The 92,211-nt window shown below is 64.5% G+C and carries 87 protein-coding genes and 1 pseudogene; 30 read left to right on the top strand and 58 right to left on the bottom strand.

All coding sequences use genetic code 11. The annotated features are described in order from the left end of the window. From N7573_RS07925 to N7573_RS07935, 3 genes are all read right to left on the bottom strand, one after another. The coding region (locus N7573_RS07925) for an ABC transporter permease (RefSeq protein ID WP_279943118.1) at positions 1–684 on the bottom strand (684 nt) is incomplete at its 3' end. After that, entirely contained in the window at positions 681–1,688 is a 1,008-nt protein-coding gene (locus N7573_RS07930; RefSeq protein WP_032129022.1) for a methionine ABC transporter ATP-binding protein, read from the bottom strand. The genes N7573_RS07930 and N7573_RS07925, both read right to left, overlap by 4 nt. Before the next feature lie 200 nt (positions 1,689–1,888). Then, positions 1,889–2,785: a DMT family transporter gene (locus N7573_RS07935; RefSeq protein WP_197615756.1), complete on the bottom strand. Its 897-nt coding sequence runs from the start codon at positions 2,783–2,785 to the stop codon at positions 1,889–1,891. Positions 2,786–2,904: 119 nt separating this feature from the next. On the opposite strand from N7573_RS07935, the gene N7573_RS07940 reads away from it, so the two are divergent. Beyond that, positions 2,905–3,387 carry a YajQ family cyclic di-GMP-binding protein gene (locus N7573_RS07940; protein ID WP_006471121.1) on the top strand — a complete coding sequence of 161 codons (483 nt, stop codon included), beginning with the start codon at positions 2,905–2,907 and terminating at the stop codon, positions 3,385–3,387. A gap of 35 nt (positions 3,388–3,422) precedes the next feature. Here the strand turns inward: N7573_RS07940 and N7573_RS07945 are convergent, their stop codons facing one another. The 3 genes from N7573_RS07945 to N7573_RS07955 form a co-directional block, all read right to left on the bottom strand. Continuing rightward, positions 3,423–4,520, bottom strand: coding sequence for a helix-turn-helix domain-containing protein (locus N7573_RS07945; RefSeq protein ID WP_279912683.1), 1,098 nt, complete (start codon positions 4,518–4,520; stop codon positions 3,423–3,425). Positions 4,521–4,674: 154 nt separating this feature from the next. After that, on the bottom strand, positions 4,675–5,802 hold the full coding sequence (locus N7573_RS07950) for an NAD(P)-dependent alcohol dehydrogenase (RefSeq protein WP_279912682.1): 1,128 nt from the start codon (positions 5,800–5,802) through the stop codon (positions 4,675–4,677). 17 nt (positions 5,803–5,819) lie between these two features. Then, positions 5,820–7,286, bottom strand: coding sequence for a benzaldehyde dehydrogenase (locus N7573_RS07955; protein WP_279912681.1), 1,467 nt, complete (start codon positions 7,284–7,286; stop codon positions 5,820–5,822). Between the two features lie 193 nt (positions 7,287–7,479). Here N7573_RS07955 and N7573_RS07960 point away from each other — a divergent pair, with 193 nt between their 5' ends. Further along, positions 7,480–8,046, top strand: a complete 567-nt coding sequence (locus N7573_RS07960; RefSeq protein ID WP_032129027.1) for a DUF1415 domain-containing protein — start codon at positions 7,480–7,482, stop codon at positions 8,044–8,046. Continuing rightward, a complete protein-coding gene (locus N7573_RS07965) occupies positions 8,043–8,846 on the top strand; it encodes an SDR family oxidoreductase (protein ID WP_279912680.1) in 804 nt (267 codons plus the stop codon). The genes N7573_RS07960 and N7573_RS07965 overlap by 4 nt, the downstream gene beginning before the upstream one ends. Positions 8,847–8,998: 152 nt before the next feature. On the opposite strand, the gene N7573_RS07970 is transcribed toward N7573_RS07965, so the two are convergent. Further along, entirely contained in the window at positions 8,999–11,029 is a 2,031-nt protein-coding gene (locus tag N7573_RS07970) for a M3 family metallopeptidase (protein ID WP_279912679.1), read from the bottom strand. Positions 11,030–11,199: 170 nt separating this feature from the next. Between N7573_RS07970 and N7573_RS07975 the strand changes: the two genes are divergently transcribed. Beyond that, a complete protein-coding gene (locus tag N7573_RS07975; protein WP_032129032.1) occupies positions 11,200–11,604 on the top strand; it encodes a hypothetical protein in 405 nt (134 codons plus the stop codon). Between the two features lie 70 nt (positions 11,605–11,674). On the opposite strand, the gene N7573_RS07980 is transcribed toward N7573_RS07975, so the two are convergent. Then, entirely contained in the window at positions 11,675–12,787 is a 1,113-nt protein-coding gene (locus tag N7573_RS07980; RefSeq protein ID WP_071228880.1) for a PLP-dependent cysteine synthase family protein, read from the bottom strand. 122 nt (positions 12,788–12,909) lie between these two features. Here N7573_RS07980 and gloA point away from each other — a divergent pair, with 122 nt between their 5' ends. Together gloA and N7573_RS07990 are read left to right on the top strand one after the other, a co-directional pair. After that, positions 12,910–13,428, top strand: a complete 519-nt coding sequence (gene gloA / locus N7573_RS07985) for a lactoylglutathione lyase (RefSeq protein ID WP_071228879.1) — start codon at positions 12,910–12,912, stop codon at positions 13,426–13,428. A gap of 92 nt (positions 13,429–13,520) precedes the next feature. Continuing rightward, positions 13,521–13,949: a VOC family protein gene (locus tag N7573_RS07990; RefSeq protein WP_121504341.1), complete on the top strand. Its 429-nt coding sequence runs from the start codon at positions 13,521–13,523 to the stop codon at positions 13,947–13,949. A gap of 67 nt (positions 13,950–14,016) precedes the next feature. On the opposite strand, the gene N7573_RS07995 is transcribed toward N7573_RS07990, so the two are convergent. Both N7573_RS07995 and glmS read right to left on the bottom strand, forming a co-directional pair. Continuing rightward, on the bottom strand, positions 14,017–14,448 hold the full coding sequence (locus N7573_RS07995) for a CBS domain-containing protein (protein ID WP_006394252.1): 432 nt from the start codon (positions 14,446–14,448) through the stop codon (positions 14,017–14,019). Between the two features lie 447 nt (positions 14,449–14,895). Next, complete coding sequence (glmS, locus tag N7573_RS08000; protein WP_279912678.1) at positions 14,896–16,734, bottom strand: glutamine--fructose-6-phosphate transaminase (isomerizing); 1,839 nt, start codon at positions 16,732–16,734, stop codon at positions 14,896–14,898. A gap of 203 nt (positions 16,735–16,937) precedes the next feature. Between glmS and N7573_RS08005 the strand changes: the two genes are divergently transcribed. The 6 genes from N7573_RS08005 to N7573_RS08030 all read left to right on the top strand — a co-directional run bounded on the left by N7573_RS08005 (position 16,938) and on the right by N7573_RS08030 (position 24,402). Further along, positions 16,938–18,215 carry an efflux RND transporter periplasmic adaptor subunit gene (locus N7573_RS08005; protein WP_049399200.1) on the top strand — a complete coding sequence of 426 codons (1,278 nt, stop codon included), beginning with the start codon at positions 16,938–16,940 and terminating at the stop codon, positions 18,213–18,215. 42 nt (positions 18,216–18,257) lie between these two features. Further along, entirely contained in the window at positions 18,258–18,983 is a 726-nt protein-coding gene (locus N7573_RS08010) for an ABC transporter ATP-binding protein (RefSeq protein ID WP_032129038.1), read from the top strand. 10 nt (positions 18,984–18,993) lie between these two features. Beyond that, positions 18,994–20,292, top strand: a complete 1,299-nt coding sequence (locus N7573_RS08015) for an ABC transporter permease (protein ID WP_071228877.1) — start codon at positions 18,994–18,996, stop codon at positions 20,290–20,292. A gap of 20 nt (positions 20,293–20,312) precedes the next feature. Beyond that, positions 20,313–21,530 (top strand): FtsX-like permease family protein, encoded by a 1,218-nt coding sequence (locus N7573_RS08020; protein ID WP_279912677.1) that lies wholly within the window; start codon positions 20,313–20,315, stop codon positions 21,528–21,530. Between the two features lie 176 nt (positions 21,531–21,706). Beyond that, complete coding sequence (locus N7573_RS08025) at positions 21,707–23,053, top strand: sigma-54 dependent transcriptional regulator (RefSeq protein WP_071228885.1); 1,347 nt, start codon at positions 21,707–21,709, stop codon at positions 23,051–23,053. Next, on the top strand, positions 23,050–24,402 hold the full coding sequence (locus N7573_RS08030) for an ATP-binding protein (protein ID WP_049399192.1): 1,353 nt from the start codon (positions 23,050–23,052) through the stop codon (positions 24,400–24,402). Before N7573_RS08025 ends, N7573_RS08030 begins: the two co-directional genes overlap by 4 nt. A 380-nt stretch (positions 24,403–24,782) precedes the next feature. Here the strand turns inward: N7573_RS08030 and N7573_RS08035 are convergent, their stop codons facing one another. Further along, positions 24,783–25,331, bottom strand: coding sequence for a GNAT family N-acetyltransferase (locus tag N7573_RS08035; RefSeq protein WP_279912676.1), 549 nt, complete (start codon positions 25,329–25,331; stop codon positions 24,783–24,785). Beyond that, complete coding sequence (gene glmU, locus N7573_RS08040; protein ID WP_279912675.1) at positions 25,300–26,667, bottom strand: bifunctional UDP-N-acetylglucosamine diphosphorylase/glucosamine-1-phosphate N-acetyltransferase GlmU; 1,368 nt, start codon at positions 26,665–26,667, stop codon at positions 25,300–25,302. Before glmU ends, N7573_RS08035 begins: the two co-directional genes overlap by 32 nt. A gap of 83 nt (positions 26,668–26,750) precedes the next feature. Here glmU and N7573_RS08045 point away from each other — a divergent pair, with 83 nt between their 5' ends. Then, positions 26,751–27,134, top strand: a complete 384-nt coding sequence (locus N7573_RS08045; protein ID WP_279912674.1) for a GtrA family protein — start codon at positions 26,751–26,753, stop codon at positions 27,132–27,134. 5 nt (positions 27,135–27,139) lie between these two features. On the opposite strand, the gene N7573_RS08050 is transcribed toward N7573_RS08045, so the two are convergent. The 10 genes from N7573_RS08050 to N7573_RS08095 form a co-directional block, all read right to left on the bottom strand. Then, a complete protein-coding gene (locus N7573_RS08050) occupies positions 27,140–29,281 on the bottom strand; it encodes a hypothetical protein (protein ID WP_279912673.1) in 2,142 nt (713 codons plus the stop codon). Between the two features lie 177 nt (positions 29,282–29,458). After that, a complete protein-coding gene (locus tag N7573_RS08055) occupies positions 29,459–29,881 on the bottom strand; it encodes a F0F1 ATP synthase subunit epsilon (protein WP_005419509.1) in 423 nt (140 codons plus the stop codon). A 113-nt stretch (positions 29,882–29,994) separates the two neighbouring features. Next, positions 29,995–31,401: a F0F1 ATP synthase subunit beta gene (gene atpD, locus N7573_RS08060; RefSeq protein ID WP_005411128.1), complete on the bottom strand. Its 1,407-nt coding sequence runs from the start codon at positions 31,399–31,401 to the stop codon at positions 29,995–29,997. Positions 31,402–31,438: 37 nt separating this feature from the next. Continuing rightward, complete coding sequence (gene atpG / locus N7573_RS08065) at positions 31,439–32,302, bottom strand: F0F1 ATP synthase subunit gamma (RefSeq protein ID WP_005411129.1); 864 nt, start codon at positions 32,300–32,302, stop codon at positions 31,439–31,441. A 97-nt stretch (positions 32,303–32,399) separates the two neighbouring features. Next, positions 32,400–33,947 (bottom strand): F0F1 ATP synthase subunit alpha, encoded by a 1,548-nt coding sequence (gene atpA / locus N7573_RS08070; protein ID WP_005411130.1) that lies wholly within the window; start codon positions 33,945–33,947, stop codon positions 32,400–32,402. A gap of 44 nt (positions 33,948–33,991) precedes the next feature. Continuing rightward, positions 33,992–34,519 (bottom strand): F0F1 ATP synthase subunit delta, encoded by a 528-nt coding sequence (locus tag N7573_RS08075; protein ID WP_005411131.1) that lies wholly within the window; start codon positions 34,517–34,519, stop codon positions 33,992–33,994. A gap of 2 nt (positions 34,520–34,521) precedes the next feature. Next, on the bottom strand, positions 34,522–34,992 hold the full coding sequence (locus tag N7573_RS08080) for a F0F1 ATP synthase subunit B (RefSeq protein WP_005419512.1): 471 nt from the start codon (positions 34,990–34,992) through the stop codon (positions 34,522–34,524). A 106-nt stretch (positions 34,993–35,098) separates the two neighbouring features. Next, complete coding sequence (gene atpE, locus N7573_RS08085) at positions 35,099–35,404, bottom strand: F0F1 ATP synthase subunit C (RefSeq protein WP_005411133.1); 306 nt, start codon at positions 35,402–35,404, stop codon at positions 35,099–35,101. A gap of 73 nt (positions 35,405–35,477) precedes the next feature. Further along, complete coding sequence (atpB, locus tag N7573_RS08090; protein ID WP_010481316.1) at positions 35,478–36,278, bottom strand: F0F1 ATP synthase subunit A; 801 nt, start codon at positions 36,276–36,278, stop codon at positions 35,478–35,480. Positions 36,279–36,309: 31 nt separating this feature from the next. Further along, a complete protein-coding gene (locus tag N7573_RS08095; protein WP_006394654.1) occupies positions 36,310–36,675 on the bottom strand; it encodes a hypothetical protein in 366 nt (121 codons plus the stop codon). Positions 36,676–37,134: 459 nt separating this feature from the next. On the opposite strand from N7573_RS08095, the gene N7573_RS08100 reads away from it, so the two are divergent. Next, the gene (locus tag N7573_RS08100; protein ID WP_279913847.1) at positions 37,135–37,953 is read left to right on the top strand and encodes a hypothetical protein; all 819 of its coding nucleotides are present in this window, start codon (positions 37,135–37,137) and stop codon (positions 37,951–37,953) included. A 699-nt stretch (positions 37,954–38,652) separates the two neighbouring features. Here the strand turns inward: N7573_RS08100 and N7573_RS08105 are convergent. Genes N7573_RS08105 through N7573_RS08165 form a run of 13 tightly spaced genes read right to left on the bottom strand, consistent with a single transcriptional unit; the run spans position 38,653 to position 50,982 of the window. Next, the gene (locus N7573_RS08105) at positions 38,653–38,898 is read right to left on the bottom strand and encodes a DUF2274 domain-containing protein (protein ID WP_000108283.1); all 246 of its coding nucleotides are present in this window, start codon (positions 38,896–38,898) and stop codon (positions 38,653–38,655) included. Further along, positions 38,895–40,175 carry a TrbI/VirB10 family protein gene (locus N7573_RS08110; protein WP_003092274.1) on the bottom strand — a complete coding sequence of 427 codons (1,281 nt, stop codon included), beginning with the start codon at positions 40,173–40,175 and terminating at the stop codon, positions 38,895–38,897. Before N7573_RS08110 ends, N7573_RS08105 begins: the two co-directional genes overlap by 4 nt. Positions 40,176–40,177: 2 nt before the next feature. After that, the gene (gene trbG, locus N7573_RS08115) at positions 40,178–41,170 is read right to left on the bottom strand and encodes a P-type conjugative transfer protein TrbG (protein ID WP_279912372.1); all 993 of its coding nucleotides are present in this window, start codon (positions 41,168–41,170) and stop codon (positions 40,178–40,180) included. Beyond that, on the bottom strand, positions 41,167–41,871 hold the full coding sequence (gene trbF, locus N7573_RS08120; protein ID WP_001211312.1) for a conjugal transfer protein TrbF: 705 nt from the start codon (positions 41,869–41,871) through the stop codon (positions 41,167–41,169). Before trbF ends, trbG begins: the two co-directional genes overlap by 4 nt. 18 nt (positions 41,872–41,889) lie before the next feature. Further along, positions 41,890–43,257, bottom strand: a complete 1,368-nt coding sequence (gene trbL, locus N7573_RS08125) for a P-type conjugative transfer protein TrbL (protein ID WP_001000746.1) — start codon at positions 43,255–43,257, stop codon at positions 41,890–41,892. Beyond that, positions 43,254–43,580, bottom strand: a complete 327-nt coding sequence (locus tag N7573_RS08130) for a hypothetical protein (RefSeq protein ID WP_014603538.1) — start codon at positions 43,578–43,580, stop codon at positions 43,254–43,256. The genes trbL and N7573_RS08130 overlap by 4 nt, the downstream gene beginning before the upstream one ends. 12 nt (positions 43,581–43,592) lie before the next feature. Beyond that, complete coding sequence (gene trbJ / locus N7573_RS08135) at positions 43,593–44,336, bottom strand: P-type conjugative transfer protein TrbJ (protein WP_003092277.1); 744 nt, start codon at positions 44,334–44,336, stop codon at positions 43,593–43,595. After that, complete coding sequence (trbE, locus tag N7573_RS08140; protein ID WP_000933135.1) at positions 44,333–46,783, bottom strand: conjugal transfer protein TrbE; 2,451 nt, start codon at positions 46,781–46,783, stop codon at positions 44,333–44,335. Before trbE ends, trbJ begins: the two co-directional genes overlap by 4 nt. A gap of 12 nt (positions 46,784–46,795) precedes the next feature. Then, positions 46,796–47,065 carry a VirB3 family type IV secretion system protein gene (locus N7573_RS08145; RefSeq protein WP_003092280.1) on the bottom strand — a complete coding sequence of 90 codons (270 nt, stop codon included), beginning with the start codon at positions 47,063–47,065 and terminating at the stop codon, positions 46,796–46,798. Further along, positions 47,062–47,448, bottom strand: a complete 387-nt coding sequence (locus tag N7573_RS08150; RefSeq protein ID WP_000150010.1) for a TrbC/VirB2 family protein — start codon at positions 47,446–47,448, stop codon at positions 47,062–47,064. Before N7573_RS08150 ends, N7573_RS08145 begins: the two co-directional genes overlap by 4 nt. Then, on the bottom strand, positions 47,445–48,515 hold the full coding sequence (gene trbB / locus N7573_RS08155) for a P-type conjugative transfer ATPase TrbB (protein ID WP_023093367.1): 1,071 nt from the start codon (positions 48,513–48,515) through the stop codon (positions 47,445–47,447). The genes N7573_RS08150 and trbB overlap by 4 nt, the downstream gene beginning before the upstream one ends. After that, the gene (locus N7573_RS08160; RefSeq protein ID WP_000085131.1) at positions 48,512–48,988 is read right to left on the bottom strand and encodes a ribbon-helix-helix protein, CopG family; all 477 of its coding nucleotides are present in this window, start codon (positions 48,986–48,988) and stop codon (positions 48,512–48,514) included. Before N7573_RS08160 ends, trbB begins: the two co-directional genes overlap by 4 nt. Continuing rightward, complete coding sequence (locus N7573_RS08165) at positions 48,985–50,982, bottom strand: IncP-type conjugal transfer protein TraG (RefSeq protein ID WP_001163195.1); 1,998 nt, start codon at positions 50,980–50,982, stop codon at positions 48,985–48,987. Before N7573_RS08165 ends, N7573_RS08160 begins: the two co-directional genes overlap by 4 nt. 305 nt (positions 50,983–51,287) lie before the next feature. Here N7573_RS08165 and N7573_RS08170 point away from each other — a divergent pair, with 305 nt between their 5' ends. From N7573_RS08170 to N7573_RS08180, 3 genes and pseudogenes are all read left to right on the top strand, one after another. Next, positions 51,288–52,193 carry a LysR family transcriptional regulator gene (locus N7573_RS08170; RefSeq protein WP_023093368.1) on the top strand — a complete coding sequence of 302 codons (906 nt, stop codon included), beginning with the start codon at positions 51,288–51,290 and terminating at the stop codon, positions 52,191–52,193. A gap of 281 nt (positions 52,194–52,474) precedes the next feature. Beyond that, complete coding sequence (locus tag N7573_RS08175; protein WP_000043569.1) at positions 52,475–53,005, top strand: hypothetical protein; 531 nt, start codon at positions 52,475–52,477, stop codon at positions 53,003–53,005. 95 nt (positions 53,006–53,100) lie between these two features. Continuing rightward, positions 53,101–53,286 (top strand): annotated as a pseudogene (locus N7573_RS08180) (integrase core domain-containing protein); the annotation flags it as partial. A 228-nt stretch (positions 53,287–53,514) separates the two neighbouring features. Here the strand turns inward: N7573_RS08180 and N7573_RS08185 are convergent. The 4 genes from N7573_RS08185 to N7573_RS08200 all read right to left on the bottom strand — a co-directional run bounded on the left by N7573_RS08185 (position 53,515) and on the right by N7573_RS08200 (position 56,589). Further along, positions 53,515–53,832: a multidrug efflux SMR transporter gene (locus N7573_RS08185; protein ID WP_000539741.1), complete on the bottom strand. Its 318-nt coding sequence runs from the start codon at positions 53,830–53,832 to the stop codon at positions 53,515–53,517. A gap of 58 nt (positions 53,833–53,890) precedes the next feature. Continuing rightward, complete coding sequence (locus N7573_RS08190; protein ID WP_000717310.1) at positions 53,891–54,154, bottom strand: EexN family lipoprotein; 264 nt, start codon at positions 54,152–54,154, stop codon at positions 53,891–53,893. A gap of 32 nt (positions 54,155–54,186) precedes the next feature. Beyond that, positions 54,187–55,092: a LysR family transcriptional regulator gene (locus tag N7573_RS08195; protein ID WP_000405670.1), complete on the bottom strand. Its 906-nt coding sequence runs from the start codon at positions 55,090–55,092 to the stop codon at positions 54,187–54,189. 93 nt (positions 55,093–55,185) lie between these two features. Beyond that, entirely contained in the window at positions 55,186–56,589 is a 1,404-nt protein-coding gene (locus N7573_RS08200; RefSeq protein WP_000078291.1) for a TolC family protein, read from the bottom strand. Between the two features lie 100 nt (positions 56,590–56,689). Here N7573_RS08200 and N7573_RS08205 point away from each other — a divergent pair, with 100 nt between their 5' ends. The 9 genes from N7573_RS08205 (at position 56,690) to N7573_RS08245 (ending at position 66,372) form a co-directional block, all read left to right on the top strand. After that, positions 56,690–57,331, top strand: coding sequence for a TetR/AcrR family transcriptional regulator (locus N7573_RS08205; RefSeq protein ID WP_070558827.1), 642 nt, complete (start codon positions 56,690–56,692; stop codon positions 57,329–57,331). Positions 57,332–57,462: 131 nt separating this feature from the next. Next, positions 57,463–58,494: an efflux RND transporter periplasmic adaptor subunit gene (locus N7573_RS08210; RefSeq protein WP_225984323.1), complete on the top strand. Its 1,032-nt coding sequence runs from the start codon at positions 57,463–57,465 to the stop codon at positions 58,492–58,494. Positions 58,495–58,518: 24 nt separating this feature from the next. Then, on the top strand, positions 58,519–61,623 hold the full coding sequence (locus tag N7573_RS08215) for an efflux RND transporter permease subunit (RefSeq protein WP_003092293.1): 3,105 nt from the start codon (positions 58,519–58,521) through the stop codon (positions 61,621–61,623). Between the two features lie 80 nt (positions 61,624–61,703). Beyond that, positions 61,704–62,051 (top strand): SMR family transporter, encoded by a 348-nt coding sequence (locus tag N7573_RS08220; protein WP_038421338.1) that lies wholly within the window; start codon positions 61,704–61,706, stop codon positions 62,049–62,051. Positions 62,052–62,066: 15 nt separating this feature from the next. Continuing rightward, positions 62,067–62,687: a DUF3313 family protein gene (locus tag N7573_RS08225; RefSeq protein WP_000837791.1), complete on the top strand. Its 621-nt coding sequence runs from the start codon at positions 62,067–62,069 to the stop codon at positions 62,685–62,687. After that, positions 62,684–63,841, top strand: coding sequence for an ABC transporter permease (locus tag N7573_RS08230; protein WP_000063629.1), 1,158 nt, complete (start codon positions 62,684–62,686; stop codon positions 63,839–63,841). Before N7573_RS08225 ends, N7573_RS08230 begins: the two co-directional genes overlap by 4 nt. Continuing rightward, entirely contained in the window at positions 63,838–64,659 is an 822-nt protein-coding gene (locus N7573_RS08235) for an ATP-binding cassette domain-containing protein (protein ID WP_023093371.1), read from the top strand. The genes N7573_RS08230 and N7573_RS08235 overlap by 4 nt, the downstream gene beginning before the upstream one ends. Positions 64,660–64,750: 91 nt before the next feature. After that, positions 64,751–65,680, top strand: a complete 930-nt coding sequence (locus N7573_RS08240) for an MlaD family protein (RefSeq protein WP_000433686.1) — start codon at positions 64,751–64,753, stop codon at positions 65,678–65,680. 92 nt (positions 65,681–65,772) lie between these two features. After that, positions 65,773–66,372: an ABC-type transport auxiliary lipoprotein family protein gene (locus tag N7573_RS08245; RefSeq protein WP_003124411.1), complete on the top strand. Its 600-nt coding sequence runs from the start codon at positions 65,773–65,775 to the stop codon at positions 66,370–66,372. A 66-nt stretch (positions 66,373–66,438) separates the two neighbouring features. Here the strand turns inward: N7573_RS08245 and N7573_RS08250 are convergent, their stop codons facing one another. The 9 genes from N7573_RS08250 to N7573_RS08290 form a co-directional block, all read right to left on the bottom strand. Beyond that, a complete protein-coding gene (locus N7573_RS08250; protein ID WP_000132148.1) occupies positions 66,439–68,442 on the bottom strand; it encodes a relaxase/mobilization nuclease and DUF3363 domain-containing protein in 2,004 nt (667 codons plus the stop codon). A 448-nt stretch (positions 68,443–68,890) separates the two neighbouring features. Continuing rightward, a complete protein-coding gene (locus N7573_RS08255) occupies positions 68,891–69,478 on the bottom strand; it encodes a S26 family signal peptidase (RefSeq protein WP_003092304.1) in 588 nt (195 codons plus the stop codon). After that, entirely contained in the window at positions 69,475–70,032 is a 558-nt protein-coding gene (locus tag N7573_RS08260) for a DUF2840 domain-containing protein (RefSeq protein ID WP_023093372.1), read from the bottom strand. The genes N7573_RS08255 and N7573_RS08260 overlap by 4 nt, the downstream gene beginning before the upstream one ends. Next, positions 70,029–70,292 carry a hypothetical protein gene (locus tag N7573_RS08265; RefSeq protein WP_000147048.1) on the bottom strand — a complete coding sequence of 88 codons (264 nt, stop codon included), beginning with the start codon at positions 70,290–70,292 and terminating at the stop codon, positions 70,029–70,031. The genes N7573_RS08260 and N7573_RS08265 overlap by 4 nt, the downstream gene beginning before the upstream one ends. After that, positions 70,289–70,927 (bottom strand): ParA family partition ATPase, encoded by a 639-nt coding sequence (gene parA, locus N7573_RS08270; protein WP_003092312.1) that lies wholly within the window; start codon positions 70,925–70,927, stop codon positions 70,289–70,291. The genes N7573_RS08265 and parA overlap by 4 nt, the downstream gene beginning before the upstream one ends. A gap of 241 nt (positions 70,928–71,168) precedes the next feature. Then, positions 71,169–72,014 (bottom strand): replication initiator protein A, encoded by an 846-nt coding sequence (locus N7573_RS08275; RefSeq protein WP_022652188.1) that lies wholly within the window; start codon positions 72,012–72,014, stop codon positions 71,169–71,171. Positions 72,015–72,040: 26 nt separating this feature from the next. Then, positions 72,041–72,325: a helix-turn-helix domain-containing protein gene (locus N7573_RS08280; RefSeq protein ID WP_001247107.1), complete on the bottom strand. Its 285-nt coding sequence runs from the start codon at positions 72,323–72,325 to the stop codon at positions 72,041–72,043. 111 nt (positions 72,326–72,436) lie between these two features. Beyond that, positions 72,437–73,207 (bottom strand): DUF2285 domain-containing protein, encoded by a 771-nt coding sequence (locus N7573_RS08285; protein ID WP_003092318.1) that lies wholly within the window; start codon positions 73,205–73,207, stop codon positions 72,437–72,439. 342 nt (positions 73,208–73,549) lie between these two features. After that, positions 73,550–73,897 (bottom strand): DUF2958 domain-containing protein, encoded by a 348-nt coding sequence (locus N7573_RS08290; RefSeq protein WP_016487838.1) that lies wholly within the window; start codon positions 73,895–73,897, stop codon positions 73,550–73,552. Between the two features lie 287 nt (positions 73,898–74,184). Here N7573_RS08290 and N7573_RS08295 point away from each other — a divergent pair, with 287 nt between their 5' ends. Next, complete coding sequence (locus N7573_RS08295; RefSeq protein WP_006379425.1) at positions 74,185–74,478, top strand: helix-turn-helix transcriptional regulator; 294 nt, start codon at positions 74,185–74,187, stop codon at positions 74,476–74,478. A gap of 312 nt (positions 74,479–74,790) precedes the next feature. On the opposite strand, the gene N7573_RS08300 is transcribed toward N7573_RS08295, so the two are convergent. From N7573_RS08300 to N7573_RS08315, 4 genes are all read right to left on the bottom strand, one after another. Next, positions 74,791–75,105: a DUF736 domain-containing protein gene (locus tag N7573_RS08300; RefSeq protein WP_001273857.1), complete on the bottom strand. Its 315-nt coding sequence runs from the start codon at positions 75,103–75,105 to the stop codon at positions 74,791–74,793. 775 nt (positions 75,106–75,880) lie between these two features. Further along, complete coding sequence (locus N7573_RS08305; protein WP_022580212.1) at positions 75,881–76,090, bottom strand: hypothetical protein; 210 nt, start codon at positions 76,088–76,090, stop codon at positions 75,881–75,883. Between the two features lie 61 nt (positions 76,091–76,151). Further along, positions 76,152–78,221, bottom strand: coding sequence for a ParB/RepB/Spo0J family partition protein (locus N7573_RS08310; protein WP_000994919.1), 2,070 nt, complete (start codon positions 78,219–78,221; stop codon positions 76,152–76,154). A gap of 80 nt (positions 78,222–78,301) precedes the next feature. Then, positions 78,302–79,129 (bottom strand): DUF932 domain-containing protein, encoded by an 828-nt coding sequence (locus tag N7573_RS08315; RefSeq protein ID WP_003092327.1) that lies wholly within the window; start codon positions 79,127–79,129, stop codon positions 78,302–78,304. A gap of 392 nt (positions 79,130–79,521) precedes the next feature. Here N7573_RS08315 and N7573_RS08320 point away from each other — a divergent pair, with 392 nt between their 5' ends. After that, a complete protein-coding gene (locus N7573_RS08320) occupies positions 79,522–81,978 on the top strand; it encodes an AAA family ATPase (protein ID WP_001223964.1) in 2,457 nt (818 codons plus the stop codon). Between the two features lie 66 nt (positions 81,979–82,044). On the opposite strand, the gene radC is transcribed toward N7573_RS08320, so the two are convergent. The 6 genes from radC to N7573_RS08350 all read right to left on the bottom strand — a co-directional run bounded on the left by radC (position 82,045) and on the right by N7573_RS08350 (position 89,706). Then, entirely contained in the window at positions 82,045–82,554 is a 510-nt protein-coding gene (radC, locus tag N7573_RS08325) for a DNA repair protein RadC (RefSeq protein WP_003092330.1), read from the bottom strand. Positions 82,555–82,905: 351 nt separating this feature from the next. Further along, positions 82,906–83,970, bottom strand: a complete 1,065-nt coding sequence (locus tag N7573_RS08330; protein ID WP_003092331.1) for a PDDEXK nuclease domain-containing protein — start codon at positions 83,968–83,970, stop codon at positions 82,906–82,908. After that, positions 83,967–85,166 carry a site-specific integrase gene (locus tag N7573_RS08335; protein ID WP_001062689.1) on the bottom strand — a complete coding sequence of 400 codons (1,200 nt, stop codon included), beginning with the start codon at positions 85,164–85,166 and terminating at the stop codon, positions 83,967–83,969. The genes N7573_RS08330 and N7573_RS08335 overlap by 4 nt, the downstream gene beginning before the upstream one ends. A gap of 228 nt (positions 85,167–85,394) precedes the next feature. Continuing rightward, a complete protein-coding gene (gene lpdA / locus N7573_RS08340; protein WP_032129050.1) occupies positions 85,395–87,203 on the bottom strand; it encodes a dihydrolipoyl dehydrogenase in 1,809 nt (602 codons plus the stop codon). A 107-nt stretch (positions 87,204–87,310) separates the two neighbouring features. Beyond that, the gene (gene aceF, locus N7573_RS08345) at positions 87,311–89,023 is read right to left on the bottom strand and encodes a dihydrolipoyllysine-residue acetyltransferase (RefSeq protein WP_071229582.1); all 1,713 of its coding nucleotides are present in this window, start codon (positions 89,021–89,023) and stop codon (positions 87,311–87,313) included. A gap of 167 nt (positions 89,024–89,190) precedes the next feature. Continuing rightward, complete coding sequence (locus N7573_RS08350; RefSeq protein ID WP_279913207.1) at positions 89,191–89,706, bottom strand: DNA-deoxyinosine glycosylase; 516 nt, start codon at positions 89,704–89,706, stop codon at positions 89,191–89,193. Positions 89,707–89,892: 186 nt separating this feature from the next. Between N7573_RS08350 and N7573_RS08355 the strand changes: the two genes are divergently transcribed. Both N7573_RS08355 and glpD read left to right on the top strand, forming a co-directional pair. Next, positions 89,893–90,528, top strand: coding sequence for an OmpW family outer membrane protein (locus tag N7573_RS08355; protein WP_032129052.1), 636 nt, complete (start codon positions 89,893–89,895; stop codon positions 90,526–90,528). A gap of 211 nt (positions 90,529–90,739) precedes the next feature. Then, positions 90,740–92,211 (top strand): glycerol-3-phosphate dehydrogenase (glpD, locus tag N7573_RS08360; RefSeq protein ID WP_279913208.1); only part of this gene is annotated, 1,472 nt, incomplete at its 3' end.

Below are 92,211 nucleotides of genomic sequence, written 5' to 3' on the forward strand. Positions count from 1 at the left end.
GCGGCTGTAATGCGCGACCAGGCGGTCGCCGAGCATCTGCAGCAACTGCACCAGGATCAGCAGCAGGACCACGGTGACCAGGGCCACGTCGGTGTGCGAGCGCTGGTAGCCGTCGCGGAACGCCAGGTCGCCGAGGCCGCCGGAGCCGATCGCACCGCCCATTGCGGTGAAACCAATCAGCGCCACGGTGGTGACCGTCGCACCGGCGATCAGGCCGGGGCGCGCCTCGGGCAGCAGCACGCGGGTGACCAGCTGCCAGGTGGTGGCACCCATCGACTGGGTCGCTTCGATCACGCCACGATCCACTTCGCGCAGTGCGGTTTCGACCAGGCGCGCGTAGAACGGCGCGGCACCGATCACCAGCGGCACGATCGCACCGCGTACCCCCAGCGACGTCCCCATCAGGAACAGGGTGACCGGGATCAGCACGATCATCAGGATGATGAAAGGCACCGAGCGCAGCAGGTTCACCACCAGCGCCAGCACGCCGTAGGCGAACGGGCGGCGCTTCATCTGCGGCGCGCCGAACAGGTACAGCAGCACGCCCAGCGGCAGGCCGATGGCCAGGGTCAGCGGCAGCGAACCGAGCAGCATCAGCAGAGTGTCGATGGTGGCCTGGCCGATGTCGGCCCACTTGCCCGCATCCAGGTGGCGGAAGAATCCGCCGGCAGTGGCGATGATCATCGACGCAGCTCCTCAACGTGCACGCCGGCAGCCACGAACGCGGCCTGCGCGGCGGACTGGTCACCGCCCACCAGGGCGACCACCAGCTGGCCATACGGGGTGTCCTTGATCCGGTCGATACGGCCGGACAGGATGTTGTAGTCGACCCCGGTCTCCCGCGCGACACTGCCGAGCAGGGGTTCGTAGGTGTCTCCGCCGAGGAAGGTCAGCCGCACGATGCGGCCACCGACGGCATCGAAATCACGATGCAGCGCACCTTCATCCACGTGCTCCGATTCGCTGACGAAACGGCGCGTGGTCGGGTGCTGCGGATGCAGGAACACCCGGGTGACCGGCCCGGTCTCGACCATCTGGCCGGCGTCGAGCACGGCGACACGGTCGCAGACACGGCGGATCACATCCATCTCGTGGGTGATCAGCACGATGGTCAGGCCCAGCTCGCGGTTGATCTTCGACAGCAGCGACAGCACCGAGGCCGTGGTCTGCGGATCCAGCGCGCTGGTGGCCTCGTCGCACAGCAGGATCTGCGGGCGGGTCGCCAGCGCACGGGCGATGCCGACGCGCTGCTTCTGCCCACCGGACAGCTGTGCCGGGTACTTCTGCGCGTGCGCCTCCAGGCCCACGGTCTGCAGCAGCTCGGCAACGCGTGCATCGATCTCCGCCTTCGGCGTGCCCGCCAGCTCCAGCGGGAAGGCAACGTTGCCGGCCACCGTGCGCGAAGACAACAGGTTGAAGTGCTGGAAGATCATGCCGATGCGCCGGCGCAGCGCGCGCAGGCCGTCCGCGTCCAGTGCGGTGACATCCTCGCCACCGATCAGCAGGCGACCACCGCTGGGCTCTTCCAGGCGGTTGATCATGCGGATCAGGGTCGACTTGCCGGCGCCGGAATGGCCGATGATGCCGAATACCTCACCGGCCTCGATGGTCAGGTCCAGCGGCTGCAGCGCGCTGACTGCGCGGCCGGCAACGGCATAGGATTTGTGCAGGCGCTGGAACTCGATCACGGGCGTGGCTCACCGGCTGGGTGACGGAAGGGGGCGTGCAGCCTACCAGCGCAGGCGGTCGCGCGCCCGCGCCATGGGCCAGAATGTTATTCCTTTTGGTTCTAAGTAGCCCGCGCCCGGTAGTGTCGGCCGCTGGCCGGCACCTGCAGCGGTCCCTCCGGGGCAAGGAGTTGCCGGCCAGCGGCCGGCACTACCCCGGCTCAGGGATGATCCAGCGGCTTCGGCGGTTCCTGCCGGTTCACCCGCTCACGGTGCAGCAGGTACAGCCCCGAGGCGACGATGATCGCCGCGCCCACCCAGGTATAGCCATCCGGCAGCTGGCCCCAGAAGGCCAGATCCCAGCCGATCACCCACACCAGGCCGCTGTACTCCAACGGCGCGATCATCGAGGCCTCGCCCAGCTGGAACGCCTTGGTCAGGGCAATCTGGCCCAGCGCCCCAGCCAGACCCATGCCGGCGATCAGCGGCGCATGCGCCAGCTGCAGTGGCACCCAGCCGGGAAGGGCCAGCAGGCCGGCACCGATGGCCATGATCACCAGGAACCAGACCACCATCGACTGCGAGGTATCGGTGCGGGTGAGCAGGCTGACCGTGATCGCCGCCACGGCATACGCGGTGGCCGCGGCCAGCACCATCAGCCCCGGCACCGAAATGAAGCCGTCCACGCCCGGCCGCAGCACCACCAGCACGCCGACCAGGCCGATGCCGATGGCCACCCAGCGCCGCGGGCCAACCCGCTCACCCAGCAACGGCACCGACAGCGCGGCGATCAGCAGTGGGGCAACGAAATAGATGGTGTAGGCGGTGGACAGCGGCAGGTCACGCAGGGCGAACACGAAGCAGCCGATCATCGCCATGCCCAGCCCACCACGCAGCAGGTGCAGGCCCCAGCGGCGCGGGATCAGCGAGCGCGGGCCGGCGCTGACCAGCACCCAGACCAGCACGAACGGCAACGAAGCCGCACCACGCAGGAAGGTCACTTCCAGGGTCGGATAGCTGGCCGACAGCTGCTTCATGCCAGCATCCATCAGCGAGAAACAGGCGACCGCAGCGACCATCCAGGCCACCGCACGCGAAGGGGAGCGTTGCACGTTCATGGCCCATTATCGCCGACAGCACCGGATTGTAGAGTCGAGCCTGGCTCGACTCTACAGAAAGCGGGCATGCGGGCCGGCGCGATAGAATGGCCACCACTGAATCCTGCGGAGCATCGCCCATGCCCTCCTTCGACGTCGTGTCCGAAGTCGACACCCACGAGCTGACCAACGCCATCGACCAGGCCAACCGTGAACTGGCCACCCGCTTCGACTTCAAGGGCGTGGACGCCAAGTTCGAACGCGATGGCGATGTCATCAACCAGACTGCGCCGACCGAGTTCCAGCTCAAGCAGATGAACGACATCCTGCGCGCCCGCCTGGCCGCGCGCGGCATCGACGTGCTCAGCCTGGAGTTCGGCGACATCGAAACCAACCTGGCCCAGGCCCGGCAGAAGATCACCGTCAAGCAGGGCATCGAGCAGAAGATCGCCAAGAAGATCGCGGCGGCACTGAAGGACGCCAAGCTGAAGGTGGAAAGCCAGATCAACGGCGACAAGCTGCGCGTGCAGGGCAAGAAGCGCGACGATCTGCAGGACGCCATCGCCGTGCTCAAGGCCGGCAAGTTCGAACTGCCGCTGCAGTTCAACAACTTCCGCGACTGATGCCCCCGCCGGGCCCTGCCCGGTGGACTACGCGGTCAATCGCGCAGCAGCTTGTACAGCGTGGTGCGCGAGATTCCCAACTGGCGTGCGGCCAGGCTGAGGTTGCCGCCAGCGGCCTGGGCCGCGCGACGCGCGGCCTCACGCTGCTGGTCACGCAACAGCGGCGCGCCTGGATCTGCCGGGTTGCTCCGCACAGTAGACCGGTGCGCCGCGCCCCGCGGCCCCTGCAGACGCTGCAGGTAGACCGCACTGCCCTCGCCCAGCCGGACCCGATGCGCTGCGCCCGGTTGCAGCAGCCGACGCCGTTGCGCCGCACTGGCACCGGAAAACAGCGCTTCCAGACCCAGCAGCGGCAACGGCCCGCGCCGTGGCAGGCCCAGCAGGCGCCGTGCAACGCGGTTGGCTGCACGCAGCTGGCCATCCTCCTGCACCGCCAGCAGCCCCTGCAGCGGTGACGCCAGCCAGCGCGGATCATGTTGCACGGCCAGCAGGTGCACGTCAGTGAGGCTGTGGAACAAGCGATTTTCGCTGGCCAGCGCAGCCTGCCGGAAATAGCCTTGCAGCAGCGCGGGATCGCGCTCGCCAAGACCGGTGATATCGATCACTCCGCAGACCCGACCGTCGAGATCGTGCAGTGGCTCGCTCAGGCAGAACACCGGCGCGAACCGCTGCAGGTAGTGTTCGTTGCCGCGCACCAGTGCCGGCACATCGCCGGCCAGGCTGACCGCTGGCGCGGTGGTGCCGATCTCGGTCTCGCCCAGCTGTCGCCCGACCTGGATCGGCCGCAGCAAGGGAGCATCTTCCAGCCCGTGGGCCTGCTGCGCGATCACCATGCCGTCGCGGTTGGCGCAGAACATCGTCCAGCCACGCCCACCGAAGGCCGCCCAGAGCTGTTCCAGCTCCGGCTGCACGCAACGCGCCAGGCGCCGGTCATCGGGATGGGACAGATGGCGGCCATCGCCCAGCAGCGGCCGATAGTCCGGCTCCTGCCCCGGCTGCAGGCCCGCCGCGCGCGAACGCAGCCATGACTGCTGCAGCGGCAGCGGCAACACGCCCAATGAGCGCGCATCGCCGTCGGCGAAAGCGGCACGTGCCGCCACCAGTTGTTGCTGCCCGACTGTCGTGGCCATCATGGACGCAGCGTACACCCGCCAGCGGCAACGCCATGTTACGTCTCGGCAACGGAGCGTTTCCGTTTCAAGACGCGTTCAAACAAAGGGGCAGAGCCGTTATGGAAAACGGATCTGCCCCATGCCGGCCAGCGGCCGGCACTACCAACAAGGGAAACTACGCCGCGATGCGCAGCACCGGCTTCAGGGTAATGCCACGGGTACTGTCTTCGGCGGCCTGGTTGATCTGTTCCAGCGGATAGAACTTCACCAGTTTGTCGAACGGGAAACGTCCCTGCTGGAACAGGGTCACCAGCTGCGGAATGAACACCTGCGGCACACTGTCGCCCTCGACGATGCCGCGGATGCTGCGACCGCCGAGCAGCAGGTTGTTCACATCGAAACTGGCGGTGGTGCCCAGCTTCGGCGCACCGACCACGCCCATCATGCCCAGCCCACCCAGCGCCTCGACGCCAGCGGACAGCACGTCCGGACGACCGGTCGATTCCAGCGCGAAGTCAGCACCCCCACCCGTGATCGCACGCACCGCCTCGACCACATCGGTCTCCCGGCTGTTGACCACGTGGGTGGCCCCCAGCTCCAGAGCAAGCTCCAGGCGCGAAGGCACCACGTCGATGGCAATGATGGTGGTGGCCCCGGCCACCTTGGCCGCCATCACCGCGCTCAGGCCCACCGCACCGGCACCATAGCTTGCAAAGCTGCTGCCCGACCGCACCTGCAGCGAGTTGAGCACCGCACCGGCACCGGTCTGGATGCCGCACCCCAGCGGGCCCAGCAGTTCCAGTGGTGCGTCATCAGGCACCTTGATCGCATTGATCTCGCGGGCCAGCGCGTAGGTGGCAAACGAGGACTGGGCGAAGAAATGATCGTGCAGCGGCTGGCCCTGCGCATCGGTGATCGCGGTATGGCCGTGGCCATCATCGCCACCGAAGTTCAGGGCGAAGAAATCCCTGCAGTAAGCACCGTGTCCCCCCCGGCAGGGATTGCAGTGACCACAGGCGCCGTAGGTCAGCACCACGTGATCCCCCGCCTTGAGGTCGCGCACGTTCGGGCCAACCGCTTCGACGATGCCCGCCCCCTCATGGCCCAGCACCGCCGGCAGCGGCACCGGATAGTACTGATCGCGCACGATCAGGTCGGTATGGCACAGGCCGGTGGCCACCACCTTCACCAGCACCTCGTCGTCCTGCGGACCGCGCAGCGTCGCCTGCTCGATGACGAAGGGCTGCTCCTTGCCGCGTACCACGGCGGCGGTGATCTCACGCGTTGCGTTGTCGTCGTTCATCGTGATGGCTCCTTCGATCAGATCGGGTAAGCGGGCGCTTCGCCCTTGACGGTCAACCACTGCCACTGGGTGAACTCCTCGCCGTTGGCCGGGCCACCGATGCTGGTGCCGTTGCCGGACGCGCCGACGCCGCCGAAGGGGTTGATCACCTCGTCATTCACTGTCTGGTCGTTGATGTGCAGCAGACCGGTACGCAGGCGCTCGCCGATCTTCAGCGCGCGGCCGACGTTGCTGGACACGATCGCCATCGACAGCCCGTACTCGCTGTCGTTGGCCAGGCGCACGGCTTCATCGTCATCGTCGAACGGCACCACCACCGCTACCGGCGCGAAGATTTCCTCGCTGAAGGCCGGATTGTCGGCCGCAACGTTGCCGAGCACGGTGGGTGCGAAGAACAGCTCCCGGTGCGTGCCGCCCGCTTCCAGCGTGGCACCGGCCTGCACCGCCTGCTCGACCACGCGTGCAGCATGGTCGCGCTGGCCAGCATTGATCAGCGGGCCGATCGCCACGTCCTCACGTGCCGGGTCGCCTACCTTCAGCGCGTTGGCCTTGGCCACCAGTTTCTGCAGGAACGTGTCGTGGATCTTCCGGTGCACCAGCACGCGGCCGGTCGCCATGCAGATCTGGCCCTGGTGCAGGTAGACGCCCCACGCGGTGTTGGCCACCGCCAGGTCCAGGTCCGCATCGTCCAGGATGATCAACGAATTCTTGCCACCCAACTCCAGCGAAACCTTTTTCAGGTGCTTGCCCGCCGCTTCGCCGACCTTGCGCCCGGCGGCGGTGGAACCGGTGAACTGGATCATCGCCACGTGCGGGTCACTGGTCAGCGCGGCCCCGGCCGCGCCATCGCCGGGCAGCATGTGCAGCACGCCTGCCGGCAGGCCCGCCTGCTCGAACAGGCGTGCGATCACCGCGCCACCACACGCTGCCGTACGCGGGTCCGGCTTGAGAACCACAGCGTTGCCCAGCGCGATCGCCGGGGCCACCGCACGCATCGCCAGATAGAGCGGGAAGTTGAACGGCGAAATGACCCCGACCACACCCAGCGGGCGGCGCCGCGCCAGATTCAGCTTGCCCGGCTCGGAGGGCAGGATCTCACCCGTGCTGCGCGACGGCAGTGCGGCGGCCTCGTGCAGCGCCTTGATCGTCACCTTGGCCTCGAAGCCGGCCTTCAGGCGGGTCGAGCCGCTTTCGCGCACCAGCCACTCGACCAGGGTGTCGATGTTCTCTTCGGCCAGACGCGCGGCCTTGCGCAGCACGTCGGCACGCTGTTCGTAGGGCGCCGCCGCCCAAGCCTGCTGCGCCTGTGCCGCGGCAGCCGCCGAACGCGCGATCTGCGCCGGGTCGACCAGGCCGATCTCGCCCAGCTCCCGGCCAGTGGCCGGTTCAATCACCGGGTGCCGTTGCGGGGCAGCCTGCCAGTGGCCATCAAAGAAGGCGCCGGCCCAGAGGGCGTCCGGCAGCCACGGGGAAGATGCAGTCATGGGTGTCCTCCTGTGTCGTGCATCCATTCCACGCCCGTCGCCCCGGGCTGGCAATCGGCCATCCATCGGTAGCGCGCAACGGTTTGAATCTTCAGGAATTTCCTGCTTCGCCACTGTCCAGTTCCTGCACAGTGGACAGCGCAGCACCGGCACACTGCCTACAATGGCAGCCCCGCCAGCCCACGTGCCCGCCATGACCGATTCCCACCTGCCCACCGATGACCCGATCGCCGCCACCCGCCTGTGGCTGGAGCGCATCGTCATCGGCCTGAACCTGTGCCCGTTCGCCAAGGCGGTGTACGTGAAGGACCAGGTCCGCATCGTGCTCAGCGATGCGACCACGCCGGAAGCGCTGGTTGAACAGCTGGCCGAGGAGCTGGTGCTGCTGCGCGATACCCCGGCCGAGCAGATCGACACGACGCTGATCGTGCATCCGCAGGTGCTGACCGATTTCCTCGACTACAACGATTTCCTCGACAACGCCGATGCGGCGATCGAGGCACTGGACCTGCAGGGCATCCTGCAGGTGGCCAGCTTCCACCCGGACTACCAGTTCGATGGCGTGGCCGCGGACGACGCCAGCAACTACACCAACCGCGCGCCCTTCCCCACCCTGCACCTGCTGCGCGAAGACAGCGTGGCACGCGCGGTGGATGTCTATCCGGACCCGGACGTGATCGTCGAGCGCAACATCCAGACCCTGGACCGCATCGGTGTGGACGGCTGGCATCGCCGCCTGCGCGGCGAAGACCTGACGTGAGCACGGTGCCGCCGATCGCCGCATGGCCGGCCGCGCCACTGTCGGGCAAGGTTGTGCTGGTCACCGGCGGTGCCAACGGCATCGGCCGTGGTATTGCCCAGGCCGTACTTGGTGCCGGTGGACGCGTGCTGATCGGCGACCTGGACGTGGAGGCCGGAGAAGCGTGTCTGGCGGAATGGCAGCGCGGCGAGGATGCCGCGTTCCAGCGCCTGGACATCACCGACGAAGCCAGCGTGCGCGACTTCATCGCCGTGGCCCTGCAGCGTTTCGGCCGTATCGACGGACTGGTGAACAACGCGGGCATCGCCGGTCCACACGGCACAGGGTTGCAGGATATGGACTGGGACGAGTGGCAGCGCCGGCTGTCGTCACTGCACGGTGCATTCCTGTGCAGCAAGCACACGTTGCCAGCACTGACCGCCAGCGCCGCCGGTGCGATCATCAACATCGCCTCCACCCGGGCCTGGCAATCCGAAGCACACAGCGAAGCCTATGCGGCAGCCAAGGGTGGGCTGGTGGCCTTCACCCATGCACTTGCGATCAGCGCCGGTCCGGCGGTGCGTGTGAACAGCATCAGCCCCGGCTGGATCGGCACCACTGCGTGGCAGGCCCCCTCACGGCGCCACGCGCCGGAATACTCAGCCATCGACCATGCGCAACACCCGGTCGGCCGGGTCGGCCGCCCCAAAGACATCGGTGCACTGGCGGTGTACCTGCTGTCGTCGCTGTCCGGTTTCACCACCGGCCAGGACTTCATCGTGGACGGCGGCATGACCCGGAAGATGATCTACGCCGAATGACCCCAAGGCGCGACGCCCGGTAGAGGCCAACCTTGGTTGGCTTGGGCTTTTCGCCGACCAAGGCGTTACGCCATGTCCGAACATTCCGGTAGATCCACGCCATGCGTGGATCGCGGTAACGTGCCAACCAAGGTTGGCACCTACCAAACACCTTACGCCATGCCCGAGTGGCGCAGCAGCGCGTCGATCTGAGGCGCGCGGCCGCGGAAGGCCTTGAAGTTCTCCGCCGCCGGGCGGCTGCCACCGCGCGACAGGATCTCATCGCGGAAGCGCGCGCCGGTTTCAGCCAGCGCCTGCGGCGCCTCCTCGAACGCCGCATAGGCATCGGCGCTCAGCACCTCGGCCCACTTGTAGCTGTAGTAACCGGCTGCGTAGCCGCCGGCGAAGATGTGGCTGAACTGATGCGGGAAGCGATTCCAGACCGGCGGATGGTTCACGGCCACTTCCGCACGCACGCGGTCGAGCAGTGCCAGCACGCTGTCCTGCGCCGGTTCGAACTGGCTGTGCAGCAGCATGTCGAACAGACCGAACTCCAGCTGGCGAACGGTGGCCATGCCGCTGTGGAAGTTGCGTGCAGCCAGCATGCGCTCGTACAGCGCGCGCGGCAGCGGCTCGCCACTGTCCACATGTGCGGTCATCGCCTGCAGGTGCTCCCATTCCCAGCAGAAGTTCTCCATGAACTGGCTGGGCAGCTCCACCGCGTCCCATTCCACGCCGTTGATGCCGGCCACACCCAGTTCGCCGATGCGGGTCAGCAGCTGATGCAGGCCGTGGCCCATTTCATGGAACAGGGTGGTCACTTCATTGTGGCTGAAGGTAGCCGGCTTGCCATTGGCACCTCGGCCGAAGTTGCACACCAGGTAGACCAGCGGCGTCTGCACGCTGCCGTCGGCACGCTCGCGGCGGTTGCGGCAATCATCCATCCACGCGCCACCGCGCTTGCCTTCGCGCGCGTACAGGTCCAGGTAGAACTGGCCAACCAGCGCGCCCTGCGCATCGACCAGGCGGAAGAAGCGCACATCCTCGTGCCACACCGGCGCGCTGTCCTCCTGCACGCGCAGGCCGTACAGCTGCTCGATCACCGAGAACAGGCCGCCCAGCGCCTTCGGTTCGGTGAAGTACTGCTTCACTTCCTGTTCGGAATAGCTGTAACGCGCCTGCTTCAGGCGATCGGCAGCGAATGCCAGGTCCCAGGCCTGCAGGCTGTCGATACCGAGTTGCTCGCGTGCGAACTGTTCCAGTTCAGCACGGTCCTTGGCGGCGAACGGCTTGGCGCGCGTGGCCAGGTCGCGCAGGAAACCGAGCACCTCGGCCGGGTCCTGCGCCATCTTGGTGGCCACCGAATAGTCACCATACGAACCGAAGCCGAGCAGTGCGGCGAGTTCCGCGCGCAGGGCGAGGATGCGGTCGATGTTGCCGCTGTTGTCCAGCGTGTCATCGCCGAATTCGGACGCACGCTGTGCGCTGGCACGGTACAGGATTTCGCGCAGGTCGCGGTCCTCACCCCAGGTCTGCACCGGCAGGTAGCACGGCATCTGCAGGGTCAGTTTCCAGCCAGACTTGCCGTCCTTCTGTGCTGCGGCATGCGCGGCGGCCTTCACGTCTTCCGGCAGGCCCTTCAATCGCGCTTCGTCCTCGACGATCAGCGACCAGGCATCGGTAGCGTCAAGAACGTTCTGCGAGAACTTCGCCGACAGCGCCGACAGTTCTTCCTTGATCGCCGCGAAGCGCTGCTGCGCCTCCGGCGCCAGCTCGGCGCCGCCGAGGCGGAAGTCACGCAGCGTGTTGTCCAGCACCTTGCGCTGGGCCTCGTCGAAGCGCGCCGCCTCGGTGCTGGCGGCCAGTGTCTGGTACTGCCGGTACAACGCCAGGTTCTGGCTGAGCGCGCTGGCGAAGCGGGTCACCCGCGGCAGGTTGCTGTTGTAGGCCTCGCGCAGTTCCGGGGTGTTGACCACGCCCTGCAGGTGGCCGACCAGGCCCCAGGCGCGCCACAGGCGCTCGGTGGCGTCATCCAGCGGGGCCACAAAGGTCTCCCAGCGCACCGGCTGCACCTGCTCGGCCGCGCTGACGGCGGCTTCGGCCTCGGCCAGCAGCACGTCCAGCGCCGGCGCCACGTGCTCGGGGCGGATGGCCTCGAAGCGCGGCAGGCCGGAAAAATCGAGCAGGGGGTTGGCAACGGTCACGGTAGATCTCCAGGGTACGGGCCCGGCGGGCGGGCAGCATGCAGGATATGGCGCTGGCAGGCGGGGCTGACAAGGGGGCACGGCCTGGCATTCACGTCGGCCTTACGGTCCCGCGCTGAAGCTCTGGCTGCGGGGGAGTCCGCAGCGGTACGCACCGAACGAGGCCCTACATGGAAGGTCTGGCTGCAGTTGCATCCGCCTCACCGGCCCGGTCACTGGCATTGTCCGCCAGCCCGGCCGAACTGACCTGGATCGCCGCATTGTGCGATGCCGGCGACGACGCCCCGCGTCACCTGCAGCAACTGCAGGCAGTGCTGCAGCAGGGCGGCATGTTCAACGATGCCCAGGAGTGGTACCCGTTCGAGGTGATCGAGCGCGGCGCCAGCCAACTGCGGCTGGGCCATGAGCGCGAGTTCGTGATCTGCGTGCTGCTGTGGCTGCAGGCGCTGGCCCAGGGCCGTGCCAGCATCCTGGACCCGAGCCTGCATCTGGATGATCGCGCGATGGACATCGAGGCCTTGCCCGATGCGCTGCGCGATGCAGTACTGGATGCGTTCACCGCGGCGGGGTACTGAATCTGTAGCGTCGAGCCATGCTCGACGGCTCTTTCCCCGGAGTCGAGCATGGCTCGCCTCTACAAGGGCTCTACAACGCTTCCAGGCTGCACCACGGCAGTTCCGGCAGCCCCTGCCCGGCCACTGCCGCCGCCAGCTGCGCATCGGCGCCGTCGACATCGATGCCCTGGCGCGCGTACCACGCCGGGTCGTAATAGCTCTGCGCGTAGCGCTCGCCGCTGTCGCACAGGATGCTGACAATGCTGCCCTGGTGGCCCGCCTCTCGCATCCACTGCGCGGCCTGCAGCACACCGATGAAGTTGGTGCCGGTGGAGCCACCCACGCGTCGACCGAGCTGGCGGCTGACATGGCGCATCGCGGCCAGGCTCAGCGCGTCGGGCACCTTCACCATCGCATCGACGCTGGTCGGGATGAAGCTCGGCTCCACCCGCGGCCGGCCGATGCCTTCCACGCGCGAACCGCCGCTGCAGGTCAGGCCGCGCCAGTCCTGCTGGCCGGCCACGGCAGCCTGATAGCCATCGAAGAACACCGATACTTCCGGGTCCGCGCAAAGGATGCGGGTGTCATGCCGGCGGTAGCTGACATAGCGGCCCAGCGTCGCTGCGGTACCTCCGGTACCGGGGCTGCACACGATCCATTCCGGAACCGGGCTGGGCTCCTCGGCCATCTGCTTGAAGATGGACTCGGCAATGTTGTTGTTGGCGCGCCAGTCGGTGGCACGCTCGGCATAGGTGAACTGGTCCATGAAGTGGCCACCGGTTTCGCGGGCCAGCTTCTCCGATTCGCCGTTGAGTTCGCAGGCGCGCTCGACCAGGTGGCAGCGGCCCCCGTGGAACTCGATGGCCGCAATCTTCTCTGGCGAGGTCGTGGCCGGAATCACCGCGATGAACGGCACCCCCAGCAGCCGCGCGAAATAGGCTTCGGACACGGCGGTCGAGCCGCTGGAGGCCTCGATCACCGGACGCCCTTCGCGCAGCCAGCCGTTGGTCAACGCATACAGGAACAGCGAGCGCGCCAACCGGTGTTTCAGGCTGCCGGTGGGATGGCTCGATTCATCCTTCAGGTACACATCGATGCCCGCGAACCCGGGCAGCGCGAGCGGGATCAGGTGGGTATCGGCGGAACGGTTGAAATCGGCTTCGATCTTGCGGATGGCGGCAGCCACCCATTCACGCTGCGACATGGCGGGCAATGCTCAGAACGGAACGGTGCGATCCGCCCATTGTACGTCGCGGTGCCGTCAGGTGACGGCCGGTAGAATGGCCCCATCCGGCCAGCAACGGCCCTGTCTGAAGGACCTCCCCCATGACCATTCCCGCCCTGCGCGATGTCCCCGGCGTCGCCGCCCAGGCCCCGGCCGAGACCACCGGCTTCGTGTTCAACCACACCATGCTGCGGGTGAAGGACATCACCGCCTCGCTGGACTTCTACACCCGCGTGCTCGGCTACCAGCTGATCGACAAGCGCGACTTCGCCGAAGCCCAGTTCAGCCTGTACTTCCTGGCCTACGTACCGGCCGGCGCGGTGGTGCCGGAAGACGACAGCCAGCGCCGCGTGTGGATGGCCGGCCTGCCGGGTGTGCTGGAACTGACCCATAACCACGGCACCGAAACCCAGGACGGCGCGGTCTACCACGACGGCAACAGCGACCCGCGCGGCTTCGGCCACATCTGCGTGTCCGTGCCGGACATCGAAGCCGCCTGCCAGCGCTTCGAGGACCTGGGCGTGACCTTCCAGAAGCGCCTGACCGACGGCCGCATGAAGAACCTGGCCTTCATCAAGGACCCGGACGGCTACTGGGTCGAGATCATCGCCAACGTCTGACCCAAAAAGGGGACGGAGGGGATTAAGTCGTTTCTGGCACTATTGGCTGGAAGCGACTTAATCCCCTCCGTCCCCTTTTTTGCGAGGTTCGTATGGAAACGATGGAACTGCACCGCGGCCGCCTGATCGACCACATCCAGCTGGTGGTGCGCGACCTGGCCGCCAGCCGCCGCTTCTACCAGGCGGTGTTCGACACCATCGGCGTGCCCCTGGGCGGCGAAGGGCCGGACTTCTTCTGGGCCGATGAGCTGTTCATTTCCAGCGCCAGCAGCGAGGCCGCCGCCGGCCAGCTGACCGGCCGCCACCACCTGGCATTCCAGGCGCGCGACAGCGCCACCGTCGATGCCTTCCATACCGCCGCGATCGCCGCCGGCGGCACCGACAACGGCGCGCCGGGTGAACGCCCTTACCACCCGGGCTACTACGGCGCGTTCGTGCTCGACCCGGATGGCAACAACATCGAAGTGGTCTATCACGGTCCGGCGAACTACAGCGCCGATTCGGTGAAGGTCACTTTCTGATATCACCGAAGCCATGAACGAAGAAGCCGGGCAATGCCCGGCTTCTCTGCATCCAAGGGTCCAGCCCTCAGTGGGCGGCCATGTAGATGTCCTGCAGCACGGCCTTTTCCAGCTCCAGCTCGCCCAGCAGGTTCTTCACGATGTCGCCCAGGCTGAGGATGCCCACCAGCAGGGTACCTTCGGTGACCATCAGATGACGGCGCCGGGAGTATGTCATCAGCGACATGGCCTGCTTCAGGGTCGCTTCCGGCGCAATGCCTTCCAGGCCGGTGGACGGCAGGCTGGAAATCACCCGGCGGCCGGCCTGCGGGCCGTCGTCGGCCAGGGTGCGCACGATGTCCTTCTCGGAAATGATGCCGACCGGGGCATCGTCCTTCATCACCACCAGCGCAGCGATCTTGTTCGCGCTCATCTTGTGGGCGGCGGCACCGATGGTGTCTTCGGCGTCGATGGTGATGACAGCTTCTTTCTTGGATTGCAGGAGTTCGCGGACGTTCATTCTTGTTTCCTGGTGCAGGTCACTGAAGTCAAAAAAGTGTGCTCTTCCGATACGCCCCCTCCCCGGGAACAGACCTTTCAGCGCACGTCTGGCGCACCCGGCTGCCGGTGGAAATGGATCGGCAGACGACGTGCTGCAACGCGAACGAGGTGGGTTCAACCGCTCAACCCGGCCCTCGGTCAAATCGATTCTACGACTGCGACCATCGGTCACTACCGGCATCGATAGGACAGTTCGTCGTGGGAACCAACTGACGATTCAGAGAATGGCACCGCGGCTGAAACCGCCGCTGAATACAGGCGATGTCGCGCATTAAAGATTGATTGCCTGCTGCCGACAGCGGACAGAACACCCGGCGGCTGTCCCACTTGGCACGACCACCGGCGCAAACGAAAGGGGCCCACGTGGGGCCCCTTTCGCATGCAGCTTCCAGCGGTTCCGGCGGAGTTACTCCACCGTCACGCTCTTGGCCAGGTTGCGCGGCTTGTCCACGTCGGTGCCACGTGCCAGTGCGGTGTGGTATGCCAGCAGCTGCACCGGGATGGTGTGCACGATCGGGCTGAGCACGCCGGCATGGCGCGGCGTACGGATCACATGCACGCCTTCGGACTCGTTGAAGTTGCTGTCCTGGTCGGCGAACACGAACAGCTCGCCGCCGCGCGCGCGTACTTCCTGCATGTTCGACTTCACCTTCTCCAGCAGGCTGTCGTTGGGCGCGATCACCACTACCGGCATGTCCTCGTCCACCAGCGCCAGCGGGCCATGCTTCAGCTCGCCCGCCGGGTAGGCCTCGGCGTGGATGTAGGAGATTTCCTTGAGCTTGAGCGCGCCTTCCAGCGCGATCGGGTAATGCAGGCCACGACCCAGGAACAGCGCACTGCTCTTGCGGGCGAAACGCTCGGCCCAGGCGGCGATCTGCGGCTCCATGTTCAGCGCGTGCTGCACGCTGCCCGGCAGGAAGCGCAGCTGCTCCAGGTAGTCCGCTTCCTGCGCCGCGTCGATGCGGCCATGCAGCTTGCCCAGCACCACGGTCAGCTGGAACAGTGCGGCCAGCTGGGTGGTGAAGGCCTTGGTCGACGCCACGCCGATCTCGGCGCCGGCACGGGTGTAGCAGACAAGCTCGCTGGCGCGCGGAATCGCGCTTTCCGGCACGTTGCAGATCGACAGCGTGTGCTTGTGGCCCAGCGACTTGGCGTACTTCAGCGCTTCCATCGTATCCAGCGTTTCGCCGGACTGGGAGATGGTGACGATCAGGTGCTTCGGGTTGGCATACGCGGCGCGGTAGCGGTACTCGCTGGCGATCTCCACGCTGCACGGCAGCCCGGCGATGGCTTCGATCCAGTAGCGCGCGGTCAGGCCGGCGTAATAGCTGGTGCCGCAGGCGATGATCTGCACGCCTTCGATGCCTGACAGCACGGCCTCGGCATTCTTGCCGAACAGTTCGGCCGGGAAACCACCGGCGTCGATCGCTGCCTCGATGGTGTCGCCCAGCGCGCGCGGCTGCTCGTGGATTTCCTTCTGCATGAAGTGGCGGTACGGGCCCAGCTCCAGCGATGCCAGCGATACGTCGGACAGGTGCACCTCGCGCTCGATCGGCTGGTCGTGCTCGTCGAAGATGCGCACACCGTCGCGGCGGATCTCGGCGGTGTCGCCCTCTTCCAGGAAGATCACCTTGCGGGTGGCCGAGATCACCGCCGAAACGTCGGACGCCACGAAGTTCTCGCCCTCGCCCAGACCGATCAGCAGCGGGCAGCCCATGCGCGCGCACACGAAGCGTTCCGGCTCGGCGCGGCTGACCACGGCCAGTGCGTAGGCACCGGTCAGCTCCTTCACCGTATGCTGCAGCGCCACCAGCAGGTCGTCGCCGTCCTTCAGGTGGTGATGGATCAGGTGCGCGATGACTTCGGTGTCGGTCTGCGACTCGAAGGTGTAACCCAGGGCACGCAGCTTCTCGCGCTGCTCCTCGTGATTTTCGATGATGCCGTTGTGCACCAGCGCCACGCCGTGGCTGATGTGCGGATGCGCGTTGGCCTCGGTGACACCACCGTGGGTGGCCCAGCGGGTGTGGCCGATGCCCAGCACTGCATTGAAGCCCTCGGCCTCGGCCGCAGTGGCCATTTCCGACACTCGACCGGTACGACGGACGCGACGGACTTCGGGGCGCTCGGCGTGGTCGATCACTGCGATGCCCGAGGAGTCGTAACCACGGTACTCGAGCCGCTTCAGGCCTTCGATCAGCACCGGCACCACATCGCGATCGGCGATTGCACCCACGATTCCACACATGTCACGCGTTTCCTTGAAGACGATCGCCGCATTCTAGCCTGCGGGCCCGCGCTCCCCCTCCTGTCCGCTTAATGAAAGTGTCCGGAAAGGTGTCCGCGGACACCCGGACACTTCAGGGCGCCTCCCAACCCATTGACCCACAAGGAAATAAAGTTGGCACGCTACGTGCTTGGTACCCACTACCACCGTCAGGCACGCACCCGATGATCCGCGACACCTCCGCACAGGACCAGATCGTTTCCTCCGCCCCGGCCGGCACCACCCGCGCCAACTGGCAGCGTTACCGCTGGCCGGCACTGGGCGCCATCGCGCTGCTGGCCGGCATCGGCTGGGCCGTGTACGCCTGGTCCAACGCCAGCCGCTCCTACGACAGCAGCCGCGTGCGCATCGCCGAAGTGAAGCGGGGTGACCTGGTCCGCGACATCGCCGCCGACGGTCGGGTGATTGCCGCCAACAGTCCGATCCTGTACGCCATCTCGGCCGGTACCGTGGACCTGAAAGTCGTTGCCGGTGACGTGGTCAAGAAGGACCAGGAGCTGGCGGTCATCGACAGCCCGGAACTGCGCAGCAAGCTGGCCCAGGAGCAGGCCACCCTGGCCGGCCTGGAAGCCGAGGCCAGCCGCGCCGCGCTGGACGCCACCCTTGCCCGCGCCAAGTCGCGCAAGGAAACCGACCAGGCCACCATCGAGCGCCAGGCCGCCGACCGCGACCTGCAGCGCTACCAGCGCGGTTACGACGGCGGTGCAGTACCGCAGATCGATCTGGCCAAGGCCAAGGACTCGCTGAAGAAGGCCGACATCACGCTGGCCAATGCCACCACCGATGCACGCCTGCAGAGCCAGGGCGCTGACCTGGACGCCCGCAACAAGCGCCTGCTGGCCGACCGCCAGAAGGCGGTGGTGGCCGAGGTGCAGCGCCAGGTGGACGCGCTGACCCTGCGCGCGCCGTTCGACGGCCAGGTCGGCCAGGTGCAGGCCGTCCAGTCCACCAACCTGGCCGCCAATGCGCCCGTGCTGGGCGTGGTCGACCTGTCCAAGTTCGAGGTTGAGATCAAGGTACCGGAGAGCTTCGCCCGCGACCTGGCGATCGGCATGCCGGCGCAGCTGACCGGCGGCAACGGCAAGCCGTTCCCGGGCGAGATCAGTGCGGTGTCGCCGGAAGTGGTCAACGGCGAGGTCAACGCCCGCGTGCGCTTCGCCAGCGCGCAGCCGGAAGGCCTGCGCCAGAGCCAGCGGATGTCGGTGCGCGTGCTGCTCGACACCCGCAAGGACGTGCTGAAGGTCGAGCGCGGCCCGTTCGTCGAACAGGGCAACGGCATCGCCTACGTGATGGATGGCCGCACCGCAGTGCGGCGTCCGGTGGAACTGGGCGTCAGCAGCCTGGGCGAAGTGGAAATCAAGTCGGGTGTGCAGCCGGGCGACCGCATCGTGGTCTCTGGCAGCGACCTGTTCAAGGACGCCGAACGCGTCTCCGTCAACTGATACCTGATACCTGATACCTGAATCCTGGAGAGAGGACACCCCATGTACATGCTCGAAATGCGTTCGGTCGCCAAGGTCTTCCGCACCGAACAGGTGGAAACCCACGCACTGCGCTCGCTGGAACTGCAGGTCAAGGAAGGTGAGTTCGTCGCCGTCACCGGCCCGTCAGGCTCCGGCAAGACCACCTTCCTCAATATCGCCGGCCTGCTGGAAACCTTCACCAGCGGCACCTACATGCTTGACGGCCAGGACGTGAGCACGCTGGGCGATGATGCCCGCAGCCGCCTGCGCAACCAGAAGATCGGTTTCATCTTCCAGGGCTTCAACCTGATCCCCGACCTGAACCTGTTCGACAACGTCGACGTGCCGCTGCGCTATCGGAAGATGAGCGCCAACGAGCGCCGCGAACGTATCGAGAAGGCGCTGAGCCAGGTCGGCCTCGGCTCGCGCATGAAGCATTATCCGAATGAACTGTCGGGTGGCCAGCAGCAGCGCGCGGCCATCGCGCGTGCGCTTGCCGGCAGCCCGCGCCTGCTGCTGGCCGACGAACCGACCGGCAACCTGGACACACAGATGGCCCGCGGCGTGATGGAACTGCTGGAGGAGATCAACGCTGCCGGCACCACCATCGTGATGGTCACCCACGATCCGGAACTGGCCGCGCGCGCGCAGCGCAACGTGCACATCGTCGATGGCCAGGTGACCGACCTGGTGCGCGAGCCGGTGCTGGCCACCCCGCCGCGCCACATCGTCGCAGTCAACGAGTGAGGGCCCGACCATGTTCGCCTACTACGCCCGATTGGCGGTGCGCAGCTTCCGCCGCAACAAGGTACTGACCGCGTTGATGGTGATCGCTATCGCGCTAGGCATCGGCGCCTCGATGACCACGTTGACCGTGTTCCACGTGCTGTCCGGTGACCCGATTCCCGGCAAGAGTGACCGCCTGTTCTATGTGCAGCTTGATGCCGCGACCGGCGCCTATGTCGCTGGCGAGGAACCGGAAACCCAGCTGACCCGCTTCGACGGTGAAGCCCTGCTGCGCGAGGCCAAGGGCGAGCGCCAGGCACTGATGAGCGGCGGCGGCGGTACCATCGAACCGGACAACAGCACTCTCAAGCCCTTCAGCATCGACACCCGCTGGACCTCGGCCGACTTCTTCCCGATGTTCGAGGTGCCCATGCAGTACGGCCGCCCCTGGACGCGCGAGGACGATGAAGGCCGTGCACGCGTGGTGGTCATCTCCAAGGCGCTCAATGACAAGCTGTACCAGGGCGCCAACAGCGTGGGCCGCGACCTGCGCATGGAAGGGCAGAGCTACCGCATTGTCGGCGTGATGAAGGAATGGAGCCCGGAGCCGCACTTCTACGACCTGACCACGGGCAGCTACGGCAAGAACGAGGACCTGCTGCTGCCGATCTCCACCTCCTTCGACCTGAAGCTGGGCAACAACGGCAACATGAACTGCTTCGGCGAGAATCCCGACGGCAACAGCTACTCGCTCAACGCACCGTGCGCGTGGCTGCAGTACTGGGTGGAGATGGACCCGGCCAAGGCCGCCGACTACCGCCGCTACCTGGAGAACTATTCGACCCAGCAGCGCGAGGCCGGCCGCTTCAAGCATCCGCCGAACGTGCGCCTGCGCACCGTGATGGAATGGCTGGACTTCAATGGCGCGGTCCCCAGCGATGTGCGCCTGCAGCTGTGGCTGGCGCTGGGCTTCCTGGGTGTCTGCCTGATCAACACGGTGGGCCTGCTGCTGGCCAAGTTCCTGCGCCGCAGTGGTGAGATCGGCGTGCGCCGCGCCCTCGGTGCCAGCCGTGGCCAGATTTTCCTGCAGTGCCTGGTGGAAGCCGGTGCGGTCGGCGTTGTCGGTGGCGTGCTGGGTATCGGTCTGGCCCTGCTTGGCCTGTTCGCGGTGCGCCAGCAACCGGTGGAATACGCAAAGCTGGCCCACCTGGACGGCAACATGCTGCTGCTCGCGCTGGGCCTGACCCTGCTCGCCAGTCTTGCCGCCGGGTTCCTGCCCGCCTGGCGCGCCATGCAGGTCACCCCGGCCATCCAGCTCAAGTCGCAGTAAGCACCCGAACGAGGACTCCCATGGACATCCGCCCCATCCTCAGCACGCTGCGCCGGCACAAGACCGCCGCTGCCCTGATCGTGCTGGAAGTCGCACTGACCTGCGCCATCGTCTGCAACGCGCTGTTCCTGGTCAGCCAGCGCGTGGAGAAGATCAGCATGCCCAGCGGCATCGCCGAGAGCGAACTGGTCATGCTGCGCGTCAGCGGCATCGGCAAGCAGACCGACGCCATGGCCCGCACCCGCGAGGACCTGGCATCGCTGCGCGCGATTCCCGGCGTCAGCAACGTCACCATCATCAACCAGGTCCCCTTCCGCAACGGCTCCTCCAGCAGCAGCATTTCGCGTGTGATCGACCAGGAACGGCCGACCACCAACGCCTCGATGTACACCCTGTCCGAGAACGGGCTGGCCACGATGGGCATCAACCTGATCGCAGGCCGCGATTTCCTGCCCGACGAGTACCAGAACTTCGAAGACGCCAGCAAGGGCGGCGCAAAGGAGAACGCGATCCCGGTCATCCTCACCCAGGCCACCGCCGCCAAGATGGAACCCAATGGCAGTGCGCTGGGCAAGACCTACTACATGGGCAAGCAGCCGCTGCATGTGGTCGGCATCGTCGACACGCTCAGCACGCCCAACGGCTGGAATGACAACTGGACCAACTCGATGCTGCTGCCCATGCGGCGCACCTTCGACGAAGGTGGCACGTATGTGCTGCGCACTTCGCCGGAACGCCGCAAGGAAGTACTCGATGCCGGTGCCGCCGCGCTGGAACGCAACGACCCCAACCGGCTGATGCGCGACAAGCTGACCTATGAAGACCAGCGCAAGGACTTCTTCAAGAACGACCGCGCGATGGTCGGCCTGCTGATCACCGTCAGCATCTCGCTGCTGGTGGTCACCGCGCTGGGCATCATCGGCTTGGCCAGCTTCTGGGTGCAGCAGCGCAGCAAGCAGATCGGCATCCGCCGTGCGCTGGGCGCGACCCGCGGGCAGATCCTGCGCTACTTCCAGACCGAGAACTTCCTGCTGGCCACGCTGGGCATCGTGCTGGGCATGCTGGCGGCCTACGCCATCAACCTGGCACTGATGAACCTGTACGAGCTGCCGCGCATGCCGCTGTACTACCTGCCGCTGGGTGCACTGCTGCTGTGGGCACTGGGCCAGATCGCCGTGTTCGGCCCGGCCCGCCGGGCTGCGGCTGTCCCGCCGGCGGTCGCCACCCGGGGCACCTGAGGCTCCGCTCCAGACAGGCCGGGCCGCGTCGATGGCCCGGCCTCCGGCCTTCCCCGAGGGCCGCTCCTGCACAGCCACGGGTTTGGCTATGCTTGATGGGTGGCGCCGGGCTCTCCCGGTGCGTGGACACGAACGGCTCCAACGGCGCCGCCCATCCCTTTCTGCAGAACCGCTTGATGCCTGCGATCCTGATCATCGACGACAACGCCAGCGTGGGTACCGCGCTGGACGTGCTGTTCTCCCTGCACGACATCGACACCCTGCAGGCGCAGAGCCCGTCCGAAGGGCTGGCCCTGCTGGAGTCGCAGCCGGTCGACCTGGTGATCCAGGACATGAACTTCAGCGAGGACACCACCTCCGGCGAAGAAGGCGAGGCCCTGTTCGCGCAGATCCGCGCGCGCCATCCCGATCTGCCGGTGATCCTGCTGACCGCCTGGACCCACCTCAGCAGCGCGGTGGATCTGGTCAAGGCCGGTGCGGCCGACTACCTGGCCAAGCCCTGGGACGACCGCAAGCTGATGACCACGGTCAACAACCTGCTGGAACTGTCCGAGGCGCGCCGCGAACTGGACCGGCGCCGCAGCCGTGAACTGCGCCAGCGCAATGCGCTGGAAGAGAAGTATGACCTGTGCGGCGCGGTCTTCGCCGACCCCGCCAGCGAGCGCGTCATCGCTCTCGCCTGCCAGGTCGCACGCTCGGAACTGCCGGTACTGATCACCGGCGCGAACGGTGCCGGCAAGGAGAAGATCGCGCAGATCATCCAGGCCAATTCCCTGGTGGCCAAGGGTCCATTCGTGGCGGTCAACTGTGGCGCGCTGCCTTCGGAACTGATCGAGGCCGAACTGTTCGGTGCCGAGGCCGGTGCGTATACCGGCGCCAACAAGGCACGCGAAGGCAAGTTCGAGGCCGCCGATGGTGGCACCCTGTTCCTGGATGAGATCGGCAACCTGTCGCTGGGCGGGCAGATGAAGCTGCTGCGTGTGCTGGAAACCGGCCGCTTCGAGCGCCTGGGCTCCAACCGCGAACGCCAGGTCAAGGTCCGCGTGGTCAGCGCGACCAATGCCGACCTGCCGGCGATGATCCGCGACGGCACCTTCCGCGAAGACCTCTATTACCGCCTCAACACGGTGGAACTGGTGCTGCCGCCGCTGGCCGATCGCCCGGGCGACATCGTGCCGCTGGCCGAGCGCTTCCTGACCGCTGGCAAACCCCTGTCCAGCGCCGCCACCGCCGCCCTGCTGCGGCACCCGTGGCCAGGCAACGTGCGCGAACTGCGCAACGTGATCCAGCGCGCCGAACTGCTGGCCACCGGCAACCGCATTGAAGTGGCCGACCTGAACCTGCCGCGCGCAGCCGCAGCACCGCGCCCGGCCCCCAGTGCGGGCAATGACCCCGACCGCGCGCGCATCGAAGAGGTACTGGCGCGCAACCATGGCGTCATCGCCCAGGCCGCCGCCGAACTCGGCCTGAGCCGCCAGGCGCTGTACCGGCGCATGGACCGCCACGGTATCCCGCGAGAATGAAACGGCGCTCGTTCACTTTCCGCCTGTTCCTGCGCCTGCTGCCGGTGCTGGCGCTGGCCGCCGCGTTGCCGTGGCTGCTGGCCTACTGGATGGACCATGGCTGGGTGGTGACCACGGTGTCGGCGTTGATCCTGCTGTCGCTGATGTGGTGGACCCTGCGTCGCGCTACCGCCCCGGTGCGGTCACTGATGCGGGCCCTGGCGGGCACCACCAGCAGCTATCGCGACGGCGAATACAACTTCGGCGTGCACTGGCCCGGCAATGACGAGCTCGGCGACCTGGTGCAGGCACACCGCGAACTGGGCGATGTGCTGCGTGCACAGCGGCAGGGCCTGGTGCAACGCGAACTTCTGCTGGACACGATGGTGCAGAACACGCCGGTGGCGATGCTGCTGATCGCCTCGGGCGGTGATGGCATCGCCCGCGTGGTGTTCTCCAATCTGGCTGCGCGCAAGCTGCTGCATGGCGGCTGGAAGCTGGAAGGCCAGCGCTTGGAGGACGTGCTGGAACAGGTGCCGGTGGAGCTGCGCGATGCCATCGCCCGCGGTGGCGACAGCCTGTTCGCGGTGCATGCCGAGGGCGAGGACGGCGATGAGGACGACGAGCAGGTGTACCACCTCTCGCGCCGCGCCTTCCAGCTCAATGGTCGTCCGCACGACCTGCTGCTGGTGCGCCTGCTGACCGCCGAGCTGCGCCGCCAGGAAGTACAGACCTGGAAGAAGGTGATCCGGGTGATCAGCCACGAGCTCAACAACTCGCTGGCACCGATTGCCTCGCTGGCCCACTCCGGCGGTGTACTGGTGCAGCGTGAGCGCTTTGACCGGCTGCCGGAGATCTTCACCACCATCGAGGATCGTGCACGCCACCTGGAAGGCTTCATCCGCGGCTATGCGCGCTTTGCCAAGCTGCCGCAACCGCAGTTGCAGACCGTGCACTGGGCCCCATTCCTGTCCAGCCTGCGCCAGCAGATCCCGTTCGGCATGGAACGTGAGCCGGACGAGGAACTGAGCAGCCGCATCGACATCGCCCAGTTCGGGCAGGCACTGCTGAACCTGTTGAAGAACGCGCACGAAGCCTGCGCCGAAGCAGAACCGCCCAACGATGACGTACAGGTGCAACTCACGCGGCTGCCGCAGTGGCTGCGCCTGGACGTACTGGATCGCGGCAAGGGTATGAACGAGCAGGTGCTGCAGAATGCGCTGATGCCGTTCTATTCGACCAAGCGCAATGGCACCGGGCTGGGCTTGGCCTTGACCCGCGAGATCGTGGAAGCGCATGGCGGCCGGGTATCACTGCAGAATCGCGGCGATGGCGGGTTGTGCGTGTCGATCCTGTTGCCGGTGGGTTGATCGGGCCAACGGGGTTCCCGGTAGTGTGTATATGCCGACCAAGGTCGGCACCTGCCAAAGCTGCGGCATCGGCATCCTGCGCTCCAGGGGAACGGGAGCATCAAGAGCAAACGCAACGAGATCAACGCGTAGTTTGAATCGACTGGGTGCAGCTGCGGCTCTGGATGTTGGTTCCGCCTTGAGCGAGCCAAGCATCGCAGGGGAATCTGGGGCGCAGAGGCGCCGATGTTTGAGCGCAGCGAGTTCGGCGCCGTCCCCTGATTCACCGAGAAGCGCAGGGCACCGATGCGCAGCATCGGCTCGCGACCGGCGGAGCGTTTCTTTTGGTTACTTTTCTTTGCGCACAAAGAAAAGTAACGCCCATGACCGGTGGCCGACCTTCAGCCATCCAGCGAAGAGATGGATCGCCGCATCGCCACCCGCAGGTGCATCGGGAACCCGAGCGCAGCCTCTTCGGCCATCACCGCGCGCAGGCCATCGTTCCACTGCACCTCGGGCACTACGTCGAATCCTTCGCTGGCATAGAAGGCCGCATTCCACGGCACATCGGACAGCGTGGTCAGCACCGCGGCCGCGTAGCCTCCCACCCTCGCCTGCGCCAAGGCATGGCGCAGCAAAGCGCGGCCGTAGCCACGCCGCGCGTGTGCGGGATCCACGTCCATCTGCAGCACATGGAATTCACCGCAGAGTTCGCCGGCCAGCAGGTAACCCGCGATACCACCGTCAGCCGCATCCACCACCCACAACTGGCCACGTTGAAGGCCATCCTGCAGCGTCGGCAGGTCCAGACCATGCCCGGCAAACACCGGGTAGGCCTGGTGACCCTTCAGCAGTTCACCGGCACGTTGTTCAATTGCCGGCAGCATGCCGAGTTCGTCGGCATGCGGGATGCGTGGCTCAGGACTTCTTGAGCGGGCGCTTCCAGCCATCGATGGTTTCCTGTCGTGCACGTGCCAGTGTCAGCTTGCCATCCGGAACGTCGCGGGTGATGACCGAACCGGCGGCAATCGTCGCACTGTCGCCAATGGTCACCGGCGCTACCAGCGAACTGTTGGAACCAATGAAGGCGTTGTCGCCGATGGTGGTGGTCGACTTGTTCACGCCGTCGTAGTTGCAGGTGATGGTGCCGGCACCGATGTTTACCTTGCTGCCGATCACCGCATCGCCCAGGTAGGTCAGATGGTTGGCCTTGCTGCCAACACCGAGGGTGACCTTCTTGGTCTCGACGAAGTTGCCCACGTGCACGCCGTCGGCGAGCACGGTCCCCGGACGCAGCCGCGCGAACGGCCCCACCAGTGCTGCGCCTTCGGTGACCACGCCTTCAAGATCACAATGCGCGCGCACTTCGGTGCCCGGGCCAAGATTGACGTCCTTCAGCCGGTTGAAGGGGCCCACGGTGACGCCGTCGCCGAGCACGATGTGGCCTTCCAGAACGACGTCGACATCGATCAGCACATCGCTGCCCACGGTGACGGTACCACGGATATCCAGTCGTGCCGGGTCACGCACGCGCGCGCCCTGCGCGCACAGGGCCCGTACCGCGCGGCGCTGCCAGGCACGCTCCAGCTGCGAAAGCTGCCAGGGATCGTTTGCCCCTTCGGCTTCCTGCGCGTCGGCCACCAGTGCCATTTCGGCCGGGGTGTACTCGTGCGCGGCAAAGGCGAACACGTCGGTCAGGTAGTACTCGCCCTGCGCGTTGCTGTTGGACAGCTGCGACAGCCAGCGCCGCAGCGCGGTCGACTCGGCGGCAATGATGCCGGTATTGATCGTGCGCACACGCAGCTGGTCTTCGGTAGCGTCCTTCTGCTCGACAATGGAGCCCACCTTGCCTTCGGCATCGCGCAGCACGCGGCCGTAGCCGGTTGGGTCATCGACATCGGCGACCAGCACCGCCAGGCGACCCGGCTGCGCCAGCAGGTCGCGCAGGGTCTGCGCGCGGATCAGCGGCACGTCGCCGTACAGCACCAGCACCTGCGCGGCGTCGGGCACCTGCGGCATCGCCTGGGCCACCGCATGGCCGGTGCCCAGCTGCTGCGCCTGTTCAGCCCATTGCAGGTCGGGCTGGTCGGCGAAGTGCTGGCGCACCGCTTCACCACCATGGCCATAGACCACGTGGATCGCCGAGGGCTGCAGTTCGCGGGCCGCATCGATCACATGCGCCAGCATCGGCTGGCCGGCGATCGGCTGCAGCACCTTCGGCAGCACCGACTTCATGCGCTTGCCCGCGCCAGCGGCGAGGATGATGACGTGCAGGGGTTGGGTCATGGAAACGGCAGTCCGTGGTTCGTTGCCGATGATTCTAGAGCGTGGGCCGTTAACATGTGCATCCCACCTCCTTCACCGCACTGATGGGCCTCGTCCGCCAGGGAAGCACCTATCTCATCATCGGACTCGTGCAGCTGCTGCTCGACTGGCTGGTGTTCGTCGCCGCGACCGCGCTGGGCCTGCCGGTGGTGCCTGCCAACATTGCCGGACGCCTGGCCGGGATGCTGCTGGGCTTCTGGCTCAACGGCCGTTACACCTTTGCCAACGCAGGTGATGCGCGCCTTGGCTGGCGTCGATTTTCACGCTTTCTGGGAATCTGGGCCGCACTTACCGCCGCCAGCACGGTGCTGGTCGCTTTGACCAGCCGCCACCTTGGATTGGATTGGGCCTGGCTGGCCAAGCCGCTGATCGAAGGTGGGATCGCCATGATCTCCTTCCTGCTGCTGCGCCATGTGGTCTTCCGCTGAGACCTTCAGCCTGCTCCACCCGCGGCGAATCGCTTCGGCAGCCCATCCCGCCACAGCTGCAGCGGGCTGTACCCAAGTTCCACACGGTGCCGCCCCGCGGGCACACACACCGCGTGGAAGAGCCCGTTGGCACGCATCAGCGGCAACGACGCTCCGCCATCCAGCCGGGCCTGCCAGCCCTGGGCGGTCACCTCATTGATCACCAGCCACGCCGGATGCTCGGCGTCCACGTCAAGGGCGATCCTTCCGGGCTGATAGGCCTGCGAGAGCACCTTCAGCCGGCCCGCCTCACGTTCAGGGCAGTCCGTCTGCTGCCCGGTGGGCAGCCAGACCACCTGGCTGAAGTCCGTCTGGTTGAACTCAGCGGCCGGTGGCAGGCGTTCACTGTGCCGCTGCACCCGTTGCGGGTTGAGCGTGCGCGGCAGCACACTTCCGCGTAGCGCCAGCTGCACGTCGCTGCCTTGGTCATCGGACCCTGCAAACGGCTCCGGTGACAGCAGCCAGCGGACACCCAGCAGGTCGTACACGGGGGCGTCCATGTCGGGAGCCCAAGGGGTCGTCGCCTTCTGCTGGAAAGCAGCCACGGGCTCCGTCGGCATGCCGACCATGTCCTGGTAATCACTGGACAGCAGCGGGTTGTAGCCATTGGCCAGTGGAATCGCATGCACAGCCGCGCCATTGGTCAGCACGCCGATGCCGAAGACGATGGCGCGCTCGGGCAGGCCAGTGCGCCGTTCGGCGGCGAGCAGCGTATAGGCGCGCTGCGTGGCGCCATTGCGCTCGGCCGTCATTACCGGCGGACGGGCGCCCGATGTATTGAAGCGTGTTCCTACGTTGAACAGCAGCATGTCGAACACGACCAGTGCGATCAGCCAGCGCACCGGAGCCGGATGCCGGCGCAGCAGCTGCACCGCGGCAGTGCCGATGCCGGCACTGGCTGCCAGCCACGCAAAGGCGTCCAGATGCCCGTGGCTCGCGGCCAGCCAGGAGGCAACGCACACCAGGACAACGACTACCACCAACGACACCCGGTGCGGGCGCAGTGCGCGCTTTTCCAACGCAACCTGCAACGCCTGTGCACCCAGCCAGGCCGCTGCCGGTACCGCAAGGAACAGCGCGTCAGAGGGCCGTCGGAACAGATCAAGACCCGGCAATCCGCTGAAGAGCCATGCGAACAGCGGAGTGACGTCACCCAGCGCGACGAGTGTCGTCAACAGCAGTACACCGAGCGCCAGACAGGTGGCCCGTCGCTGCCTGTGCACAACGCTGCCGCCCCAGGCCAGCCAGAGCGCCAGTGGCACCGCGCCGAAATAGAGGTAGTCCGTGGTGATATCGCCGAAGGACCAGCTCGTCCCACGTACCTGCGAGAACACATTTCCCGAAAGCAGTGTTACCAGTCCCTGCCAGTGCATCGCACCGGCCAGCGCCATCTCCAGGGTCATGCCATCACGATTGGTGTCACCCAGCCAGGCCAACGTGGAAAGCCACTGGGGGGCGCTCACGGCGGCGGCGATCAGGGCGACCGCGGACAGCTGCAATGCGAGGCGGAAGCGCTTGCCTGTTGCCGACAGCACTGCGCCTGCGGCGTACACGGCACACGCCAGGATGATGAAATAGGTCACCTGGGTCAGCTGCAGCGCACACAGGCCGCCTGCAAGTCCCGCCAGCAGCACGTCACGCGCGCGGCCCTGGTTCCGAACAGTCGACAGGCCCAACCAGATCCAGGGAAGCAGGCTGTAGCTGACGATCATCGGCGTGTGCTGCAGGCGGGAGGCTGCCACCGCACCGAACATCAGCACCATCGCAAAGAACCACTGTGCGGGTGCAGAAAGTCCGAATGAACGCGCCAGGCGCAGCGCGCCGAAGCCACCCGCCAGCACATGCAGCAGCGCCACCACGGTGAACAGATGCAACGACGCCGGCGCCAGCAGCATCGGCAGGACCATGGTCGGTTGCAGCGTCATCATCTGCGGATCGGCGATCTGCGGATAGCCACCGAACAGGTAGGGATTCCACCAAGGGGCCTGCAGGTTCCGAAGCTGCTCGGCACTGAAACTGACCGCCGGGAAGAACTGCTGCACGGCGTCGTACGGAATGACCTTGGTACCGATCAGCCACGGCAGGCACAGCAGCAGCCAGCTTGCCACCCACAGCGTTTCAGGCCGAGCCCATCGGGAACGGGCTGCATCCGTGGCGCCGATGCTCGGGGCCGATGCGTACTGCATTCCGTGCATGCCTCCCTTCTCCTCAACGAAAATCGCCGGCACTGAGCCGGCGATCTTCCATCACTACCGGCATCGCTGCCGATGGTTCCCGAGCACGTGTCAGTGCTTGAGGTTCTTGCGCAGGCGCTCCAGCGCCTGCAGCTGGACGACGGCTTCGGCCAGCTTCTGCTGGGCTTCAGCCACTTCCATCGCTTCGCCGCGGTTGGCCAGGATGCGCTCGGCTTCTTCCTTGGCCTTGCGGACCGAGGCTTCGTCGATGTCCTGCGCGCGGATCGCGGTGTCGGCCAGCACGGTCACCACCTGCGGCTGCACTTCCAGGATGCCGCCGGAAATGGCGAAATCCAGCTGCTCGCCGTTCGGCGTGGTCACCACCACCTTGCCCGGCTTCAGGCGGGTGATCAGCGGCGCGTGCTTGGGCGCGATGCCCAGTTCGCCCAGCTCACCGGTGGCCACGACCAGGGTCGCTTCGCCACGGAAGATTTCCTGCTCGGCGCTGACGATGTCGCAACGGATCGTGCTCATGCAAATCTCTTCGCTGTTCGCGGCGGCGCAATGCCACCGTGGGAGTCCACCGGCGCGGGCGGTTGCCCGGCGCCGGCGTCAGGTCGGGCAGGATCGCTCCCGCCCGTCCCGGATCAGGCCTTCTCGGCCATCTTCTTGGCCTTCTCGACCGCTTCTTCGATGCCGCCGACCATGTAGAACGCCTGCTCCGGCAGGTGGTCGTACTCGCCATCGACGATGGCCTTGAAGCCACGGATGGTGTCCTTCAGCGGCACGTACTTGCCCGGCGAACCGGTGAACACTTCGGCCACGTGGAACGGCTGGCTGAAGAAGCGCTCGATCTTACGGGCGCGCGACACGGCCTGCTTGTCCTCTTCGGACAGTTCGTCCATGCCCAGGATCGCGATGATGTCCTTCAGTTCCTTGTACTTCTGCAGGGTCTGCTGGACGCGCTGGGCGGTGTCGTAGTGCTCGTGGCCGATGACCAGCGGGTCCATCTGGCGGCTGGTGGAGTCCAGCGGATCGACGGCCGGGTAGATACCCAGCGAGGCGATCGAACGCGACAGGGTGACGGTCGAGTCCAGGTGGGCGAAGGTGGTCGCCGGCGACGGGTCGGTCAGGTCGTCCGCGGGAACGTAGACGGCCTGGATCGAGGTGATCGAACCGTTCTTGGTCGAGGTGATGCGCTCCTGCAGAACGCCCATTTCCTCGGCCAGGGTCGGCTGGTAACCCACGGCGGACGGCATGCGGCCCAGCAGTGCCGACACTTCGGTACCGGCCAGGGTGTAGCGGTAGATGTTGTCGACGAACAGCAGGACGTCCTTACCCTTGCCGTTTTCGTCCTTCTCGTCGCGGAAGTACTCGGCCATGGTCAGGCCGGTCAGGGCGACGCGCAGACGGTTGCCCGGCGGCTCGTTCATCTGGCCGTACACCATCGCCACCTTGTCGAGGACGTTGGAGTCCTTCATTTCGTGGTAGAAGTCGTTGCCCTCACGGGTACGCTCACCCACGCCGGCGAACACGGACAGACCGCTGTGCGCCTTGGCGATGTTGTTGATCAGCTCCATCATGTTGACGGTCTTGCCGACGCCGGCGCCGCCGAACAGGCCGACCTTGCCGCCCTTGGCGAACGGGCACATCAGGTCGATGACCTTGATGCCGGTTTCCAGCAGTTCGGTGGCCGGGGACTGGTCTTCGTACGACGGGGCCGCACGGTGGATTTCCCAGCTGTCGCTGGCGGCCACCGGGCCGGCTTCGTCGATCGGACGGCCGAGCACGTCCATGATGCGGCCCAGGGTGCCAGCGCCGACCGGCACCGAGATGCCACGGCCGGTGTTGACGGCAACCAGGTTGCGCTTCAGGCCGTCGGTGGAACCGAGGGCGATGGTACGCACCACGCCGTCGCCCAGCTGCTGCTGGACTTCGAGGGTGATCTCGGTGTTTTCCACCTTCAGTGCGTCGTACACCTTCGGCACCGATTCACGCGGGAATTCGACGTCGACGACCGCGCCGATGATCTGAACGATCTTGCCCTGACTCATTGCTGCATCCTCTAATGTGTGCTTTGAACGAACGCGGTCAGACTGCTGCCGCGCCGCCGACGATTTCGGAGATTTCCTGGGTGATCGCTGCCTGGCGCGCCTTGTTGTAGACGAGCTGCAGGGTGCCGATCAGCTTGTTGGCGTTGTCGCTCGCCGCCTTCATCGCAACCATGCGTGCCGCATGCTCGGAGGCGACGTTTTCCAGCAGTGCCTGGTACACCAGCGACTCGATGTAACGCGTCATCACGTGCTCGAGCACGGTCGCGGCATCGGGTTCGTACAGGTAATCCCAGTCGTGGTGAGCGACCTGCTTCTCAGCCGGCGGCAGCGGCAGCAGCTGATCGAAGCTGGCCTTCTGCACCATGGTGTTCACGAAGCGGTTGTAGACCAGGTACACGCGGTCGATCTTGCCTTCGGTGAAGGCGTCGAGCATGACCTTGATCACACCGATCAGCGATTCCAGCTTCGGCACGTCGCCGATGTGGGTCACGCTGCCGACCATGTTGACCTTCACGCGGCGGAAGAAGGTCGAAGCCTTCTGGCCGATGGTCACCAAGTCCACTTCCGCACCCTTGTCCTGCCATGCCTTGGCTTCGCCCAGCATCTTGCGGAACAGGTTGTTGTTCAGGCCGCCGGCCAGGCCGCGATCGGAGGAGATCACGATGAAGCCGACCCGCTTGACCTGCTCACGCTCGACCAGGAACGGATGCTGGTAGTCGGTGCTGGCCTGGGCCAGGTGACCGATCACCTGCTTCATCGCCTGCGCGTACGGACGCGAGGTCTTCATCCGATCCTGCGCCTTGCGGATCTTGGAGGCCGAGACCATTTCCAGGGCGCGCGTCACCTTGCGGGTGTTCTGCACGCTCTTGATCTTGGTTTTGATTTCGCGTCCGCTTGCCATCTCTTGTTTCCCGTGGCGCGGGGCTGCTGCCCCGCGTTGTTCAACCGTTTGTCATCTGGTCCAGCGGAGCCAGCGGCTCCGCTCTACAGGACCGCGATTACCAGCTGCCGGTGGTCTTGAACTCGGCGATGCCCTTCTTGAAGGCACCTTCGATGTCGTTGTCCCAACCGCCGGTGGCGTTGACCTTGCTGACCAGCTCGCCCTGGGTGTTGGCGAAGTGGGCGTGCAGGCCTTCTTCGAACGCCAGCAGCTTGTTGACCGGCACGTCGTCGAGGTAACCCTCGTTGACGGCGTAGATCGACAGCGCCTGGTTGGCGATCGACATCGGCGCGTACTGCTTCTGCTTCATCAGCTCGGTGACGCGCTGGCCACGCTCCAGCTGCTTGCGGGTGGCTTCGTCCAGGTCCGAGGCGAACTGCGCGAACGCAGCCAGCTCGCGGTACTGGGCCAGCGAGATACGGATGCCGCCGGACAGCTTCTTGATGATCTTGGTCTGGGCCGAGCCACCGACGCGCGACACCGAGATACCGGCGTTCACGGCCGGGCGGATGCCGGCGTTGAACAGGTCGGTTTCCAGGAAGATCTGGCCGTCGGTGATCGAGATCACGTTGGTCGGAACGAAGGCGGACACGTCGCCGGCCTGGGTTTCGATGATCGGCAGCGCGGTCAGCGAACCGGTCTTGCCGGTGACCTTGCCTTCGGTGAACTTTTCGACGTATTCCTCGGACACGCGGGCAGCGCGCTCGAGCAGACGGGAGTGCAGGTAGAACACGTCACCCGGGTAGGCTTCACGGCCCGGCGGGCGCTTCAGCAGCAGCGAGATCTGGCGGTAGGCGACGGCCTGCTTGGACAGATCGTCGTACACGATCAGCGCGTCTTCGCCGCGGTCCATGAAGTACTCACCCATGGTGCAGCCCGAGTAGGCGCTGATGTACTGCATGGCAGCCGATTCGGAAGCAGTCGCGGCCACCACGATGGTGTGGGCCAGCGCGCCGTTCTCTTCCAGCTTGCGCACGATGTTGGCGATGGTCGAAGCCTTCTGGCCGATCGCAACGTACACGCACTTGATGCCGGTGCCCTTCTGGTTGATCACCGCATCGATCGCCATCGCGGTCTTGCCGGTCTGGCGGTCACCGATGATCAGCTCGCGCTGGCCACGGCCGATCGGGATCATCGAGTCGACCGACTTGTAGCCGGTCTGCACCGGCTGGTCGACCGACTTGCGCCAGATCACGCCCGGCGCAACGCGCTCCACCGGAGCGGTCAGGTCGGTGCCCAGCGGGCCCTTGCCGTCGATCGGCTCGCCCAGCGCGTTCACGACGCGGCCCAGCAGTTCCGGACCGACCGGCACTTCCAGGATGCGGCCGGTGGTCTTGGCGACGTCGCCTTCGCGCAGGTGCTCGTAGTCACCCAGCACCACGGCGCCGACCGAGTCGCGCTCCAGGTTCAGGGCGAGGGCGAAGGTGTTGTTCGGCAGTTCGATCATTTCGCCCTGCATCACGTCGGCCAGACCGAAGATGCGCACGATGCCGTCGGACACGCTGGTCACGGTGCCTTCGTTGCGCGATTCCGCGGCCAGCTTGACCTTCTCGATGCGGTTCTTGATCAGTTCGCTGATTTCGGAGGGGTTGAGCGTGGTTGCCATCGTCAAGTCCTAGTGCCGGCAGCGGGGCCGGACGTTAAATGAATTCAGTTAGCGAGCGCGGTCTGCAGACGGGCCAGCTTGCCCTTCAGCGAACCATCGATGACCACGTCGCCGGCGTCGATCACGGCGCCGCCGATCAGCGAGGCATCGACCGCGGTGGTCACGTCGACCTCGCGGTTGAAGCGCTTGCGCAGCGCGACCTTGATCGCGTCCAGCTCACCGGCCGACAGTTCGGCGGCCGAGGTGACGGTGGCCTTGACCACGTGCTCGGCTTCGGCGCGCAGGGCGTCGAACATGCCGGAAATCTCCGGCAGCAGCGGCAGACGATGCGATTCGGCCAGGATGGCCAGGAAGCGCGAGTAGGTCTCGCCGTGGGACACCGGCGCCAGCAGGGCGACGGCGTCGTCACGACCCAGCTCCGGGTTGGCGAGCAGGGCCGCCACGCGCGGGTCGGCGGCGACGTGGGCGGAGAACGCCAGGGCGTCCGACCACGGCGCGAACGCGCCTTCGTCGCGCGCGGTCGCGAACGCGGCGCGGGCGTACGGGCGGGCAAGCGTGAGGGCCTGGCTCATCCTTAGATCTCCGAGGCCAGCTCGTCGAGCAGCGCCTTGTGGGCGTTGGCGTCGATTTCGCGCTTGAGCAGCTTTTCGGCACCGGTCACGGCCAGCGCGGACACCTGCTTGCGCAGATCTTCACGGGCACGGTTGGCGGCGGCGTCGATTTCAGCCTGGGCCAGTTCCTTCTGACGGGTGGCTTCGGTGATCGCTTCGTTACGGGCAGCATCAACGATCTGGTTGGCACGTGCGTGGGCCTGATCGATGATCTCGTTGGCCTTGGTACGTGCTTCCTTCAGCGCTTCGTTGACCTTCTCCTGCGCCTGGGCCAGATCTTTCTGGCTGCGGTCGGCAGCAGCGAGGCCTTCAGCAATCTTCTGCTGGCGCTCTTCGATCGCGTTCATCAGCGGCGGCCAGATCTTGGTCGCGATGATCCAGATCAGACCAGCGAAGGCCAGCGCCTGCGCAAGAAGGGTGAAATTGATATTCATGGTTAGCTCGATCGCTGGTTTCGGGGTGGACGCGCCGCCGTAGCGGCACATCCGGCCTTCATCCGAAACCGGGTGCATCAGCACCCGGTCGTCTCAAACCGCTGTATCAGCCGGCCAGAGCCTTGGTGACGGCGCCAGCGAAGGCAGCCGACAGCGGGTTGGCGAAGGCCAGCAGCAGGCCAACGGCGACCGAGATGATGAACGCGGCGTCGATCAGGCCGGCGGTGATGAACATGCGGACCTGCAGGACCGGGATCAGTTCCGGCTGGCGGGCGGCCGACTCCAGGAACTTACCAGCCATGATGGCCAGACCCAGACCGGCGCCCAGCGCGGCCAGGCCGATCATGATGCCGACGGCAAGGGCGGTGGAGCTCTGAATCTGCGCGAAGTTGGTCAGGACGGCGAAGTACATGGTTATCTCCAGGAACTTAAGTTGCTAAGGGTGATGAAACGGATGAAGGTTGAAACGCGTTGAAGCTTGAAACTCAGTGAGCGTCTTCCGACAGGCTCAGGTACACGATCGACAGCATCATGAAGATGAAGGCCTGCAGCGGGATCACCAGCAGGTGGAACAGCATCCAGCCGAGGCCGAACACACCACCGGCAATGGCACCGAAGAAACCGGCACCACCCAGCACCCAGATCAGCAGGAACACGATTTCGCCGCCGAACATGTTGCCGAACAGTCGCATCGCCAGCGAGATCGGCTTGCTCAGCCACTCGACGATGTTGAGGATCAGGTTGAACGGCATCATCCACTTGCCGAACGGCGCCGTCAGGAATTCCTTGATGAAGCCGCCCAGGCCCTTGGACTTGAGCGCGAAGAACAGCATCAGGAAGAACACGCTGATGGCCATGCCCAGGGTGGCATTGACGTCAGCGGTCGGGACCGGCTTCCAGTAGTGCACGCCCACCCATTCCAGCGGCTTGGCGATGAAATCGGCCGGGATCATCTTCAGCAGATTCATCAACAGGATCCAGAAGAAGATCGTGATGGCGATCGGCGTGACCAGCTTGCTCTTGCCGTGGTAGGTGTCCTTGGCCTGGCGGTCGACGAACTCCAGGCAGATCTCGACGAAGGCCTGCCACTTGCCCGGCACGCCGGCGGTGGCCTTGCGGGTGCCCAGCCAGAACGCGACAACGATCACCAGGCCCATCAGGACCGCGGTGAGGAAGGTATCGACGTGGATATGCCAGAACATACCCTCACCCTTGCCGACCGGCGCGGTCAGGTTGTGCAGGTGATGCTGGATGTAGCTGGTAGGGGTTAGAGCCTCGCCCGCCATGTGTCCGGAACCTTCAGTTAATTGAATTCTGTCAACGCCTGGCCATCGCCAGGACCTGGAACATCAAGCCGACGGCGATACCGGCCAACAGCGCCAATGCAGGCAGCTTGAAGACCAGGAACCCCACCAGCAGGACGCCGAAAACCACCACCCACTTGGCCACGATCGCAATGATCAGGCGAGCCATCGCCGAACCTGCGGCCAGTGCCCCACCGCCCAGTGCCATCCGTGCCGCCACCCAGCCACCGGCCGAAATGGCCACACCGGACGCCAGCGCGCCGAGGGCATATTTCGGACCTACCAGCAGGAAGGCCAGAGCCAGGACAGCCACTGCGGCCAGCGGGTAGACCGCGGCGCGCAGCATCAGTCGCCGACCCGCATCAACGGAGTTCAGCACAGGACGTCCCGCGTGGTTGCAAGTGGAGGGCTGAGGCGACTACAGCAGGGGGGCCTCATCGAGCCGCCAAATTATAGCAATGGGACAATTTGCGAGACAACCGCTCCCTGTTCATCCCGGGAGGCCGCAAGTTGCGGTAACGGTTACATTTTTGCGTGCCACCCAGGGGACAATGACGTCCGTATGATGTTGCAGCGCAGTATTGAACTTTGGTCGCAGGCCGCGGAACTTTCGCCGAATGCGCCGGTCCGATCTTTCGACCTGCCTGCAGCAACCTCGTCGACGCTCCGCCCCGCAGGTCCCACGATGGCCCCGAAGCCCGGCTCCGGGGCCATCTTTTTGCATCGTCGCGACAGCGCTGAACCGTGCACACTTCGTGGACCATACGTTCACGGATGGTGGACGGGCCTGTCCGGCACAGTGGTCTTCATTCTGATGAACCACTGCAAGGACTCTTCGATGCGCCCCGTACCCACCCTGCTCGCCCTCTCCCTGCTCGCCGCCGGCGCTTCGTTCGCCACTGCCGCCCACGCCGCTGAAGGCGACGACCGCTTCGCCCTGCGCCTGGGTGCGATGAACATCGACTCGGACAACACCCTTCGCGGCAAGACCAACGTCGCCGGCCAGGACATCGGCTTCTCCGAGGACTTCAAGCTGGGTGGCAAGGAATGGGAGCCGCGCATCGATGGCATGTTCCGCATCAGCAACCGCCAGCGCCTGCTGTTCAACTACTTCAAGTACGACAAGGACCGCCGCGAGACCCTCGGCCAGGACATCTCCTTCGGTGACGTCAACGTGCCATCCGGCAGCTTCGTCAAGGGCGAACTGAAGTACCAGGTCGCCAGCCTGGTCTATGACTACTCGGTGGTGGACACCGATACCTTCGACCTCGGCCTGCAGCTGGGTGCCGAGTACGCCAAGGTCAGCACCAAGGCCTACGCCGATCTGGGCAACGTCTACGAAGGCCAGTTCCTCAATGAGAAGACCGACGGCGTGGCGCCGGTGGTCGGTGCGCGCCTGAGCTTCACCCCGTCGGAAAAGTGGATGATCACGCTGCAGGGCCAGTACCTCAACACGCGCTGGGGCAGCTTCGATGACTACAAGGGCGACCTGAGCCGCGCCAACGCCATCGTCGATTACCGCTTCACGAAGAACTTCGGTGTGTTCGCTGGCTACGACTGGTTCAAGCTCGACGCGGACAAGAAGGGCAGCGACGGCACCATCGGCCTGAAGCAGGAATTCAAGGGCCCGGTGGCCGGCGTCAGCTTCGTGTTCTGATCCCCCGCCCCTTCCACGGCACACTGCTCTCCTGGCGCGGCCTCCGGAACATCGGGGCCGCGCTTTTTTGTACTTTTTTCCCTGCGTGCAGGAGCAAGAGCAGCTGGGTCGAGCGCTTGAGGGAGAGGGGGCTGGGTGCGAATGTCCCCCGGCGCTGGCCTGCGGCCGACGCCTCCTCCTTTACTTCGCACCCAGCCCCCTCTCCCTCCGCGTGTCAGGCGTCCAGGCGGCCTAGGCGGTGGCTCTCGACTGTCCCCGCAAGCCGAGCCGCTGCGCGGGTGGCAGGCGTTTGGACAAAGTAAAGGAGGAGGCGACCGCCGCAGGCGGACGACGGGGGACATTTGTCCAAACGCCTGCCACCCGCGCAGCGGCCCCACCGCTCGCAAAAATCCGGAGCGGAGAAACAAAAAAGTGCCGGTGTCAATTCTTTCGCGCAAATCAAGAAGGACTTGAAACCGTATATGGGACAGTAGGTTAGCTCCTTTCGGGGCCGCTTAGAAGAAGAGCGGCGTTGTCGGCTAGGAGCGACATAGGAGCGTTGGGAGAGAAAGCCGCATCGCACTGTGTAGTGCTGGATTGCCGAGGAACGGCGGGCCTGTCGCATCATCATAGCCCAACAGGCTCGGCGGCATCCAGAATGAAGAACGCGCAGCCTGGGCTGCGCGTTCGATGGATGCCGTTGAATAGCATGCGGTGCAATCATGGCGGCTTCGGTGGTGTGCTGCGGGTCGCCGTGCCCTTCCTGAATCCTCGATCCCCCGCCATGAACGCTTCCAGCATATGCGGGATCAGCGTCGCCGCATCAACGGCCTCGCCATACGCCTGCGCGTGTAGCGCGGCGTAGCGGTCGAGGTCGACTTTCAAGCTGGTCGGGCAAACGAAAGTCAGCTTGGTGCTCTCGGTCTTCGGCAGCGGGCCGAGCCGCAGCTTCTTGGTCGTGCTCATCGTGAAGTCCCCCGGTTGAAGAACAGCGGCTGGTACGGCCGCAGCACCAGATCCCGGTTGACGATGATGCGAACCGGCAGGCCCGGCCGTTGCGTTAAGGTCGGCTGGATGTTGAGGTTGCGCCGGGTCATCTCCTGGCCGACCTGATTGATGCTGTCCTGCGCGCTGTCGCGCCCAGCGATGATGACGCGATCACCATCCTGCCGGTTCTCCGGCGCGGCCAGCTCGGCACCGACGCCCAGCAGCGTGGTGAGTGCCGCACCGGCAAAGATGCGGCCCCAGTGGTAGTCCACATCGTCCTCCAGCCCGGCATAGCCGGCTGGGTCGGTGCCGGCCAGGTTGTCGAGCGTGAGCGAAGACGTGTCCGGCAGGATGATCCGGTTCCAGACGACTTGAACGCGGCTCTGCCCGTAGCTGACCTGGCTGTTGTATTTGCCCAGGATGCGCGAACCCTGCGGAATCAGCAGGAAGCGCCCGGTGGCTGTGTCATAGACCGGCTCCGTCACCGTGGCGATCACGTCGCCGGGCAAGTCCGACTTGATGCCCGTCACCAAGGCACCTGCGACCACTGTTCCGGCCATAACCTGATACGGCGAAATTGGCAGAGTCAGATTGCCGGAATTACGGGTTTCAGTGGGGCCAGCTTTCATGAAAGCCTCTTTCTGGTCTTGCCGGTTTTGCACCGCTGTCGGGTCAGCAGGTTGGGCCGCCGTGGAGGCCGGCCCGGCCGCCAGCGGGTCAAACGCCGCATTGGCGGCGAAGCCCGGCGCAGCGGCCACCTGTGTCTGCGCTACCGGCGCCGCATTCTGCCCACCCGAGCGGAAGAACACGGACGAGGCCGCGGCCGCCTCGGCTTCTTTTCGCAGGGCATCGTTCGGGTCGTGACCGGGGGCCGCGTAGGCAGCCGTCGCCGGTTGCTGCGACTTCACGATAGCCGGGCCAAGATCGCCCGGCAGCGGTGGCCCTAGTTCGGGAACGGCAGGCAGCAACGCCGGCGGCAGCTTGGAATAGTCCGTCGGCAGCGCATCCAGTCCTTCCGACTTTGACACGCGATCGACGTTGTAAAGCTCGGTCTGCTCGCCTGTGCTGCGTCGATGAGGTTGCAGCGACCACATCAGCGCGCCGAGCACGGCGACCGCTAGGACGCCGGCAAGGATGGCCAGCGAGCGCCGGTTCAGGCGTGTGACTGGACGCGGCTGGGCGCGCAGCGCCACTGCCTCCGGCGCCACCTTGTCCGCCTGCGGCGCGGCAAGGTCGGGAGTGTCATCCTGGCTCATGGTCAGTTCCTCCGTGCAACACCATCGGTGCGCTCGATCCGCACCACGTCGCCGCCATCGCCGCCCAGCCGCAGTTCGGCCGCGCCGAACAGGCGATCCACGACGTAGTACGGCGAGCGAAAACGGTAGTTCACCAGTTGCCCGTCGCCCTGCGCGCCGATGACAAACAGCGGCGGCAGCTCGCCCTGGGCGATGCCCGGCGGGAACTGGATATAGACCTTCTCTCCATCATCGAAGGCGCGCAGAGGCTTCCACGGCGGGTTGCTGCCCGATACCGCGTAGCGGAAGCGGATCTTGTCCAGCGACAGGCCCGTATCGACAGGCGTTGTTGCCTGCGCTGCCTGCGCCTGGCGCTGCAACGCGAGCATTCGGTCTTGCGGATAGTCCCAGGACACCGACGCCATCCATGCCCTCTCGGTCGAGGTCAGCTCCAGCAGGTAGGTGCGCCGACTGGTGGTGATGACGAGATTGGTTTTCAGACCGGAGCGGATAGGCTTGACCAGCACATTGACGCGCAGATCGGCCCCGCCGCCGCTGGACGTGTCGCCCACGATCCAGCGCACGGTATCGCCGGCGGCGACCGTTACCAGTTCCTCGCCCGGTTGAAGCGAAACCACCGTCACGCGCCCCGGCGACGCATAGACCTGATAAAGCGCGCCATCGGTGAACGGCCACACCTGAATCGCGTTGACGTAGCCCTCACGGGTAGGCGCGATACGCGCTTCTGCATTGGCACGGGAAACGCGCACCTTTTCGTCGGCCGGCTCCGGCGCAACGGGGGCCTCATCGAGTTCCGGCAGGGGCTTCAACTGCGCCGGCAGCGCCAGCGGTTCAGGGACGGCGACGACTTCGACGGGCTTGGGCGGTTCGGGCAACGGCTGGGCCAGCACCGTCTCGTCGAGCGAGATGGATGGCGGCGGCTTCCCCTGCGAGGCGCAGCCCGCGAGGGCCAGCAGCGTCAAAGGAACAACGTAAAGGCGGAAACGAAGTTTCATGGTTTGGCTCCTTCGGAAGAATCCAGTTCGCGGCTCCATGACAGGCCGTTGACGTAGATACCCAATGGGTTCTTGAGCAGGCGCTGTTCAGTACGCGGGGTTTGCAGGACGGTCGAAAGCACGGCGTTCCAGCGTTCGGTGCCGGCGGGCGCACCGTTGACATAGCGCTGCTCTGTCCAGCGCACGTTGAAAGACGTGTCGCTCGCGCGAACCACGCTGGTGATTTGCACCGTTACCGATTCCTTGCCGATGCGGGCGAATGGGTCATTGGTGCGGGCGTAGTCGTTGAGCACCGCCGCGCCCTTGTCGGTGGTGTAGTCGTAGGCATCGAGCCAGTTCTGCCGCACCACGATGGGGTCGATGGACAGCGAGCGAACCAGCGTCACGAAGCGCGCCAGGTGGTGCGCGATCTGCGCGTCGCCGGGCCGGTACGGCGTGGCGGCCTCTCCCACGGCGCGCACCTGCCCGGCTTGATCGACCTCGATGACATAGGGCGTCACGATGGACTGCGCCGAGCGCCACACCAGGCCGCCGGCCATCAACAGCGCGAGCACTAGGCAGCCGAAGGCCATCAGGCGCCAATTCTTCGCCTGCACGCGGGCGGAGCCGATACGGTCGTCCCACACCTGGGCGGCGGCTTGATACGGGGTGGCAGGCTGCGGCGTATCGGCGTAGCGCACCTGCGGTCGTTTGAATCGCATGGGTGTTCTCCTTGAAGGTTAGGTATCGGAATCCCGCAGGCTCGGGCCTTGCCCGGAGCCGCCGCCGTCGCCGCCGCGCAGCGTGTGGGCGGCAGTGGTCGCGGCATGGGTAGCCTGCTGGCGGCGGTGCATCCGCTTGGCCCAGGCCGGTTGCTCTTGCTTCTGCGAGCCTGCGGTGCCGTCTGCGGTCTGGCCGGGGCCAGCACCGTCGCTGCCGGCTTCTGTGCCGTTCCAGCCAGCGCGGAAGGAGTCGGCCACCTTCTGCCCAACAGCGGAAGCACCAGAGGTGACGCTGCGGCCTGCGGCTTGTGCGCCAGTCTTGGCGACATTGCCGAGGCCAGCCGCCGCGCCCTTGGCACCGCCGCCGGCCGCAGCGGAACCGGCCTGGAACGCCGATCGGGCACTGCCGGCCGCCGAAGTCGCGGCACGCGCACCGGCACCGGCCAGCTTTGCGGCCGCCGGGGCCATTCGTGCCCCGGCCATGACGGCGCCGCCCACGCCCGTTACGGCGGCGCCGATGGCAACGCCGGTGCCGACAGCCCCGACCGCAGCACCAGCCATCGCGCCCGCACCAAGCTGTGGCGCACCGGACACCAGGCCGGTGGCGATACCGGGGCCGAAAATGCCCAGCGCCAGCAGCGCGAGCGAGGCCAGCATCACGACCAGCGCGTGGTCGATGGATGGTTCGTCGGGATGCACCTGGAACTCGGCGAACAGGCCTGAACCGATGCCGACGATGACGGCCAGCACCAAGACCTTGATGCCTGACGACACCACGTTGCCTAGCACCTTTTCCGCGAGGAACGAGGTCTTGTTCCAGAGTGCAAACGGGATCAAGACGAAGCCGGCGAGCGTAGTCAGTTTGAACTCGATCAGCGTGATGAAAAGCTGTACGGCCAGCACGAAGAAGCAGAGGATCACCACCAGCCAGGCGATGAACAGAACCACGATAGGGTCGATGTTCACGAACACCTCGGGGAACCCAGCCATGTCCCCGATCTGTTCCAGAATCGGCGCGGCTGCGTCGATGCCGGTCTTCGCCAGCCGGCCCGGCTGAAGGAAGTTCTCCATCGTGATGGCCGAGCCGGTAGCGGTAATTCCCAAGCCGGCGAACGAGCGGAACACGATGCTCGCCAGCCAGTTGAAGTTGCCGATGATGTAGGCGAACGCGCCGACACAGAGCACCTTGCGCAGCAGCTTGGCGATCACGTCGTCGCCCTGGCCGGTGGCGTGGCTCATGGCCCAATACAGGCCAGCGATCGTCATGTCGATGACGATGAGCGTGGCGGTGAGAAATGCCACTTCGCCCTGCAATAAGCCGAAGCCCGAGTCGATGTAGCGCGAGAACGTATCGAGGAAACGGTCGATGATGGTCACGTCGTTCATGGCGAATCCTCGGGCGGAGTGAGCGGAACGGCGCCCTCTGGCAATTCATCTGCGGGCGTATCGAAGCTCGGCGGAATCGGCGGGAGTTCAGCCAGCGAGTTGTATTCATCCGGCCCGGTATGGCCGGCGAAGAAGCGCCGCCGGAAGGCTTCAGCGGCGGCGCGGCAGGCATCCTCGCCCACGGCCTGCCGGTCGGCCGCGCATTGCCCGCGCAACGCCTTGAGCCGCACCGGATCTGCGGCCAGGGCGTCGGCCAGGTTCTCGGCCGGCTGCTGGCCGCACGCGGTCAGCAGCACGGCCATCAGGACGGAAGCGCATCGCATGGCCGCCTCCGGTCAGTTGTTATAGAAGTTGACGGACTGCGGCGTGTACGGCGTGCCGGTGCCCAGAAAGCGCCGCCGCACTTCGCGGGCGCGCTCCATAGCCGCCGCTTGCCGCGCCAGTTCCAGTGAAGCGGCCCGGTCTTGCGTGATCTGGAGCTGCTGCGCCTGGATCGACTGCTTGGCCTGCAAAGCCAGGAGCTGGTTCGTCGCCTGCATCGCTTGCAGCGCGCCGGTGGCCGACTGGCTCTGGCTCACGAGATCGGCCAGCGCGCTTTCGTCTTGGGCGAGGTTCTGCGACACCTGCGCCTGCATCCGCATCGCGGTGTGCAAGCCGTTCAAGGTGTTCTGCCAGCGTTCGCGGGCGTCCTGTGCCATGCGGTCGCCGCTGATGGTGGCGGCGTACTGTTCCGGGTACAGGCGGGCGAACGTGGCATCCATGCTCTGCACGTCGTAGGCCAAGCCGCGCGCCTCGGCGATCAGGCGCTCGGTGGTGGCGAGCGTCGAGCGCAGGCGGTTGACGATGTTGAAGTCGAGATTTGCCAGGTTCCTGGCCTGGTTCATCAACATCTGCGCCTCGTTCTGAAGCTGGTTGATCTGGTTGTTGATCTGTTCCAGCGTGCGCACGGCGGTCAGCGTGTTCTGCACGAAGTTGGACGGGTCGAACACCGTCAGCGCGGATGCGGGCTGCACGGCCAGCAGCGATACCGACAGCACGGCAGCGAGTGAGACAGAGAGCAAACGGGGCTTGGTCTTCATGGTGAAACCTCCAGCGGTTGAGAAGCGAGAAAGGAAGCTGCCGCCGGAGCGGACGGCAGCAGGTCGGCGGCCCAGCCGAGGCCGCGATGGCGCAGCCACGCGCCGGCGAAGCCGGGAGCGCCGGCCTGCGTCAGCACGCGGTCAATATCGCGTTGGTCTTGAGGGGTGGATGCGCCCGCGAATGCGAGCGCGACAGGCCCCAGGTCGAGGTCGAACAGGCGATTGCCGAGGCGCGACTGGTAGTAGTAATCGCGCTTGGGCTGTGCGGTCGCCACGATCTCAATCTGGCGGCTGTTCAAGCCGAAGCCTTCGTAGATCGTGCGAATCTGCGGCTCGGTGGCCTGCGGGTTAGGTAAGAAGATCCTGCTCGCGCAGCTTTCGATGATGGCTGGCGCGATGGTCGAGTCCTTGATGTCGGCCAGCGACTGCGTGGCAAAGATGACGCTGACGTTCTTTTTTCTGAGCGTCTTGAGCCATTGCCGGATGCGGGCCGCGAAGGACGGCTCATCGAGGAACAGCCACGCTTCATCGAGGATCAGCAGCGTGGGCGCGCCGTCAAAACGTTCGTCGAAGCGGGCGAACAGGTAGCGCAGCACTGCTTGCACGGCGGCGGGGCTGTGCATCAGTTCTTCCATCTCAAAGCCCTGCACGTCGGCCATGCCCAGCCGGTCGTGGTCAGCGTCCAGCAGCTTGCCGTGGGCGCCGCCCAACACATAGGGCGCGAGCGCTTGGCGCAGCGCGTTGGACTGCAATAACACCGACAAGCCGGTCATGGTGCGCTGCTCCACTGGCGCACCGGCAAGGCTTCGCAGCGCCGACCAAATGGCAGCCTTCTCGTCCGGGCCGACCGTCACGCCTTCGTGCAGCAGCCGGCCCTCCACCCATTCGGCGGCCCAGGTGCGGTAGCCCTCGTGGGCTATTCGCGCGAGTGGCTGGAAGGCGATGCCGCCATCGGCACCGAGGTCGTAGTGCTCACCGCCAAGGCCGAGGATGGTGGCGCGCATCGAGCGCCCCATGTCGAAGGCGAAGATCCGCGAGCCGAAGTAGCGCCGGAACTGCATGGCCAATATGGCGAGCAGCACCGACTTGCCCATGCCGGTCGGCCCGGCGACAAGGGTGTGCCCCACGTCGCCGATGTGCGTCACCAGCCGGAACGGCGTCGCGCCATCGGTGCGGGTGACGATCAGCGGCGGGCCATCGAGGTGTTCGTTCTTCTCCGGCCCAGCCCATACCGCTGACATCGGCATCATGTGCGCCAGGTTCAGCGTCGAAACGATGGGCTGACGCACGTTCGCGTATGCGTTGCCGGGGACGGACGACAGCCAGGCATCGACTGCGTTGAGGGTTTCGGGGATGGTCACGAAACCCCGGCCCTGGATGACGCGCTCCACCATGCGCAGCTTCTCGTCGGCCACGGCCGGGTCGGCGTCGAGCACCGTCACCGTGGCGGTGAGGTAGCCGAAGGCGACTTGATCGCTGCCCAGCTCCTGCAAGGCGGCATCGGCGTCGGCGGCCTTGTTGCTGGCATCGGTATCGACCAGCGGGCTTTCCTGCTGAAAGATCGTTTCGCGCAGCAGCGCGATGACGTTCTTGCGCTTGGCGAACCATTGGCGCCGCAAGCGCCCCAATTCCCGTTCCGCCTCGGCTTTGTCCAGGCACAGGAAGCGCGTACTCCAGCGATACGCAAAGCCCAGGCGGTTGAGGTCGTCCAAGATCCCCGGCCAGGTCGAGGTCGGGAAGCCTCGTACCGACACCACGCGCAGGTGCTGATCGCCCAGCATGGGCGCCAGGCCGCCGACCAGCGCGGCATCGGCCAGCAGTGCGTCGATATGGAACGGCACGTCGGGCACGCCGACGCGATAGCGCCGCGTGGAGACTGTGGCATGCAGGTAGGTCAGCGTCTGGCTATCGTCCAGCCAGGCAATCTCCGGCATCACACCATCGAGCAGGTCGAACACGCGATCGGTCTCTGCCACGAAGGAATCAAGCCGACCACGCCAGTCCACACCCTCAGTGGGCCGGTTCTCGTACAGCATCCCAGCCGCACGGGCGCGAGACTCTTGCGGCGGTAGGTGTTGCAACGTGAAGTGATAGACGCTCTCGAAATGGCCATCCGACTCCTCGAACGCCGCGCGTCGCTCCTCATCCACCAGCCAGGACAGTGGTTCGGGAAAGGAGGATTGCGGATAGCTCGATGCCCGCATCCGCTCGGCCTCGATATAGAAGGCCCAGCCAGACCCGGTACGGCGAAGCGCGTTGTTCTGCCGCGCCGACGTGGCAATCAGCTCGCCCTGTGTCGCACTGTCCAAGTCGGGGCCGCGAAACTGGAACGTGCGTTGAAACGAACCATCTTTGTTCAGCACAACGCCCGGCGCGACCAGCCCGGCCCAGGGCAGCCAGTCGGCAAGCAAGGCCGGGCGCTGACGATATTCGGCAAGGTTCAGCATGGCGTCCTCCCCTCACACGTCCAGAAGCGGGCGGTGTTTGATATGCCGCGCGAAGACCTGCATGAACTGCGGATCGACGCGCGCACCCCATACGGCCAGCGAGTGGCCGACGATCCAGAGCACCACGCCGGGAATCCACAGTTGCAGGCCCAGCCCGACGGCGGCGGCTAGCGTGCCGTTGGCAATCGCCACGGTGCGCGGCGCACCGCCCAGCAGGATCGGCTCGGTCAGCGAGCGATGCAGCGGCACTTCAAAGCCCGGAAGATCGGTGGCCTTACTCATACGACGGCCCCTCCGGAGAAGCTGAAGAACGACAGGAAGAACGAGGACGCGGCGAACGCGATGGACAGGCCGAACACGATCTGGATCAGCTTGCGAAAGCCGCCGCTGGTATCACCGAACGCCAGCGCAAGCCCCGTCGAGATGATGATGATCACCGCCACGATCCGGGCGACTGGCCCTTGGATGGATTCGAGGATGGAGGTCAGCGGCCCTTCCCACGGCATCGAGGAACCGGCGGCCTGCGCCGTGCCCGCCAGCAACAGCATCAGCGCGGCCAGCAGCAGCCCTTGCCCTGCGGGACGGGCCAGGTGGCGCAGCCGCGCCATGCTGGACAGGCGAGAAATAGGATTTACGGAAAGACGGAAAGCATCAACGTGCGTCATGGCAGTTCTCCAGGTTGGTCAGGGGTCGAGGAAGGCGCAGCGGCAGCGGCTGCAAGAGGAACCGGCGGCAGCTCGGGAAACGGCGTTTCCAGCGCATCTGTCAGGCGATAGCCCGCACCGTCGAAGCCGACGACACGGGAGATGGTTTCGACGTGACGTTTGCGGCCACGGCCTGCGATGTGAATCACCACGTTGACCGCCTCGGCGATCAGGGCGCGGGGCGGATTCACTGCCACTTCGAGGATCAGTTGCTCCAGACGCAGCAGTGCGCCCAAGGCGGAGCCGGCATGGATGGTGGCAATGCCGCCGGGGTGGCCGGTGCCCCAGACCTTCACCAAGTCCAGGGCTTCGCCGCCACGCACTTCGCCGACGATCACGCGGTCAGGCCGCAGGCGCATCGTGGCCCGCACCAGCTCGGTCATTGTGACGACGCCGGCGCGGGTGCGCAGCGGCACATGGTCGCGGGCCGCGCATTGCAGCTCGATGGTGTCTTCGAGCACCAGCACGCGGTCGCCTGTGGCGGCGATCTCGGCCAGCAGCGCGTTCGCCAGCGTGGTCTTGCCGGTGCTGGTGCCGCCGGCGATCAGGATGTTCTGCCGCTCGCGCACGGCGCGGCGCAGGAACTCGGCCTGCCCGGCGGTCAGGATGCCGTCGGCCACGTAGCGATCCAGGCCGATGATGCTCACGGCCCGCTTGCGTAGCGCGAAGGCTGGCCCCGGGGCGGCCGGAGGCAGGATGCCCTCGAAACGCTCGCCGGTTTCCGGCAACTCGGCGGTCAAGAGCGGCTGGCCGCGATGCACCTCCGCGCCGACATGCGCGGCGACCAGGCGGATGATGCGTTCACCATCGGCCTCGGGCATCTCCACGCCCAGCGGCGAGCGACCCGACGACAGCCGATCCACCCACAGGGTGCGATCGGGGTTGAGCATGATTTCCACAACATCCGGATCTTCGAGCGCAGCGGCGATCAGCGGCCCCATCGCCGTGCGCAGCATCTGGATGCGGCGATCCTGGGACGCCGCGGCGGATGAGCGAGATTCAGGCGGAATCTGCGGAACGGCACTCATGACGCACGCTCTGCAGCTCGCTCATCGGCGGACGCCATCGCTGCTGCGTCATCCATCCGCATCGGATCGGGGTGCAGTTCCTCCACCACGTCGCGCACCAGACTGCGGCCACGCAGCAGGTGGCGACCCAACTGCTCGACGAACTGCTCGAAGCGCGCTTTGCCCTGGGCGCGGGCCGCGTCCTTGTGGGCTTCTGGCACCGGCGTGCTGATGGTCAAGAAATAGCGGATGAACAGCGCCAGCGTTTCGATCTGGATGTTCTGGTCGCGCTCCATGCGTTCGGTCTGCCGCGACAGTCGATCCAGCCGCTTGGCAATGGCGGCCTCACGCTGGTCGCCCGCATCGGGTGACAGCCAGGACGCCAAGGCCGCTGCGACGATGGAGGACTTGGACACGCCTTTCTTGGCGGCAAGTTCATCCAGGCGCTTGGCGTGCTCGGGCTGGATGAAAAGATTGAGGCGGTATTGGCTCATAGGTCGATTCCGTCGTTGGGGTCGAGAGAAGCCAGCCGGGCCGTGCGCTGCATGGCCGGGTCGAGCTGGCCGGGAAGCGGGAGCGCCAGGTCGTCGTCATCGAGCAGCTCCAGGTCGTTCGCACACGCGTCCAACTCGGGCTCGTAGGCGACGGTTTCGGAGAGTTCGAGCTGGCGGCGCGGGCCGCCGTCATCGGTGCCGCCCGGACCATCGGCGGATACCGAGGTCGGCGCCGTAGGTACGGCCGGGATCGCCAAGCCGCTCCAGTCGTCGGGGCGGGCTGGCGGCGCGTCGGCGTACCTCCCGACTGCGAGCACGGGCGGTGGCAGGACGCGATCCTTGAAATTGGCGTCGACGTAGTAACGCAGCTTCTTCGCGCGGATCGGGGCAACGCTGGACACCATGACTACGGCGTCCTCAGGTGGAAGCTGCATCACCTCGCCGGGCGTCAGCAGCGGACGTGCAGTTTCCTGACGCGACACCATCAGGTGCCCCAGCCACGGAGCGAGGCGGTGGCCCGCGTAGTTGCGCTGCGCGCGAAGCTCGGTGGCGGTGCCGAGGGTTTCGGAAATCCTTTTCGCCGTCCTTTCGTCGTTGGTGGCGAAAGTCACCCGGACATGGCAGTTGTCGAGGATGGAATGGTTCTGCCCATACGCCTTGTCGATCTGGTTCAGGCTTTGAGCGATGAGAAAGCTGCGGATGCCGTAGCCGGCCATGAAGGCAAGCGCGGACTCGAAAAAATCGAGGCGACCCAGCGCCGGAAACTCGTCCAGCATCAGCAGCAGCTTGTGCCGGCGCGCGATGCCATCGCTGCCGTCGAGCGATTCGGTCAGCCGCCGCCCGATCTGGTTCAAGATGAGCCGGATCAGCGGCTTGGTGCGGCTTATGTCGGAGGGCGGCACCACCAGATAGAGCGATACCGGGTGCTCGGCGGAAATCAGGTCGGCGATGCGCCAATCGCAGCGCGATGTGACTTCGGCCACGGTCGGGTCGCGGTACAGGCCGAGAAACGACATGGCGGTGGAGAGCACGCCCGATCGCTCGTTGTCCGACTTGTTGAGCACTTCGCGGGCAGCGGATGCGACAACCGGGTGAGGCGCATCGCCCAGGTGCTTCGTCGTCATCATCCGGTGCAGCGTCAGCTCGAACGGACACGCCGGGTCGCTGAGGAAGTTGGCGACGCCGCGCAGCGTCTTGTCCTCGCCTGCGTACAGAACATGCAAGATTGCACCGACCAGTAGCGCGTGGCTGGTCTTCTCCCAATGATTGCGCTTCTCTAACGCACCTTCAGGGTCAACCAGAATGTCGGCGATGTTCTGCACGTCGCGCACTTCATGTGCGCCGCGCCGGACTTCAAGCAGCGGGTTGTAGGCGGCCGACTGCCTATCGGTGGGGTTGAAAAGCAGGCAGTGCGAAAAGCGCGAACGCCAGCCCGCCGTGATCTTCCAGTTCTCTCCCTTAATGTCGTGAATGACGGCGGACGCCGGCCACGAAAGCAACGTAGGCACCACCAAGCCCACGCCCTTGCCCGAGCGCGTGGGTGCGAAGCTCAGGACATGTTCCGGCCCCTCATGTCGGAGGTATTGGTCGTCGTGTTGGCCGAGGAAGACGCCCGCCGGGAGGGTCAGTCCAGCTTTGCGGATGTCGACGGCATCGGCCCAGCGTGCCGAACCATAAGTCGTAACCAGCCGCGACTGCCGAGAACGCCATACCGACATGGCGATGGCGACGAGTAAAGCGAACAAACCGCTACCACCCGCAATCGCACCGCCTGTGTCGAAGACGTGCGGCGCGTAGGCATCAAAGAAGAACCACCATTCGAACAAGCGCCACGGGTGATAAACCGGTACACCTAGAAGATCGAACCAGGGCGATCCGAGGCGTACTTGATAGCCAAGGGTCGCTGCTGTCCATTGTGTGGCGCCCCAGACGCCGGCGATCACGATGCCGATTACCACAGCGATCTGGCCGAACAGAACGTTCGTCCCTTGCATGACCTGTCCTCCGATTTCTCCTGCGCTGGTGTCTCATTGAAAGCGTTGCACAGGGGGTGTCGCAGGCGTCAGGATCGGTTCTGGGCTAGTGCCGGTCAAAGACCGTTCGCAGCACAATGGTCGAGGGAAAAGAAAGAATGAGCGCGGTGGCGAGTCAAAGAAAAGCGCCGCAAGCGAAAGCGCACTGCGGCGCATACAGAGTTCCAAGCAAGTTACCCAAAAAAAGCCGTCAATGGGCCTTGCTTCCACTCATAGGCAATATTTAGATATCATGAAAAACGATGATATTTAAGATTGGAATAAAAATGAAAAATATCAAGAGTATGGATCTCAACTTGCTCAAGGCGCTGGACGCATTGTTAGACGAACGCAATGTGACACGGGCGGCGGCCCGTCTGGGACTAACCCAGCCGGCCTTGAGTGGCATGCTGACGCGGTTGCGCGAGAGCTTCGGTGACCCGCTTTTCGCGCGCTCGCAGCGGGGTATCGTTCCAACGCAGCGGGCGCTGGATCTAGGGATGCCTGTCAAGCAGGTGCTCGCCGAAATCGACGCGCTGCTCCAGCCACCTTCCTTCAATCCGGCCACCGCACAACTGACCTTCTCCATCGCCGCGACGGACTATGCGCTGCGTGCCGTTGCTGTCCCATTTCTATCGGCACTTAAACGGCACGCACCGCGTGTACGAGTCTCATTAGTGCCAGTCGAGAGCGGGCAGCTACAGAACCAGCTTGAGCGCGGTCAGATCGATTTAGCCCTCCTGACGCCAGAGATCACTCCGCCAAATCTGCATGCCCGAGAGCTGTTCAAGGAACACTATGTGTGTGTCCTGCGGGAAGACCATCCTGCGGCTATGGGGCGCAAGCTGACCGTTAAACAGTTCTGTGCTCTCGACCATGCGCTTGTTTCCTACGATGGTGGAGGTTTCCGCGGCGTCACCGACGATGCGCTAGAACAGTTGGGCAAACGACGCAGCGTCACACTGTCGGTCAAGAGCTTTCTGATCTTGCCAGACATCCTGCGTGCCAGTGACATGGTTGCGATCTTGCCGAGCCGCTTGGTCGCCGGTATGGACAAGCTGGCTATCTCCCTGCCGCCGGTGAAGATACCGGGGTTCACCAAGACGGCTGCTTGGCACGAACGCACCCATCACGATCCAGCACATCGCTGGATACGAGCACTGCTGTTCACTTCCTGTGCTAACAACAAGTAGGCAAGATCGCTCCTATCGTCATGCTCAGCACAACTCTACCTCGCACTACAAATAAGCAATCAGTCGGCTCAATTGGAGACGCGCCCTTTCGTAGCGCCGCTGCGAGATAGCCTAGTCGGTGGATGGCAGAACCTAGGCCTTGATATCATATTTTATGATATCAAAAATAGAAACTTAGGATTTCACTTATTGCAGATGGAGGCTCATGATTTGCTCCATGACCACTTGAATGACGCAGCCACCCCTGTTGCGTCATCGACATTTTGTGAAGGAGCTTCGATATGAGCAAGCAACAGAACGCCATCCTCTGGCCCGAAGGCTACACGCCGGGCTTTACTGAGAATTTCGCCTCCAATGAGATCATCGCCGCCGGCTTGAGCGCGGCCGACGTATGGCCTCTACTCGTCACACCATCGCTGTGGCCAAGCTACTACGCCAACTCGGCTAACGTGTGCTTTCATGACGGCAAAGGCCCGGTACTGGCCGACGGCGATCGGTTTTACTTCGAGACCTTCGGCTTCCCGGTAGAGGGGCAGTGCAACGAATACGTGCCACCTGCGGATGGGCAACCCGGCCGCGTGGCCTGGCACGGCTGGTCCGGCGAGGAAGGCACAGATACGCGCCTGGATGTGCATCACGCCTGGCTGGTTGAGAACCTGGACGGCAGGCGCGTGCGCATCCTCACGCAGGAAACTCAGAAGGGCAAACCGGCCGAGGAGCTGCACAACGCCAAACCCAACCCGATGATCAACGGCCATCAGGACTGGCTCGACAGCTTGGTCGAGGCAGCGCGCAAAGCCAAGCAGGCGTAGTGGTCTCCGGCCGCTTGATCCCAAGCGTCTGAACGGAGAAAACCATGATGAGAACTCCCCTCAGGATTCTGCTGGTCCTGACTTCGCAGGCAACGATGGGCGACGAACTGCTCAACCGCGAATGGTTCCGCAGTCGGACCGAAGCGAAGGTGCTGATCGAACGTTGGCGACAGTTCTACAACGAGCAGCGGCCGCATAGCGCGCATGCTTACAAACCGCCGGCGACGATCCGGCGCAACTGGATCCAATCCGATAGCATCCCCTCCGAACTCACTGCCTGACTGGCTACAAAGTTCGTACTCAGGTCACCTTGGCGCAGGCACTGAAGGTGGAGCCACCCGGAATGGGTGCTCCCACCGCCTTACGCGCACTGGCTCGAACTCTCCCGAGGCGCCGGCAAGCTCGTCACATAGCGACTAGAGAGAGGAGGTGACCGTACGAGTTCCCAGCGCCCGATCCACTCTGGGAGCTGGGTCGCCTAGCGACTACGCTACCAATGGAGCTAGCGATCAACTCGATAACTTGAGCGTGATAACGCCCAGGATGATCAACGCCACGCCAAGGTATCGCATCAGGGAGGTTGGGTCGCCATAGAAATGAATTCCGACTAAGAAAGTTCCCGCCGCTCCGATACCCGTCCACACCGCATAAGCAGTCCCAATCGGTATCTGACGCTGAGCAAGCCATAGGAAGGCGCCGCTAATTGTCATGAAAGAGACGGCTACTGCGACCCCACTCCAACGCGATGTTGGCTCTTGCGCCATTTTCAGCCCGACCGGCCATCCGATTTCAAACAATCCAGCCAAAACAAGATAGATCCAACCCATTGCGATTCTCCTTCAAATTTTTCATATCCGGCATACATACTCCGGCATGACCACCAGCTTAGAACTTCGGCGGCTCTTTAGGCGTGGTGTGGGGCACATCGCCATCTTCGTAAAAGCGCTTTCGCGTAGCCTCGGCAACCCGGTTACATAGTTGGTCGCCCAGCATTGGTCGATCCAACTTGCATTGCTTGCGCAACTCTTTCAGACGCTCAGGATTGAGCGCTAATTCATCGACTGTCGGAAGGTTGGCTTTATCTGGTTTCCCAGATGGGCTGCAGGCTGCCAATGTCGAGGAAAGCAATATGAGAGCAATCTTCTTCATGGTTAATTTTCTTTGGGAGATTGTGTGATGGTTTACCGCCGACCTTTGGCATCTGGAGATTTGATCGAATGAACGCGTTCCATGAAGCGAGTCAGCATTTCTGACGGCTCGCTGGCCGGCCGTAGTAGATAGGTCGTGAGCATTGGCGAACGTCCAGTCAGCGGCCGTGCGACCACCCCCTGTTCCCTGCTGGCTGTGATATGCGCGCCTCCTGTGAGGCCTAGTGCAAGTCCCGCCGAAACCAGGACCATCATTAGATCGCTGGAAGTCACGCGTTCGGCAATCAGTGGCTCTATGTCCACGCGACGTAGCACCCGTTCAACTTGCCGAGCATGGCCCTCACACGCCACCGCGTCGCAGAGCACCAGCGGATACCGCAACAGCTCTTCTAGGGGAATCTGTTTGTGGGATAGCAAGGGGTGCCGTGCGGGCACAGCTACCATCAGAGGGTCACTCCACACCGGCACGGCGATGATGCCTTCGCCGACTTCATCCGATTGAGCGAAGCCGAGATCGTACAGTTCGCCACACAATCCCTTGATTTGCTGTGCCAAAGGCACCTCGAAGAAGCGAACTTCCACTTCCGGCTCTTCCTGCCGGCAGAGCGCCAACAACGCAGGCAGGCGCGATGGCGTGATTCCATCAGACAATGCAATACGGAGCTGGCAATGAAAGCCATTGGCTGCGGCGTTCACACTGTCGCGCGCCTGCTGCAAAGCTGCGAAGACACGCGGCACGCTCTCAAAGAAGAGCCTGCCCGCACGAGTCAAGCGGGTGCTCCGAGTGGTTCTCGCAAATAGCGCTACGCCCAACTCTTCCTCAAGTTCCTTGATGGCGCGCGACAGCGGCGATGTCTCTATGTGGAGGCGCTCTGCGGCTCGGGCAAAGTGCAGCTCCTCTGCCACCGCCAGAAAGTAGCGCAGGTGTCGAATTTCCATGTTCGCATTCCTCATCACTCAGGCCTCACCACCTTCGCCTTGCGTCACGCTATTTAGCTAGCCTTCGCAAGCTGCTCCAGCATGTTTCTGCGATCAAACAGGAGAGCCGGATAATGCTTTTGCCAGGACGCCCCATTGCATGGCTGTCTCGGCCCGCGTGCGGATCAGCGAAGCCTGCGCTGACAGCACCCCGGCCTCAGCCTCGGCCACCACCGTGGCGTCCACTTGTCCCGCCTCGAACAGACGTCGGCTGCGATCGAGCTGACGCTCCGCGACTGCGACACCCTCGGCCTGATGCTCCAGTGCTGCGTGCTGCGTATGCCAACCGAGATATGCGTTCTCTACGTCCTGCAAAGCACTCAACAAAGTGCGCTCGAACTCCGCACGGGCAGCTCGGCTGCGCGCCTCTCCGGTCTCGATGCCGGCACGGATCGCGCCACCATCGAAGATCGGCAACGACACCCCGGCCCCAAGTGAAAAAATGTTTCCAGTGATGCGGGTTCCCACACTCTCTACGCGCTGCCGTCCGCCGCTCAGGTCCAACACCAGCCTGGGGAAGCGTTCGCCTTCGGCTGCGTTCCAGCGCGCGGTTTCGGCGGCGAACTTCGCTTCGGCGGCGCGCACGTCGGGCCGCTCACTCAGCAGGTCCGCAGGTATGCGTGTCGGTGTCCAGTCCGGGACGGCGAGCGACGCAAGAGTTGGGGAAGCTGCAGGCGCTCCGGGCGTTTGTCCCACTAGTACATCGAGTGCATGCGTCGCCTCGCCGCGCGCACGCCGCAGTTGCTCTTGCTCCACGCGCAGTGCGACGACGCCGGCGCGGGTACGCTCGATGTCGAAGCCGGTAGCTTGTCCGGCCTCGAACTTCCGTTGCATCAGCAAGACGAGTCGTTCTGCGGATGCCAGCCGCGCCGCGGCTAGCGCTTCGAGCTCACTGGCTTGGCGCTGCTGCACAGCCGCCGACACTGTTTCAAACGCGACCTGCCACCGCGTGGCAACCCACGCTTGTTCGGCTGCCACCGCATCCAGGCGCGCACCTTCTGCTGCCTGCGAAAGCCGTCCCGACAGGTCTGCCTCCCACGATGCGGACAACGTGGCGCGGCCATCATTGCCGATTGCAACGTTCTCTGAATAGTCGCGTCCTCGAGTTGCCTGCGTGCCCGCGGACAACGAGGGGAGCAGGGAGGCCCGTGCTCGCCGCGTGGCGGCCGATGCCTCGTCCACGCGCGCTCGCGCAATCGTCAGTTCGGTATTGCGCTCCAGCGCCGCCCGGACCAAGGCATTGAGGTGCGGATCGCCGTAGGCCGTCCACCAATCGACGGGAAGAGTACGGCGGGACGATTTGTCCAAGATGCCTTCACCTCCCTCTTCATTTGAGAAATGGGCCGGTACATCCAGGCGAGGTGGATCGGCAGAGTGCGGGGCATGGCTGCAGGCCGCAAGAAGCAGTAGCGGAGAAATCATGGCAATGAGGCGATAGCGTTCAAGAATTTGAGACATGGCAGCTCCTTGCGTTCCGAAAAAGTCTTGACGGACTGTTGTATGGCTTCTACTATACCGTCTGGACTGTATATGACTCAAGCTTTTTTGGAGCACGACCATGCCGCCCCGCGCGAAAACAAAGTTGCCCCCCCCGTCCACTGCCCATAGCAGCGCCGATGCGCAGCCCGGCCTCCAGCAAGGAGCCCAGCGAACTCGCGACCGCATCCTGCAGGCCGCCCGCGAACTGGTGCTGGAGGAAAGTGCCAGTCGCTTGACACTGGACGCCGTCGTTGTGCGGGCCGGGTTGAGCAAAGGGGCGTTTCTCTATCACTTCAAGACCAAACGCGATTTGTTCGTGACACTGATCGACGAGATGATCCGGGCGTTCGACGCGGTACAAGCCAATCACGAGCGCAGGTTTGCCGGAGATCCGGACCCCTGGCTGTCGAGCCAGGTGGAAGCGATGCCCGACGACGAGATGCAGAAGATGGGCGCAGCGCTGCTCGCGGCAGCTGCGGAAGATCCAACACTTCTCGACCCACTGCGCGAGTGGTACCGCGTGCAGTACGAACGCGTGCGTCGATCCCCGCGTGGCACCGAGACCGCGGCACTCATCATGCTGGCATTGGATGGCGCCCTGTTCGCCGATCTTCTGGGTTTGCCAATACTCGCACCCGCAGAGCGGCGGCATTTCTTTCGGGCGCTCCAGGATCTCGCCTCGGGCCATCTCGAACTTGTCCCGGCAAAAGGACGCACATGAGTCGCGTCCGTAGCGGTGTCATGACCGCGTGCGCACCGCGCTCCTTGGCGGTTGCTTGCACACTATCCATTTCGACTCTGCTCTCAGGGTGCGGAAACTCGCAATCCACCGTATCCGAGCCTCCGCGCGCAGTGAAGCTCGCCGCCGCGCAGTCGGATCTCCCGCATAGCTCTCGCATCGAATTGACTGGCTCGGCGCGAGCAACCGAGCGCAGCATCCTAGGATTTGAAACAGGAGGACGGATCGCCAAGTTGAACGTCGACGTGGGTGAACGGTTCTCCCGCGGCCAAGTCCTGGCAGAACTTGATGCGCAACCTGACCGGCTTCGCGTGACACAAGCGCAAGCATCCCTGGCGGCCGCCGAAGCCGGCCTGATGGATCGACGTGTACAGACAGATCAACAGCGCCGGTTGCTCGAAAGCGAAGTCATCTCCCCTGCTGCGTTCGAGAGCGCGAAGGCGCAGCTAGCGGTCGCAGAGGGTCAAGCGCGCACTGCCAAGGCGGCGCTTGGCCTGGCCGAACGAGCACAACGTGGCACGATGATCGTCGCTCCTTTCGATGGTGTCGTGGCGGAAAAGCTGGCTTTGGCGTTCACCGACATTGCTGCTGGTGCGCCGGTATTTCAGGTCGACGGCGTGCGCAGTGGCACTGAGATCATCGCGAACGCGTCTACTACACAGGCACCTCACATAGATGTCGGCCAACGCGCAGAACTGAGCTGGAGCGGAGCCGAACAACCAATCCGAGCGGTGGTACGTCGTGTCGGTCTGCGCGCCGAAAATGGCTCGCTCCTACCCGTGGTGCTAGTGCCTGAAGATAACGCGCAAGCGCGCGCACTTCGGCCAGGTATTCCCGTACAGGTCGTGCTCGACGCACCTGCGGCAACCTCCAAGACCTCTCGGCCCGAGACTGTATCCATACCTTATGCCTCGCTGGTGCTCGGCACGAAGCCGGGCGAGGCTTCCGTCTTCGTCTACACCCCTGAAGATAAGAAGGTGCACCGTCGCGCGGTGCGCTTCACGCCGGTACAGGAAGGAGACAGCGCGCGCGTCCTCGCTGGACTCAAGCCCGGCGAGACGGTGGTTGCCGCCGGAGGAGGATGGCTCACCGATGGACAGCCAGTGACACCACTGGAAGCCACCACTCAATTGACCAAGCGCTAACGCGATCCACCAGGTTACTTCATCATGAAGATCACCGAGATGGCGCTGCGCGCCAGTCGACTTACCTACTTTGTAGCGCTCATCATTTTCGTCGCCGGCATCGCGACCTTCCTGAATTTTCCTTCTCAGGAGGAGCCGACTGTCACGGTCCGCGATGCGATGGTCACGGCGTTGAACCCGGGGCTGCCCGCCGAACGCGTTGAGCAACTCATTGCCCGGCCGATCGAGGAGCGCTTGCGCGAACTGGCAGAGGTCAAGCGCGTGACGAGCACCGTGCGCGCAGGCAGCGCCATGATCCAGGTCACGATCTGGGACCGCTACACCGACTTGGCACCGATCTGGCAGCGCGTCCGGGCCAAGGTCGCCGATTCGAAGGATGCCTTACCACAGAGCACGATGGGGCCTTTCGTCGACGAAGACTTCGGCCGCGTCGCGGTTGCCTCGATTGCGGTCACTGCACCAGGTTACTCCATGAGCGAGATGCGCGTCGCGCTCAAGCAGATGCGCGACCGCCTGTACACCGTGCCTGGTATTGAGCGCATCACTTTCTACGGCCTGCAGGAAGAGCGCGTCTATCTCGAATTCGATCGGCCTAGGCTCGCGCGATTGGAGCTGACACCACAGGGGGTGATCGACCAACTCGTCAAACAGAACGTCGTCGCTTCGGGTGGACAAATTGTTGTCGGCGGCATCAATGCAACCTTGGCGGTCAGTGGCGAAGTGCGTGACGCTCCCTCCCTGCGAGCAATGCCGATCGCGCTGCCACGACCGCAAAGTAGTACGGCGCCCGTGCCGACGATCGCATTGGGTGAACTGGCGCAGGTGAGTGTGCGGCCAGCCGATCCGCCGGAATCTGCTGCCATCTACAAAGGCCAGCCCGCTGTCGTCATGGCGGTTTCGATGGCCTCCGGTCAGAACGTGGAGCAGTTCGGAAAAGCGCTCAAAGCACGGGTTGCAGACCAGGAGAAGCTGCTGCCGGCGGGTTTCGATCTGTCATACGTCACTTTCCAGGCCGATGTCGTCAAGCACGAGATGGGCAAAATGAACCACGTCATGATGGAGACGATCATCGTCGTCCTCGGTGTCGTCGTGCTATTTCTCGGTTGGCGCACCGGGATCATCGTGGGCATGATCGTGCCGTTGACGATCCTCAGTGCACTCATCGTCATGCGCGCGATGAACATCGAGCTTCAGAACGTCTCGATGGGCGCCATCATCATTGCGCTCGGCTTGTTGGTGGACAACGGCATTGTGATTGCCGAAGACATCGAACGCCGCCTGGCCGGTGGCGAAGATCGTAAGCATGCCTGCCTCGAGGCGGGCCGCACGCTCGCCATTCCGCTGCTCACGTCCTCGCTCGTGATCGTGATCGTGTTCTCGCCGTTCTTTTTTGGCCAGAACGCCACGAGCGAGTATCTGCACAATCTCGTGGTCGTGCTGGCACTGACGTTGTTCGCTTCGTGGCTGCTGTGCCTGACTGTCACGCCCCTATTGTGCTACCACTTCGCCAAACCCCATCACAAGCAGGAGCAGGGCGACGCCTATGACACCCGCTTCTACCGTGGCTACCGGCGCGTACTGGAGTGGGTGCTCCACCATAAGGCGGTCTATGTAGCGTCGATGATCGCGGCGCTTGCCATTGCGCTGTATGGCTTCACCACCCTGCCGTACGATTTCATGCCCAAGTCCGACCGGCTTCAGTTCCAGATTCCGGTGCAGCTCGCCCCCGGTACCGACTCGCGCGAAACGCTCGCCCGCGTGAAGCAGATCAGTGGTTGGCTGGGCGACACGAACATCAATCCAGAAGTCTCCGATCACATCGGCTACGTCGCCGATGGTGGCCCGCGCTTCATCCTTAGCCTGAATCCACCACTGCCGGCATCGAACATCGCGTACTTCGTTGTCACATTGAAGCCGAAGAGCGACATCGACGCCGTCCTCGCCCGCACCCGCAGCTACTTTGCGCAAGCACATGGCGACGTGCGCGCCGAGCCCAAGCGTTTCTCGCTCGGTGCGACCGAGTCAGGGACTGCCATTTATCGCGTCAGCGGTCCGGATGAGGAGGTATTGTTGGGGGCCGCGTCCAAAATCGAAGCAGCGCTGCGCAAGCTGCCCGGCACCATCAACGTCAAGAACGATTGGGATACGCGCGTTGGCCGCATCGACGTACGGGTCGACCAGGACCGCGCGCGTCGGGCGGGCGTGACGACTGAAGACATCGCTGGCGGGCTGGATGTCCGCTACAGCGGCAGATCGATCTCGGTTATTCGCGACGGTGACACCTCCGTCCCGATCGTCCTGCGCAGTATCGTAAGCGAGCGTCGCAGCACGGCAGACGTAGGCGCGACGCTCATCTATCCCACCAACGGCGGTCCAGCGGTGACGCTGGCTCAGGTCGCAGACGTATCGCTCGCGAGCGAGCCCTCGGTCATCCAACGGCGCAATCTCATCCGCACGATCACCGTGCAAGGACAGAACACCTCTTACACCGCCCAGGAGATCATCAACCGCCTGGCGCCTAGCGTCGCTGCCCTGGACCTGCCCGCGGGCTACTCGGTTGAACTTGGCGGCGAGATCGAGGAAGCCGCCGAATCGAACGCCGCGCTGTCGACCTACATGCCCCTCGCATTTCTGGCGATGCTGATGCTGTTCGTATGGCAGTTCAATTCTTTCCGCAAGCTCGGTGTGATCCTCGCGACGATCCCTTTCACGCTTATCGGCGTGGTATTGGCTCTGAAGCTGACCGGCACACCTTTCAGCTTCATGGCGACCTTCGGCGTACTGGCCCTGTTCGGGATCATTGTCAACAACGCCGTGCTCTTGCTGGAACGCATCGACCAGGGGCTAGCGGAAGGCCTGCCACGCCATGAAGCCTTGGTTGGGGCCGCGATACAACGGCTTCGTCCAATCGTGATGACCAAGGTCACCTGCATTTCGGGACTGGTGCCACTCATGCTCTTCTCCGGACCATTATGGAAAGGGATGGCGATCGCGATGATCGGTGGGCTGGCACTCGGAACGCTGGTGACGTTGGGCTTGATTCCGCTGCTTTACGAAGTCCTGTTTGGAATCAAGCGAATTGGGCCGTGGAACCTGAGTGTCGCCACCGCGCATGGAGATCGCTCATGAGTCTCTTGCGAGCCGCCGCGTGCTGCGCATTCTCAGAATTCGTATGCACCCACGCTTCATGCGTATGTCTCGCTAGGCTTATGCGATTCAGCACCCATCCGCTGATCTGGAAATCCTGGTCGATTGTCATTGCCGCAGGGGTTCTAGGAGCGGGCTATCCACTGGGCCTGCGGGCCATCACGGCGGGCGGTCCGATGCGCTGGGTCGGCCTCTGTGTGGCAGTGACGTGCATGGCGGCCAGCGGCGCACTTTTGTGGTTCGCGCTCAAGCGGATTCCGATCAGCGCGGCCTCTGCAGCCTGGGCAGGAATCGGGCTACTTGGAAACTTGGGCGTCGGCGCCCTCCTACTAGGCGATGTCGCATCGGTAACGCGCTGGTCTGGCACCGCCCTCATCGCAGCAGGCATTGCCTGTCTTAGTTTCGTTTGATCAAGGAGACCCATTATGAAGAGCAAAACTGCATTGATCCGCGGCGGCATCTTTTTTTGCGTAGCAGGCGCGCTCTCTGGATGCGCGACCAACAGCATGACGCGCTCCGGATTTCTCGGCGACTACGAGAAGTTATCGCCGACACGATACGAGAACGTACTGATGTACCGCGCAGCGGGATTCGAGCCCAAGCGTTATGCCGCTGTCGTGGTGGAAGAAGCGCAGATCAAGACCGCCTCGGGTCGCATCGATGGGCTCGATGACGCGCAGCAGCGCGAAGTGCTAGACCATGTGACGAGCGAACTGAAACGCCAGGAAGGCAAAAGTCCCGCCCCCCCAGGTGGCGCGGGACAGGTTCGGGTGCGTGTAGCGGTCACCGAACTGCAGACACCGAATCGGGCAGTCAATGCAATGACGACCCTGCTGGTTGGACCCGTGACGACGGGTGGTGCCAGCCTAGAGTTCGAAGCAGTCGATTTAAGGACGGGACGCCGGGTTGCTGCCGCCAGTTGCTTCGAGCGCGGCAACGTCATTAAAGAGTTCGCCGGTTCGTACACATTGCTGGGTCATGCCAAAGCGGCGATCACGAACTGCATCGAGCGCATCGACAGCGCTTGGCGGGACACGCAGCCATGAGCAACGCTTCACAGGCTTGGCTCCGGCAGGATGCCATGGTCGGCGGTGATCACAAATGGCTGGCGGGTGGCGACTGGACGATAGAGCACTACGCCAGTCTGGCAAAATCCGTGTCCGCCGCCCGCATCAGTCATGCCGAGGGGTACGCCACTCCCTTACTCGACTGGACGCAAGTCCAGAGACTGGACACCGCCGGCGCGGCTCTGCTGGTGGAAATTCTCGGGCCAGACTCGATACTCGACCGGCCGGAGGCAGCTCCAAATCTGTCCTCGGATCGCCTCGCCCTAATGAGAGCGCTGGCCGCCGCTGCTACCGATCAGCAGAAGACGGAGAAAGCAGCGGTGAGCGGGAATCCTCTGCTCCGCGGTCTGGGACGCATAGGCCTGACCTTGGAACAGGGCTGTCGTGCGTGTCTTGGTCTGGCCGGGTTCGTGGGCCAGATCATCGAAACATGGAGCCGTACCGTTCGTCACCCGCGTCGCTGGCGCGCGACCTCGGTGATCGCTCAAATCCAGCGATCAGCGGTGGACGCCATTCCCATCGTGGCGCTACTGAGCTTCATGGTAGGAATGGTGGTGGCGTTCCTGGGAGCAACGGTGCTGGCCAACTTCGGTGCGAGCATCTTCTCGGTGCATCTGGTCGCCTTCTCGTTCATGCGCGAGTTCGGAGTGCTGCTCCCGGCCATATTGATTGCAGGCCGTACCGCAAGCGCGTACACCGCCCAAATCGGTTCGATGAAGGCAAATGAAGAGATCGATGCGCTTCGCTCCAACGCGCTCGACCCCATCGAGTTACTGGTGCTGCCACGCGTGCTGGCGCTTCTTGTGTCCTTGCCACTGCTCACCTTAGTAGGCATCTTGGCTGGCATTGCGGGCGGCGCCACCGTATGCGCACTGAGCTTGGAAATTCCTCCCGCACAGTTCCTTGCCATCGTGCAGGAAAAAATCGAGGTGCGCCATTTTCTTGTCGGAATGAGCAAGTCCCCGCTCTTCGCGGTGATGATCGCCGCTATCGGCTGCCATGAAGGGTTCAAGGTCGCCGGTAGCGCTGAGTCGGTAGGCGACCACACGACGTCTAGTGTCGTGCAATCAATCTTCATGGTGATCCTGATAGACGCCATCGCTGCACTGTTCTTCATGGAGATGGGCTGGTGAGCGCGGTGAAGCAAGACACCGACAACGGTGTGCGACACGCTATTGAAGTGCGCGGCCTGGACAACAGGTTTGGAACCCAGCAGGTCCATCAGGACCTAGACCTGGACGTGCGGCGCGGGGAAATCCTTGGCGTGGTGGGAGGGTCAGGCACCGGGAAATCCGTGCTCTTGCGTAGCGTCGTCGGGCTGCAGAAGCCGCATTCGGGCGTGGTCCGTATCGGGGGGCGCGACCTACTGCGAGCCCAATGGCTTGCGCGCGCGCGTATGGAGCGAAGGTTCGGCATTCTGTTCCAGAAGGGCGCGTTGTATTCATCGCTGACCGTCTTGGAGAACGTCGCTCTTCCTTTGATCGAGCATGTCGGTCTGGCGCGGCCTCTTGCCGAGCGTTTGGCAAGAAGCAAGCTGGGCTTGGTGGGGTTGCCTGCCGGAGCGGGAGACAAGTATCCGGCCTCGTTGTCCGGAGGCATGGTGAAACGAGCAGCACTGGCGAGAGCCTTGGCGCTTGATGCGAACATCCTGTTTCTTGACGAACCCACCGCAGGACTGGATCCAATCGGGGCTGCATCTTTCGACCAATTGATTCTGACCCTGCGCAATGCACTGGGCCTCACGGTGTTTCTGGTAACCCACGACCTCGATACGCTGTACACCATATGCGACCGTGTCGCGGTCCTGGCGAACCAGAAGGTACTCATCAACGACGGCATCGAGGCAGTCGAGCGCTTCAAGCACCCGTGGATACAGGAATACTTTCACGGCCCCCGTGGCCGTGCGGCCGCACAGGCCACTGGTGCTTCCAGCCAAGAGACGCAGCCATGAAACCCCTCCGCATCTGCATCATTCTTCCGTCGCGCACGCATTGGGCTGGGCGCACGCAATATTTAAACTCTGAGAACGAGGTGGTCTGATCATGGAACCACGTGCCCATCATGTATTCATTGGTCTGTTCGTCGTGCTGCTCGGTGCGATTGGTATTGGCTTCGCGCTTTGGCTCAGCGACACACGTTCCGACCACGATTACCAGTATTACCGGATTATGTTCGATGAGCCAGTGACCGGGCTTACGCCCGGCAGCCAGGTTCAGTACAGCGGAATCACGATTGGCGAAGTCGTTGCACTTTCTCTTTCACCGCGAGACCCAAGGCGGGCGATAGCGCGCGTACGCATCAATGCCACCATCCCGGTCCGGCAGGATACCCGCGCTGAATTGGTCATCACGGGAATTACCGGCAACGCGGTGATCGAGTTGAGCGACGGTGGGCCAAACGTGCCATTGCTGGATCGGAGAGAGGACGAGGAACCGTTGATCCTCGCACCACGTTCGGCGATGGCATCCCTGGTCTCCGGTGAGGGGAACAGCATGACGACACTCAACGGCATCTTGCTGCGCACGCAGGAGTTACTGTCGAAGGAGAATTTGGCTCTTGTGCACCGCAGTCTGGTGAATCTTGAACAGACCACGGGCGCGGTCGCTGACCAGAGGGCCGAGATCGCGACGTTAATCAGCAATCTGACCGAAGCAAGCAGAGAATCGACAGCTGCCGTGCGCCAAGCAAATAGCACTCTTCGCGATGCCAACCTGCTACTAAATAACGATGGTAAGCAAATCATGGTGAACACGCGTGATGCAACGGCATCCCTCGAACGCGCCGCTTTCAGGGTTGAGACGCTACTGCAAAACAATCAGGAATCGCTGAACCAGGGCTTGGCCGCCACAGGTCCTGCCATGCACGAACTCCAGCAGGCGCTGGCCAATCTAAACACCGTGCTGCGCCGACTGGATCGCAATCCGGCGCAATACCTGCTCGGTGGAGAGAACATTGAGGAAACCAAGCCGTGAACACTTCCGCCAGGATGATTCCCGTCGCTGCCGTGACTATGACGCTAGTACTCGGCTTGTCCGCGTGCAGTGTGCTTCCCAAAGCAGCTCCAATGGTCACCTACAAATTGCCCGACTATCACATCGCCCAGGCGGAGAGTACGCCGCGCGCCGTTCCGGGACCCGGGGCGCTGCGCGTCTACGCCCCTGAGAGTAGTCGCGTCCTGGATTCGGAGCGGCTGTTCATTGCGCAGCCCGATGGTCGCTTGTCGGCTTGGCAAGGAGTGCGTTGGGCCGACCCCGCACCGGTGCTGCTGCGTGACCGAATCGTCGAAGCCTTCATGCGCGATGGGCGGTCGACTTCCGTGATTACCGATAGCACCCCAATGAGCGCCGATATGGAGTTGCGCAGTACGCTGCGGGCGTTCCAGCTCGAATACCGCGGCACTGAAGCGATCGCCGCGGTTCGGCTCGATGTGCAACTGGTCGATCCGGCCAAACGGACTGCTATTGCCAGTAGACGCTTCGAAGCAATCCAAGCCACAGGCAGCAAGCGAGAGGCCGATGTGGTGAGCGCGTTCGGTGTCGCCACGGATATATTGGCCGGGCAGATCGTTGAATGGGCAGTTCAGGTCGGGGCAGCGCGTTTGCGAGTTGCACCGGAATTGGCAAGCAACCATGCACCCACAGCGTCGTCGATAAGCACAGACTAGTCGTCTTAACGGAGCACAGAAGCTAGGGCCAAAACGCTGCTCGACACCTTAACTCGGTACGACAGCCTACGGCCCCGATCCAATCCCAGGACCTCTTTGCCGTCCAACCTCCCATGACACACCGCCGCCGCGTACAGTCGCGGCGATCTGCTGCCCCAGTCGTGGCTCGATTATCGGCCGCCAAGGCACCAGACTGAATCCCATGCCGTCATCGAGCAGCGCATAGCGACCGCTGGCGAGCATGACCGAGCGCCGGTAGATGCCGGCTACGCGCTGCCCGTCTGTGACGTGCCGATGCTCCAATCCGCTATCGGCGGCAATGTGCTGGGCGGCCTGCGCCAGCTCCCGATTGCGCAGCGTTTCCAGCAGATTCCGGGAGAGAATCAGCCGCTGCCCGCGCCGCTGGGCCAGCCCCTGTTCTTCGAGGAAGTCGGCGCGCTGCTGCAAGGCTTGCCTAGCATCGCCGCCAAAGCCCAGGTCGCCCAGTCCCTTGCCGCCGCCGATCAACTGCTGATCCAGCCAGGTCGCGCCGATGACGCGGGCCTGCCGTTCAATCGGCAGATGCGATTTCAGTTCGACCGCCACGCCGCCCAGCCGCTGCGCGTCGTACTGGCGGCCACGCTCGGCCAAGTCGTCCGGCACCTTCCATAACCCCTCGGCCACGCGCTCCACGATGCCGGCCCGCCGTAGGGCTTCCAGCCGGCGGATATGGGCCGCCACAGCCTCTTGCGGGTCGCGGCCGGGCTTGGCTCGGCCTTGCTCGATCGCCAGGTGGTGATCGGTGCGGTACAGGCCATTGCTCGCCAGCGTGGCGATGTTCTTGTCGGCCGCCCGCACCTCGGCGGAACCGCGTACCTCCACCACCGCGCCGATGGGATAGTTCGCCAGCTCGTCGCGGGCGTCCAACGCGACGTAGTGGGCTTTGCCGTCCAACCCGTCGATGACCAGATAGCCGCGGTCGTGCAGCTCGTCGGCCAGACCCTTAGCAGCCACGCGACCGACGATAGTGCGGCCGTCGTCGCCCGGCTCGAACACCGCCAGCTCGCGAGGCTTGCCGCTCATGGCCCGCTGCATCGTTCGGATGATGTCGCCACGCTCGCCCAGGGCACGCAAGGTCTTCTCCGCGTCCGCATGGACGGCCCAGGTGCCGGGCTGCACCTCGTCGGCCAGGCCCAGGCGCTGCAAGTGTTGCAGGCGGCCGATCAGCAGCAGGCGCTGGCGTTGCAGCCGGGGTTCGTTGAAGCGTTCGATCTGCACCCGGCCATCCTCGCCGGCCTCGCGCTGCAACGTGCGGTCGAGGCTCGTCCACCGCTCTTGCTCCACCTCGCGCTGCAAGGTCTGCTGGATCTCCAGTTCGGTGCGCGGCCCCAGCCATTCCGTCGCCAGCTCGGCGGCGCGATGGCGGAAGCCGTGGGCGATGTAGTCGCCCGCGATGATGAGGTCTTTGCCGGTATCGTCGCGTCCGCGCACGATCAGGTGCGTGTGCGGGTTGTCGGTGTTCCAGTGATCGACCGCCACCCAATCCAGCCGCGTCCCCAGGTCGGCCTCCATCCGGTTCATCAGGTGCCGGGTGTAGGTGCGCAGGTCGTCCAGCTCCGCACTGTCTTCAGGTGAGACGATGAAGCGGAAATGATGTCGGTCGTCCTGGCAGCGTTCCTTGAAGGCATCGAGGTCGGCTTCGTCGGTCTGCGGCCCGTAGGCACGGCCCGGCTCGCCGTTCCGGCCGGCACCGTCGCGCTCGATGTAGCGCAGGTGCTTGGCGAGCGACTGCGGACTGGCGTTGCGCTGGTTGACCAGCAGCGTCTTGATGGTCACGCGCCGTGACATAGGGGTCAGCTTTGCGCCTGCGAAGCGCGCCGCCGTATGGCCGCGTCCAAGCCGTGAGCCGGGCCGCTGGCCGGCGTGCTGGCCGCTCCCGCCAGCGGTAGGACGGCGCACCGCCGACTTGCCGCCGCTGGCCTTGCCAGCCTGCTTGAGCACCTTGGAAACGAAGCTCTGGCCCTGGCCTTTGCCTCGGTTCTTCGGCGCGCCAGGGCGCACCCAGAAATCATGGTCGCCGCGGTCGGTCATGGCTGTGCTCCCTGCAAGCTCCGGCGTGTCCGAGCGTGCGAAGCACGCGGACATGCCTGCATCGGCGCGTGCCTCGCGCCCCACGCGGCACGGCGGCGAAGCCGCGCCGTGCCGCGCCACCCCCACGTGCAGACTGGCTTTGCGGGCGGCAGAGTGCCGAACCCTTTTGTCTTGCCTTCCGCCTTTGCCCCTCGCTCCCGCTCCGGGCATCGGCGGCCCGGCGGCGCTGCTGCACGAGCAGCCAGCCCGCCGGCGAACACGCCAATGGCCGCAGGCCAGGCGCGTTCGAGGCAAGACGCCTGCACGTTGGGCGGCTGCGCCGAAGGCAGCGCGAAGTGCGGTGCGAATGCACCCGCACTGCACGCGCGACGACACGGCGACGAACAGTAGAACGACATGCCCGATGGCACGATGAGAGGCGCGGCAAAGTGCAGCGAATCGGCGGCCATCATGGACGTGTCTCCAGCCAGATCGGATGCGCAACGCCGATCACGGCGAACGCGCTGACCGGCCCGAAATAGCGGCTGTCGAACGACGCCGGGTTGGTCGCGCTCAACAGGAACAGTTCGCCCGGTTGGAGACGGCGGCAAAGCTGCAAGGATGGCAGCGGCCGGCCCAGCCGGTCGGCAGGCAGGGCGGCGGCCACCGGCACGCCGTCGATGCGAACCTGGCCGGCGACGATGCAAACGTGTTGTGGCGCGACTGCGCCCACACGTTTGAGCAGCGGAACGCGGGTCGGCAGGTAGCCGCGCTGCGCAGCCAGCATGGCGGCCCTGTCGGGCAGCGGCATCAGCACGATGCTGTCCACGGACAGCGGACGTGGCCGCGAGGCGGTGCGCGGGTCGAACGGTTCGATGCGATACCAACCGACCGCCACGCTGTCGGACGGGTTGTAGGCCATTCGCGGCAGGGGCTGCACGAACGCCGCCCAGGCCAGCGCAGCGAGGCCGACGGTGGCGAAGCCTGCCAGCACGAGGCGAGCGCGCAGGCGCGAGCGAGGATGCGGCACGGGGCCGGTCGTGGAAATCGTGGTCATGGCAATGCCCTCCCGGCCAGCCAGGCGGCGTGCCGTTCTGCGGTGTATGTGGGTAGCGCCGAGCGCGCTGCGAGCCGGTTCGCGAGCGTGCGCCAGTACGCGGGCGATGTGTCTGCGGCTGCGATGCCCAGCGCCTCGATGCCGTCGATGCGTTCCAGCACGGCGCGCACGTTGGCATCGCCTTCGGCGTGCAGCAGCAGACGCGCGCCCGGCTGCACGCCGGGGATGCGCTGCACGGCGTCCAGCGGCGTGGCGGTCTGCATCACCATGAGCTGCCAGCGGATCGTGCCGTAGTCGTTGGCCTGCCAACGGATGCGGCACAGAACCGCGTTCGGCAGGAACACGGCGCAGCGCCGCCAGCGGTCGAGCTGGAGCGTGCGCGCCGGTTCGCCGAAGCGCAGGTAGAGCTTGAAGCGCGGTTCGATGTAGGCCAGCGCCACGCGCGTCAGCGGCACGTTGCCGGCCTGGCCGGCGAGTGTCGAAGGCGCCGGCGGCGGCGCAGCCGTGGGCGCACTTGCTTTGGGGGTGTGGGCGGTCGAAGCGGATGCGTTCACGGCGTGCCCTCCGGGGGAAACTCCCGCTCCAGCAGGTCGCGCAGCAGTTCGGCTACGGTCACGCCTCGCGTGAAGGCCGACACCTTGATGCGCGCCCGCATGGCGGGCGTGATGTCGAGCGTCAGTCGAGCGGTGTAGAGGTCGCCTTTCTGCACGGCATCTGCGTCGCCCTGGCGAATCCACGCTTCGGCGTGCGGATTCGCTGGGGGACGCGCACCGATGCCGACGCGCTTGCTGCGTGGTGGTGGCTTCCCAGTCATGTCGGCCACCGCAGCAGTTCGTCGGTGAGCGCGGCGATCTCGCGGGCAGCGGCGCTGTCGGGCGCGGTTTCGCGGGCGAGCCGGCCAGCGGCTACGCTGTCGGCAAAGACGATGCGCTGGTGGATCTCCGAGCGCAGCGCGGGCAGCGGCTGTTCGGCCAGCGATTGCCGTGCCTCCCTGCCGATGATGGTGGTGCTGACGCGCCGGTTGATGACGAAGGCCGCGCGCAGCGCTGGCCGGAACACCTGTGCTTCGCGGATCAGTGCGACCATCTCGGCAGAAGCCCATACGTCGTAGGGGCTGGGCTGCACGGGGATCAGCACGCGCTCGGCCGCCAGCAGCGCGGAACGCGCGAGGGCGGCGATGCGCGGCGGGCCGTCGATGATGATGTGATCGGCCCGCCTGGCGAGTTCTGGCGCTTCCTGATGCAGCGTTTCGCGGGCAAGGCCCACGGCGCTGAACAGACGGGGCAGGCCCTGCTGGCTACGCCGCTGCGTCCAGTCGAGCGATGACCCCTGCGGGTCGGCATCCAGCAGGATGACATGCAGGCCGCGCATCGCCAGTTCGCCGGCGATGTGCGTGGCGAGCGTGGTCTTGCCGACGCCGCCTTTCTGGTTGAGAAACGCGAAGATCATGGCGCGGCCCTCCGAGCTGGAAAGCCGGCCTGGCCGTGCCGTTTCGTGGTTGTCCACCGAAACGGCGCGCTTCTACTAAAAGTTATGTATTTCTTGTTAGGTAAGTTAGAGGGAACGCAAACCCGCGCCGTTGTTGGCTTTCCGGCGTTTTCGTACTCCTGATAGCACGAGGGTCGTACTCCTGATAGCACGATACCCGGTACTCCTGATAGCACGAGGCCGTCCACAGGTTCTCCCGCAGTTATCCCCGTGCCGCGTGCGGCACGGGCCGGAAGGTCAGCAGCTCGGTGTTGTCGTCCGGCATCCGCTCGATGCCGAGGACGTAGCCGGGCAACGACTGCCGCGCCACCAGGGCGCGCACGTCGTAGGCGAAGTCCGAGAAGCGGGCCGCGCTGCCGGATTTGCGGTACAGGTGTCGGAAGTCGAATTGCCAGCCGTGCTCCTGCCGCCCGCCATGCTTGCGCACCAGGCGGTACAGCCAGCGTTCGATACCGCCCTTCAAGCGGAAATAGGCCGGGTCGATGGTCAGCACCAGGGCGGCGTCGAGCACGCCGGCATAGAACCAGTCCGGCAAGATCAGCTCGATGCCCAGCGGGGTGCCGCTGGCGTCGGCGAGTTCCTTCCACTCGTTGATCCACGAGAAGCGATGCAAGCGCCTTCCCGTGGTTTCGCGGATGGACGTGGCCACCGTGGTCGATTGCAGCCGGTCGAGGGCGGCCTTCAGGCGCTGGTAGTCGTTGAGGGACGTGCCGCGCCCGATGAAGCGCAAAATCTCGTAAGGCGTGGCGCGTATCCAGCGCGACGGGCGCAGGCCCGCGTCGCGCGCCTCCACGATCTGCGAGGCGGCCCATATCAGCACGTCGGCATCCCATATCGTTGCGATGCCGTGCTCCTGCGTGCCTTCCACGCGAATGGTGACGTTCCCGCTGCGGAAGTCGATCGGCGCCGTGCGCCGCGACTTGGCAAGCGAGAAGAACGGAAAGGCCATCAAGTCCTGGGAATCGCGTGGCGCCATGTCGCCCGGCAGCGCGCGGAACAGATCGAGCTGTTCGCGCTGCGGCAAGGCTTGCCCTGGCGGGCTGGACATGGCGAAGGCCACCCACGCGCCGACGATCAGCGGCCATCACGGTAGTCGCCCGCGTGGCGCTCGGCGTATTCGGGATCGGACGTGGCCTCGTAGCTGCGCTGGTCGGCCCAGGCATCGAGGTCGGACACCGCGTACATGACGCGGCGGCCGAACTTGCGGAACTTGGGGCCGCCGCCGATCACCCGCTGCTTCTCCAGCGTGCGCGGCGACAGCCGCAGGTAGTCGGCGGCTTCGTCGTTTGTCAGGTAGCGTTGAGGCTGCGAGGTCGCAGTGACGGCAGCGGCGGCAGGCCGCGAGGGAGCAGGTCGCATGGGATGTACCTCCATCAAGCCCGGCCACACCACGCGGCCGGATAGAGGCACTCTCAAGAAAGCAAGGCTTCTTGCTAAGGGACGATTCGCACGGGTCGAGAAACGTCCCCCCTAATGCGACGGGAACATTGGAAGCTGCGCTAGTCGGCGGTAGCCGCCGTGCATCAGCTCATCGCCGCGGCGTACCAGCCGCCGTACGCGGGCACGCAATGCACTGTCTTTGTGCCAGTCGGCCGCGACGGCATCCGCGCCGAACAGACCTTCGCCCACCTCGCGCAAGGAGGCTCCCGCGAGGGTCGCGTCGAGCGCTTGCAAGGTATGCAGTTCCAGCAGCGCGGCGGGCGTGGGGCGGGAGCGGGCTGTTGCCACAGGCGTGGCCACGGTTGCGGCAGATAGCGCATCCAGCTTCGCAGCGAGCGTGCGGTAGCGCGCACAGGGCGTGGCGCAGGCGCGTGTGGCGTAGAGATAGGCCGAACCATCTTCCAGGTCGGGTGCGAGTGCCAGCCGAACGCAGCAGCCTGGCCAATGCGATACGAGCACCAGGCGCTTGCCGTCGTGGGTCAGTTGCTTGCGCCCAGGAATGCGCCAGAACTCGAAGGTATGCGCATCGGGTGGTGGGTCGGCGTCGGGGTATAGCTGCACCACGGCATCGTGATCGGGGAACCAAGCAGGATGTGCGTCGCGCGCATCCAGGCCGGGATCTTCCAGCAGGCGCAGGCCCCAGGCCTGCGCCGCATCAGGCTTGCGACGCCGGCGTAGCCAGTCGCGCCGGTAGCTTGGATTCCTGCGCAAATACTCCCAAGCCAGCGCTGGGCCATCGAGGTGCAGCGTGTAGAGATACGCGGCCGTGGGATACCAGTGTTGGCTGCTGCGGTCAGTCATGGCGAAACCTCCCTGTTTCTGGGAACGTCGCCACAATTCCGCTGTGCGGGAGCTATCGAATCGCCATCAAGTGGTCATCAAACTCGGGTTACGCTTTAACTGCTGGTGTCAAGACAGATTCGCTCCAGTGCATTGCCGAAATCGTCTAAATGCGACGACTGCACCGCCCGGAAATGGGGTGCAGCATTGAACACCGTGCCGAATCTCGCGCCTGGCATCATGACTGTTTTGGTCAGGAGCGCACCACCCTGGTGCAAGCATGCGGATCAAGACTTGCCAGGTCTTGGCTAAGACCGAAATAGTCACAATGCGATACTTTTTGCCTGGTCGCGCTGGAATGCGTCAATCGGTGATCGAACCGTTTTCCTGAGCCAGTCGAACGTATTCCGACAGCGGCCGCGTCGGCTGGAAATACCGATCTCGTATCACGGGCTGCTTGAGCGGCCCGACGATGGACGCCAGATCGGACAGCTTCACCGTCGCCAGGGCAGGCATCCCGATCCCGAGGTCGATCAGGCCGTAGGCCGTATCGCCATCGGTCGGATCGAGCGCGGCCAATAGCCAGGTCGCATGTGCGTCCGGTGTGAACAGGCGCACCACGGGCAGCGGGTCACATTCCTGGCCTGCGGCGCGGGTGAGGCCGTGGGCCAGTAGGTGCACCCGGTCTTCCTCGGTGACAAGCGTGGTCAAGGCCGCGCCCCTTCCACGAACACACGCAATCGCCGAGGCGCATCTGTGCCTGCGGACGGATGCACGTATGCGCAAGCGCACGAAGCCGCAAAAGCGGAGAGGCACGAAGGCGTATTGGTGGAAGTCAGGAAAGACACGGATGCGGTTCCCTGGGTCTGAGGAAATCCGCAGATGCGGATCTCCGTAAAAGCACGGAAAAGGAAAACATCACCACCAAATGAACACTATAGATTGTAGTCCTATAGGGCGCAATGGGCTGTCATCTTGGTTTTTTGGGGAAACCATAGGTGGCAGCGAAGAACTCATTGGCAGCGGCGATTCGGACGGTAAGGAAGGCGCGTGGTTTGAGCCAGGAAGCGTTCTCCAACGTGTCCAGTCGCACCTACATGAGCACGCTGGAGCGCGACCTGAAAAGCCCAACCATCCAGAAGCTGGCCGATCTGTGCGAGGTCATGGAAGTGCATCCGCTCACGCTGCTCACATTGGCTTATGCCGGTGACAGCACCCGCGAAGCTGATGAATTGCTGGCACAGGTGCGCCAGGAACTCAGGGCGATATTGGAAGAGCCCGACACGCCTTAGCGCGTTGGCGTGTGGTACTGAATTGCAGCAAGCGGAGCGCGCAGCGCCGCAGGCGCGAAGGCGTGAGGGATTGAAGCCGGATGGCCGTGACGGCTTGCCGGCACGGGGCGAAGCCCGAAAGCCCGGCGGCGCTTACAGCGCCGACACGCCACACACCGCTCGTTGACACGGATTGCGAGCCACAAGGCACGCATGCAGGCCCGCCGTGACGGGCGTATCCAGCACGCGGCAGCAGCAGAAATCCTGCGCGTGCGGTGCTGCGATCAGCAGCATCGCGCCCCGCCGCAGTGGGCGGGACGCGGTAAGCGGCTGTCAGGCCGCCTTCGGCTTGTTGCGCGACCAGATCAGGTCGTGCGTGCCGTCCTCGTTCTCGATCAGGCGGGCATAGACCGTCGCCGGGAACGAAGGGTCGTCGATGGATACGGACAGGTATTCCCGCCCGGCCTCGCTGGTCTTCTTCCACGCTGCGCCGACTTCGTGGCCAGCCGCTTGCAGGTGGAAGTCGGGGGCGTTCTCGGTGTCGCCCTTGTCGTTGGGAACCAGCTTGACCTTGACGTTGAGCGTCAGGGTGCGAAGCGTGCCGGTGAAGCCGTCTTTCTCTGCGGTGAAGGTGCCGATGTTAGCCATGATGTTTCTCCTTTCGGGTTGAACAAGGTCGCGCCAGTGCGTCCTTGTTGTGATCCGGCCGGCGGGGGATGGGCTGGTCGCACCGCACAGCGGTCGCAACAACGTGGAGAACCTGGAAGCGAAAAGAATTTGTCCCGCGAGGAATGCGCGCAGCGCAGGGGAAATTGTTTTCGCTGCAAGGTTGCGGCCATCAAGCACAAGGCGCAGCCGCGCCACCGCCAGGATTCACAACAAGACAAGGACGCACAGGCCGCCCGCTCCCGAATGGAGACGTGGCCAACTCGGCATCCCCGCGTGACGGCTGCACCGGCTTGCGCCCTGACGCGGGCCAGGTCAATGCCCCGACGACAAGGCCAGAGCGCCCCTGCCGCAGCTCACGGCCACATACTGAGGCGTGGTGTGGAAGCTCCATAGAAGCGAGGCTGGGCGGCGTGTCGGTGAACCGTCTTTCGTGACGTACAGACAACGAACCGCCAGCGTCGGGGACGGCACGCTTTCGTGCAACCTGCCGCAGCAAGCCGGGGCGTAGCCACACCAGCCCCGCCCATTGCGGCGGGGCTCGGTCGAATCGTTGGCGGCGCGATGCGCCGCCACACTTGCTGGCTTCGTGGATTTCGCGCACGAGCGCCCTTGTGCGTGGCCCCATCGCCGCCTGTCCGAAGGCGGCGATGGGGCGTTTTGGCTTTGAGCAGTGAAACCGGGCGCGGCCACCGCCGCGCCCGGAGTTTTCGACCACCGGCCCCAAGGCGGCACGGCTTGGGGCCGGTGCGGCTCGTTATTCCTTGGTTTCGATGATCCACCACACGGCGCGCGGCAAGGCGCGGCCCGTGAGGGGATGCAGATCGGTCAGGTCGGCGCGGGCCGTCCAGCCACGCGGCGGACGGTAGCCGCGCACGTCGCCGTCGCCGTGCCAGCGGCGGGCGCGCACCGTGCCGGAGGCATAGGTCGCAGCTATGCGGGGGCGGTTTGCGGGTTGGTGGGTCATGGCAGGCATCCTCAACATGAAGCGCCCCGGCCGGAACCGGGGCGCTATCTACGGTGCGAAGTCACGCGGCCAAAGCCTCGGCCTGCGGCTGGTCATCCGCCACGGCGGCCACTTCTTCCTGTGCTTCGGCTTCGCCATCCGCCGGCGCGTCCTGCCCGGTCTGCTGCGGGCCTTCGGAGCGGAAGATGGCGGGCATCCAGCCGGTGCCAGCGGCCAGCCGTTCGGCTTCGCTGGCAATGTCGCCCTTCTTCAACTTCGCCAGTCGGGTGACGTGCGAGGGCGCGAACCCGCCAACGGCTTCCAGAATCGCGGCCTTCGGCACATGCCGGAAGTAACCCTCATTGGTGGGCTGCCACCACGCGGCCATATCCAGCCCCACGGCCTGCGCCAGTTCCGCGCCGGGCTGGTGCGGCGTGGCGCGAGGCGTCACCACGTCCACCGTGGAAGCTAAGCACACGGCCAACAGCCGCACCAGTTCATCCTGTGATTTCGCCAGCAGCGCGGCGAACAGTTCGGCGCTGTCCTCCGGCAAGGTTTCGCCTGCCACCTGTTGCAGTTCGCGCAGCGCCACGGCGGCGGGTGATTCCGGCCAGTCCGGGGCCATGCCTTCCAGCCGGTCTTGCACCGTGAGGCGCACACCCAGCGGCAGGTCGTGCCCGTAGTGCCTTTCCTGCAAGACGGTCTGCACCATGCCATGCACCACGGCGGCCAGCGCTGCTTGCGGATGCCGTGCAACTTCGATTTGCAGCGCAGCGGTACGGTGCGCGCTCAACCGCTGCGCCAGTCGGTCAGACATGGCGGCGGTCTTGGGCTGCTCGTCGTCCTCGCCTGCGTCCTCGTTCGCGGCTTCGCCTTCGCTGCCGAAACCCTGCCGCAGCCGCTCCAGCGTGCGCAGTGCCTTGGCCTCCGCTTCGCGCAGCAGCCCGCGATGAATCGCGGCCTGCCCGTCGCGGTCGATGGTGACAATGGCACCGGCTGCGGCCTTCACGTTGGCCGCATAGTCCAGCAAGCCATCTTCCAGCGCCTGCAACTGCTCGCCCAGGCGTTCGCCTTCTTCCTGCAAGGCATCGGCCTTTTCCTCGTCCTCGTCGTCCAGCGCGGCATCCACCGCCTCGGCCAGTTCGTGCAGCTTGGTTTGCAGCTTCTCGATGCGCTGCGCGTCGCGCTTGTTCGGACTGCGGCGTTCCCTTGGCGCACGCTGGAAGGCTTGCAGATCGGCATGGGTCATGCCCGGCGTGGCATCCACCCACGCCCAGCCCTCGGCCTGCACCTTGGCGGCGATACCTGCCAGCTTGTCCTGCGCCAGCCGTTCCAGCAGTGCGGCATCGGTCAGATACACGCCTTTGTCGCCCTCCGCGAACAGGTCGCGGCGGATGCCACCGCCTTCCTGCTCGTAGCCGTCCAGCCCGACAAAGCGCACCAGCGGATGCCGGTAGGCGTCGATTTCGCGTTCGGTCAGGCGGTCGCGCAGGTTGTGCGGGCCGCGCTGCCATGTGGGCGCATCGTAGAACGCGGCTTCCTGCGCAGCATGGTCGTCGGTGATGGCGAGGGCCATCAACTGGTCAAGGCTCACGGCCTCGGCCCGGTAGTCGGCCAGCAGGCGCGGCGACACGTTGGCGAGTTTCAGACGGCGCTGCACCACCAGCGGCGTGACGCTGAAATCCGCTGCAATGTCCTCGATGCTGCGGCCTTCGGCCACGAGCGCGGCGAACGCCTCGAACTGGTCGGCGGGGTGCATGGCTTCGCGCTGCACGTTCTCGGTGAGGCTGGCCGTGCGGGCGGTGCCATCGGCCACCAGCAGGCAAGGCACCTCCCATTCCTTGCTAATGCGGTGCTTTTTCGCCAGCAGCTTCAACGCTGCGAGGCGACGGTCACCGGCCACGACCTCGTAATGCTCGCCATCGGCGGCGGCAATCACGATGAGGTTTTGCAGCAGGCCGACACGCTGGATGCTGGCGGCGAGTTCGGGAATGGACATGCGCGGGGTCTTGCGCACGTTGCGGCCAGTGGGACGCGACACCAGCCGCGACAGCGGAACCAGAATCAGGTTCTTGGTCGGATCAGCGGCTTCCAGCGGGATAGCGGCGGCGGTGTTGATGGCGCGGGCTTCGGTTTGGGTAACGGCGTTCATGGTGATAACTCCTATCGGTTCAGGGATGCAGCAGCGAAGAAAGCGACAAGGGCTGCTGCCTGCCCCTGCCGCGTGGGGATTCAGGCTTTCAACTGGCGCATGCCATCGGCCAGCAGCCAGAGGGCGCGATTTAGTCGGATGTTTTGGTCGATGCCCTGCACCGGGCGGGTTTGCTGTCGGCGCCCGTTGGCGCTGCGGCCACGCAGCCCGCCTTGGGTCAGGTTTTCTTGGGTGCGGTTGAACACGCTCCACAGGTCGGGGCGGCGGTCGTCGAAGCGGCGCGGCATCAGGATTTGCGATTCCGTGATGGGCGCGGGCTTGTCGGGGTCGTCGTACTTGAGGGCGAGCGCGGCGCGGGCGAACACTTCGGATTCGCCATCGTCCAAGGTGATGCCGCGCATGGCATCGCGCGATTCCTTCACCCGATCGAAACCGCTCAAGACTTCGTAAGCCCCCTCAATGACCAGACCGGCCACGTCGCCTTTATGGGGCACTCGCACATCGGCCACGGTGTTGCCGCAGACAAGGCCATTGCTGCACACGAACCGGAACATTCCGGCCAGCATCTGATAGCTGCTGGTGCCGTCGTGCGAGTTCAGCAGCACGATTTCGTTGGCCTCCGCGCCGTTGATCTGGCTGGCATGGCGCAAGCGAATCATGTGTTTGGTGTGCTCGCGCTTGCCTTCGTCGCGCACGCGGGTTTGCGTCACCATGAAAGGCTGGAAGCCTTCTTTGCGAAGCTCGGTCAGCACGGCGGCGGTGGGGATATAGGCGTACCGCTGCGAACGGCTCTCGTGCGGGGCATCCGCGAAGATGGACGGGGCCACGCGGTGAATCTGGTCGTCGGACAGCGGGTAATCGCTGCGCAGCGAGGGGGAGCGGAAAGCGAAACGGGATGCGAGTTGCATGGTCTTTCTCCTGACAAAAGAGGTTTGCTGTTCACACCGCACACCGGATTTCTAGATTCGGAGCCCAGCCTTTCGGCTGTTTGGTGCGGTCGGCACGAGGAACCCGGTTGGCCCTGTTGCCACCGTCTTTCCTGAGTTCATCGCCCGCGCCCAAAGGAGCGCGCGGACGGGGGCCGTCAAGGAGCCAAGCGCAGGGTTGGTGCGGCCCGCAGGCGCAGCCGAGGACACGGCCCTGCGCGCCTTGACGGCACACGGTCGCGGGCTACGGTCGCGGGTAAGGTGATGAAGTCAGGGGAGACGGCTGGACAAGGCAACGGCCATCCCTTTGTGCTGACCGCACGCAAGCGAAGCGCGCAGGCCCGAAGCTGGAAGCCGGGCCGTAGGCGTCAGCGATGCGGAAGGCTGGCGAAGCCAGTCCCGCCAGGGATGAGCGACTAGCGAACCTGGAGCAGCGCGATCCGCGAAGCGGAGACGCAAGAGGACTCTTCGTTTACCATTTGTTTCGCAAGCAAATGATGGGAAAGCAAGAACACGGAGATATAGAGATGATTGTCTGCATCAACCGCCTCAAACAGTTCGGAATCTTCAGCGACTTCAATGGAACGAAGATCCAAAAGTTCGGCCGGTACAACCTGGTCTATGGTTGGAATGGAACAGGCAAGTCAACGTTATCGAATCTATTCTCTTGCTTTGAGCTTCGCTCGATGGTTCCCCGCTTCAGCACGGGCCAATTTTCAGTAGTTCTGGAGGATGGCTCAACGATCACGGAATCCACACTCCACTCATCCCAATTGAATATTCATGTTTTCAATCAACGCTTCGTGCATGAGAACATTGATTGGGACAAATCCGTAAAGAGCATCCTTCTTATTGCGAAAGAGAAGATTGATGACTTGCAGAAGCTGGAGAAGCTGAAGAGCGAGCTTCAGTCGAAAAAGAAGGCTCACGACGACAAGCAAAGCGATATCAAGAAGCAGCGTGAGGCATTAGAGAAGTTCCTGACCAATGCTGCCAAGAAAATGAAGCTTGGACTTCAGGCGATTGATACGAGCGACAGTTATTACTTGAATTACGACCGCCGCAAGCTCTTCAACTTCATACAGAATAACGGCGAGACAATTATCAAGGCGGAGTCGGTTCTTCCAGATGAGAGGGTTATCGACCTTACGAATGCCGCCAAGCCAGATCAGCTTCCAAGCATTGCTTTCGCCTCAACGGCCATTGAGCCGGACTACTTTAAGAAAGCGGCGGGCCGCATCAGAGATTTGATTGGGACTACGGCGGTCAATCAAGCAATCCAGCGGCTGACCGATAACCCGGAAATCCGCGAATGGGTTCAAGCAGGCTTGGAAATCCATAAAAACCACGACTCGCAATCCTGCGAGTTCTGCGGCTCTCCGTTCGCCCAGCTTCGTGCCGAGGCGCTTGCTGCCCACTTCAGCAAGGAGTTCACGGAGTTTCAGAGCCGACTTCAGAACGCGGCGACATGGATTGAATCTCAAGGCGCTCCAGCTAATCAGTTTCCCGCATCGACCGAGTTTTATAAAGAACTATCGGCCGAGGCAGAGAAGCTTCAAAAGGACTACGCAACTGCTGCTGAAAAGATCGACCAGCAAATCGACGCCTGGCGGGAAGCCCTGAAGGCCAAGATCACAGACCCTGGGAAGACAGACATTCAGATCTCGGATGTGGTTGAAGACGATGTCACCAATTTCAATGACATCCTGAAATCGATTGTTGCTCTCGTTGGAAAGCACAACAATAAGACTTCAAATTTCAAATCTGAGACCTCAAAAAGCAAGGTGGCACTGGAGCTTCACTTTGCTGCGGCTGAGGTGCAAGAGTTTGACTATGCTGGAAGTGAGAAGAAGTGCAATGACCTTGAGTCAGAAGCAAAGAACGACCATAAGGAAATTGAAAAAATTAGTCTAGAGGTCGGAGCCATAGAAGCGGCGCTCTCGAATGAAACGGTCGGGGCAAAGGAGTTCAATGACATCCTGCATCGCTTCATTGGCCGCTCTGAGCTTTGCCTGAACTTCAATCAGAAGAAGAAAGGCTATGAGATCATCAGAAACGGGGTTGGTGAGCACGATGGGAATTTGAGCGAAGGTGAGAAAACTGCGATTGCATTTGTCTATTTCATCACGAAGCTCAAAGAAAATGGAAATAACATCAAGGATACGATCGTCGTCGTTGACGATCCGGTCTCAAGCTTTGATTCTAATCACTTGTTTCACGCCTACTCGTTTTTGAGAACGCAATGCACTGAAGCCAAGCAACTTTTTGTGCTGACTCACAACTTCACTTACTTTAAGCTAGTGAGAGACTGGTTCACTGGCACCAATAGGAATCGAGTCAAAAAAGGCAACGCCGAGAATTGCTTCTTTTATCGCCTGGATGCGCCACCTGGCTCCCCTCGTCACTCCCTACTTGTGGATGCCGACGACTCACTCAAGAACTACGGTTCCGAGTACCACTATATCTTCAAGAAGCTCTACGAATATAGGGCGCACACAACACTCAATCGAGATGAGGCGTTCTTGACCGCCAACCTCGCCCGAAAGCTTGTTGAATCGTTTTTCACCTTCAAATATCCAAGGCGTCGAAGCGACATTAGTCAATTGATGGAGGCTGGCCTAAAAGATTGCACCATCACGACACCAGAGCTTAAAGAAAAAATCTACCGCTTTATCAATAAGTATTCACATAGCGACGTTATTGAGATAACAGAGGAATCCGCAGAAAACTTGGCAGGCGAAAGCCACAGCGTCATCGGGAACATCTTCCAGTGGCTGGAAGAGGTGGACAAGAAACATTACGACGAGATGATTCAGGTTGCGACGGCCTGAGCATCAGGCCGCGAGGGCCATAGCTATGCCACCAGGCGCAGCAAAAAGGGGCCGAAGCCCCTTGGGCTAGATCAGCCCATGCTCGGCGAACGATGCCGTTTCGTTGCCCGCAACGATGATGTGATCGAGCACGCGCACGTCCACCAGACCCAACGCTTCCTTGAGCCGCTGGGTCAGCGCCCGGTCAGCCGCGCTCGGCTCGGGGTTTCCGCTCGGATGGTTGTGCGAAACGACGACCGCCGCCGCATTGAGCCGCAGCGCCTCCTTGACCACTTCGCGCGGATACACCGACGCACCGTCAATAGTGCCGTGGAACATCTCCCTGTATTCGATCAGACGATGGCGCGTATCCATGAACAGCACTACGAACACCTCATGCTCGAAGCTGGCCAACTTTGTACGCAAGTATTCCTTGACCGCCGCCGGCGAAGTGAACTCTGCTCCGCGCCGCATTTTCCGGTCAATGACCTGGCGCGCAGCTTCCAGAATGTCGTCGGCCGATGCCGGTAGATAGCGCCCGTGCGCGTCGCGCACCAGCAGACAGGAATCGAACGAGGGAAAGGACAGTTGCGACATGATCGTGCTCCGGTTGCTCGGGCGGAATTGCCCGGAACCGGCGGCAGCACGGCGCAGCGCAAGCAGTCAGGGGTCGCAGACGGCCGCCAGGACGCAAGCGCGCATGGCGCGCGCCGCCCTTGACGGCGAGAACGCCGTGATACGGTGAAGGGAACAGCAAGACCGCCCACACCCGCCCACTGCACAGAGTCGATTTTTGGCAAGCGGAGCGCGCAGGCCCGGATCAACGAGCCGGGACGGAGGCGTCAGTGATGGAAGCCCGACAGGGGCGAGACTCGCGCAGCGAAGCTCGATGCGCAGCACGACAGCGCGACGGCGGCACGCCGGGACGCCCGACTGCTTGGGACAGGACTACTCGTTGTCCGTCTTGCGCTGCTCGATTTGCAACTGCGCCCGTTGCGTTGCCTGTTGCAGCCGCTCCACCAGCACGCCCCTCGGCGGCAAGGCGGTCAGATACTCGGCAACGTGGATGCCGGACTTGTCCAGCTCCAGCAATTCGATCTGCTCGCGCTTCTTGCCGGTGCAAAGGATGATCCCGAGCGGCGAGGCTTCCTCCGGCTCCCGTTCGTGCTTGTCTAGCCACCGAAGGTAAAGCTCCATCTGCCCTTTGTAGGCCGCCTTGAAGTCACCTACCTTCAACTCCACCGCAACCAGCCGCCGCAGCTTGCGGTTGTAGAACAGAAGGTCAAGGTGGAAATCCTCGTCGTCGATCGGAATGCGCTTCTGCCGGGCGACGAATGAGAAGCCCGCGCCCAGCTCCAGCAGGAAGGACTCCATTTCACGGATGATCGCCGCTTCCAAGTCGCCTTCCTGCCAAGTGTCCCGCAGGCCCAGGAAGTCGAGGATGTACGGGTCGCGCATGACCAGGGCCGGCGACATGCGCTGCGCATCGCGCAGGGTCGCCAACTCCTGCGCTATGGTTTCTTCCGGCTTTTGGGAAAGCGCCGTGCGCTCGTACAGCATCGAGTCGATACGCTCGCGCAGCGTCCGCACGCTCCAGCGTTGGGTGCTGGCCATCTGTGCGTAGTAGTCCCGCTGGAGCGGGTCTTTCAGCGGCATCAGGGCGATGAAGTGCGTCCAGCTCAATTCTCGTATCAGTGATACGAGAATTCGCTCGTCGGGGAAGGTGGCGGCGAACTGCACCATGCGGCGCAAGTTCTGCTCTGCAAAGCTGCTGCCGTACTCCTCCACCAACTGCGCAGCCAAGGTGGGCAGAACTTCCTTGCCGTAGGCGCCCCGGCGCCTGTCCAAGACCTGCGTGTGGATGCGTTGGCCGATGCGCCAGTAGAGCATCGTAAGCTCGCTATTCACCGTCGAGGCGGCGCGCAAGCGCGCCGCCTCGATCAGTGCCCGAATGTCGCCCAGCAGCGCCGCGGGCGCTGCGAGCGATGCTGCTGATGGCCGGCGCCCGTTCATGCCACCGCCTCCGCAAGCTGCCGCGCGCCCGTGATGGCTTGGCGGCGGCTGGCCACCAGCTCGGCCGCCTCGCGCACCGGCTTGTCCTCGGTGTGGACGTAGTGCATGAACATCGCCACGGTCTTGTGGCCCGTCAGCTTCATTCCCACTTTGGTCGGCACACCGGAATTGGCAATGTCGGTGGTCGAGCGATGACGGATGCCGTGCGTGCCTACGTGCGGCACGCTGGCGGCCTTGAGCGTCCGGCACCAGCCGCCATAGTGCTCGCCAAAGGTCAGGTGCTTGGCCGGGTCGTTCGGCGACGGCAGGACGTAAGGGCAGCCTTCCAGACGCGGCGCCGTCGAAAGCAGCCGATAGGCTTCCTCGCTCATGGGCTTGGAAATGCCGCCAACCTTGCTGTCGGGCCACACCACGCGCCGGTTCTCGAAGTCCAGCCAGCTCCATTCGAGCGGGCAGATTTCGGAGCGCCGCGCCGCAAACTCGAATTGCAGCCGGATCGCCAACGGGATGACGTAGTTCTCCAGCCCCTCCGCCTCCAGTTTCTCCAACTGGCGGAAGATCCGCACCATTTCCTCGTCCACGATGAGCCGGGTTTCCTTGCCCGGCGGGTACATCGGGACGTGGCGGCACGGATTCGTGCCGTCCGGGCGGAAGCCCCAGACTTCGGCCAAGTTGAACATCTTGCGCAGCACGCCGAAGGTCTTGTTGGCCTCGGTCGGCTTGTAGGCCAGCTTTTCCATGAGCCCCGCAATGTCGGGCCGCTTCACGTCATGCACCTTCTTGCGGCCCAGCAGCGGGATGATGTTGCGGTCGATGACGCCCTGGTAGCCGTCCTGCGTGCTGACCTTGTTGCGCTTCTTGGAGTAGTCCTCCATGAACTTTTTGCACAACTCGGCCATCGTGGGCGCCTTGCGCGCCTCGGCCTTGGCACCGCCGGGATCACCACCCCGGCGAACCTCGGCCAGCCAGTCCTGCGCTTTGACCCGCGCCTGTTCGACGGTTAGCTCCCCGTAGAGTCCCAGCGAGGGCTTGCGGGGCTGGCCAGAGTTCGTGCGGTACTGGAGCATGAACACCCGGCGTCCCGTCGAGGTAATCTTGCAAAGGAAGCCGGGCACGACGGTATCCCGTAGTTCGATGTCCTTCGCCTGGGGTTGCGCCGACTCTACGGCGGTCTTGGTGAGCTTGATCTTTGCCATGATGACTCCTTGGAACGACCCGGATTCCAGGAGCCAGATAGGAGCGGCGCGAGGGAGAACCGGGTCAAGTTTCAGAAAGCACCGGCATATGATGGAAGCGCGTAAGCTATTGATAAACCTGCTGTATCGGGCTACGTCGCAGTCCAGCGAACTACCGGGCTGGAGTCATCGTGAAACAAAAAACCCCGGCAGATGCCGGGGCTTTTCGTTCGCGAAGGCGCGGGCGCCTTACTTCTTCTTCGGCATGTACAGATCGGTGATCGTGCCGTCGTAGATTTCCGAGGCCATCGCCACCGATTCGCTCAGCGTCGGGTGCGCGTGGATGGTGTGGCCGATGTCTTCGGCTTCGGCACCCATCTCGATGGCCAGGCCGATCTCGGCCAGCAGGTCGCCGGCGTGCACGCCGACGATCGCACCACCGATGATGCGGTGGGTCTCTTCGTCGAAGATCAGCTTGGTGAAGCCCTCGGTGCGGCCGATGCCGATCGCGCGGCCACTGGCGGCCCACGGGAACTTGGCCACGCCGACCTTCAGGCCCTTGGCCTTGGCTTCGGTCTCGGTCACGCCGACCCAGGCGATTTCCGGGTTGGTGTAGGCCACCGACGGAATCACGCGGGCCACCCACTCCTTCTTGTGGCCGGCAGCCACTTCGGCAGCCAGCTTGCCCTCGTGCGTGGCCTTATGGGCCAGCATCGGGTTGCCGACGATGTCGCCGATGGCAAAGATGTGCGGCACGTTGGTGCGCATCTGGCGGTCGACCGGGATGAAGCCACGGTCGGTGACCTGCACGCCGGCCTTTTCGGCATCGATCTTCTTGCCGTTCGGCGAGCGACCCACGGCCACCAGCACGCGATCGAAGGTGCCCTGCGCCAGCGCAGGCGCCTGGCCTTCCTCGGCGGCGTCGAAGGTCACGGTGATGCCCTTGGCATCGGCGGTGACGCCCGAGGCCTTGGTCTTCAGGTGGACTTCGATGCCCTGCTTCTTCAGGCGGTCAGCCAGCGGCTTGACCAGGTCCTTGTCGGCGCCCGGCATCAGCTGGTCCATGAACTCGACCACGGTCACCTTGCTGCCCAGCGCACCGTACACGGTAGCCATTTCCAGGCCGATGATGCCGCCACCGACAACCAGCAGCGAGCCCGGCACTTCGGCCAGCTCCAGCGCGTCGGTGGAGTCCATCACGCGCTTGTCGTCCCACGGGAAGTTCGGCAGCTTCACCGCCTGCGAACCGGCGGCGATGATGCACTTCTGGAAGCGCAGCAGCTGGGTGCTGCCATCAGCGGCGGTGATTTCCAGCTCGTTGGCCGAAACGAATTTGCCGACGCCCTGCACGCTGCGGACCTTGCGCTGCTTGGCCATGCCGGCCAGGCCCTTGGTCAGCTGGTTGACGACCTTTTCCTTGTACTCGCGCAGCTTGTCCAGGGTGATGGTCGGCTTGCCGAACTCGACGCCGAAATCACCGGCGTGGGCCACTTCGTCGATGACCGCTGCAGCGTGCAGCAGCGCCTTGGACGGAATGCAGCCCACGTTGAGGCAGACGCCACCGAGGCTGGCGTAACGCTCGACCAGCACCGTATCCAGGCCGACGTCGGCAGCGCGGAAAGCGGCGGTGTAGCCGCCCGGGCCGGAGCCCAGCACGACCATTTCGCATTCGATGTCGGCCGGCTTGCCGCTGGACAGCGCCGGCTTCGGCGCCGCCGGCTCAGCCGGGGCGCGGTGCGACGGGGTCACCGGCGGCTTGCTGGCCGGAGCGGCCGCTGCCGGGGCCGGCGCGGCCGCCTTGGCCGGGGCTTCGGCGGCACCTTCGGCGTCCAGCACCACGACCACGGCGCCTTCGGACAGGGTGTCGCCGAGCTTGACCTTGATTTCCTTGACCACGCCGGCAGCCGAGGACGGCACTTCCAGGGTGGCCTTGTCCGATTCCAGGGTCACCAGACCCTGATCCTTCTTCACCGTGTCGCCGACGGCGACCAACACTTCGATCACCGGCACATCGCTGTAATCGCCGATGTCGGGAACCTTGACTTCAATCGTGGCCATGGTGGGTTTTCCTCGTGCCCGCGCGGCGGTACCGGCGGGCTGTCACTGCATCTGTTCACGCGGCCGCGCCAGGGGCGGCGGCCGCACGGTGGGGGCGAAGCGGTGCCTTACAGCAGCACGCGGCGCATGTCGGCCAGTACCTGCGACAGGTACGTGGTGAAGCGTGCGGCCAGGGCGCCATCGATGACGCGGTGGTCGTAGCTCAGCGACAGCGGCAGCATCAGCTTCGGTGCGAATTCCTTGCCGTTCCAGACCGGCTGGATGGACGACTTGGAGACGCCGAGGATGGCCACTTCCGGTGCATTGACGATCGGGGTGAACGCGGTGCCGCCGATGCCGCCCAGCGAGCTGATCGAGAAGCAGCCGCCACTCATGTCGGCCGGGCCGAGCTTGCCGTCGCGCGCCTTCTTGGCCAGTTCGCCGGTTTCCTGCGCGATCTGCACCACGCCCTTCTTGTCCACGTCGCGGATGACCGGCACGACCAGGCCGTTCGGCGTGTCGGCGGCAAAGCCGATGTGGAAGTACTTCTTCAGGGTCAGGTTTTCACCGCTGGCATCGAGCGAGGCGTTGAACTCCGGGAACTTCTTCAGCGCCGCGGCGCTGGCCTTGATCAGGAAGGCGAGCATGGTCAGCTTGATGCCGGCCTTCTCGTTTTCCTTGTTCAGCGCCACGCGCAGGCCTTCCAGGTCGGTGATGTCGGCCTGTTCGAACTGGGTGACGTGCGGGATCATGGCCCAGTTGCGGGCCAGGTTCGCACCCGAGATCTTCTTGATGCGCGACAGCGGCTGGACTTCGGTCTCGCCGAACTTGCTGAAGTCGACCTTCGGCCACGGCAGCAGGTTCAGGCCACCACCGGCAGCGACAGCAGCACCGCCGGCAGCCGGCACGCCGCCGCTGAGTGCGGCCTTGACGAACTTCTGCACGTCACCCTTGGTGATGCGGCCACCCTTCTCGGTGCCGTTGATCTGCAGCAGGTCCACACCCAGTTCGCGGGCGAACACACGCACCGCCGGGGTGGCATACGGCACCTTGGCCGGCAGCACGCCATCGGCGTTGAACTGCACCGGCGGGCTGGACGGGGTACCGGCCGAGGCGACCTCGCGGGCCGCCAGCTTGTCCGGCTGCGCCGGCACAGCGACCGGCTCGACCTTGGTGGCGGTCTCGGCGGCAGCCGGAGCGGCAGCAGCGGCTGCCTTGGTCGGCGCCGGCGCGGCAGCGCCCTCGGCCTCGATGATGGCGACCACATTGCCCTGCGACAGAGTGTCGCCGACCTTGACCTTCAGTTCCTTGACCACGCCAGCCACCGACGACGGCACTTCCATGGTGGCCTTGTCGCTTTCCAGCGTGACCAGGCCCTGGTCCTTCTTGACCGTGTCGCCGACGGCGACCAGCACTTCGATGACCGGAATGCCGGAATAGTCGCCGATATCCGGCACCAGCGCTTCAACCGCACCACCGCTGGCAGCCGGAGCGGCCGGCGCAGCTGCGGCCGGGGCCGGCGCGCTCTGGGTGGCGGCAGCCGGGGCAGCGGCCTTGGCCGGTGCAGGGGCGGCAGCGGCCGGCTTGGCAGCCTCGCCTTCAGCCACTTCGATCAGCGCCACGACCTTGCCCTCGGACAGGGTGTCACCGACCTTGACCTTGATCTCCTTGACCACGCCGGCGACGGCCGACGGCACTTCCATGGTCGCCTTGTCGCTTTCCAGCGTCACCAGGCCCTGGTCCTTCTTGACCGTGTCGCCGACGGCGACAAGCACCTCGATTACCGGGATATCGCTGTAGTCACCGATATCGGGGACAAGTGCTTCCTTGATTTCGGCCATGGGGATAACTCCGGCAATCTGGTGTAGGGAAACGTCTATTGTGCGGCCAGCGGGGGCCAGCGCCAACCGTTACAGGTGTTTTCAGTACTCACGCAGCCGGGACACGCTGTTGCTCATGGGTTGCGGCCGCGACCAGTCGGTAGCGTATTGTCCGGACGATGTCCGCTTTATGTCGCCAGTGCGTCGGCTACCGGCTGCCAGGCCTGGCGCAGCCGCGGCAGCAACCAGGCCGCGTTGGCCGGGCTGGTGGACGGCAGCGCCAGCAGCCTTGGCGGCGCCTCCAGGCCGGGCAGCACCCAACGCTGGAATGCCTTCAGCGATGCCGCACCGTTGCAGCCGATCAGCTCCAGCTCAGGAAGCGAAGCGATCAATGCCGGCAGCGCATTGGGTACTTCCGTGCCACGCACGATGTCAGCATCCAGGCTGCCACGCCGCTCGCACTGACCGATCACATCCCACAGACCCACACCGGCTGCCTGCAGTGCGCGCAGCCGTTGCGGGTACGCCAGGGCCACATCGAAGCCACAGATATCGGCCAGCACAGGCCAGAAGCGATTGCGCGGATGCGCGTAGTAGCGCTGCTCCTGCAATGACGCAACGCCGGGCATCGAACCCAGCAGCAGCACCCTGCAATCCGCCTTCACCTGCGCTTGCAGGCCGATGCACACCGTTGCTTCGCTCACATCTTCTCCAACTGCATGAATGTCGCCGAAGGCCGAAAAGCCCATGAAAACAGGCTTTTCGCTCCAGTCGCTGAACAAGGGAAACTATTTTTTAACGTGCGTCGGATTCGATTCATGTTGGGGCGACTACGGTGTGCTCGCCCCGCAACCGGGGGCCCAAAACAAGAAACATTAGGAGATACCCCCATGCGCTCCATCCGTATCCTGAGTCTCGCCCTGCTGACCTCCGCCGCCTTCGCGCCGGCCGCTTTCGCCCAGGACAGCAGCAGCACCGACACCGCTTCGGGCAAGCATTTTGCCGTTGTTGGCGGCATCTCGCTGCTGGAACCGAAGAACGACCCGATCACCGGCGTCAAGAAGACCGATGGTGGCCCGGCGCCGACCGTCAGCTTCAGCTACTACATCAACGACAACTGGGCCGTTGAACTGTGGGGCGCTGCCGACAAGTTCGACAACAAGTTCAAGGGCCCGAACAATGCCCGCCTGGGCTCGGTCGAGCAGCAGCCGATCGCGCTGAGCGGCCAGTACCACTTCGGCCAGGCTGACAACGTGTTCCGTCCGTTCGTGGGCGTGGGCTACTACCAGTCGAGCTTCAGCAACGAGAAGCTGGGCAACGGCGCTGACACCGACATCCGCTTCAAGGATGCCAAGGGCGTGATCGGCACCGTCGGCGTGGACATGAACATCAACTCCACCTGGTTCGCCCGTGCTGACGCCCGCTACATGCGCGCCCGCCCGGACGTGAAGGTTGGCGGCGAGAAGATCGGCGAAGCCAAGATGGATCCGTGGACCGTCGGCTTCGGCATCGGCGCCCGCTTCTGATCCAGGCTGCACCTGCTTCACTGATGTAACGCGACGGGCCCTTCGGGGCCCGTCGTCGTTTCCGTCACCCGCGTTCTGTAGAGTCGAGCTTGCTCGACTGCCTTTCGTAGAGTCGAGCTTGCTCGACTGCCTTTCGTAGAGTCGAGCTTGCTCGACTTTTGCAAGAGCAGTCGACTGACAGTCGACTCTACACACAGGATGCGGAGGCGCGATGCACGACGTCGACCTGCTGGTGATCGGTGGCGGTATCAACGGTGCCGGCATCGCCCGTGATGCCAGCGGCCGCGGCCTGCGCGTGCTGTTGTGCGAGCAGCACGACCTCGCTGGGCATACCTCCAGCGCCAGCAGCAAGCTGATCCACGGTGGCCTGCGCTACCTGGAACAGCGCGAGTTCGGCCTGGTGCGCAAGGCACTGGGTGAACGCGAAGTGGTACGCCGGCAGGCACCCTATCTGGTCCGCCCGCTGCGTTTCGTGCTGCCGTGGGAACCGCACCTGCGCCCACGCTGGATGCTGCGCGTGGGACTGTGGCTGTACGACCACCTGGGCCCACGCAGCCCGGCATTTCCCGCCTCGCGCGCCCTGGACCTTCAGCATGATCCGCTCGGTCCCTGGCTCTCCCCGGATCTGCGGCAGGCCTTCAGCTACGCCGACGCGCAGGTCGATGACGCGCGTCTGGTACTGCTCAATGCCCTGGATGCTGCCTCGCGTGGCGCACAGGTACATGTGCGCAGCCGCTGCATCGAACTGCGCCCTGTGCAGGGCCGTTGGCAGGCCGTACTGGAATCCGCCGATGGCCAGCAGCATGTGACCGCGCGCGCCGTCGCCAATGCGGCTGGCCCATGGGCCGGTGGCCTGCTGGAGCAGATGGAGGCCCGCAGCGGCGGCCCCGCGCTGCGGCTGGTACAGGGCAGCCACATCGTGCTGCGCCGCCCCTGGCCCGATGACAGTGCCTGCCTGCTGCAGCAGCCCGATGGCCGCGTGGTGTTCCTGCTGCCGTTCGCCCACGAGCATCTGCTAGTCGGCACCACCGACACCGACTACCGCGGTGACCCGGCGCGCTGCAGCGTGCTGCCTTCCGAGGTGAGCTACCTGTGCGCGGCCGCCAGCCGCTATCTGCGTGAGCCGATCACTCCGGAAGACGTGGTCTGGCAGTTCGCCGGTGTACGTCCCCTGCTGGCCGACCCGGACCCGCGTGCGGCAACGCTGAGCCGCGACTACCGCCTTCAGCTGCAGTCCAGCCCGGCGCCGGCGCTGCATGTGCTGGGCGGCAAGCTGACCACCTACCGGGTGCTGGCCGAGGAAGCGCTGAACCTTCTGCGCCCTGCCCTGCCACAGATGGGACCGGCCTGGACGGCAGGCGGAGACCCGCTGCCGGGCAGCGACTGGGGTGACGCCACACAGGCGCGCTCCCGCCTGCAGGCGCTGGCACCGTGGTTGCCCGTGGAGATCGCACGGCGTTGGGCCGAAGCCTACGGCAGCCGCAGCGCCGCCCTTCTGCAGGGTGCACGGGGCATGGACGATCTTGGAGAGGACTTCGGCGGCGGCCTGCATGCGCGGGAAGTGGCTTTCCTGCGCGACCACGAATGGGCCTGGGACGCCGAGGACGTGCTGTGGCGGCGGAGCAAGCTGGGGTTGCGGCTGGATGCTGCGCAGGTGGCGCGGCTGCAGGCGTGGATCGATAG

The sequence above is a fragment of the Stenotrophomonas sp. GD04054 genome, assembly GCF_029836955.1.
Lineage (GTDB): Bacteria > Pseudomonadota > Gammaproteobacteria > Xanthomonadales > Xanthomonadaceae > Stenotrophomonas > Stenotrophomonas maltophilia_A.

Coding starts and splice junctions, on each gene's coding strand:
- N7573_RS07935 (WP_197615756.1), bottom strand. CDS start 2,785: ATGAACGTGCAACGCTCCCCTTCGCGTGCGGTGGCCTGGATGGTCGCT.
- N7573_RS07940 (WP_006471121.1), top strand. CDS start 2,905: ATGCCCTCCTTCGACGTCGTGTCCGAAGTCGACACCCACGAGCTGACC.
- N7573_RS07945 (WP_279912683.1), bottom strand. CDS start 4,520: ATGATGGCCACGACAGTCGGGCAGCAACAACTGGTGGCGGCACGTGCC.
- N7573_RS07950 (WP_279912682.1), bottom strand. CDS start 5,802: ATGAACGACGACAACGCAACGCGTGAGATCACCGCCGCCGTGGTACGC.
- N7573_RS07955 (WP_279912681.1), bottom strand. CDS start 7,286: ATGACTGCATCTTCCCCGTGGCTGCCGGACGCCCTCTGGGCCGGCGCC.
- N7573_RS07960 (WP_032129027.1), top strand. CDS start 7,480: ATGACCGATTCCCACCTGCCCACCGATGACCCGATCGCCGCCACCCGC.
- N7573_RS07975 (WP_032129032.1), top strand. CDS start 11,200: ATGGAAGGTCTGGCTGCAGTTGCATCCGCCTCACCGGCCCGGTCACTG.
- N7573_RS07980 (WP_071228880.1), bottom strand. CDS start 12,787: ATGTCGCAGCGTGAATGGGTGGCTGCCGCCATCCGCAAGATCGAAGCC.
- gloA (WP_071228879.1), top strand. CDS start 12,910: ATGACCATTCCCGCCCTGCGCGATGTCCCCGGCGTCGCCGCCCAGGCC.
- N7573_RS07990 (WP_121504341.1), top strand. CDS start 13,521: ATGGAAACGATGGAACTGCACCGCGGCCGCCTGATCGACCACATCCAG.
- N7573_RS07995 (WP_006394252.1), bottom strand. CDS start 14,448: ATGAACGTCCGCGAACTCCTGCAATCCAAGAAAGAAGCTGTCATCACC.
- glmS (WP_279912678.1), bottom strand. CDS start 16,734: ATGTGTGGAATCGTGGGTGCAATCGCCGATCGCGATGTGGTGCCGGTG.
- N7573_RS08005 (WP_049399200.1), top strand. CDS start 16,938: ATGATCCGCGACACCTCCGCACAGGACCAGATCGTTTCCTCCGCCCCG.
- N7573_RS08010 (WP_032129038.1), top strand. CDS start 18,258: ATGTACATGCTCGAAATGCGTTCGGTCGCCAAGGTCTTCCGCACCGAA.
- N7573_RS08015 (WP_071228877.1), top strand. CDS start 18,994: ATGTTCGCCTACTACGCCCGATTGGCGGTGCGCAGCTTCCGCCGCAAC.
- N7573_RS08020 (WP_279912677.1), top strand. CDS start 20,313: ATGGACATCCGCCCCATCCTCAGCACGCTGCGCCGGCACAAGACCGCC.
- N7573_RS08025 (WP_071228885.1), top strand. CDS start 21,707: ATGCCTGCGATCCTGATCATCGACGACAACGCCAGCGTGGGTACCGCG.
- N7573_RS08030 (WP_049399192.1), top strand. CDS start 23,050: ATGAAACGGCGCTCGTTCACTTTCCGCCTGTTCCTGCGCCTGCTGCCG.
- N7573_RS08035 (WP_279912676.1), bottom strand. CDS start 25,331: ATGGCTGGAAGCGCCCGCTCAAGAAGTCCTGAGCCACGCATCCCGCAT.
- glmU (WP_279912675.1), bottom strand. CDS start 26,667: ATGACCCAACCCCTGCACGTCATCATCCTCGCCGCTGGCGCGGGCAAG.
- N7573_RS08045 (WP_279912674.1), top strand. CDS start 26,751: ATGGGCCTCGTCCGCCAGGGAAGCACCTATCTCATCATCGGACTCGTG.
- N7573_RS08055 (WP_005419509.1), bottom strand. CDS start 29,881: ATGAGCACGATCCGTTGCGACATCGTCAGCGCCGAGCAGGAAATCTTC.
- atpD (WP_005411128.1), bottom strand. CDS start 31,401: ATGAGTCAGGGCAAGATCGTTCAGATCATCGGCGCGGTCGTCGACGTC.
- atpG (WP_005411129.1), bottom strand. CDS start 32,302: ATGGCAAGCGGACGCGAAATCAAAACCAAGATCAAGAGCGTGCAGAAC.
- atpA (WP_005411130.1), bottom strand. CDS start 33,947: ATGGCAACCACGCTCAACCCCTCCGAAATCAGCGAACTGATCAAGAAC.
- N7573_RS08075 (WP_005411131.1), bottom strand. CDS start 34,519: ATGAGCCAGGCCCTCACGCTTGCCCGCCCGTACGCCCGCGCCGCGTTC.
- N7573_RS08080 (WP_005419512.1), bottom strand. CDS start 34,992: ATGAATATCAATTTCACCCTTCTTGCGCAGGCGCTGGCCTTCGCTGGT.
- atpE (WP_005411133.1), bottom strand. CDS start 35,404: ATGTACTTCGCCGTCCTGACCAACTTCGCGCAGATTCAGAGCTCCACC.
- atpB (WP_010481316.1), bottom strand. CDS start 36,278: ATGGCGGGCGAGGCTCTAACCCCTACCAGCTACATCCAGCATCACCTG.
- N7573_RS08100 (WP_279913847.1), top strand. CDS start 37,135: ATGCGCCCCGTACCCACCCTGCTCGCCCTCTCCCTGCTCGCCGCCGGC.
- N7573_RS08105 (WP_000108283.1), bottom strand. CDS start 38,898: ATGAGCACGACCAAGAAGCTGCGGCTCGGCCCGCTGCCGAAGACCGAG.
- N7573_RS08110 (WP_003092274.1), bottom strand. CDS start 40,175: ATGAGCCAGGATGACACTCCCGACCTTGCCGCGCCGCAGGCGGACAAG.
- trbG (WP_279912372.1), bottom strand. CDS start 41,170: ATGAAACTTCGTTTCCGCCTTTACGTTGTTCCTTTGACGCTGCTGGCC.
- trbF (WP_001211312.1), bottom strand. CDS start 41,871: ATGCGATTCAAACGACCGCAGGTGCGCTACGCCGATACGCCGCAGCCT.
- trbL (WP_001000746.1), bottom strand. CDS start 43,257: ATGAACGACGTGACCATCATCGACCGTTTCCTCGATACGTTCTCGCGC.
- N7573_RS08130 (WP_014603538.1), bottom strand. CDS start 43,580: ATGCGATGCGCTTCCGTCCTGATGGCCGTGCTGCTGACCGCGTGCGGC.
- trbJ (WP_003092277.1), bottom strand. CDS start 44,336: ATGAAGACCAAGCCCCGTTTGCTCTCTGTCTCACTCGCTGCCGTGCTG.
- trbE (WP_000933135.1), bottom strand. CDS start 46,783: ATGCTGAACCTTGCCGAATATCGTCAGCGCCCGGCCTTGCTTGCCGAC.
- N7573_RS08145 (WP_003092280.1), bottom strand. CDS start 47,065: ATGAGTAAGGCCACCGATCTTCCGGGCTTTGAAGTGCCGCTGCATCGC.
- N7573_RS08150 (WP_000150010.1), bottom strand. CDS start 47,448: ATGACGCACGTTGATGCTTTCCGTCTTTCCGTAAATCCTATTTCTCGC.
- trbB (WP_023093367.1), bottom strand. CDS start 48,515: ATGAGTGCCGTTCCGCAGATTCCGCCTGAATCTCGCTCATCCGCCGCG.
- N7573_RS08160 (WP_000085131.1), bottom strand. CDS start 48,988: ATGAGCCAATACCGCCTCAATCTTTTCATCCAGCCCGAGCACGCCAAG.
- N7573_RS08165 (WP_001163195.1), bottom strand. CDS start 50,982: ATGCAAGGGACGAACGTTCTGTTCGGCCAGATCGCTGTGGTAATCGGC.
- N7573_RS08170 (WP_023093368.1), top strand. CDS start 51,288: ATGAAAAATATCAAGAGTATGGATCTCAACTTGCTCAAGGCGCTGGAC.
- N7573_RS08175 (WP_000043569.1), top strand. CDS start 52,475: ATGAGCAAGCAACAGAACGCCATCCTCTGGCCCGAAGGCTACACGCCG.
- N7573_RS08185 (WP_000539741.1), bottom strand. CDS start 53,832: ATGGGTTGGATCTATCTTGTTTTGGCTGGATTGTTTGAAATCGGATGG.
- N7573_RS08190 (WP_000717310.1), bottom strand. CDS start 54,154: ATGAAGAAGATTGCTCTCATATTGCTTTCCTCGACATTGGCAGCCTGC.
- N7573_RS08195 (WP_000405670.1), bottom strand. CDS start 55,092: ATGGAAATTCGACACCTGCGCTACTTTCTGGCGGTGGCAGAGGAGCTG.
- N7573_RS08200 (WP_000078291.1), bottom strand. CDS start 56,589: ATGTCTCAAATTCTTGAACGCTATCGCCTCATTGCCATGATTTCTCCG.
- N7573_RS08205 (WP_070558827.1), top strand. CDS start 56,690: ATGCCGCCCCGCGCGAAAACAAAGTTGCCCCCCCCGTCCACTGCCCAT.
- N7573_RS08215 (WP_003092293.1), top strand. CDS start 58,519: ATGAAGATCACCGAGATGGCGCTGCGCGCCAGTCGACTTACCTACTTT.
- N7573_RS08220 (WP_038421338.1), top strand. CDS start 61,704: ATGCGATTCAGCACCCATCCGCTGATCTGGAAATCCTGGTCGATTGTC.
- N7573_RS08225 (WP_000837791.1), top strand. CDS start 62,067: ATGAAGAGCAAAACTGCATTGATCCGCGGCGGCATCTTTTTTTGCGTA.
- N7573_RS08230 (WP_000063629.1), top strand. CDS start 62,684: ATGAGCAACGCTTCACAGGCTTGGCTCCGGCAGGATGCCATGGTCGGC.
- N7573_RS08240 (WP_000433686.1), top strand. CDS start 64,751: ATGGAACCACGTGCCCATCATGTATTCATTGGTCTGTTCGTCGTGCTG.
- N7573_RS08245 (WP_003124411.1), top strand. CDS start 65,773: ATGGTCACCTACAAATTGCCCGACTATCACATCGCCCAGGCGGAGAGT.
- N7573_RS08250 (WP_000132148.1), bottom strand. CDS start 68,442: ATGACCGACCGCGGCGACCATGATTTCTGGGTGCGCCCTGGCGCGCCG.
- N7573_RS08255 (WP_003092304.1), bottom strand. CDS start 69,478: ATGACCACGATTTCCACGACCGGCCCCGTGCCGCATCCTCGCTCGCGC.
- N7573_RS08265 (WP_000147048.1), bottom strand. CDS start 70,292: ATGACTGGGAAGCCACCACCACGCAGCAAGCGCGTCGGCATCGGTGCG.
- parA (WP_003092312.1), bottom strand. CDS start 70,927: ATGATCTTCGCGTTTCTCAACCAGAAAGGCGGCGTCGGCAAGACCACG.
- N7573_RS08275 (WP_022652188.1), bottom strand. CDS start 72,014: ATGTCCAGCCCGCCAGGGCAAGCCTTGCCGCAGCGCGAACAGCTCGAT.
- N7573_RS08280 (WP_001247107.1), bottom strand. CDS start 72,325: ATGCGACCTGCTCCCTCGCGGCCTGCCGCCGCTGCCGTCACTGCGACC.
- N7573_RS08285 (WP_003092318.1), bottom strand. CDS start 73,207: ATGACTGACCGCAGCAGCCAACACTGGTATCCCACGGCCGCGTATCTC.
- N7573_RS08300 (WP_001273857.1), bottom strand. CDS start 75,105: ATGGCTAACATCGGCACCTTCACCGCAGAGAAAGACGGCTTCACCGGC.
- N7573_RS08305 (WP_022580212.1), bottom strand. CDS start 76,090: ATGACCCACCAACCCGCAAACCGCCCCCGCATAGCTGCGACCTATGCC.
- N7573_RS08310 (WP_000994919.1), bottom strand. CDS start 78,221: ATGAACGCCGTTACCCAAACCGAAGCCCGCGCCATCAACACCGCCGCC.
- N7573_RS08315 (WP_003092327.1), bottom strand. CDS start 79,129: ATGCAACTCGCATCCCGTTTCGCTTTCCGCTCCCCCTCGCTGCGCAGC.
- N7573_RS08320 (WP_001223964.1), top strand. CDS start 79,522: ATGCGGAAGGCTGGCGAAGCCAGTCCCGCCAGGGATGAGCGACTAGCG.
- radC (WP_003092330.1), bottom strand. CDS start 82,554: ATGTCGCAACTGTCCTTTCCCTCGTTCGATTCCTGTCTGCTGGTGCGC.
- N7573_RS08330 (WP_003092331.1), bottom strand. CDS start 83,970: ATGAACGGGCGCCGGCCATCAGCAGCATCGCTCGCAGCGCCCGCGGCG.
- N7573_RS08335 (WP_001062689.1), bottom strand. CDS start 85,166: ATGGCAAAGATCAAGCTCACCAAGACCGCCGTAGAGTCGGCGCAACCC.
- lpdA (WP_032129050.1), bottom strand. CDS start 87,203: ATGGCCACGATTGAAGTCAAGGTTCCCGACATCGGCGATTACAGCGAT.
- aceF (WP_071229582.1), bottom strand. CDS start 89,023: ATGGCCGAAATCAAGGAAGCACTTGTCCCCGATATCGGTGACTACAGC.
- N7573_RS08355 (WP_032129052.1), top strand. CDS start 89,893: ATGCGCTCCATCCGTATCCTGAGTCTCGCCCTGCTGACCTCCGCCGCC.